The sequence below is a fragment of the Paenibacillus sp. HGH0039 genome, from assembly GCF_000411255.1.
In the GTDB taxonomy this organism is placed as follows: Bacteria; Bacillota; Bacilli; order Paenibacillales; family NBRC-103111; genus Paenibacillus_F.
The window spans coordinates 711169-824851 of the sequence record NZ_KE150413.1 but is presented as its reverse complement, the minus strand read 5'-3'; the positions used below and the strand labels follow the sequence as shown (position 1 = coordinate 824851).

Genomic DNA, 113683 nt, shown 5'->3' with positions numbered 1-113683 from the left:
CGAACATCGTCGCTTTAGGCCGGGAGACATGCCAGCCGATGCTGCGCAGGCCGTCCACGAGCGCATCCCGTCTCCGTTCGTATACCGCTGAAATGGAGGACGGAAACGACGTCTCCTCCTCCAGTGCAACGACGGCAGCCTGCTGGACAGGCAGGAAGACGCCGTAGTCGATGTTGGACTTCAACCTGCGCAGAGCGTCCACCGCTTCCGCATTACCGGCCAGAAAGGCGATCCGGCAGCCGGCCATATTGAAACTTTTGGACAAGGAATGAAATTCCACCGCTCTCTTCTTCGCACCTTCCAGCTCAAGAATGCTCATCGGTTTGTAGCCGCCATACGCAAGCTCCGAATATGCCAGGTCGTGCACGATCAAGAGATCGTAACGCTCCGCAAAGGCGAGCGCTTTCTCGTAAAAGGCCCGGTCCGCCGCCTCGGGGATCGGATTGCCGGGATAGCTCAGCAGCAGGAAGGAAGCCTTCTCCGCCGTTTCCGGAGGGATGCTCTCCAACTGCGGAAGAAACCCGTTCGATTCCCTTAAAGGCATCAGAACGGGTTGAACGCCGGCCAGAACGAGGCTGGCCGCATAAATGGGATAGCCGGGGTCGGGCACGAGCGCCGTATCGCCGGGATTGCACAGAGCCATCGCCAGGTGGGCCAATCCGTCCTGCGATCCCATCAGGGCCAGCACCTCGCGCTGCGGGTCGAGCGTGACCCCGAACCGCCGGTTCATCCAGCCCGCGGCCGCCCTGCGGAATTCGGGTGTTCCCTCCGAGCCCGGATAGCCGTAGGCCTGCGGATTCTTCACGGCCTCCGCCAAGGCCTCGATGACACGCGAAGAAGGCGGAAGGTCGGGACTTCCGATTCCAAGGTCGATGACATCGACGCCGCGTTCCTCCGCCTCTCTTCTCCACTGGGCGACCTCGGCGAAAATCGCCGACCCCAGACTGCCTAATCTTGTCGAGCCGTATGCTTTCATCCGGAACGTTTCCCCCTTGAATCGTCTTGTTTAATAAGCGGCCGCGGGCAGTAGCCGGTGGACCCAGTTCATCATGGCCAGCAGATACACGGCGAGTGCGAAATAAGCCACACCGAACTTCCAGCGTGAAGCCGTGGGAACCTCGTAATAGGCATCGTTCTCGAACGGCTCCAGTTCGACATCGAAGTGCAGCACCAGATGCAGGCCGTCTTCACGCGTAACCCGTTCGATTTTAACCACTTGGACACGGTGAACCAATGCCTGCCGGGGCAGGGCGAATTTCGTTTCGAACTCGATCGCGTCCCAGGAGGTATGCACCATTTGCACACCTGCTTCATCTCCGCTCAGCTCGGAGTAGGTCGTAAAAGCAAGATCGCGCCGGTGATCTTCTCCCGGAATCATATACCCGTGCGCCAGCAAATGGTGGGCCGTCATGTCAAAACGCGGCTGAAAATGCATAAGCTGAGGCTTGTCGCGGAATTTGACGAATTTTTTGTATAAATCCCAGGCAAACAAAGCCCAGATGATCAGGAACAGGAAGCTTCGCAAATAAAGGATAACAGCCAGTCCACCGATCAGACCGACGAGCCACAGCCAGCGGGTCACAGCGGTCGAAATACGCCCCCCGTCCAGCGGATGGATTGGAAGAAGGTTGAGCAGGTTCAGAAAAAATCCGGTGTACGCGATCGAGATCAGCAGGTTGGAGTCGGTGTACACACCCAGGGCAAAAGCCGCCGTAGCTCCGATCGTTCCGAGCAGCGGTCCTCCGTAGGCGATGTAGGCTTCCGTAACGGCATCCCTGGGATTACGCTTCATGGTAATCAGCGCACCCAGAAACGGAATGAAAAGAGGCGCCGTGACCGGAAGCCCTTTTTGCTTGGCCGCGAGCACGTGACCGATTTCATGGATAAAAATCATCGCTACCAGCCCGATAGCGAACGGCAGCGGAGCAATGATCGCATAACTCGCGATCGTAATCGCGATCGAAATAATCGTCGCCCCGAATTTTCCGAACTTTCCGAATTTCAGCAGAAAAGCCCCGATGGCTCCAAGAACCCAGAGCGGATTTTTTTTAGATGATTTGGACGATTGCTTTTCCGGCAATTCAGTCACCCCTTTCCGGAAACGGACGGTCCCAGCGGGACCCCTCCGTTACCCCCATGCCTTCTCAAAGTCGGCTTCCTTGAAACCTACGGTAACCCTGCTGCCGTCCGTTACGATCGGCCGTTTGAGCAATTTGCCGTTGGATGCAAGCAGGGCCAGCTGCTCGTCCTCCGTCATGCTTCCGAGCTTGTCTTTCAGTCCCAGCTCCCTGTATACTTCTCCGCCGGTATTGAAAAACTTTTTGAGCTCCAGGCCGCTGTTGCGGACAAGTACGCGGATTTCCTCCGCGGTCGGCGGCTGCTCCATAATCGGAACGGTTACCGGATCAAGCCCTTTGGCGCGCAGCCATTTCAGGGCGCTGCGGCACGTGCTGCATTTGCTGTATTCATAAATCGTTACGGACATAAAATGACTTCCTTTCATGGGACAATGGTAGCTAACGGTCTGCGGTTCGCGTACCCGAAAAAAACCTCCGCTGCCGATGCGGCGGGGAGGCTGGTTTTAAAAAAATCTCGGCCTGCTTGCCGTATGCTTTATACGCAGGGCTGCCGAAAAAGTTCCACCGGGCGGCCATGCGCGCAGGCGGCTCGTGACTGGTGGTCGGCAAAGCCTGTGGCGATAAGCGGCGGAGCGCCTGCTTCCGTATGTCGTAACCGGCAGGCATAGTCCTGCCGGCGCGCGGCCGGGTGCAGGCGAGATTGAGACCCGCAGCAGCTTAAGCACGCACCAGGCAGCACAGCCCGCTGACGCGGAGACCCTACCGGCAGGCGTCGAGCACCGCCTGCATGTCCGCCGGCAGCGGGGCGGTGAACTCCACCCGCTCGCGCGTGCCCGGGTGGACGAAGCCCAGCCGGTACGCGTGCAGCGCCTGCCGGGCGAGCGCCGGGACCGCCTCGCCGTCTACTGCCGGGGACGGGACGGCGGAGGGCGCTCCCGGCACGCCGTCGGCACAGTCCGCTCCGGCGGCGAAGTCCGGGCCGTACATCTTGTCACCGAGGAGAGGGTGCCCGAGGTGCTTCATATGGACGCGGATTTGATGCGTCCGCCCGGTTTCCAGCATCAGCCGCACCAGAGTGATGCCGTCGTAGCGCCGCACCGTCTCGTAATGCGTGACGGCGCGGTAACCGGACGGCGTCACGATGCGGACGTGCGGCTGCTCCGGGTCGCGGTCGATCGGAGCGTCGATCGTACCCCGGTCCTCCACTACCGTGCCGTGCACAATGGCCAGGTACTCCTTCGTTATGCTGTGAGCGATCATCTGCTCCGAAATCTGCTGGTGCACATACGGATTTTTCGCAATCGCAAGCACGCCCGAGGTTTCCTGGTCCAGCCGGTGAACCGGCCGGAAGCGGACGTTTTCCCCCCGCTCTTTCCAGTGATGCACGGCGGCGTTGGCCACCGTGTTCAAATAATGCCCGTGCGTCGGATGCACGATCATCCCGGACTCTTTATTGACGATGAGCAGGTGCTCGTCCTCATACAAAATTTCAAGCGGGAGGTCTTGAGGCAAAATATCCTCCGACTCTTCCTCCTGCATCCGGATTTCGATCACATCTCCGCTGTTCACTTTGATGTTGATATATTCGCGCTTGCCGTTGACGGTGATCCCCTGTTCCGTCAGCTTGAGCCTGGAGAGCAGTTTCCGCGAGAGACCCATCCGGTTCTGCAAAATCGTTTTCAGATAGAAACCCTCCTCGTCGGGAGGAACCACATACGTTAAAGGACTGTAATAATTTATCATTTTTTCCGGCGGAACACCTCGCCGCTGCGGACGTACTCCACATCCGTCTGACCTTCCCTGAAGTTGGCCGTGCGGGCAATCGTGAAGAAGAGATCCGACAGGCGGTTCAGGTAACGGCGTACCTCCACGTTGATCTCCTGGGTGCGGGCCAGCGTCACGACGCGTCTTTCGGCACGGCGGCATACCGTCCGGCAGATGTGAAGCGCAGCGGAACTCCGGCTTCCCCCCGGCAGAATGAACCGTGTAATATCGGGCGTCTCGGCATCGTATTTATCGATCCACGTCTCCAGATTGTCCACCATCTCCGCCGTCACTTTAAAAGGCCGCAGCTCCTTTTTAAGCAGAGCCAAATCCGAGCCGCAGTCAAACAGCTCATGCTGGACCGTAAGCAGGTCTTCCAGCAGGTCGGCAAACTTCTCCGGGTCCATAAAACTCATCGCCTGCCCCAGATAACAGTTCAGCTCGTCTACCGTTCCGTACGCTTCCACCCGTTCGTCGTCTTTATCGACACGTCCGCCGATGACACCCGTTTTGCCGGCGTCCCCTGTTCTCGTATAAATTTTCACCTGTATTCCTCCCGCTAACGCCAAATATCTTACTTATATTCAGGGTAAAAAATCAACATCGCCCGTTCGCTTCATCAGCTCCGAAAGGCTCTTTTTCTTATCATAGCTTCCCCGGACAGGCAGTGCAAATGGATTCGGTCCGATATCGGCTCTCTCCGGAAACTGGTCCGGACGCTTTTATTCAGCGGTTAATCCCGCTATCTCGTATAAGAGATCCATGTCAATATGTTTGCGGACATGACCCGCGAGCCGGTCGAACGCTTCCTCCCGCTTTTCGCGAAAACGCAGTTCGGCGGAAAGAGGCTCCCAGCCTTTGCTTTGACGAGCTTCGTTCAGCCAGCATCTGCGGAAATCGTCATTATGAAGAATGCCGTGCAGATACGTTCCCCAGACCCGTCCTTCGAAAGCCGAAGCTCCCTCCGGATGCAAACCGTCCGCCGCACCGGCTTCATCCCCGGAACCCGCCAAGGAAGCGCGAAGGCGAAACGGCCGCTCCGACGTTTCGTCCGTCATCCTCGTCACGCCCATATGAATTTCATAGCCGTCGACCGGCAGATCCGGCATTTGGCGGAAAAGTCCGCAGCTGCCTTCGGCACGCACCGTTTTTTTCTCCGGCGTGAATTCAGTCGCCACCGGCAGAAGGCCGAGTCCTTCCCGGTCCCCCCTATAGTCGGATTCCGTTCCGAGCGGGTCCGAAAGTGCCTCGCCCAGCATCTGGTAGCCCCCGCATATCCCGGCAACCCTGCCTTCACCGGCCGCGTGACGGACGATTCTGTCGGCCAGGCCGCTTTCCCGCAGGAAAAGAAGGTCGCTCATCGTATTTTTGCTCCCCGGCACAAGGACGATATCCGGATTCCCCCATTCGGCGGCGCTGCCGACGTAACGCACGGATACATCCGGCTCTTCGTGCAGCGGATCGATATCCGTGAAGTTGGAAATCCGAGGCAGCCGGACGACCGCGATATCGAGCACATCGGGCCGCTGACCGTCCTGCTGTGCGGCCGGAGCCGGTTCCAGCCTTCTTTTGGAATCCAGCGAAGCGGAATCCTCGTCTTCAATCCCCAGCTTCGGATAGTAAGGGACGACGCCGAGTACGGGTTTTCCCGTCCGTTCCTCCAACCAGTCCAATCCCGGCTTCAACAGGCTGACGTCCCCCCGGAATTTATTGATGACAAATCCCTTTACCCGCTCCCGCTCATCCGGTTCCAGAAGCTCCAGCGTCCCGACGATCGACGCAAATACCCCGCCCCGGTCGATATCCGCCACGAGGATCACGGGAGCGTCGGCCCATTTCGCCATCCGCATGTTCACGATATCCCGGTCTTTCAGGTTGATCTCCGCCGGACTTCCGGCTCCTTCAAGCACAACGAGGTCAACCGTCCGACGCAGCCGTTCGAGCGCGTCACACACGACTTTCTCCGCCAGGGGCAGGTAAGATTCGCGGTAAGCTCTCGCGTCCATATCCTGATAAGGCTTGCCGTGAACAACGACCTGGGAACGCATATCCTGAGACGGCTTCAGCAGAATCGGGTTCATATCGGTCGTAGCCGGTATGCGGCACGCATCGGCCTGGACCCCCTGAGCCCGCCCGATCTCTTTGCCGTCCGGCGTCACGTAAGAGTTCAGCGACATGTTCTGCGACTTAAACGGCGCCACGCGGTGGCCGTCCTGCACGAAAATGCGGCACAGAGCCGCCGTCAAAATGCTTTTGCCGACATCCGAAGCCGTCCCCTGTACCATAAGGGTCCTGGCCCGCGTTCCGTCCGTCCCGCTCCCGTTGCCCTCCGGTTGATCCGCTTCACGGTCAAGGTGAGTCGGGACCGTGCCTGTGCGTCCTTCTGTATGAGTGGAATTCCTCATGTTCATCGGCCGCCCCTTTCAAAGGAAATTTCACCGGCTTGAGCCGCTTTCAACACGTCTGACAAAGCGGCAAGCATGCGCTCGTTATCGCCGCGGAGTTTGACCGCCGTACGGAAATAACGCGTGCCGAGCCCTTCGAAAAGCGAAGCGTCCCGGATGAGAACCCCGCGTCTGCCCATTTCTTCTTGAAGGATGCGGACATCGATTAGGCTGTGCTCCGGAAGCGCGCACAACAAATAGTTGGTGTCGCTCGGTGTCACCGAGAGCCCGAGACCCGCAAGTTTGTCGGCAAGCCAGGGACTCTCTTCCTGCAGCCAGCGGATAGTTTTCGCGTGAAAAGCCTCGTCCTCCAGGACGGCGCATCCGATAAGCTGGGCGAAATAATTTACGCTCCACGGTACCTGCAGACGGGACATCCGGGCGATCACATCCGGATGAGCGACAATGAAGCCGAGCCGGGCCCCCGGAATCGCGTAAAACTTCGTCATGGAGCGGATCACGGCTACATGCTTGGATTCGGCCGCAAGCCGCAGAAGCGTCACGTTTTTTTCGTCCGGTACGAAATCGAGGAACGCCTCGTCCAGAATGAGCGGATGTCCGCTGCCGGCCAAGTCGTTCAGCAGTTCCCGGGAAAGGAGTCTTCCCGTCGGATTGTTCGGATGTCCCAGAAACAGCAAATCCGAACGCTTCACGGCTTCCTCGGCATCCGCCCGCTGCAGCAGGAAATCGTGCTCCGCACGCAGCGGAATCCCGTGGATACGGCCTCCCGTTTTCAGCACCGCATCCTCGTATTCGCTGAAAGACGGACGCGCAAGCCCCGTCACCTCGGGCTGCAGAACACGCACGATAAGGTCGATCAATTCGGCGGCGCCGTTTCCCACCAGTACGGATTCTGCGGGAACTCCGTATTTGGCGGCAATTTTCCCTGTTAGCTCCCGGACAGCCGGGTCCGGATACCGGACAATATGTTTCCAGCCTGATCGCAGCACTCCCTCCACCGCATCAGGCGGACCGAACGGATTCATATTCGAGCTGAAATCCAGAAACTGCTCCCGGCCGCGCCCGAACTTTTCCTCCGCCGTCCACACATCCCCGCCGTGTCCGTATCGCTCCAGCATAGTGATCCCCCCACTTTTTTTGTCGTTTCCTGTCCGTTTATATGCAAAAAGGCCGGGAGTCCGACGAACGAATCCATCCCGCCTCTTTTTTGGTTCCTTTCGGAGAGCCCGTCTGCTCCGCACGTTCCTTTTCACCCTACGGCAACAAGCCTTTCGAGGGTGTCCGCGCATCCAAACTAGGTCAAATGCAGCACGAAAGCGGCGGCAAGAAGCAGCAGAGCTTCCAGCAGCTCATTTAAAGCCCCGTAGGTGTCCCCCGTCAGCCCGCCGAGCTTTTTAGCCATCCAGGCCGCCAAGACTCCTCCAAGCGCAAAGGTAACCATAAGGAGCATAATCCCCCACCATACGGGCCCCGCCCCTTCCAAAACATGCAAAGAAGGCTTGAGCGAAAGCGTCCCGCCCGATTCATGGAAAAACGCGACCGCTCCGGCGCTCAGAAATAAGGCGATTGCCGCTCCCAGCAGCGCGAAGGGCTTTTTTTCCCCTTCAAAAAAACCGCCCAGACCGCCTCCGCTCCGCGCATACGGCCATAAAGCCACGGCTGCGGCCATGAAAGTCCGGCTCCAGACCGGAACAAGCAGCAGAATCCAGCTCCCGGTGAGAGCGCCGTCCGTCAGCAGCGGCACCATTACGCTCCACTTGAGAAGCAAGACCGCGACACATACAATGACGCCCATGGCTCCGACGCGGCTGTCTTTCATAATTTCCAGCATGCGCTCCCTGGAACGATGGCTGAGCAGCCCGTCCGCCGTATCCATCAGCCCGTCCAGATGCAGCGCTCCCGTCAGCCCGATCCACAGGCACAGAAGAAGCGCGGCAGCGGGCAGAGGGGGAAGCGTCTTCTCCAGCACCCAGCCGGAGCCGGTAAGAAGAAGGCCCAGGATCATGCCGACCACCGGGTAAAAAGCGAGGCTCCGCCGCAGAACGGCCGGTGTCCACTCGATCCTTACCGGAAGCGGCAGCCGGGTAAGAAACTGGACGGCCGTTATCAGTCCAAACAGCCAGAGCTTTAATTCAGCAGCCAAATTGCGCATAGGACCCCTCCTGCCAGCCAGCCCGTCGCCCCGTAGAGCAGCCGGACCGTGCCGTCGATGTCTCCGCGGTTCCGCGGCCGCAGCGGCCAGCCCATGCGTGCGCGCTCGCTGACCACGGTTCCGTATGTATTGCGCCCGCCCAGCTCGATGCCGAGCGCGCCCGCGACCGCCGACTCCGGAATCCCGCTGTTCGGGCTCGGATGAAGCCGGGCGAAACGGCCGATCGAGCGGCCCGCCCGGAAAGCGCTCATCCGCGGCTGTACGGACGCGGCCAGAATCAGCAGGATTCCGGTCAGTCTGGCCGGAATCCAGTTCATCACGTCGTCCCACCGCGCGGAGGCCCAGCCGAAATGCACATACCGGTCGTTCTTGTAGCCGACCATGGAGTCCAGCGTGTTCGCCGCCCGGTACAGCATCGCCAGAGGCGCTCCGCCGATGAGGGCGTAGAACAGCGGCGAAACGACTCCGTCGACGGTGTTCTCGGCGACCGTTTCCACGACGGCGCGCGTCAGTTCGCCTTCGTCGAGGTTCTTCGTGTCGCGGCCGACGATATAGCCCGTATATTTGCGAGCGGCGGCCAAATCTCCCGCTGCCAGGGGTACCGCTACCAGCCGTGCGGCATCTTTCAAGCCTTTGACGGCTACCGTCGTCGAAATAAACCACGTCGTCACCGCGTATCCCAGCCACGGATGTATCGCCGCGGCTGCGGCCGTTACGGCCGTCATCGCGGCAAATGCGGCCAGCATGACGGCTGCGGCCAGGACAATCCCCCGCCGCTTCAAGGAGCGCGGTGACAGAGAGGCCGCTTCTCCGGCCGTGTCGGCGGATGCGCCGGCCTCCGGCGGCACGCCACCGGCAGCCCCGGTCCCGGCTCCGGCCTCGGCTCGGACTCCTCCGGCGCATTCCGGCGCGCTCTCCCGCGCTGCGTGATCCCTCCTCAGCTTCCGTTCCAGAAAGCTGATCAGACTCCCGATGCGGATCACCGGATGCGTCGGCCACTTCGGATCGCCGATCACAAGGTCGACGGCAATAGCCGCCAGCATCATCCACAAGATTTCTTTCAGCGAATAAAAAATCATGAGTTCCCTCTATTCAAACCGGTAAGCCCGGCTTTTCAGCTCGACAGGTATCCCGGCGGTCACCAGAAAAACCCGGCCGCAAACTTGGGCCAGCCGCTGATTCATCCGACCGGCGAGATCGCGGTACAATCGCCCGAGGGGATACTCGGGCACAATGCCGCTCCCCACTTCGTTCGTGACAAGAACGAGCGGTCCCTCGTAGGCTTCAACCGTCCGGACAAGCTCGTCCACGGCGGCATCCACTTGTTCGGCCGCATCCGGCGAAGATTCCGCCTTCAGCAGACGATTGGAAAGCCACAGCGTCAGACAATCCACCAGGACAACGCCCTGGCCTCTTTCGCCGCTACAAGCTTGCAGCGCGGCCGACAGCTCCATAGGCTCTTCCGCCGTAATCCAGGGGAAGCCGGACTGCTCGCGCTGCGTGCGGTGCAGAGCGATCCGCTGCCGCATCTCCTCGTCCCAGATCTGGGCCGTAGCGAGATAAGTCCCGTGTGCGGCAAGCCGCGAAGACAGCTGCTCGGCAAACGAGCTTTTGCCGCTTCTGGCACCGCCCGTCACGAGGACAGCTCCCGCTCCCGGTGTATGTTCATGCGCCAGATTCATCAGCCCCGCGACACTCCGGCGCTTTCGAAGGAAGCCATCTCGCGCATGATTTTGCCCGCCGCATCCATGAGCGTGAAGCAGAGCGCAGCCCCGGTCCCTTCTCCCAGTCTCATATCCATATGAAGCATGGGGCTGAGCCCGACCGCTTCCAGCATCCGTGCGTGGCCCTGCTCGTGAGACTGATGAGAGGCGATCATATACGGCTGGGACTCCGGAGCCAGCCGTGAAGCAACCAGCGCGGCGGCCGAGGAGATGAAACCGTCGATCACGACCGGACAAGCGTTCTTGGCCGCACCGAGTATGACTCCGGCCAGGCCCGCGATTTCGAGGCCGCCGACTTTCGCCAGCACATCGAGCGCATCGCCCGCATCCGGTTTGTTGACCTCGATGGCTCTGCGAACAACTTCCTGCTTGTGCAGCCAGCGGGCATCGTCGATGCCCGTTCCGCGTCCTACCGCGTCTTCTACGGCGATGCCCCCGAGCACGCTCAGCAGCGCGGAACTGGCCGTGGTGTTGCCGATCCCCATCTCCCCGGTTGCCAGAACCCGCACGCCGCGTCCGACCAGCTCGTCTGCGACTTCAATGCCGGCGCGGATGGCCTGGAGAGCCTCCTCACGGGTCATAGCGGCTTCACGGGCCATATTGGCCGTGCCTTTCCGGACTTTGCGGGAGAGGAGATCCGGATGCTCCAGGTCGGCATTGACGCCGATATCGACGCATACGACTTCCGCGCCCGCGTGCCGGGCCAGCACATTGACGGCCGCGCCGCCCTGCAGGAAGTTCATCACCATCTGGCGGGTCACTTCCTGCGGAAACGCGCTGACGCCTTCTTCGCAGACGCCGTGGTCGGCCGCCATCACGACGATGGCCTTGCGGCTCATATCGGGCATAACCTCTCCGGTAATCCCCGCAAGCTGGCGTGCCATATCTTCCAGCTTGCCGAGGCTTCCCGGCGGTTTAGTCAGATTATCGAGATGGACGGATGCCGCATCCTTCGCTTCCTGACGGAGCGGGCGAATGGCGCCGATTACACCCTGAAGTTCGTTCATGTTTGTTCCTCCTCGGTATGTAGTATAAGTCGGTATGTATGTAAACCGCCCTGCGGGCGGTCCGGATTCACTCTATTCAATCTCCCCGGCGCAGCAGGATTTGAGGAATGCCGTGATCCGGATGCTCCAGGACGATCGGTTCCGTCCCGTAGACGTCCAGGATCAGCTCGCTTCTCATAATTTCCTCCGGCGTGCCGATCGATACGCCTTCTCCCTCGTGAACGACGAGAAGCCGTTCGCAGTAGAGAGAGGCTAGGTTCAAATCGTGAAGGACGGCGACCACCGTCAGCCCTTCTTCCCGCTGCCACTGCCGCACGTAGTCCATCAGCTGCATCTGGTAGCCGATGTCCAGGTAAGTCGTAGGCTCGTCGAGCAGCAGCAGTCGGGGCTCCTGCGCCATCACCTTCGCCAGCGCCACTCGCTGTTTCTGGCCTCCGCTCAGGTTCTCGACCGTCCGGTCGGCCAGCGGCTCCAGATCGAGCCGCCGCATAATCCGGTCGATAAGCGCAGCGGCGTCCTCCCGGTCTTCCCCGAGCCAGTTCTGGAAAGGGAACCGGCCCATTTCGACCACCTCACGGACAGTGAAACCGAGCGGAGGCAGCGCATCCTGCTGAAGCACGGCAAGCCAGCGTGCCAGCTCCTTGCGGGCGTAGCCCGCGACTTCCCTCCCCTGGAGAAGAATACGGCCTTCCGTAAGGGGGTCTACGCCGGAGATAAGCCTCAGCAGAGTCGATTTGCCGCTCCCGTTGGGCCCGATGATGCCGAAAAATTCGCCGGGCTTCACCTCGAAACGGATATCTTTGAGCACGCGGGTTCCGCCGAAACTTTTTCCAGCACCCCGCACTTCGATGATCGGTTCCATCAGCTTCTCCCCCATTTCTTCTGTTTGCGCAGCAGATAAGCGAAGAACGGCGCACCCAGAAACGCGGTGATTACGCCGAGCGGAATCTCTGTCGGGCTTAGAAGCGTCCGGGCCAGCGTGTCGGCCCAAAGGACGTAGATGGCTCCGCCAACGGCGGAAAGCGGCACGATCAGCCGGTAATCCGGTCCCGCGATCAGACGGATCAGATGAGGCACGATCAGCCCGACAAACCCGATGACGCCGGATACGGAAACGGCCGCAGCCGTCACCAGTGTCGCGGTGATCAGCACGATCAATTTCGTCCGCTCGACATGGATACCCAGATGGGCGGCCTGACGTTCCCCGAGCGCCAGCAAGTTGAGTGTCCGCGCATAGCTGTAGAGCACAACGAAAGTTACGAGGAAATACGGAAGGAGAACGGTTGTGTACGACCAGCCTTTCATAGCGAGGCTGCCCATCAGCCAGAAAATGATTTCATTGACGACCTGCTTGGACATCGACACCAGAAAAGAAACCACGGAGCCGAGAAACGCCTGCATCACGACACCGGAAAGCAGCAGCGTCTCCATACGGATTTTGCCGTCAGTCCGGGCCAGTCGTAGAACGATCCAAAGCGAAACGGCTCCTGTGGCAAACCCGACGACCGGTATCGTCCACGTACCGAAAAACGTCGTCTGCAGACCGAAGTAAATGACGAACGCCGCGCCGACGCTCGTTCCGCTGCTGACCCCAAGCGTATACGGGTCCGCAAGCGGATTGCGCAGGACGCCTTGAAAAGCGGCTCCCGCTACCGAAAGGGAGGCCCCGACAAGGATGGCAAGCATCACGCGCGGCAGCCTTACCTTCATAATAATCTGCTCCGAGGATACGGGCCAATCCGGCGTGATTCGGTCTCCGATCCAAGGCAGCTTGCTCCCCAGAATCGAAGCGATCTGACTCACCGGCAGATGGGCCGAGCCCAGCGAAAGACTCAGCACAATAGAAAGAAGAAGGAGTAAAACTCCTACTCCTCCCCAAAGTCCCCATTTAGGTTTCATTTATTTCACCAAGTCCGGATAGATGGCTTTAGCCATTTGCAGGAGTCCCTCTGTCAGACGCGGTCCCGGACGGGTCAGCGTATTCTGGTCGAGACCGATTACCTGGTTGTTTTTGACCGCATTGATTTCGTTCCACCCGCTGCGTCCGCGAATGAGTTCTTCTAGACTCTTCTTCGTTTTGTCATCCACCACGTCTTTGGCGTATAAAATAACGTCCGGGTTCTGCTGGATGATTTTCTCCTCGCTGATCTGTTTCCAGCCCGTAATGTCGGAAGCGACATTGACACCGCCCGCCAGCGTGATCAGCTCATCCATGAATTCGCCCTTGCCGACTGTCCAGCCCGGAGAAAATTCGATATAGACTTTTTTCTTCTTGTCCGCCGCTACGGTTTTTACGGCATCCGTAACTTTCTGACGGTCTTCTTTCATTTTTGCGACGACTTTTTCCGCCTGTTCCTGATGGTCGGTAATCTGGCCGTAGAGCTGAATATTTTTCATGACGTCGTCAAGCGTCTTAGGCTCCACCTTGAACACGTTGATGCCCATGGCGCGCAGCTTTTCGACCGATTCTTTTTTCATCGAAACGCCTGTGAAAACAATGTCGGCTCCCGACGCGATAACCGATTCCTGGTTAGGCTGTGTAATTCCGCCCATTTTCGGCTTCGTTTTCGCTTCCGCCGGATAATCGTCAAAATCGGACACGCCGACGATTGTATCGCCCAGACCGATCGCAAAAAGAGCTTCCGTCTCCGCCGGCGAAACCGACACGATTTTACCGGGCGCTTTCTCGAACGTAAATTCCTTTCCTGTCGCATCGGTTACTTTCAAAGGATACTGCGTTTTCTTCGCGCTCGTTTGCGGAGCGGTGCTTGCCGCCGGAGAGGCCGAGCCCGCCGTCCCGTTATCCGTGCTTTGCTTGCCGCAGGCTGCCAGGCCGACGGCCATCGTCAAAACAAGCAGCAGCAGGGCGTATTTAAACCCCCTAGCGGTTCTTCGTTCGTTGTTCATGTTCTCTACTCCCTTGCTGATTTAGTTTGACTTGAGGTTGTCCCACGATGTTCGCGCATGTCAACAAAAAATCCCCTCTATCCGGAGATAGAGGGGATAACTTTCGGAATCACGAGGTGAAACGGCCGTCAGTCGGACGTCCTTTCCGGTTTCGCGCGATCCTCTCCTCGAAGGATATTGTGCTGCAAACCGGCAGGCAGGTCTCCTGACTTACGGATGACTGACCGTCTTGCCTTCCCATCCGCGCGCGGACAGTGGCATCGTAAGACGATCTCCGTATTACAGTGGCGGGACCGTGCCGGATTTGCACCGGCTTCCCTTTTCACCCTGGGCTTCGGCTCCGCTGGGAGACGCCGCTTCGGGACCTGACGGTAAACGTATGAGGTTGGGCCTTCAAGTTCATCCCCCATTATAGGCCAAGCGGCGCCGGAAAGACAAGGACTTTAGTCACCGCACCGCTTGCAATTCCTCGCGCGGGCCATAGAGTCGTGGCGGCGCCGAGGCCGTCGCGTCAGGATTTGGCGGCGATCTTTTTGAGCACCTCGAACGACTGCTCGGGATTGCGGCTGTTCACCGCCATGAAAGCGACGAGCCCTTTGCCCTCTACGCCGTTATCCTTCATCCACTTGGAATACTGGAGCGGAATGCCGTACAGATGCGTCTCCTTCTTGGGCGCTTCGGGCGGATTCTTTTTCTTGCCGGCAGGTTCAATCGTCGCCTCGAGTACGCCCTCCGGATAGTCCTCCTGCTTGAAATGCTCTTCCAGGGGTAAAAATGCCCCTTCGGCCGCATAAATCTTAAACTGTTCTTCGGGGATGATCAGAATACCGTGATTGCCGTATCCCATTTCGACGATCATCTTCTCATTGGAAAAAAGCGGGGACGTATTCAAATAGATGGACGGCTTGTCCCCCACAAGCGCTTTCAACGAATTTTCAAGCTTAAAAGCGGCATCGACCGGTATACCGTCACGGGCCATCATAAAGATGGAAACATCCGCTTTGGGCTGGGCCTTCCCGCACCCGGAAACCAAGACGGTGAATAATAGAAGCAGTACAGCAGCCGAAAACCAGCGTTTCTGTGTCATCGTAATCCCTCCGTTGCCTGATAGCCTGTGCAAACGCTGCAAAAAAGCCGGCATTTACCGGCTCTTCTGGACTAGATTCATATATTCGTTAATCTTATGATCAAGTAGCGTACTCATTTCAATTACGGACTCGGAAGTCATAGCCTCACCGGACTGAACCATCTGTTCCAGTCTGTGCCGCATAAACTGAATTTCTTCTTCCAGGTGAAAGAGGGAGGCTAATTTGGCAGGTCGTTTGGATAACCAGCGTTGATCGGAAACGTCATGGCTGTACCAACCCGAGTTGTCGGCCAGACGATATTCTAAATAAGCCATACATATCCCTCCTTTACCCTAAAGATATCAGTTTTTTCCGATTCTGAAAACTATTTTTTGGGACAAGTCTTTACAATTTTTTCACAAAAGACCCAATACGGTCCAAAGCTTCGTTCAGCTGTGAAACGGAAGTCGCATAGGAGCAGCGGACGAAGCCTTCGCCGCCGTTGCCGAATACCTGTCCCGGAACGGCCGCCACCTTCGCTTCGGTCAGAAGCCGCTGAGCGAACTCTTCCGAGCTGAGGCCCGTCGAAGCGATAGAAGGGAACGCGTAGAACGCTCCCTGAGGCTCGTGGCAGTCGAGACCGATCTGCCGGAAGCCTTGAACGACCAGGCGTCTGCGCTGGTTATAGGACTCCATCATCCGGTCCTTCTCCTCCAGTCCGTTGCGGAGCGCCTCAAGCGCGGCAATCTGGCCCATGATCGGAGCGCACATGACCGTGTACTGATGGATCTTCAGCATCGCCGAGATCAGGTCCGGATGCCCGCACATGTAGCCGACTCTCCAGCCCGTCATGGCAAAAGCTTTCGCGAAGCCGCTGACAAGAACAGTGCGGTCCCGCATGCCGGGCAGCGACGCGAAGCTCACGTGCTTGCTTCCGTAAGTGAGCTCCGCATAAATTTCATCGGCGATGACGATCAGATCGTTCTCTTCCACGATCCGGGCGATCGGCTCCCAGTCCTCGTACGTCATGATGCCGCCCGTCGGGTTGCTCGGATAGCTCAGAACGAGAACCTTGGATTTCGGCGTCAGACTTGCGCGGAGCGCCTCGGGCTTCAGCTTGAAGCTGTCCTTCGCGAAGGTCTCGATGCCGACCGGGACTCCTCCGCCGATCGTGACGATCGGGCTGTAAGCGATGTAGCAGGGCTCCGGAACGAGAATTTCATCGCCCGGCGTAATCAGCGCGCGCAGCGCAAGGTCAATCGCCTCGCTGCCGCCGACCGTTACGACGACTTCATTCGAAGGCTCGTATTTTACGGCAAAATTCGTGTACAAATACTCGGCGATCGCTTCGCGAAGCTCAGGGAGGCCCGCATTCGGCGTATAGTTCGTCCGGCCTCTTTCCAGCGAATACACGCACGCCTCGCGGACATGCCACGGCGTTACGAAATCCGGTTCCCCGACGCCCAGAGAAATGATATCCTTGCTCCCGCTTACCAAATCAAAAAAACGCCGGATGCCCGAAGGAGGAATATCCCGGACCAGCGGTGACAAATAGCCCTGCATGGATTTCGGTTTACTTCCGATTTCTTCCTGGTTTATCATCGTCATCGTCCTTTATGGTGAGACCAGCATCCGATGATCATCCTCACGGTCATCAAAAATGATCCCATCCTGTTTGTATTTTTTCAGAATAAAATGAGTTTTCGTTGACAATACCCGGTCCAGTGTCGACAGCTTGCTGGAAACGAAAGAAGACACTTCCCGCAGCGTACGGCCCTCGATCTCCACAAGCAGATCGTAAGCTCCGGACATCAGATAGACCGACTTCACTTCTGGATATAAATAAATGCGTTCCGCAATCGCGTCGAATCCGGTTCCCCGTTCAGGCGTGATCTGCACTTCGATCAGCGCGTTCACCTTGTCGCTGTCCACTTTGCTCCAGTTGAGCACGGTGGCGTACTTCACGATGATGTGCTCGTCTTCCATCTGGCGGATGGCCGCCGTCGCCTCTTCTTCCGTAATTCCCAGCATGGTCGCGATAAGCGCCGGAGAACGGCGGGAATCTTCTTTCAGAATATCCAGAATCTTGTGCTTCAAATCGTCCATCGTCAAGCCTCCTACTAAGAATCGTCATGAATAAGGTCCAATGAAATCAAGCATCGGATAGGGAAAATCGTTATCTTCCATATTACACGCAGCCCCCGCCGAATTCAATAAAAAACGGAAGCGCAAAAAAGCCGCAAGCACGCGCTCCTTGCAGCTTCATCTCACCGCCTCGGCAAGCGATGCGGCATCGCCCGGCGGCGCAAAACCGCAAGGTCACTCCCCCTTGCCTGCCGAAACTTCAGTCCCACCGGCTTTCTGCCTGAAAAGCCTCCGTGTATACCCTATGCCCGGTCTCCGGGGCAGCCGGACGTGCTTGTGCGGGACTTGCTGATCCCAGGAGCCCGCCATCCTGCCGAATGCATTCCGCTCAGCCAACTGTACGGCTGTAGGCTGACTGCTTGCCGCGGAGCAGACGCAGCATGGCGGATTCGATCCCTCTTTTGCGGTAGGAAGGCAGAATAAGAACCGAAAGGGATACTTCGTTCTCCCACTCCACATCTCCGGTACAAAAGGCGATTCCGACCAGTTTCTGATCCTCGTAAGCGGAAATAAAACGGCCGTTTCCGATTTGCTTCAAACTTTTGCGATCGACCTTCTGGGAAGTTAATTCTGTATAGGATTGTATAAAGGGGTTCAGGACCCATGGTTTAGGCATCTCACCGGACAACGAAATCATTCTTGCAGGCCACCTTTCTACGAACAAGTGAATCTGTGATAATTATACATGATAATGTATTTTTATTCAATGACTTCCTCTCATATTCCACACCTTCACAAAAAAAGCCTATTCTCCTCCGGCAGCATCGTCCGCAATACGCGCAGGACAAATTACTCCTGCCATTGCGCTTTCACACCGCGCGCAGTTCTCAGCGCGGCGGTGTGACGCCGTAGGACGGTGATCTTCCGCCCCCAGGCGCAGGAGATGAAACTCTCCGTTCTTTATATGCTTATCCCCCTATGCATACGGGCTGCCGCTTTATTTTTATTTATCATGTCTATTGATCTTCCTGTTCCTAAAAAGATCGCATAAAAAAGAGCTTTCCCCGGATTCAGGGAAAGCTCTTTTTATAGGGACACCGATTACGCATCCTATCCCGGCACGCGCTGTATGAGAGCGCCCCGGACGGCAGCGGGTAATCAAGAGTACGACCGCACTCAGCCCGGCCTACGGGAATTCATCCTTCCGCGATGGTGCCGGGATATGGCCGTATCCCGCCGCCTCCGGCGCTTTATTCGCCGAAGATGCCCATGCTGAGGTACCGCTCGCCCGTATCGGGCGCGATGCACAGGACGCGCTTGCCGGGCCCCAGCTTGCGGGCCACCTGGATGGCCGTCCACACGGTTGCGCCCGCGGACGGACCGACGAGGATGCCTTCCTGGGCCGCGAGCTCGCGGGTGGTGCGCAGCGCATCCTCGTCCTCTACCCGGACGATCTCGTCGTAGACGTCCGTGTTCAAGATCTTCGGCACGAAGCCCGGCGACGTGCCGACCAGCTTGTGCGGGCCGGGCTCACCGCCCGACAGCACCGGCGATCCGGCCGGCTCGACGACGTAGATCTCGATGCCGGGGATCCGCTCGCGCAGCACCTCGCCCGTGCCCGTGATCGTCCCGCCTGTGCCGGACGAAGCGACGAACGCGTCGAGCCTGCCGTCCGTCTGCTCGAGAATCTCCAAGGCGGTGGTCACCCGGTGAATGTCCGGGTTCGCCTTGTTCTCGAACTGCTGCGGGATGAAGCTGCCGGGAATGCCGCGCTGAAGCTCCACCGCTTTGGCAATCGCACCCGGCATACGTTCCGCCGCAGGCGTGAGCACCACATCCGCTCCGTAGGCTTTGAGCAGATTGATCCGCTCCTTGGTCATGTTATCCGGCATGACCAGAATCGCTTTATACCCCTTCGCGGCCGCGTTCATCGCCAGTCCGATGCCGGTGTTGCCGCTCGTCGGCTCGATGATCGTCGCGCCGGGCTTCAGCAGGCCGTCTTTCTCGGCCTGCGCTATCAAATTATAGGCCGCGCGGTCTTTTACGCTCCCGCTCGGATTGAAATATTCCAGCTTAACATACACGTCCGCATGCTCTTCGCTTGTCAGGCGGTTAAGCCGTACGGCAGGCGTGTCTCCTATCAGTTCGGCGATGCTGTTAACCAGTTTCCCGCTCATTTCCGGTCTCCTCCCCGTAGCACAATTCTTTCACTTTCCAACACAATGGGTCCAAACATATACCCACTATTTTTATAGGAATGGACAGCTCTGTCAAGAGTTTTCTGGATGCAGCACCTTTCTCATAAAGAGCCAGCTCAGGAAAGGCGCGCTTCCGATCACAAGCAGCAGCGTATTAATGACAATCGGAGAGGTGCTTTGAGAAATAACGGCAATAAACAGCAGCGTACCGAGAATCCGCCCGGCATTCAGCGCCAGCTCCCTCAGAATGACAAACTCCTCACGGTGTTTTACGCTCTCCTCGTCTCTCCCGATCAAATCAAACACGGACGACGTCATGGGAATCGTAAACAACGGCAGAAAAAGAGACGTCCCGATCCCGAACAGGAGCAGGGTCATATAATTCACTTTCCAGAAAAACGGGAGTATGGCCGCGATGACCATCAGCACCCCGAGAAGCATCCCTCTGCTTCTGTATCTGGGTTTGAGCACACGGCCGACCAGCCAGAAACTGACGAAGGAAACTCCCGAAGTAACCAAAGCGTAGCTTCCGAGCTTTTGCTCGCTCGTCGTCGCGATATACACCAGCAGCGAAATCATAAACCCGAATACGCCTTCGCGGAAACCTTGCGCCATCAAAGCGGCACAAACCGGCCTCCACGGAGTATCGCCCTGCCGCAAATGACGGAAACCGTACGTCCAGCCGTAGGTGCCTTCGATCTTCCGCTTTTTCAGAAAAAAGCTCACCGCCACGCCGAGAACAAAAATACCCAGTGAGATCGAGAAGATAACCCGGTAACCGCTCGTACCCGCCATATGAACGATGATGAGTCCGGAAATCCACGGTGCCAGCATGCCGACGCCCGCTCCCAGCAAGCCCGCCCAGCCGTTGAATTTGTCTCGCGTTTCCCTGCTCGTAACCTCGAAGTAGACGATGTTGAACGCCAGCCAGAAAAAACCCGAAGCCATCCCCTGAACCGCACCGAGCAGGAAAATGTAATTCACGCTGGACAGACCCAGCATCAGAACGAGCAGGTAAAAAACCGCCGACATGACAACGCCCGCACGGAGGCAGTTCATTTTGTTATGCTCTTTTACCCACTTGCCCGCCACCCAGAAGGTGAGCGCCATCGCAAGCTGATGCGTGAGCGTAAACCATCCGATCATGGCAAAATCGCTCTTGGCTTTCCATAGGTAGATACTGACGAACGTCCCGGACAAGGCGTTGGCGGCCGCAAAAAGCATATTTTCTATAAGCAGCAGGGCGGACTGGGCATCCAGTCTTCCAATGGTAGGTCTCTTCTTCTGTCCGGCGGAAGCCGGGTCATCCGCTTCATGTTCCCAGGGCTGCGCCGCAGCCGATTCCTTGTCCGCTCCGAGCCAGCCTGCCAGCCGGGAGCGTCCCCGGTATTTGTCCTGCTGCATCCTCAAATCCCTTCCTTTCGAAGCCTGATCTTCCTTATCCTGTCCAAAAGAGGGCCTCTTCAAAGAAGCAGATAGGTTCCGTTTTTTTCCTGTTTCCCTTTCCGCATAACCCCGTTAATACGAAAAATTAACACCGCGTAGAGCTCTCGCCGCGCGATGTGACATCGTATGCAAAAAAAACCGCTGCCATCCTAAGGACGGTTAGCGGTTTACGCTGCCTCTGTTTTAGTTGTCGGTTTGCTCTTTGGACGGATTCAATACGGCCAGAAGCTTCTCTCGGTCTTCTTCCGCCAAGAAAGTCTCGACCTTGAAACAGGACGGACACACGAATACATTCAATTTGTAGCCGGGATTCAGGAAAGCCCTGCCGACCGGTCCCGGTATAACGGGGGTATAACCCGTACCCGCGGTTACCTGCCTACCCCCGTGGAGCATGAGTTCTCGGCAGGCGGAGCACTCAGGCGCTTCCTCCTGGGTATCCAGCACATTCTGGACAGCTTCGGCGTACTCGTTGGTATAGCCGGCGTCTTCTTCCCAGTCCAGGAAATCATCCGGACCGGCCGCCAGTTCCACTTCTTCAGCCGGCTCGTCCCCGTCTTCTTCATCCGCACCAAGCCGGATACTGCGATAATCGCTCAGTTCGTTATAGCAGTGCGGACATTCTTCTTCCGGTCCGATCTCCGGGTCCCATACGATTTCCGTCTGGCACCACGGGCATACGGTTTTCAGTTCTTCCTCGTTCACGCCAGTTCACCTCCGACAGGTCAATGATTCATCAAATACCAGACGCCCAGCCCCATAAACAGTACGGCCAGAGCAAATAAAATTCCCCATAAATATTTCATCTTTCGCTTTCCTTTCCGCCATCGCCAAGCGGTCGAAGAGCCGGATTCGGATGCCCTTTAGGGCACGCAAGCTCCGACGACATACGAAATGGAGACGGATATCATCAGCGACAGCAGTCCCACCGCGCGATTGTCTTTCTGGATTTCTTCGTCGATTTTAAAATACGGCGTCAAAAATTCAAAAATAAAATAAGCGGCCATCAATAGAAGGAAGCCGTATCCGGCCCAAATGAGAGAGCGGATAAGCGAATCGTTGTTTTCGATAGCGAACCGGAACAGATTGCAGATTCCGAATATTTTACCGCCTGTAGCCATGGCCACAGAGACATTCCCGCGCTTGATCTCTTCCCAGTCATTATACTTCGTTACAATCTCGAAAATAGTAAGAAATACGATAACGGCCACGACCGCCACAGAGAAGTACGCTAACGCTCCAAGGTAAGGATTGCTGACCAACTGATTCACCTCTTCGTACAAATGTATGCCTCCTCCGTCGCAAGGAATGGTAAACAAGGGAAGAGACTGAGAAAATTCTCAGTCTCCGCGTTAGGCATACCGCCATTATATCATGCTTATTGTTTTTTTTCAGCCAGCTTCGCTTTCATGGCCGCAAGCTCGTCGTCGATTCCGTCGTTCTTGCCGAGCTGGTCGAGTTCGTCGTCCAGGCTCTTGCCTTTGGAGCGGAGCTCGCCGCTCGCTTGCGCTTCGGCTTCAAGTTGAAGCACCTTCTCGGACATGCGGTCGAAGCCTTTCGCCGCGTTGTCGGTTCCGAAACCGGACATCGCCTGGTTGATGTGCTTCTGGGCTTTCGCCGCTTCGGCACGGGCGATCAGAAGGTCTTTCTTGTTTTTCATTTTCGTAAATTCGTCTTTCATTTCGGCCAGCTGATTGCGGAGCTGATCGGCATTCGTTTTGGCGATGTCGTACTGGCGCTTCATTTCGTCGAAACGGGTCTGGTGCTCTTTCTTGTCTTCCAGCGCGCGGCGGGCGAGGTCTTCATTGCCCTGCTCCAGAGCTTTCATGGCCTGCTCCGTACGCTTGCCGACCATTTCTTCCGCTTCTTCGTACTGCTGCTTGAATTTCTTCTCGATCGCGATCTGCTTGGCTACCGCCACTTCCGCTTCCTGAATGTCCTGCTCCATGTCTCTGAGGAACTGGTTCAGCATTTTTACCGGATCTTCCGCTTTATCGAGTAAATCGTTCATCGAAGCCATCGTCAAGTCTCTAAGTCTTTTAAAAATTCCCATTTGGAATTCCCTCCCGCTTTCGTTTGAATTGTGCTTTTATAACTTTCATACTTTTTCATACGGTGGACCTTTAAGAACGTTTCAATCATTTCCAAATTATTTTTTCCGGATCTTCTGTCCGGTTACTTTAGCTCAACCACCGTCACACCGGTGCCGCCCTCGTTATAAGCTCCGATCCGGAAGCTTTTAACGTGCTTGTGTCTGCGCAGATAGTCCTGGATGCCCGTCCGCAGCACGCCCGTTCCTTTGCCGTGAATGACATACACTTGGGCAAAGTTGTTCAGGAACGATTCGTCGAGGAACCGGTCGAGCTCCATGATGCCTTCTTCCACGTTGGTTCCGCGAAGATCGACTTCCATGCGGATGTTGTCGTCCCGGGTTCTTTTAACCGTGGCGGCAACCTGCTGGACCGGTTTCTTCTGAGGCGACGCCTTGATCACTTCGAGGTCGGTCTTGTTCACCTTCATCTTCATGATGCCCAGCTGCACGGTGACTTCCGACGAATTCACGATTTCCACGACGTGGCCTTTCTGGCCGAGGCTCACCACGCGCACCTCGTCGCCCGGCTCGACCTCCGCCTTGCTCCGCTCGGGGCGCTTAGCTCCCGGCTTACGGAGCTTCGGCTCGGCCTCGTCGAGGCGGCGGCGGGCCGCGATCAGCTTGTGATCCTTGATCGCGCCGGCCTCTTCCTTCGCCAGACGCCGCAGGTCGGCGATGATCTCTTCCGCTTCGCGGCGGGCCTTGGCGATCGCGTCCTGCGCTTCGCGTTCGGCTTTGAGCAGCACCTTGTCGCGCTGCTCGTCGAGCTTGGCGCGCTCCGCGGAGAGCGCCGCCCGCAGCTCTTCGTTCTCGCGCCGGATCTGCTCGGCGCTGTGGCGTTCCGCTTCGGCGGTCAGCCGGTTCTCCTCCAGCGAGGCGATCATCGTCTCGACTCGCTGGTCCTCGTCGCTGACCTGTCCGCGCGCTTTGTCGATAATCGCGCGCGGAAGACCGAGACGCTCCGCGATGGCGAACGCGTTGCTGCGGCCGGGAACCCCGACGAGCAGACGATACGTCGGGCTCAGCGTCTGCACGTCGAACTCCATGCTCGCATTGATCACGCCGCGGCGCTCGAAGGCGTACGCCTTCAGCTCGCTGTAGTGAGTCGTCGCGATCATGCGGCAGCCCATCCGGTGGATGTTCTCCAGCAGCGAGATGGCGAGCGCGGATCCTTCCGCCGGGTCGGTTCCCGCCCCCAGCTCATCCAGCAGGACGAGACTCTTGGGTGTCATATCGCGGAGGATGCCGATAATATTCGTCATATGGCTGGAGAAGGTGCTGAGGCTCTGCTCGATGCTCTGCTCGTCTCCGATATCGGCGAAGATGCCGTCGAAGACGCACAGCTCGCTGCCTTCTTCCGCCGGGACGAACAGGCCGGACATCGCCATCAGGCTGAGCAGGCCGACGGTTTTCAGAGACACCGTCTTACCGCCGGTATTCGGTCCCGTCACGATAATCGTCGTGAAGCTCCCCCCGAGTTCCAGATCGATCGGAACGACTTTGTCGAGCGGAATCAGCGGATGACGCGCCCTTTTCAGCTTCAGAAAGCCCCGGTCGTTCAACTTCGGCAGCGTTGCCTTCATTTCACGGGCAAGTCCCGCCTTGGCGAACGTAAAATCCAGCTGCGCGAGCAGTTCGACATCCGATAGAAGATCTTCCTCGATTTCCGCAACCTGGGACGTCAGCATGCGGAGAATTTTCTCCACTTCGGCTTCTTCCTTGAATTTCAGCTCGCGGATCCTGTTGTTTAGAGTAACGACGGCTTCCGGTTCAATGAAAAGAGTGGCGCCCGACGCGGACTGATCATGAATCATGCCCCCGAATGAAGAACGGTATTCCTGTTTAACGGGGATGACATAGCGGTCTCCGCGCATCGTCACCAGCGCGTCCTGCAGCATTTTCTGCACGGACGGGTTGCGGATCATCTGCTCCAGCTTCTCGCGCACACGCGCTTCGCCCGTACGCAGCTCGCTGCGCACCCGGGAAAGCTCGCCGCTCGCGCTGTCCATCACCGCCGCGTTGTCGTCGATGCAGCTTTTGATCCGGTCCTCGGTATCCTTGTTGTCGCTCAGGAGTTCGGCCCAGCTCAGCAGCATCGGAACAGGATGCTGTTCATCCATCGTTTCAAGAAATTTGCGGAGGCGGCGGCCCCCGTAAATCGTAGTCGCGATATCGAGCAGCTCGCTCGGATTGAGCATCCCGCCCACTCTGGCACGGTGCACGGCCGCACGGATATCCCGGATGCCCCCGAAAGGGGCCCCGCCCTTAAGACGGTCGACGGCGAAAGCTTCGTCCGTCGCCTGCAGGCGCAGCTTCACTTCCTCAAAATCTCCGGAAGGTTTTGCCTCCGCCGCTTTTGCCGTTCCCAGCGAGGTGGCCGCGTGGCTGCTCAGTTTATGTGTGATTTTATGAAATTCCATTGTGTTAAACGTTTTGGTATTCAAAGCATTCTCCCTCATCACATCTAGTATGATCTCTTTATTATATCCAATCCGGGACGGCGAAGCTATGGAGAGTTCTTTTATAACCTCCGGTTCATGCGAAAACGCCAAGACGGGCATGCTAAAGACGTGCATCCTGTCATGACCGCGGCGGGCGTACATTTACGTCTTTCGGTCCCCGGGCCGCAAGAAGCGGGGAACCCGGTTCAAGCGTAGGAATTAAGCGCAGACCGCTGCTTTGCGCCGTTCCGTCAACAAATCAAGGAGGTGCCTTTCCGATGCGATTTCTCGGTCATGTGATCAGATTTATCGTTTCCGCACTGGTTTTGATGGTTGTCAGCTGGATCGTTCCCGGTTTTTCAGTGGGCGGGTTCGTAAGCGCCCTGCTGCTGGCCATCGTCATCGCCGTGCTGGCCTGGATTATCGAAAGCATCTTCGGCAGGCAGATTACGCCGTTCGGACGGGGAATCGTGGGCTTCCTGACAAGCGCGCTCGTCATCTGGCTGTCCCAGTTCATCGTTACGGGCGTACACGCCTCCGTCATCGGTGCGATCCTTGCCGCTCTTGTCGTCGGGATTGTCGACCTGTTTATTCCGGTCTCTCCGTTTGACAGAAAAGACAACCGGCACAAAAGCACGCACTGACCGGCGGGATGCCGCGGCCGGATTCACGCTCTCTCGAGCGGGATCCGGTCTTCTTCATTTTTCACATCTTATTTGATGATTTGTCATAAAGGGTTCACTTGTTAGCCGCTGACTTCCCCGCCTTCCGGGTGTATGATGAGGGTGTATGAAACAAAGGGAGGGAAATTTATGAAAAAAACAGCAGCACTGCTGATGGCTCTTGTCCTTGTATTCGCTCTGGCTGCCTGCGGCAAAAAAACGGATACGGCGGCAACGGACGCTAACGCGACGGCAAGCCAGGAAATTACGCTTCAAGCTTCCAACTGGAAATTCGACCAGGCTGAATATAAAGTCAAAAAAGGCGAGCCGCTTAAAATTAACCTGGACATCAAGGAAGGCGTTCACGGCGTATCGATTCCGGATTTGAAAGTCAGTCTCGACAACAACAGCAAGAGCAAAGTCGTCACTCCGGAGAAAGCCGGCACTTACAACATTCTCTGCAGCATTCCTTGCGGAAGCGGCCACTCCACGATGACAGCCAAGCTCGTTGTAGAATAAAATAAGCCCGCCGGTAAGTTTCCGGCGAATTAACAAAAAGGCTTGCGGTTACGTATCTTCGATACGTTCCGCAAGCTTTTTTTGTTTTGCAAAGCGGGCGCAGCTGCCCCCGGAGAAGCTTCGAGATTGACCGCCGTCATGCGGGGCCGCAGCGCGTGATCACTTTTCCAGCAAGGGCGACACACCTGTCACAGTCTGTTCATCTTCCGCCTACGCGCCGGGATGGTTTCCTCTTCTTCTGCGCAGAAGGGTAAAAATACCGAATGCGGCCAGAGGCGGCAAGATCGACACGTAATAGAGCCCGCTTTCGGTCAGTTCGACCGAAGTGAGGTGCCATTCTCTGGCGGCCAGATAGCCGAGAGCGAAAGTCAGCATCGTCAGGCTGAGCTGCAGCGGAACGATCGGCATCCCGATTTTTTTACGGAATTCCCCGAGCCCCTTCAAAGCTCCCATCCGCAGCAGCAGCCTCACCGGAATGCTCAACAGCGTCTGGGCGAAAATGAGCAGCAGAGCCAGGCTGAGCAAATCTTCCGACTGCTGGAACCAGACACTGTCGGGCAGGAACGTCCCCGCACTGAGAAGAGCCGCATAGACGCACACGAACATAATCAGCAGCGGCAGCAGGAAAAAGAACGTCACGGCCAAAGCCGTTATGACCGACTGCAGAAGGGCTGCGCCCTCCGCTTTTTGTTTTCTACGAATCCATACATAAAACCAACCCAGACATGCTGCAGCCATGATACAAGCTGTGGTCACAACGCTGCCGGCGGCTAACGTCTGTTCCATACGGTTTCTCCCTCCCTTGCTCCACAATCGCATCGTCGTCGCTCGCCGTGACGGAAGCAGGCTTAAGCGGGAGTGCCGCGCGCATCTGCGTAGTCTTGCTTGTACGAGGAGTACCGGTGCAACTTCCAGCCTCCGCGCTTCACGCCGACCGGATCGCTGGAGAGCCGATTAAAATGAATAAAAAACCTCCCTTACGGGAGGAAGTATCCTTGAACTTACATGCTCCGCTGCCACAATTTCCGGGCCCATTCCATAACGTCATTCAGGATATAAGGAGCAAACCGGGACTGGCCGAGCCTGTCTTGAACATAGTCGGACGGCAGAATTGTCATGATATGAACCGCAACCGCGGCAATCACAAACGCTTCCAGCGCTCCGAGCAGCGCTCCCGTCACCCGGTTAACGGTATGCAAACCAGGCAGCCGGGCAATCAGGTTGAGCGTTCTCCCCCCGATTCCAAGGGCAAGCTTCACCAGAAAGAACAGCAGTGCGAAAGAGAGGGCATTCGCGATATAACGCTCCAAATTCAGCCCTTTGACCAAAAACTCATATTTATCATAACCGGAAAAAGAAGAAAGGGAAAGCCATTGCAATAAATACGTGGCAACGGGCTCGTAAAAACGGACGGCGACGTACAGGGCGATAAACAATCCGGCAATTGAAACCAGCTGGGAAATCAATCCCCGCGCGTAGCCGAGGACAAGTCCTCCGGCGACAAGCACGAGGATAGACCAATCCAGTACATTCCAAGAAGGAAGAGTCATTATCCTTTCGGTTCTTCCATCACAAGCTGAATCCATTCGTTATACTCCGTTTGAAGCTTCGCATACTCGTCCTGCAGCTTGCGGTGTTCTTCCTGCAGCTCGTCCCATCGCCCGCTCGTCTGTTCATGCAGACGGCTCATTTCTTTGAGGCCCTGCTCCGCCTGAAGGTGAGCCTGCTCCAATTCCTCCAGCTGATGCCGGAGCAGTCCGCTCCGCTTTGCTTCCGTTTCCAGTTCTTCGGTAATCCGGGCCACTTCCTGGCGGAGCTGTTCGGTTTCTCCGCGCAGGCCGCCGAGTTCACCAAGACTGGCGCGCTCTTGATCGGCCTGCTCGTCCATAAGCTGGCGGTATGCGTCCAGCTCTTCCTGCAACGACCGGCGCTCCTGCATGGAGCTGTCCAGCTCCCGGCGGATGGACTGCTCCTGAAGCACCTGCTCGTGAGCCATCTGCTGGGTTGCGGCAACTTCGCGGAGGGCGGCCGTCAGCTCGGCATTCAGCGCCTCACCGGACGCTTTCGCCTGGCTCAGCTCCTCGCGCAGCTTAGCCTCTCTTGCTGCCGCTTCGTCCCGGCCGGAAACCGCCGCATGGAGCTGTTCGGCAAGCTCTTCGGCTTTCTGACGTTCTTCGGCGGACTTGTCGCGCTCGGCTGCCAGCTCGCGTACCGCGGCTTCGCGGGCGGCCTCCAATACGGCAGCCGTTTCCTGCAGCTTAGCCGCCGCCGCGCCCTGGCCTTGCTCCAAATCTTCGAGGAGCGCTTCCGCGTCCTGACGCGCCTGGTTCAACTCAGCCCGAAGTGTCTCTTCACGTTTGAGGGCTCCCTCCAACTGGGCGGCAAGTTCAGCCGCCGCAAGCCGCTCTTGGGCCGAACGGCCGCGTTCCGACGCAAGTTCTTTGTCGGCCTTCTCGCGGGCAGCGGCCACCTGGGTAAGCATGAGTTCACCCTGCTTAAGCGTTTCGGTCAGTTCTTCCTTAAGAGAAACCTCCAGCTTGGCGCGGTCTTCACGGGCGCGTTCCACTTCCAAGCGCGCTTCTTCCAGCGCCTTCTCCGCTTCACGGAGCCGCTCGTCCGCGGTGCTCTGCCCCTGCTCCAGGTCTTCCAGCAGTGCTTCGGCATCCCGGCGCGCCTGCTCCAGCTCGCCGCGGAGCGCTTCTTCGCGCTCTTCGGCGGCTTTCAGGCGGACCGCCATTTCCTCCCCTACGGAGGCTGCGCGGGCTTCCGCATCCCGCTCCGCGGCTTTCGCGGCATTAGCGGCGTTTGCGGCGGCTGCCGCTTCCTCCTGTGCGGCGCGCAGAGCTTCGGACACTTTCCGCAGCTCCTCGTCCGCCGCGGATTTGTCCTGCTCGAGGTCTTCGAGCAGGGCTTCCGCATCCTGACGCGCCCCCGTCAGCTCCGCACGGAGCGTTTCGACAAGCTTCGCGGCCGATTCGCGCATCTGCACCGCTTCCTGCCGGGCCGCTTCAAGCGCTTCGGAGGTTTCGCGCAGCTTGGCTAGGGCGTCGGCCTTCTCCATTTCGGCCGCTTCCCGGGCCGCTCTGTCCCGCTCCGCCGCTCCCGCCGTCTCCAGCAGCTCCCGCTCGGCACGTTCGCGTTCCGCGGCAAGTTCGCGCTGATGGGCGGCTTCGGCTTCCCGCTGTGCGGAAGCCAGCTTCTCGGCCGCTTCCCTCTGAGCCTCCTGCAGCTTCTCCGCCGCCTCCAGCTCCGCAAACTCGAGCTGTTCGGCGAAATCTCTCCGGGCGGCCGCCAATTCCTCCGCCGCTTCGCTGCGGGAAGCCGCCAGTTCTCCGGCTTCCTGCCGGACGGCCGCAAGCGCCTGCTCCGTCTCGCGAATGCGCGCTTCCGCGGCTTCCTTCTCACGCTGGACCGCCAGACGCGCCTCGGTCTCCCGTTCGGCCGCTTCCATCGCTTCCAGCAGATCCTGCTCCGCTCTCTCGCGCTCTTCGGCCAGTTCCCGGCGGAGCGCTTCCTGTGCGGCTTCCGCCTCGCGGCGTGCCGCTTCCAACTGCACCGCCGTCTCTTTGCGGGCGGATTCCAGCTCTTCCGCCTTGCGCTCCGCCGCCAGAAGTTTCTCTGCGGCAGTGTTCTCCGCGGCCTCCCGCTCAGCCGCCGCTTCCTTGCGCAGGGCTTCCAGGCGCTCTTCCGCTTCAAGCTGAGCCAGCTCCGCTCTCTCGCGCTCTTCGGCCAGCTCCAGACGAAGCGCTTCCTGCGCAGCCTCGGCCTCACGGCGTACCCCTTCAAGCTTGTCCGCTGTCTCCTTGCGGGCGGCCTGCAGCTCTTCGGCCCTGCGCTCCGCCGCCAGAAGTTTCTCCGCGGCAGCGTTCTCCGCGGCTTTCAGTTCGGCCGCCGCTTCTCTGCGCACGGCTTCCAGGCGCTCTTCCGCCTCCAGTTGAGCCAGTTCCAGCTCATCCGCGCTTTCCCGCTTCAGAGCTTCCAGCTGCGCCAAGGAAGCTTCCTTCTCTGCTTCCAGCTCGGCCGCTTTACGCTCAGCGGCTTGCAGCGCTTCGGACGTTTCGCGCAGCTTGGCCTCGGCGTTGTCTTTCTCGCGCTGGACCTCTGCACGCGCCTCGGTCTCCCGCTCTGCCGCTTCCATCGCTTCCAGCAGCTCCTGCTCGGCCTTCACGCGCTCTGCCGCCAATTCCTGCCGGAACGCTACACGCGCGGCCTCGGCTTCACGCTGCGCTTCCGCCAGCTTATCCGCCGCTTCCTTGCGGGCCGATTCCAGCTCCTGCGCTTCGCGTACAGCGGCTTGTAATTTTGCTGCGGCTTCGCGCCGCGATTCCTCCAGCTCCGCTGCCGCCTCCCGTCTTGCGGCGTCGAGCTGTTCTTCCGCTTCCAGCTGAGCCAGCTCCAGTTCTTCGGCTCCTTCACGCTTCAAAGCTTCCATTCGCTCGGAGGTTTCCCGCTCCAGCGCTTCCAGCCGCGCGGCAGCTTCTTCCTTCTCCGCTTCCAGGCCGGACGCTTTCAGGTCCAATGCCCGCAGAGCCTCGGACGCTTCGCGCAGTTTAGCCTCAGCGGCCTCTTGGCTCTGTTGGGCCTCCTTGCGCGCCTCGCTTTCCTGTTCCGCCGCTTCCATCGCTTCCAGGAGCTCTTGCTCGGCCCGTTCACGCGCCGCCTCCAGCTCCTGCCGGAACGCCTCGCGCGCGGCTGCCGCTTCACGCTGTGCTTCTTCAAGCTTGGCTGCCGCTTCCTTGCGGGCGGCCTCTATCTCTTCGGCCTCGCGTACGGCCGCCAGAAGCCTGGAAGCCGCTTCGTTCTCGGCCGCCGTCAGCTTCGCCGACGCTTCACGCCGTGCGGCCTCCAGCTTCTCCTCGGCTTCCATCTGGGCCAGTTCCAGCTCTTCGGCGCTTTGCCGTTTCAGAGCTTCCAGCTGCGCATCGGCCGCATTCCGGGCCGTTTCCAGATCGGCCGCTTCCCTGCGCAATGCTTCAAGCTGCTCTTCAGCTTCAAGCTGCGCCAGTTCCAACCGCTCGGCAGACTCTTTCTGCAAAGCCTCAAGCTTCTCCGCAGCTTCCAGACGGGCTGCGGCCAGGCTTTCCTCCGCTTCCCGCCGAGCCGTTACCAGCGCTTCTTCGGCATTCCGCAGCCTCGTTTCCGCTGCCGCTTTCTCATTCTCCGCCGCTTCTCGCACCGCTTTGGATTCCAGACGCGCCGCTTTGAGCGCTTCCGTAGATTCGCGCAGCTCTTCTTCCGCCGAAGCCTTGTTCGCCTCCAGCTCTTCCAGAAGCGCCTCCGCGTCTTTACGGGATTTTTCCAGCTCGTCGCGGATTTCTTCCAGCTGATCGGCCGCTTCCCGCAGATTCTGCTCGCGCTGTGCGGTTTGTTCTTTACTTTCGGCCAGCTCGCGCTGCATGTGTTCCCCGCGCTGTTTCATCAGCGCAAGTTCGGTGCGCTGCGTCTGCTCGCGCTCCCCGGCTTCGCGGAGCTGCTCCTTCAAGCTCTCCGCCGCGGCTTTTTCAAGCTCGGCTTCCTCCAGAAGCGCTTCGGCGTCTCTCTGGGCCTGCTGGAGCTCGCTGCGCAGCATTTCCTCGCGTTCAGCGGCCTGCTGCGCGTCGGCATTCAGCCGCTCTTCTCTTTCGCGACTTTCATCCGCCTCCAGCTTCGCCAGCTCGAGCTCGTCCTTCAGCTGTCGGAGCTGTTCGTCCGTGTGCTTCTGCTCACGCGCCAGCCTCTCCAGCTCGGCCGCAGCCTGCAGCCGATTCTCTTCGGCGGCGGCTTTTTCAAGCTCCAGCTCCTCCAAGAGCGCTTCGGCATCCTGCTTCGCCTGATCCGCTTCGCTCCGGACCGCGGCTTCTCTTTGGGCCGCTTCCGCAAGCTCCTGCCGCAATTGCTCCATCTGCCCGTTCTGCTGCCGCTCACGCTCTTTGGACGCCTGCAGATCGCGCTGGACTTGCTCGCTGCGCTGTTTGACCAGTTGAAGCTCGGCCCGCAGGGTCTGTTCCTTCTCCGCGGCTTCCTGGATTTGTAGAAGAGCGGCCGCCGATTCCTCTCTTGCCTGACCGGCCGCCGTTTTTTCCTGTTCCAGCTGCTCAAGCAGCGATTCGGCATCGCGCTCCGCTTGCCCGATTTTGCTTTCGAGCGTCTTGATTTGCCCCGCCGCCTGCTCCAGCTCCTTTTTCCATTGATCGGCCTGGCGAGCGTCTTTTTCCATCTGCTGCTTAAGAGATGCCTGTTCCCGCTGAAGCTTCTCCGTATTTTGTCTGGTCTGCTGAAGCTCGGCCTTGAGCTGCTCTTCCCGCTTCGCTCCCTGCTGGGCCTTTTCCTTCGCTGCGTTCAACTCCCGCAGATTCTGTTCCGCCCGCTGCTTCGTCTGCTCCAGGGATGCCGTAAGCTCCTGCTGACGCTTGGCCGCCTTGGCTCCCTGCTCCCGGGCTTCCGCCAGCTCGGCTTTGCGCAGCTGCTCCTCCTGCTGGGCTCTTTCGAGCTGCCCGCGGGCCGATTCCACGGCGGCGTCGGCCTTGGAAAGCGCCCGCTGCAAATCGTTCAGCCGGTTTTCCGTCTCGCTGAATCTCTGTTCGACTTTGGCTTTCTCATCCGTCAGATTGACGGCCGCCAGCACTGCGATTTTGTAGGTATCGAGTCTCGGATAGCTTTCGGCGATCTGGACCATCTGGTCATTGACTTCCGCCGCCACTTTGCGCACGTAGCCAGGGCTGTTATGGGCTTTCAGTTTATATTCATTTCCATATATATCAACGATGATTTTCGTTTTTTCTTCCGAATTCATGAGATATCCTCCTTCGGTTTAAACACTCGAAATCCGGCCGCCTGCATGGCGGTTCCGGTTGAAGACATCGGAATTTTCCATATGTTTCCTTGTTTTATAGAAAAAAGCCGGTCCATCGAAAAAGAATTCGATGCGACCGGCCCTATTTCCTTCCGTAGCCTTGATATTTCAGCGAAAGATCACTTGCGGAGCTCGGCTCCGAAAGCCGATTCCAATGCCGTCACGACACGCGCATGCGTTTCTGTGACTTCTTCGTCCTGAAGCGTGCGCTCGGGATGACGATAGACCAGCGCCAGAGCGACGCTCTTCTTGCCTTCGCCCAGACGTTCTCCCGTATAAATATCGAACACGCGGATGGATTCCAGCAGCTCCGCCGCCGTTTCCGCCGCCAGGCGTTCCAGATCGCCTACCGGTACAGCCGTATCCACGACGAGCGCCATATCGCGCCCTACCGCCGGATAGCGGGGAAGTATGCGGTAGTCCACTTCGAAGTCGGCCTGCTGGAGAAGCGGATCAAGCTCGGCTTCCAGCACGTAGGTGTCCTCGAGGTCCCGCTTCTTCTGAAGCGTCGGGTGCAGCTGCCCCATGTAGCCGATGGACCGGCGCTCTCCATCCGGAGTGAGCAGGAACAGTTCTGCCGTGCGTCCCGGGTGGAAGCCTTCTTTCTGTGCGGACCTGAATTCGATCGTTACGCCCAGGTAAGAAATCACCCGTTCCAACACGCCCTTCAAGTCGTAGAAGTCGGCTTTGCGGGCTTTCTGTCCCCAGTGAGCGCCGCTCCAGTTACCGGTCATCGCGATGCTAAGCAGACGCTTTTCCTGCGGCTGTGCGGTCAAGGCCGTCTCCTTGGACAGGAATACCGTGCCCGTTTCGAAAATCGCGATATCATCGTTGTTGCGGTTGCGGTTATAGCTCACAACCTCAAGCAGATGAGGAACAAGGGACGTGCGCAGCGCGCTGCGGTCCTCGCTCATCGGCATCGCAAGCGGGATCGGCGCGTATTCCGGATATAGACCCGGATAGTCGGCGGCGTTCTCCCGCTGTCCCAGCGTGTACGTGATCACTTCATGCAGGCCGCTGCCCGTCAGCAGACGGCGGATAGTCCGGCGAAGGGACTGCTCGCGCGTCAGGGAGCCGGGAGTCGTTACGCCGGTCATCAGCGTCGTCGGGATGTTGTCGTAGCCGTACAGGCGCGCCACTTCTTCAATGAGTTCGACGTCACGGGTAATATCCCCACGGCGACCCGGCACGTGAACGAGGAGAGAGCCCTCTTCGAGCAGTCCGTATTCCAGACCGAGACGGTCGAAAATTTCTTTGACCTGCTGCAGCGAAAGATCCGTTCCAAGGTACGTATTGACACGTTCCAGCTTCAACGGAATCTTGACGCCGGAGAAGGTTTGAACGGTCTCCTGCACGATGCCTTGGGCGACCTGGCCTCCGGCGCAAAGCACAAGGAGAGCCGCCGCACGGTCAAGCGCAGGAATGACCGCTTCCCGATTGACTTCCTTCTCGAAACGGAGGCTCGCCTCCGAACGCAGACCGAGCTGGCGGGACGTTTTACGGACGGACGGGCCGGCAAACCGAGCCGACTCGAGCAAAATCGAAGTCGTGCTCTCCGTCACTTCGGAATTCGCGCCGCCCATAACTCCCGCAACCGCGATAGGCTTGATGCCATCGGTTACGAGCAGCATGTGCGGCTCCAGGGTACGCTCCACATCGTCAAGCGTCACCAGCTTCTCTCCTTCCGCCGCAAGGCGGACTTCGATTCTGCCGCCCGCGACCTGATCCGCGTCAAACGCGTGAAGAGGCTGGCCGTATTCCAGCATCACGTAATTCGTAACGTCTACGATGTTATTGATGGGGCGGATGCCCGCCGCCATCAGACGGTTCTGGAGCCACAGCGGAGACGTGCCGACACGGACGCCTTCAATGAGGCGTGCCGCATAATGCGTGCACTGCTCGGGAGCGGCGATGGAAACGGAGATTTTGTCTTCCGCTTTGACGGTACTGAAATCCACATTAACGTTGCGTCCCTCTTCCGGCAGCTTCACCGGACGCCCGAGAATCGCGCCGATTTCGTAAGCGGTGCCGATCATGCTGAGACAGTCCGATCGGTTCGGCGTCAGCTCAAGTTCCAGAATGTTGTCGCTTAGAGCCAGCACGTCCACGACCGGCTTGCCGATCTCGGTATTTTCCGGAAGAACCAGAATGCCTTCCTGAATTTCCTTCGGCAGCAGTTTATCGTTCATGCCCAGCTCTTTGGCGGAGCAGATCATGCCCTGGGATTCCACGCCGCGAAGCTTGGCGCGCTTGATTTTGAAATCTCCGGGAAGTACGGCGCCGATTACGGCAACCGGGACCTTTTGTCCGGCATCCACATTTTTGGCTCCGCAGACGATCTGCAGGTCCTCACCCGTTCCCACATCGACCGTACAAACGTTGAGTTTGTCCGCATCGGGGTGTTTCGTCTTCGATTTGACAAAGCCGACGACAACGCCCGACACGCCTTTGTTCAGCGATTCGACAATGTCGACTTCGATACCGCTCCGTGTCAATTTATCTGCAAGGTCTTCAGCCGTGAAGCCCTGTACGTCTACATATTCCGACAGCCATTGATAAGAAACTTTCATCGTCTTCTCCTCCTTCTCTCCGGTTTATAGGTGGACGAACTGCTTCAGGAAGCGCAGGTCGTTCGTATAGAAATTGCGGATATCTTCTACCCCGTACTTCAGCATCGCGACCCGTTCAGCCCCCAGGCCGAAAGCGAACCCGCTGTATTCGTTCGGATCGTAGCCGGACATTTCGAGCACCTTCGGGTGAACCATGCCGGAGCCCAGAATTTCGATCCAGCCGGTCTGCTTGCAGGTCCGGCAGCCTTCGCCGCCGCACATCATGCAGGACACGTCGACTTCCGCGCTCGGCTCGGTGAACGGGAAGAAGCTCGGACGCAGACGGATTTGCGTCTGCGGGCCGTACAGCTCGCGTACGAACTGGAGCAGCGTCCCTTTCAGATCGCTCATCCGGATGTTCTTGTCGATGACAAGCCCCTCGATTTGCGTGAACTGGTGGGAGTGGGTCGCGTCGTCGTCATCGCGCCGGTACACTTTGCCCGGAGAAATGATTTTGATCGGCACGGCTCCTTTGCGGCCTTCCATCGTCCGGACCTGGACAGGCGACGTTTGGGTGCGGAGCAGGAGCTCCTCGGTGATGTAGAACGAATCCTGCATATCGCGGGCCGGGTGGTCCTTCGGCAGATTCAGCGCTTCGAAGTTGTAGTAATCGCGCTCCACTTCGGGCCCTTCCACGACGGTGAATCCCATCCCGATGAAAATGTCCTCGATCTCTTCGACGATCTTGTTCAGCGGATGAACGGCTCCCTGTACGGACGGACGGCCCGGCAGGGAAACGTCGATCGTTTCGGCGCGGAGGCGGTTTTCCGTCTCCTGGCGGTCGTATTCTTCCTGCTTCGCCGCGATCACTTCTTCAATCGCACCGCGGACGTCATTGGCCACCTGGCCGATAACCGGACGCTCCTCCGCGCTTAACGCGCCCATGCCGCGCAAAATTTCGGTCAGCGGCCCTTTTTTGCCCAAATACTTGACTCTGAGATCATTCAGCTCCTGCTGGCTGCCGACAGCGGCCAATTCCTGCAGCGCTTGTACTTTTAACGCTTCCAAACGTTCTCTCATGTGTAATCCCTCCTTTAGATCTGGCAACCCTTGACGGTTTCCGGACAACAAAAAAAGCTTCTCCGCCCGGTAAGGGACGAAAAAGCCGTGGTACCACCCTTGTTAGACCGCCTGCTGCGCAAAATGCCTTCCTGGAAGGTCATCCGCCTCTGACGTGTCTCACTCTTCGAAATAACGGTTCGTAGCCGGTACTCTCTACTGACTGGCCCCAGGCCACTGTTCAAGAAACTGCTCGGGAGCGAACTTCGGCAGCCTGGTTCCACGGGGACGCTCTCAATCTCCGGCGTCTCCTCCCTGTCAGGAAGCACTGCGTACTTTTCTCCTTCATTGCATTTGCTATGGAATTGGTTGCTGCGTTTAACTATGCCACCTATTATATGAAAATCGGCGCGGGGTTGCAAGCCCATTCAAAGCCCGCTTCCCTTGCAAAAAAAGAACAGGCGGCGGTTACGTAAGAAGCTTGAGTCCTACGGCCGCCGAAATAATCATGGCGATAAACAGGATGCGGCGCCAGTCTTTGGACTCGCCGAACATAAACATGCCCAGCAATGTGCCCCCGCACGTACCGATTCCGGTCCACACGGCGTAAGCCGTGCCCATCGGGATGGATTCCATGGCATAGGACAACAGCGAAAAGCTGATGCCGAAGCCGAAGAAAAGCAGCGCGTAAGCCCCAATCGTCTTCTTCCGCGCGATTTTGTTCATGGCGAGTACGCCGAAAATTTCCGAACATCCCGCCAATATCAGTGCGGCCCATGCCATCAGGAATTCGCTCCTTTCGCCGGTTCTTCCGGTTCTTTCGTCGTGATTTTAAGCCCGATCACACCGCCGAGCAGAATCAGGATAAAGACAATCTTCAGCCAGCTGATCGGCTCCCCGAACACGATCGTTTCCGTAAGAACCGTTCCCGCCGTGCCGATCCCCGTAAATACCGCGTACACCGTTCCAACGGGCAGACGGCTTGTCGCCATCAGCAGCACCCAGAAGCTGAGCAGGATCGCGGCTCCGGTCAATATCCAGGTAAACGCGTCATGCGCATGTTTCAGACCCGAAACCCAGCCGATTTCCAGCAATCCCGCCGCCAGTACATAAAACCAGTTCCGATTCATAATCGAATTATGCCTCCTTCTTTCCCCGTATGCTCATGAAGGCTCATGAATGAGAGATTCCCCGCCAGTAGACGTCCCACGAAGCCTCCAGCCTTTTATCGTAGCTTTCGGCCGTACCGTACAGCAGTTCCACAATGATCCCGTCCATCAGACAAAGAAAAGCCGCCGCGGCTTTATCCGGATCGACGCCGATAGCCGAGCAGTCCTCGGTAAACACGGACGTAAGCCGCTCCTCCATCCGGGACAAGTACGCATAAGAGAGCTCTATCGTTTCCCGGTACACCGAGGCCGGCGGAAAGTACATCATCCGAATCCAAAACTTCGTCGAACCGTTGTGCTCGTACTTGCCGCGCGTATGGGACAACAGCTTATACAGCTTGCGGTCGAGCGCCTCGCCGCCCGCTTCCAGATGCGAGGAGGCAAATTCCAGCTCGCCGCGGGACGCATCCTGCAGCACACTGAGAAACAATTCCTCTTTGCCTTTAAAGTGTGCGTAGATGGAAGGTGTTTTTATCCCTACGGCTTCGGCGATGTTCGCCATGGAGGTGCCTTCGTAGCCTTGTGACGCAAACAAATCGAGTGCCGCGGCCTTGATCCGCTCGGGAGTATTCATGAGCCCCACTCTCCTAACTAACATTAGTTAGGTATAGTATGTCACATTTCCGCTTTGGGATCAAGCGGCATTTTGACTTTGCCTTCATTTTCCCGTTAAATGAAAGAGAATATACCGTTACGGATTCCGGGTCCGACACGGTCAAATACGCACGCGGGAGGCTGAAACGATGAAATACCGCACACTCGGCAAGACGGGATTAAAAGTGTCCGTAATCGGCGTCGGCACATGGCAGTTCGGCGGCGAATGGGGACAGGACTTTACGCAGGACGAAGTGGACGCTGTCCTGGACAAGGCAAAGGAACTCGGAATCAACCTTATCGATACCGCGGAATGCTACGGCGATCATTTATCGGAATCGTTTATCGGCAACTATTTGAGCCGCCGGGGCCGTGAAGGCTGGGTCGTAGCGACCAAGTTCGGCCATCATTATCATGACCGGTTTAAACGCGACGAGCGTTTTTCGGCGGAAGATATGATCGGGCAGCTCGACGCCTCTCTGAAAGCGCTGGGAGTGGACTACGTCGACTTGTACCAGTTCCATTCGGGAACGGATTCCGTGTTCGACAACGACGCCCTCTGGACGGCGCTGGACAAGCAGAAGCAGGCGGGCAAAATTCTTCACATCGGCACTTCGATCGCGAAGAACGACAACCTTCATCAGGTAGCCGCCTCCACACAGGTCGGCTCGGAAGCGATCCAGGTCGTGTACAACCGGCTCGACCGCGCTCCCGAAGAGAGCGTGTTCCAGTCGTGCCTGCAGCAGAACCTCGGCGTGCTTGCCCGCGTTCCCCTCGCGAGCGGCTATCTCAGCGGCAAGTACAAGCCGGGCGCCACTTTCGCCGCCACGGACACGCGCCACCGGCACGACCCCGCCGAGACGCAGCGCAAGCTCGAGGAGGTGCAGCGCATCCGCGAGCACGAAGTGCCGGAAGCGATGGACATGGCGACGTGGGCCCTCGCGTGGTGCTTGAAGCATGACGCGGTCAGCGCCGTCATCCCGGGCTGCAAAAACGTCGCTCAAGTCGAAAGCAACGCGAAAGCGGCGGCGTATCTGAGCGACAACCACCCGCAAGCATGGACGGAAGAAGCGGAAGCTTCCGGCGCATGATTGCGCACGCGAAAAGGCCTATCCGGTTTTAACGGATAGGCTTTTTTGCGTTGCCGTGCGGCACAAGTGCGTCGCGGCTGCGGGGCTGCCCTTGCGGCATGGCCGGGCCCTATGGAGCCTTGCGGTGCAGCACAGGCACACTGCCGCACAGCGAAGCAGAGGAGAGCCCCTACCGGCTGCCCGAGGCATCTCCCGGCTCCCGCCTAGGCGCATGCGCATTCGGCTGCGCAAGGCCCCCTGGACGCTCCGATGTCCGGAACACCCGAAGCTTCCGCTGATGCGGGAAGTGCTCGACCGGGACCCGACCCGTGCCAAGGCAGCAAAGCACGGTACTGCCGCACTGGCCCGTCAGCGTCCGAAATAATCAATCCGCATCGCTTCCCGCACTTCCCGCATCGTTTCGCGGCCGATGCCGCGCGCTTTGGCTGTGCCGGATTGGAGAATTTCGTCCACTTCGGCAGGCTTCGCCTCGTAGTAAGCCCTGCGCCCCCTCATCGGTTCCAGCAGGGCGTTCAGCCCTTCCGCCAGCTTCTCCTTGCAGGCTGTGCAGCCAATGCTCCCCCGTTCGCAGCTCTCCCTTATTTCCGGGGCCTCCTCGGCCAGAAATGCTTCATGGTAGGAGAAGACCGGGCAAATCCCGGGATGTCCCGGATCGTCTTTGCGGATTCTGGAAGGGTCCGTCTTGGCCTTCTTCAGTTTATCTCTTATCTCTTCCGCAGAGGCATCGAGCTCAATGCCGTTGCCCAGACTCTTGCTCATTTTGCCGTTCCCGTCCAGACCGATCAGGCGCGGCGTATGGCCGACCAGCGCCCGGGGCTCTTCAAACACCGGCTGGTAGAGCGAGTTGAATCTGCGGACGATTTTGCGGGTCTGCTCGATATGAGGAATCTGGTCGTCGCCCACCGGGACGAGCGTTGCCTTGCAGAACGTGATGTCCGCCGCCTGGCTGACCGGATAACCGAGGAAGCCGTAGTACAAATCGTCGTACCCCCGCTGCTCCGCCTCGCTTTTGGTCGTCGGGTTATGCCTCAGCGAGCTGACTGTGACGAACATCGAGTAAAACACCGTCAGTTCGGCGATTTCCGGAATGAGCGACTGCACGCACAGCACAGCCTTCTCCGGGTCGATTCCGGCCGCCAAGTAGTCCAGCGCGACAAGCCGCAGATGTTTTCTTACCAGATCCGGGTCCTCAAAATGCGTCGTCAGCGCCTGCACATCCGCCAGCAGCAGAAACGTTTCCATCTGATGCTGCAGCTCCACCCGCTTTTTCAAACTTCCGGCGTAATGGCCGAGGTGCAGCTTCCCGGTGACGCGGTCTCCCGTTAATATCCGTTCCATATTCATTTCTCCTTTGAATGTAGGTTTCAATCCCTTTTCGCAAATGTTTCAAATCTTTGTCCGTTCTGTTTTCCAGACGCCACCACCAACCGTCTTCCACGGCCATCACCCCCTTTATGTGAAATAAAATGTTTGCGAAGATTAAGGTCCGTAACGTAAACCGGACAACAAAAAAACTCCGTCCTTAAAAAGGACGAAGTTTCACTTCGCGGTACCACCTTTGTTCGTTTGCCTGGACAAACGCGCTCTAACGTACGGAAAGCGGTCCGCTTTCGATACGGGGGAGGAAGGCAATTGTTTGCGCCGGAATTGTTTACCGGGTTTCGTTTGCGGGTTATAAGTCTTAACGAATAACATTCAGATTGGGGGAGAGTCTTTTGAAAACAAAACTCGGCCTGCTTGCCGCTGTTTCGTGTCTGGCCTTGACCGCATGCGGAGATTATAAGGAGCAAGCATCCCCGCTCAAACAGGGCGGCGGCGCAGACCGTTCTTCCGCCGCCGAAGCGCCGCGCTTTGCCGCGTCCCTCGCTCAGGAATACTCCAAAGAAGATACCGTTCAAATCGGCGATGCGAAAATAAAAGTAAGCAAAGTGGAAAAATTTACGGAGCAGGGGCCAGAAACGCCCAACCTGCCGGACGGCGAATTTGTCGTGGTGACGCTGAATATCGAAAATTCGGGAACCAAAGAGCTCCCTTACAACCCGTACAGCTTTGAAATGGCCAACAGCAGCGGGATGACCAGCGATAAAGTGCTCGCTTCCTTCTCCGGGGAAACCGGTCTCAAATACGGCGAACTGGCTCCGGGCGGCAAAGTTTCGGGCACTCTGGTGTTCGAGCAGCCCAAGGGCGATCCCAAGCTCCAGCTTCTTCACAAAGAAGACGTCCGGCCGGACAAAGCGGTAAAAATCAATCTGCAATAAATGTGCGATAAAAGCTCGAACAATGAAAAATGTCCTGTTCCGCCGACGGAACAGGACATTTATTTTTTCATGACCGGCTTCATTTCGTTTTCTGCAAGCCTGTCCTTAGCAAGCACCTCTTGCGCAGGGGGACTGGGGCTCTTCAGGACAACCAGGACTGGACTTCAAATGCACCTGGCCTTTATAGCGCTCAATTCCCGCCTGTACAGTCTTCGGTTTTCTAAAACTTTACTCCTGCCTGCTTTTCTACCGCGTCTTTGAGCATCATGTACACATCGCCGTCGCTTAACTTCTCTTTATTGGCGATGATGCCGAGGGTCGCTTTGCTGAGCAGCCCGCCGTTTTCCAGCGCGGCCTGCGCCTCCGCGGCTTCAACCTTCAGCCCCGCGGCCAGCGCGATCGTGTAGCTCGCCTGCTGCAGAGTCAGCGTTTTCTTCGCAGGCTCTTCCATCCCTTTCACGGCGGCGGAAGGATCTCCTTGGAAAGAAGCGGCGTACATCCGTCTTACGCTGTTCATCTGGTTCACCATCCGCTGCGCGTTCGACGGATTATCCAGCTCCTTAAAACCTGCGTTGGCATAAGAGCCGTAAGCAATGCCCATAGACACCGCCGCTTTCAGGCCGGGATACGCCTTATGCTTCATAAACGTCGCTTCGTCCAGCTTGTAAGGCTTGAGGTCCATCCCCTGATCGTTCAGACGCTTCTGTAGTTCGGCGATCAGGGATTTGGATTCCGCCATGGCGCGGAAGGTCGTGCCCTTCTCCGCGGCCAGCTTGGCCGCCGCTCCGGCCGCTTCGCCCTCGGCCATGCCGACCGGGATGACGCGGGCGCTGCCGTGCGCCAGCGTGTCGTAGCTGGCGCTCCGGCCGACGACGAGAAGGCCGTCTACGTTCTGCGGCACGATGCTGCGGAACGGAACCGCGTACTTCGTCGGATGAACGACGACCGCGCCGTTATCGTTAGGCGACGTTCTTTGGATATCCGCCGGATAAGATCCGAAGGCGATCCGGTCCCACTGGTCGCGGTTTTCCAGCAAATCCACGACGCTGAGCCTGTACAGCCCCTCCATGTGGCGGGTTTCACGCACATACAGCTCGGGAGCGATACTGTCCAGCTCCACGTTCTTGAATTCATCGAACGTCTTCAAATACTTGACGACATTCGGAATTTCCTTGGCTGCGATCTCCAGCCCTTCCTGCTGGGATTTCGCGTTCAAGCCATCGATATCGAAAATATGCAGCGCATTGATCAGCACCGTACCGTCAAGCTGTCTGCCGATATTGAGCCCGCGCATCTTCATGCGCTGCTTGTTCAGCGGCACGTAGCCCGCCATCTCTTTGCCGTATCCCCAGGCGGACATTTTGTCCAGGCCCGTATCCTTATCATTGTCGCCGTTCAACCTTTTGGCCACCTTGCTCCACACATCGTCCGTGACATTTTTGAGCCGGAACACGGCCGTAACGGCCATCCGGGCTTTTTTATCCCCGATATCTTCCCGGCCGATAGTAAAAGGCACTCCCGCAGCCGCGGCGAAATCCGCATCCTGCGTCGCGTCGATAACGGTTTTGGTGCCGATGGTCTGTTTCGTCCCATCCTGTTTGGTTACGGTGATTCCGGTTACGCTTTGAGCCGCTCCTTCTTGCTTGAGAACCGGCTCCACACTGTACCCGTCCATCGAGACATCTATGTTTTTCTCATCGGCAACGAGCTTGTTGAACGCATTGGCCGCCGTCGTTACGTCAAAGGAATGACCTTCGATTTTCTCGTACCATTCTTTGAAAATACCCTGGTTGAAATACGCAGGCTCTTTGCCGGGCAGAGTCGACACGGTTTTGTCCCAGTTCATGTCGATGCTGTTCAACCAGCCTTCCGTCATAAGGCCGCCCAGAACCGTACGCTTGCGGGGTTCGATCAAAAGAGTCTTCAGCCCGCTGCGGGACGCGGACACGGCCGCGCTGACGCCTTCGGGATCCGTGCCGACTACAATAACGTCATAGCTGTCTTGCAGCTTGTCGGCCGTGGCGACTTTCGTCAATTCCTGCTTGGCCGGAAGCGGCCCCCCGACAGCGGCCTTCCATTTAGAAGAGTAATAATACCAGCCCCCTCCGGCACCCGCCAGAAGGACTAGAACCAGAACGAGTAAAAAACCTTTTTTACCTGTAAAAAAAGAACCGGACATTGGCGCACCTCGTAACTTTCATTTTCATTTTCATTTTCATTTTCATTCATTTCAATTTCATTTCATTCTTTTCATGCTTCATTTCGTTATTTAATCGGGTTCAAAACGGCGGTTTTCTGTGTCCGTCTGCCCTTCCACCACATAACCGCACGCCAGCCCAGGACACAATCCAGAATGATGATCAGGGGCATCATCGTGACGTTGTAGCGGTAATCCGCCACGAAGCCGAGACGGATCAGGCTCATCGCGATGACCGCGAGAGCCAGCAGCGTAACGGTCTCCCTCCAGCGCCTCAGTGCGGCCAGAACGGCTATGGCGCCGGACAGCACAAGTGTGCGGTGAAGCAGGTTCGCGTTGAACGGGATCACCGGATAATAAGGCTGATGGCCGCCGCCGCGGTAGACGCTCTGGTACACGTACTGCATTTTTCCGATCGTATACCACTTAATAAACAGCCCCGGCTGGGTCGTAAAACCGGCTTTCAACCGGGCTATGGCCAGCTCTTTCTCCGTTTTGCCCGCGGGGTCCACCAGGCTCTCGTCGTTAAACGTATTGTACGGATACGTTCCCGCCCGGAACGGGTTTTCCTGAGTCGCCGTCGCGACCCACTGATGCAGCGTGACGGCATTGCGAATCCACCAGGGCGCAAGCAGCAGCACAACGGCCGCGGCGGAGCAGGCAAACAGCCGGATCGTCCGCTTCCTCGCTTCTTTGTCCCGCAGCCACTGGAACGCGAAGGCCACGGCAATCAGCGGCAGAAATTCCGGGCGTACAAGCACGGTCAGGCCGAGCCAGATTCCCGCGGCGGCAGCCCGGCCGTAAGAAGGCGTTTCGAAAACCCGGATCTGAGCAAGCAGATATCCCATCAAGAGGAAAATGGCCAGCACCTCGGTCAGAATGGCCCCGTTGGCCCAGACGAACGGCGGATATACGGCCGCGATCAGAAGCGCAATGAGTGCCGTCAGTTCGCCGGAAAACCTCCTCGCAATCCGGTAGACGAACCCCAAAGCGGCCAGACTCAGCAGCGCCTGTATGTACCGGACCCAAGGAAGCGGGTCGTGCTCCTTATAATCCGCCATCTCATATACCGCCGCTAAAAAAAGCGGATAACCGGGGGTCACGAGCGCGTTCGGGGTCTCGCCGTTATAGGCGTATACTCCCGTCTCCAGCAGTTGTCTGACCATCTTATCGTAATTCAGCGAGTCATGGGGCATCTCGTGATCGACCGAACGGAGAAAATCGATCCTCACATAGGCCGCCAGCAGAAAAATTACCGCCAATGCGGCCCATACCCGTTTTTTACGGTTCATAATTCTGCTCCTTTCGGCCTTCCCGTGATTTCTAGTATACAAGAGAGAGTTTAAGGCGCGGTTTAGGACCGCTTACCGCCCGCTTAAAGCATTCTTAAGAAAACTTAAGGATTTCCCTGCCGATAGAAAAAAAGAAGGCCGCTGACGATCGGCCTTCCTTAGCTGTCTGTTCCGGGTTGTCGTGAAGGCTGCAGAGGGAGCCGCGTTTCGAAAACCGTCTGCTTCCGGTGGCTGCGCGCCGCTATTACCCCGCCGTGCATCTCGATAATGCTCTTGGCGATAGCCAGTCCGAGGCCGGTTCCGCCCGTGCGGGACGATCTTGACTTCTCCGCCCGGTAAAACCGTTCGAAGATGTACGGCAGGTCCGATTCCGGAATGGGCTCTCCGTAATTGACAATCTCCACGACAACCTCTTGCCCGCTGCGGCTGATTTTGATATCGACAACCTTGCCTGCGCTGCCGTACCGGATCGCGTTGGAGATCAGATTCTCGTAGGCCCGAACCAGCTGCCTGCCGTCCGCCCGGATATAAAGCGTGTCGTCCTCCGCAGTCACCCGGCACGTCATGCCCGCTTTCGTTAAAATCGGGACGAACTCCTCCGCCAACTGCTTCAGAAAGCCGTAGATGTTCACTTTCTTCATTTCAAGCTCGATGCCTTCGCCGGGCAGCGACGTGTATTCGAACAAGTAGTCAATGAGCTTGTTCAAATTTTTCGTTTTCTCAAAAGCGATGCGCGTATAATACCGGAGTTCGACTTCATCCTTGTACCGATCCGTCTCAATCAGTTCCAGATAGCCCAAAATCGACGTCAGAGGGGTACGGAGATCGTGCGAAACGCCCGTGATCAGCTCGTTTTTCGTCCGTTCCGCTTTTCTTTCCTCTTCGATGGACTTTTTCAGCTTCCGGGTCATCACGTTGATCGTTTCCGCAACCTCGCCCAGCTCGTCGGTAGAACGGGCCACGATTTCATAGTCGAGATTGCCTTTCGCGATTTCCTGCACGCCCTGTGTGATCTCTTCCAAATACCCGATAATCTTGCGGCTGAAAATAAAAAAATAAACAAGAAACAGCCCGCCCCCGACCACGACCATTACGGGCGTAGAGCCGATGTTGTTAACGACCCAGCGGAGGGGTCCCGAGTAATAGCTGAGGCCGATGATCGATTTGACTACCCGGTAGGCGAGAAGCACGGTTCCCGCAGCGAACACAATGCTGAGAATAAAGACGAAAATAAACTGCCAGCGCACGGTGTGGATAAATTTGTTTTTCAAGTTTGTTCACTCCAGTCTTGCCCCTCCGAGCCGAACTTATTCGATGGTGTAGCCGATTCCCCAGACCGTCTTGATCATTTGCGGACGGCTTGGGTCCTTTTCGATTTTTTCACGGATTTTGCGGATATGAACCATGACGGTATTGTTCGATTCGAAAAAAGGCTCGTCCCATACGGCTTCGTAAATCTGCTCCATGCTCAGCACCTGCCCTCTGCTGCGGGCCAGCACCTGAAGAATCGCAAACTCTCTGGGCGTCAGTCTGACCTCGCTGCCCTCCACATATACTTTATGGGTTCCCAAATTAATGAGCAGGTCCTCGATAAGAATTTCATTCTCGTTTTTGGCGGGACGGCTGTTGAGCTGCCGGTACCTGCGGAGCTGCGATTTGACCCGTGCCAGCATCTCCAGCGGGCTGAACGGCTTGATCACGTAATCGTCGGCCCCGATGCTCAGCCCCGTGATCTTGTCGATCTCCTGACTTTTGGCCGACAGCATGATGATCGGCATATGCTTTTCTTCCCGTATTTTCATGCACGCCTCGATTCCGTCCATCCGGGGCATCATGACGTCCAGAATGATCAGATCGACTTCGTTTTCATTCAAAAGCTCGAGAGCCTCGGCGCCGTCGGATGCTTTCAACAGCCGGTAGCCTTCATTTTTCAAGTAAATCTCCAGAAGATTGGTGATTTCGGTCTCGTCGTCGACAAGTAGAATCGTTCCCCCGTACATATCTGCACCTCCAACACGGCTAACGGTTTGCTTGAATAACCGCCCGTTTTCTGTCTTTGTCCTTAATGATACCATATCCTATTTTGTGGGATTCCTTAAACTATTTTAAGATAAGCGCCCGTAACATAGTAAAAAACCCCGCCCGAAGGACGGAGTTTTCGCTTGGCGCCGCCGGAGCTTCGCCAGTTATGTTTACTTGATGTCGTAGAACTTGTACAAATCGTCGAGAAGCAGATTAGCCGCTTTAACGCCGCCTGCCGTGTTCCAGGTTACGTCGTTCACCTTCTGGGCCTTGCCGTTCTTCACCACGTTCAGGTTCTGCCAGAGCGGATCCTTAGTAATCGCTTCTTCCTGCTTCGTACCGTTGCCGTCGCCCGTTTCATACGTGAAGTAGAACAGACGGTCGGAATCCACTTCCGGCACGCGCTCTTTCGTAATTTCCTCCACGAACGTATCCTTGGCTTTTACAGGCGTACGGGCAATGCCGATCTGTTTGAAAATAATGCCGGTAAACGTATCGTCGAGATAGATGCGGGTTTTGCCGGCCATAAAACGCACGACGGAAACTTTCTCTTTCAGCTTGTCGCCCGCTTTGGATTTGAAGTCTTCAATGCGCTTGTCGAAGTCGGCGATCAATTTCTCGCCGTCCGCTTTTTTGTTCACCGCCTCGGCATAGAGGCTGAAGTTGTTCTTCCACTCGCCGCGCAGCGTTTCGGAGAATACGGTCGGCGCAATCGCGCTGAGCTGGGCGTAAACCTTCTCCTGGCGCATTTTGTTGCCGATGATCAGATCCGGTTTCAGGCTGATGATCGCTTCCATGTTCGGCTGATGCTCGTCGCCCACGACGGTTACGCCATCCATATCAGCCTTGATGTGATCGTACCAAGGGTTACCGGTGAACGATTTAACCGCTCCGACCGGCTTGATGCCCAGAGCCAGCAAGGCTTCCGTTCCTTCATTCGTCAGAATGACGACGCGTTTCGGCGCAGCCGGCACTTCGGTCTCGCCCATGGCATGTTTAACCTTGATCGTTTGTTTCGCTGTATCTCCGGGTGCGGGCGATGCCGCTCCCCCATCCGAAGCCTGGTTGCCTTTGCCGCAGCCTGCCAGAGCAAGCGCCATCGCAAGGACGATCAGACATAGTACGTAAGATTTGCGTGCTGCTGATTTCATTCGTTGTATTCTCCCCTGTCCGTTCTTGGTGATAATGATTATCATTCACAAGGAATGATACCTTTTTACAGTGAGGTTGTCAACCTGAAACCTCTCGTTTTTCCGCCAAAACGATTCGTTTCCCCATGTAAAAATCTTCCTCTGCCTGCCGGGTTCTCTCGCTTATAGGAAAGGTTCCTTGTATAATTCCACTAGAAAGACCGGACGGCAAAATGAACACGCCGGCAATAACGCACAAAAAAACGGACGGAGCGGCAATGCCGCGCGGCATATCGTGCCGTCCTTCCTATGACCCTTGCCAAGGTACGAGTCCCTCAAGAACCGGACCCGACGGGGGCGCGATTCCATTCCTTCAAAAGGAGAGTCGATATCTCTTGACCATGCTTCTCCTCGCCTGTCTGTTCACCCTGATTATTCACGCGGCCGAAACGTCCGCCTACGCCTTCCGTCTGGCCGGAATCCGGACCGCCAAACTGGCTGTCGCCCTTTCGCTGGCGGGTATGATCGTCCTGATCTCCCGGACTTCGAACATGGTGCAGGGCCTGATGATCTCCGGCATTGCCGATAAGGCCGGACAAACCGACCCCCATCTGGCGCTGGCCCCGTTCCGCTTCGTCCTGATGTCGGCATCGGTCGGAACGGCAGTAGCGATCGTGCTGTTTCCGACGCTCGTCTCCTTGTCGGCGCGGATGATCGCCCATTTCGAAGTCACGGGCTCCATTCCGTCCCTGCTGAAGGCCACGGCCAACGTGCACGGCATCAAGCAGGCCCGCAAGCACCTGCGCCCGCCCCGCCTGCAGATGCTCTCCCGCCTGCGGATCGGCGGGGTGCCCAAACGCCTCGTGCTGCTCAATGTCGTCGTCACGGCCATCTACACGGTCGGCGTCCTGGCGGCCCTGTACGCGTCGGCCTTCAGCCCGGACAACAAGTCGCAGGCCACCATGTCCTCCGCCCTCATCAACGGCATCGCCACCATTATTATGACGCTGCTGATCGACCCGAAAGTCGGGCTGCTGACGGACCGAGCCATGCACGGCAAAGCCAGCCAGGAGGCCGTAAACAAAATGTTCGGCCTCCTCATGCTGTCCCGTCTCGCCGGAACGATTCTGGCCCAGGTGCTGCTCGTCCCCGCCACCTCGTTCATTCTGTGGGCGCTCACACTGTTCTGAGCGGGAGACCGGGTGCGCGGCCGCGGAACTGAATACCGACTGCCGGAAACGGACGGCCAGGCAAGCTGTCAGCCGTGTCGGAAGCGCGCTGTGTGCGGGAGAACGAACCCGCCCGCCGACAGCGCAACCGGACAGACCGGACCGACCGTCGCCCGGACCGTAACGGCTTCCGATAAGAGCTTCGGGGCTTGCCCGTATCGCCTCTCTTCCGTCTGCAAGCCCCCGATTTGCTACCGGGGGCTCTTTCACGTATGATGAGGAAAAAATCGCCTTTCAGGGCTATGACGGGACGGTGTTACTCCTATGATCGGCCCCTCCGCAGGGACTGAACGCATCATCGCGCTCGATATCATCCGCGGCTTTGCTCTGCTCGGTATTTTCCTGGTCAATATGCCGACCTTCAGCGGAAGCGAATTTGCGGTCTACCACGGCGCGGACAGGTGGCTCCGGCTGCTGTTCGATTTGTTCGTCCAGGGAAAATTTTACCTGATTTTTTCCTTCTTGTTCGGGCTGGGCTTCTATATCTTCATGTCGCGAGCCGAACAGAAGGGATACGGGCCCGGCCTGTTCCGCAGGCGCCTGCTCGTGCTGCTGCTGATCGGCTTCCTGCATTTGGCGCTCTTCTGGAGAGGAGATATTCTGACTCTTTACGCCATCACAGGCTTCCTGCTTCCCGTTTTTTACCGGATGAAGACGGAAACCGTCCGCAAGTGGGGCCTCCTCCTTGTGCTCGGCTACCTGCTGCTGATTCTCGGCCTGCCCGCCCTGATCATCGCGCTGGTCGCCTACGCGAGGGGAGGGATCGATCCCTCCCTGGGAGGCCCCTTATACACGGAAGCCGAAGCCGCCGCAAGCCTTCACGCGTTCCGGACGCTCTCCTGGCCCGACTGGCTGGCGTGGCACTGGCGCAGCGAAGTGTGGGACTCGCTGTCCAGCCAGCTCTCCATGCTGCCCGTCGTCCTGGGCATGTTCTTGCTGGGACTGGCGGCGGGAAGAAGCGGCCTGCTTCATGACGTAAGCGCCCACCGGGAGCGGTGGCGCAAGATCCGCAGCCGGTATCTTGCGCTCAGCCTCCCGCTTTTGGCGGCCATCGCGGCCATTTACGCGATCGGGGCGGAAACCGATCTCAGCCTCGTGACGTTCTTCCTCGTCTACACAAGCGGGTTCACGCTGGCGTTTGTCTACATCGCCGGCCTTGCCCTGCTTCTCGAAAATCCGGTCTGGCAGCGGCGGCTCCGGTTTCTCCAGCCTTACGGCCGGATGGCGCTGACCAATTACTTGTCGCAGACGGTCCTCTGCGTCGTTCTGTTTCTCGGCTTCCGCTTATACGGTCAAGTCAGTCTGTGGCAGGGCACCCTGCTCTGCCTCGTCGTGTACCCGCTGCAGATCGCCTTTTCGGCATTCTGGCTGAAAAGATTCCGCTACGGGCCCGCCGAGTGGCTCTGGAGAAAATGGACCTACGGCCGCCTGTCGCCGGGACGCGGGCAAAGCCGGTAAATAAATCTTCGGAATCTCGAGGGGGCCGTACTGCGGCGCTTGCGGCTAAATTTTGCGGGCCCCGGTCCGGTCCAACGGAAACCACACACGGCCGGAGCGTTTTAGGACGTCAACGGCGTGCAGCCTTCATCATCCCGCCGATATTCCCGCCCGGTCACGCGTTCCCGCTCCGGCCCACTCTTCCCGGAACTCCGCGGCCGCACAAAAAAAACAGCCCCTTATGCAGGCAAGCATGAGGGGCTGTTTTCGCTAGCTAATAAAGCCTGAATTCTTTCTTGTAAACCGCCTCGTCGTCGTTGGAGTCCATAATCCGGACTTCCAGCGTACACTTGCCGGGAAGCGGCAGGTAAGGTCCCTGGGTGTAATAGGTGTACATGTTGTACCCCTCCAGCCAGTTTTCTTCCTGATTCTCCTGAAGCTCCAGCGGAATCTGGATGGGAGCCAGCGTGGCCTCCTCTTCTTCCTTAGGCTCGTACTGGGCGTTCATCTGCACATGCTTGGGCGGTCCCATCGTATCCAGCACCCAGACCGTCACCTTGAACGTGTTGGTGCCCGGTGCTTTCGGAGACACTTCGGCCGTCATATGCACGCTTTTGCCCATCTCGTGCCAGTTCAGCGGCTCATTCGGGGGAGCCGGAGACAAGTAAGTGAGGACGCCGACCACCGCAAGGATAATCAGCATAAAGCTGAAATCCACCTTGTAGAGCTTCGCTGTCGCCTTGTCCCGCTTGTTCTTCATCGTATAGCGCAAGAAGGCGGCCGTCCCTACGACAAGCACGACGACGCCGACCTTAACGAGCATAAGAATACCCCACTGGGTATAAATGATCATATCCAGACTGGGCAGGAATAACAGCGTCAGCACGACGCCGCTCACGGTAAGCGCGATAATCGACCCTAGCGCCGCTCCTGAGAAGCGGCCCAGGAAGGAGGTAAACTCCTCCCTTCTGTTCCGGTACACCGCGGCTGCCGCCGTCAAGCCGCCTACCCAGACAGCCGCCGCTCCCAGATGGATAAAATCGGCGGCTACGCTCGCCGAGACGGGCGGGAACGTTACCGCATGCCCGGACAGGGCTTTAACCGCCAGCAGCGCGGCCGCCCAGGCATAGTCCAGCCAGGCGGCTCGTCCGAGCAGGACGAAGCCCGACAGAGACAAGCCAAGCGCTGCGAGCCAGGAAATACCGATTCCCGTACCCGTCAGCAGACTGCCGAGCTGGGAAAGTCCTCCGTCGCCGAGGAGAGCCTCCACATGTGTAAGAATGACAAAAAGCAAAGCAACCAAGTAAAACCGCTGCAGATTCAGCGTCCATTTCGCGGAAACTTCCTGCGGCAGCTTGCGGCCGAATTCCGAGCGCCTCCAGAGAAGCCAGCCGGTCAGCGCGAGCATCGCCGCGTACCACAGACCGCGCGCCGCATACTGGATCAGCCCGTCTACGCCCGAGCTGCCGAGATTATGGTTGTGTCCGGCGGTCGTGCCGCCCGTGTTCCCGTTCTGCGCGGCGGGCGCCGCATTGCCGACCGTGAGCGGATAACTCCCGCCCACCGGGTGACCGTCACCCGAGATGACGTGGTAGGACACCACGTACAGCCCGTCGTCCAACTTCGGCAGCTGCAAAACGATCCCCGTCCGGTCTTTCGTCATCGTCGCCGCATTGTCCGTAACCTTCGCGCCCGACTGGTCAAGAACACGTATATAGTAGACGCCTTCTTCCAGCGGCTCGTTAAAGGTCAGTTGGATCTGTTCCGGCGCCTGCGCCAGCGTACTGTTCGGAGCGGGGTCGGTCCCGGTCAGAATTGCATGCGCAAACGCCTCCCGGGGAAACAATCCTCCCAGGATGACGAGCAGGCACAGCAGACCGGCCGTAAAAAGGGCCCGCCGTGCCGTCTTCACTACCTTTCCTTTCATGTTCAGTCCATCCGCCTCCAGTGTCTTTGTAAGTCACGCTTCCCGGACCTTTAATCCCCGGGGAGCGGTTTGCGGCCTGTGTACCCGTCCTGCCGGCTATGATAATAACCGATGCGTTCCTCTCCGCTGCGCCAGCAGAGGAGGACTTCTTCGCCGCCCAGAATGGACGGAAAATCCACAAGGCCGGAATCAATGTCCTTTAGCTCGATACCTTGATGATAAAAGTGCTGAATCATTCCGCGGGCTTCGATCTGCAGAAATTCAAGATCGCATTCCAGCTCGAAGAGCGGATCGTATGCTTCTTTTCCGCCCAGCCTGCGGACCGCCTGTCTTTTTTCACGCAGCTCCGCATACTTGTCCTCAAACTTCTTCTTGATTTCTTTGAGACCGGAGATCTGATCCTGTACCGCAGGCAGCAGGCCGTTGGCTTCCTCTACCGTAAAATACCTTTTGGCCATTTACTCCACCCCCTAAGATCAGTGTACCAGAAACAGGTTCCTCGAATCGAATGTCTTGAGCGGTCGGCCTCCTCCAGTATACGCGATGAAAAAGGCGGAGAAAGAAAGCTCAGATGACAATTCCATGAAAGAAGGGAGAAGTCCTGCTTCTGTTTCTGTGCTGTACTTTCACAAAAAATTTCATTAAAATCATTTCAAATCCTATTTTCCGAAAAAAAAGGCGGTGCCCCCATGAGCTTGTCCAAGCAGGATTTTTATATCGTCGATGTATTCGCCGAAAAGAAATATGCGGGAAATCCTCTCGCCGTCGTCATTTGTCCCGAGCCGCTGCCCAACCCGGATATGCAGAGCATTGCCCGCGAAATGAATTATTCGGAGACTACGTTCCTCCAGCCGGAACCGGATGCGGACGGGAGCTACCGGGTCCGTATCTTTACGCCGAACAGCGAGCTGCCGTTCGCCGGTCACCCTTGTCTGGGGACCGCCTGGATCATCCGTCACCTTTACAGTCCCGATGCACAGGAAATTACCCTGAAAGTTCCCGCCGGAAACATTCCGGTCACCTTCGGCAGCGACGGCGTGCTCTGGATGGAGCAGCTTCAGCCTTCTTTCGGAAGCCCTATTTCCGCTTCCGCCGCCGCAGCGGTAATCGGACTGGAAACGGAGGAAATCGACGAACGCTACCCCGCTCAAGTGGTATCGACCGGCATCCCTTTCCTCCTCATTCCCGTGAAAACCCTCGCCTCGGTGCGCAGCGCGGTTTACCGGTCCGAAGCGGCGGCGGCGCTGCCTGCCGAGGCCGCCGTCCCCGTTATGCCGTTCTGCCCGGAGACTTACGATACCGCGAACGGGATCAACGCCCGCGTGTTCGTGGACGAACTCGGAGTGCCGGAAGATCCGGCTACGGGCAGCGCTAACGGCTGCCTGGCCGCTTACCTGGCGCGCTACCGCTATTTCGGCGGCCCGTCCGTCGAAACGGCTGTCGAGCAGGGCTATGAGATCGGCCGACCGTCGCTGCTATATCTGCGGGCAAGCGAAATGAACGGCCGATTCGCCATCCATGTCGGCGGACGCGTATTTTTTACGGCGCAGGGGCAGCTCGTGTAAAGCGCTCTTGCTGCCGATGTCCGACCGGGCAATTCGGTCCCCGGCTTACCTTCCATTAAAAAAAACCATTTCCGGCCTGCCCCAGGCTGAAATGGTTTTTTAATTGGATGAAGCGGACGCACGCCTCTTAATCCAGAAGCCGCTTCACGTTCATTTCCAGCTCGACCATCGAGAACGGCTTGGTCATGTACTCGTGAACGCCGAGCTTTTGAAGCGTGTCCATGCTTTCTTCTTTTTTCCGACCGGAAAGCATGATCACCTTGCACATGGTTCCCGTCACGGGAGGCTCGGTGTTAAGACGTTCCAGCAGCTCGATTCCGCTCATTTTGGGCATAATGCCGTCCAAAATGCACAAATCTATGCCGCCTTCGCGGATACGCTCGTAGGCGGCTTCTCCGTCCGCCGCCTCTTCGATATCAAGAGGCAGGTGCTGAAGACCCGAGACCACAATGGCGCGCAAAATCTTATCGTCGTCCACGACGAGCAGCTTGGGACGATGCCGGAGGCTTCCCTCGGAACCGGCCGGAGCGGCTTCCGTCTCCTCCTCGATATAGATCCGGTCTTTGCCGTCCTGCTTCGCCCGGTACATCGCCTGGTCGGCCCTCAGAATCCACTCGTCTATGGACAGATCCGGGTGCCAGGCCGACACGCCCGCGGAGAACGTAATCCAGTAGTCCTCCCCCTCGTCGGACACGATCGGCTGAAGGTGCGCCACCTCAAGCAGAGCGCGCAGCGATTCCGCCGCCGCTTCCGCTCCCGTCCCCGGCATGACCACGACAAACTCTTCTCCTCCGAAGCGGAAAACAAGGTCCGTCGAGCGCATCCGGGTCTGCAGCAAATGCGCGAGACCTTGAAGAACCAGATCTCCCGTATGGTGACCGTGCCGGTCGTTGATCCGTTTGAAATTATCGATATCGATAAAGGCGAGCGAGATGGCGGACGGATAGCGCTGCACCCTCTCCAGTTCCAGCTGAATCTGGTGATCGAAGTACCTCCGGTTGAACACCGCCGTTAAGGGATCGCGGAAGGCCAGCTCTTCGAAATTTTTGGTTCTTTTCACAATCCCGTAAATGCGTGCGGCCAGCTCTTCATATTGAAAAGGCTTCGTCACGTAATCATCCGCGCCCAGATGAAAACAGCGAACTTTATCACTTAAATCGTCACGGCCGGACAACACGATCAGAGGCACCCATTTCAAAGTCGGATCTTCCTTGAGAAAATCGAAAAGTTCATAACCCGACTGCGGGTACATCATAAGATCCAGCGTAATCAAATCGTAGGCCTGCTGCCGCAAAAGCAGCTTGGCGGACGGGACGTCGCTCGCTTCGTCCACTTTGTAGCCGTCCAGTTCGAGCCGCCGTACCAGATACGTGCGCAGCACATCGTCATCGTCTATGATCAACAAGCGCCTTTTGCCGCCCATTGTGTGTACGATCCCGTTTTCCTTCTGTTCGTCCACCTCGAGCTCGATCACCGAAACATCGTGTTCCATCAGCAGATGACGGATATATTCGCTCGTATGCGTGACGCTTTCATTGACCAGAGGGGTGAAATCCGCCGTTAACGCCGCAGATGGATGAAGGGACTGCGTCCATTCCCACACGCGGACGAGTTCCTCGGCGATTTTGCCGATCCTCCCGAACTGGAACATGGGGGCGCTCCCTTTCAACATGTGAACGATCCGGTACATATCCTGAAGATCCTTCACCTCGGGCGAGGAAGCTATGATCACCAGCAGGTCGTCCATCTGTGCGACTTGATGGGCCAATTCCTTAATGAACAGCCTGCGCCCCTGCTTCAGCAGCCGTTCGTCTCTTCCCTCGGCATCTGCGCCATGCCCCCGGGAGCTCGGTTGATTCATGGTTGAGATTCACTCCGTTCGTAATCGCGTAATCGCTGTCATGCGCCGCCTATAAGAGCCTCCACGGTATCGACCAGCTGAAGAGGGCTAAACGGTTTGACAATATAAGTGCTGACACCGGCCGCAGTCGCTTTCTCGCGATCCTTGTCCAGAGCCTTGGCGGTCAGCAGGATAACGGGCACTTCGCGGTTGATCCCGCCTTCCGAACGCAGCCATTCGCACACCTCGACCCCGGTTTTCTCCGGCATCATATAATCCAGAATAACCAGATCGTAACGCTCTCTAACAAGCTCGGCAACCGCTTCTTTACCGTCCATAACCTCCGTGATGGCGTATCCTTCGTCCGAAAGCGTCTCGGTCAACAAAAATCGGAGTGCGGCTTCGTCGTCTGCGAGCAAAATGCGGTATGGATTCAACTCCATTCCTCCTGTTCGTCTGCGGTCTGTCTCTACACCGATAGGGTTCGATTAATATTTCCGAAATCCTTCCATAAACTATCCACCGCAACTTTTTATCTATGATAGCACACGAGCCCGATCCGGGTAAAAAAATTTCCAGCCTCTGGGGGAGACTGCCGGAAGACATAGAAAAACGGCGGCCTAAGAGGTCGCCGTTTTATGGTGTCGCGGCAGCTTCTTTGAGCCGCTCGCGTGTTTTTCCAATGATCTTGCGTATGCTGTCTTCCGATAGATGAAACGTCTGAATCAGCTCCAGCACGGTTGAACCGTTTTGGTATAACCGGAATATTTCGCGGTTGCGCCGTTCTATGATGAGGCGGGTTCCGTTATTTTCTCCCCAGCCTGCGCGTTTCTTCTCTTTCTTCGGAACGTAAATGATCTCTCCCTGAATGTAATTCTGCAGCTCTTTAAGCAAGCTGGCCGGAAGAATATCCTTGCCGTTCTTGTAACTCATCGGATGAAAACCTCCTCGAATTGGTCGTGTATGATCCGTACCGCATCGTCAAACGTAGAGGGTCTTCATCTTCCGCACCTGCTATCATTCATAAGGAAAGATATACACGATAGGTATCGTGCCGCAGCTTGTATGTATATACAAACAGGTGAACGGTACTTCCATGATGATAGCAGTTAGAAAATGAGCACCTCTACGGTGACTTTCACTCTTACTGTTTGAACAAATTTCATGGAAACCATCTCCTTTCACCTAATTTTTTTGGGTTTACTATTTCCAATTATATGGAGTCGGCCTGTTTTTGTCACGCACATTTCACATAATCTTCAGGAAAATAAAAACCGGGGGCGCTGCCGCCCCCGGTTCGACACGGGCTTCCGCTTACGCAGAAGCCACCTCCATTGTCGTGTTCATTGTTCCGAATCACTCCTTTCCTGATAGAGTGGAGCCGGCCGGCTGCATCTCTATTAACGCATATTTGCGGGCCCGTTCTCAAGGGGGAGATTCGTTATAGTCGTTCTTTCCAGATATTCCTGAAAACCGGAGCAGCTCCGCAGATCCAGGCCGGATTCGGCTCTCGCCGTCAGCCGTCCTGCGTCACCTGAAGCAGGACGTGAACGCGCCGTACCGCGGGCTGTGCACCCGGCTCCGATGGCCGGCCGTCCTGCGGCGCCACACCGCCCCAGCCCGCGCGAGGCCCCTCACGCGCTCCAAGGCGGGCGGACCGCAACGCCCGCCTCGTCCAGCGCCGCCCGGACCGAGCGGGCGATGACGGCCGCGTGCGGGCCGTCCCCGTGCACGCAGACCGTCTCCGCGGTCAGCGGCACGGTCTCGCCGCGCGCGCCGGTCACGGCGCCGTCGCGCACGAGGCGCAGCACCTGCGCGGCCGCCTGCGCCGGATCGCTCAGCAGCGCTCCCGGCTCCGTCCGGGGCGTCAGGGTGCCGTCCGGCCGGTACGTCCGGTCGGCGAACGCCTCCGCCGCCGTGCGCAGCCCGTGCGCCTTCCCGGCGCGGAGCAGCTCGCTGCCCGGCGGTCCGAGCAGCACGAGAGCGCCGCCGCTGACGCGCAGCGCCGCCCGGGCGACCGCATCGGCCAGATCGCCGCGTGCGGTCGCCATGTGGTACAGAGCGCCATGGGGCTTCACATGGCGGAGATTGCCGCCTTCGGCCTGTACGAAGGCTTGAAGGGCTCCGAGCTGATACAAAGTCAGCTCATAGACTTCTTCGGCGCCGACTGCCATCTCCCGGCGGCCGAAGCCGGCCAGGTCGGGCAGCCCGGGATGCGCGCCTACGGCGACGCCTTTCTCCAGGCAGAGCGCCACTGTCCGGCGCATGACGCCGGGATCTCCGGCGTGGAACCCGCAGGCGATATTCGCCGATGAAATGCTCTCCAGCAGCTCCTCGTCCCGGCCGAACCGGTAAGCGCCGTAGCTTTCGCCCATATCGCAGTTCAAATCGATCGATACCATGCCTTATCTCCCCATCCTTGCGCGTACTCCGGTCTGGAGCAGCCTCAGGTTCATTTCCTGGCGCATCAGCTCCGCCTGCGCCTCATGCAGCGTCACTTCCGCGAAACGCACGGACGCCCCGGGAGCAAGCTGGCCCAGAACCGGCAGATCCGCGCTGATGACATGCCCGATTCGCGGATACCCGCCTGTCGTCTGGCTGTCGGCGGCCAGCACGATCGGCTGTCCGTCCGGCGGAACCTGGATCGTCCCGGGCGCCGTGCTCTCCGATACGAGTTCGCCCGGAACGGACAGTTCCAGGGCGGAGCCTTGCAGCCGGCAGCCCATGCGGTCCGATTGGGGCTGCACGCGGTAAACACTCGCGGTCAAGGCGTCCAGACCTCCCTTGAACCGGCCGGTCTCACTGCCGCGGACGACACGAAGCACCGCGGGGTTCCCCGCCGTCCCGCCAGGTCTGACGGCCCAGGAGGCCTCCCACGCGGTCGCCCGGACATCGATGTCTTCAGCGGAAGCCTGAAGCCGGAGCTCTGCCATCATCCGCTCGGCGGCCGGTGACGGCCTGCCCGGCAGCAGCTCGTCGCCCGCCTGAAGCGGCCGTCCTTCCAACCCGCCCAGCCCGGCGCGGGTGTACGTGCTCCGGCTGCCGAGCGCAAGCGGAACGTCGACGCCGCCCGCGAGGGCAAGATAGCCCCGGCATCCGTTGCGTCCGCTTCCGAGCGTGAGCGTCGTCCCCGCCCGGATATATACGGGGCGCCAGCCGGGAACGGGTGTCCCTCCGGCGTATACCGCAAACTCCGGGCCGCACCATGCGGCCAGCGTGTCTTGACGCAGCAGCAGCCGCGGACCCTGCAGCGTCCATTCCAGAACGGCCGCATGCCGGGGATTGCCCGTGAGGATATTGGCCGCCTGCATCGACAGGACGTCCATTGCCCCTCCGGAGACAAATCCGAAGCGGCGGAAGCCGAAGCGCCCCGTATCCTGCACGGTCGTGTACAACCCCGGATTTTCGACAAGCAGGCTCATCGGCGGTTCCCCTCCTTAGCCATCTCCGTTTCTGCGCGGCAGAGCCGCTCGTAATCCTCTTCGTCTACAGGCACGAAGCGGACCGTGTCCCCCGCCTGCAGCAGCACCGGAGGATTTTCGCGCGTCCGCAGCAGATCAAGCGGCGTACGGCCGATAATATGCCAGCCTCCCGGCGAAGGCAGAGGATAGATCCCGGTCTGGCTGCCTCCGATTCCCACCGATCCGGCCGGAATGGCAACCCTGGGATTAGATCTCCGCGCAAGAGCCAGAGAAGAAGGAAGTCCTCCCAAATAAGGAAATCCGGGTACAAAGCCGATCATATAGACCCGGTATACGCCTCCGCTGTGCAGCCTCACAACTTCTTCCGGGCTCATCCCGAGAATACGTGCGGCATCTTCCAAATCCGGACCGAAGGAGCCTCCATAACATACCGGAATAAATATTTCCCGCGACGGAGAAGCTGGAAGAACCGAATGCTCCGCGGCACCGGTTTCTAGAACACGCTCCAGATGCCGGCGAACCCAGGTGTAAACGACAGGCTCCCCGCCTGCCAGCATGGCCTCGGTTTCTTCCAGCTCCGAAGCAGAGAAATGCCTGCCGGCGGCCACCGCCGCTTCTACGACGGAGTACCAGACCGTGACTGTCGTATATGTAGGTACGATCTCGACCAGTCCCGGAAACGGGCTGCGGCTGATCGTCTCCGCCGCCTCCAGAACACGCCGGTGTACTTCCTCGGATATGCTTTCACCCAGACGAAGCACGACGGCCTGGTCTCCAAGCGGCTCGAAAACGATTGCAGAACTGCATTTAGGCTCCACTTTTTGCGTCTCCCCGTTTCAAAATATCCCCTGCCGTGTATTATTTAGTAGACATGAAAAAAAGACCTCTGGCGGGAGATCTTTTTTCGAAAGACGAAGGAATCAACGGACTCCTTATATTTGAATTGTAATGGACCTTTGGGATACGATTCGATCAACCGATCAAACATATTTGTAAGTCGCTAAAACAATTAAACCACACCAAATAAGCTTTGTCAACCATGTATTTCCGAGGCGCTGTCCGGACGCTCATACAAATCCAGCTTCTCTTTGAGCGCGTAATTTTCCTGCAGCAGGCGTTTGATAAACGCTTTGTCCCTCTCTTTTTTGTCGAGAAGATCTTTATATTTTTTGAACATGCCCAGAGAGACCATCACTTTTTCTTCGATCTCGTCCATCTCTCCGCGGATGTTCGCCAGGCAGCTCCCCGTAATGCGCGACTTGCTGACAGTCATAATATTGGCCAGCAGTACGTAACCGGTAAGCTGCTTTTCTTTGCCCGCTTCCAAATACGTATAGTTTCCCTTGAGTTCTACGGATACGCTCGGAATGCCCGCGGTATGCGTAATAGGCGCGATGATCGTGTTCCCGGAATGTTTATTGCCGACGTCGTTTTGTAAAATGATGCACGGACGCTCTTTCTCTTCTTCGCTTCCGATGCCTTTTCCCAAATTGCATTTGTAGACTTCTCCGCGGCGCAGGGCACGCGTTTTCGCTTTGTCGGACAGGGAGTCCAGATAGATTTTCGTTTTAAGCCACTCCAAGTAATCCTGAATGCGGGTAAGATCCGTTTTCAAAGGGCCACCTCCGTTGTGATTGCGGTTTGCCATGAACAAAATTCCCCTTTCGTGCTGTGTAAGAAATATTCTGTTTTAAGGTAAACTGGGTAACGGATGAATCTGCCGGACACGGATGCCGCCTCTGCCCGAGAAACCATTCCGGATTTCATTCGTTATACTAATGTACAAACCCTTTTTTACGAAACATTAAAACAGTCCAGTTGATCTTTCACTACCCGAAAAAGGAGCTCCTGAAACGCCGTGACTTGGGAATCTATAAAAAATGTGCTGACCGAAGAAAATATTGCGCAGCTTTTGTCTCATTATAATTCTCTCGGTCCATTGCCCGGTATTTTGCTGACGTTTATCGAAGCTTTCATTCCCGTTCTTCCGCTGTTCGTGATTGTCATGGGAAACGCCGCGTCCTACGGGCTCGGCTTCGGCTTCCTGTACTCCTGGCTCGGCACGAGTCTGGGCGCGACCTGCCTGTTCCTGCTGTTCCGCAGACTGTCCAATACGGCGTTTATGCAAAAGCTGACCCGCTCGCCCAAATTGCGCAACGGGATGAATTGGATTCATAACCACGGGTTCGGCACGATCTTCCTGCTGAGCTGCTTCCCGTTCACGCCTTCTTCGCTGGTTGTGGTGGCGGCGGCTCTGTCCCGGGTCGAGAAAATGATTTTTCTGCCGGCTATCGTAGCCGGAAAGGCGGTTATGGTGTTTACCATGGCGTTCGTCGGGTACGACATCATGTCTTTTATCCGCCAGCCCTGGAAGTTCCTCATCGTCCTGGTCGTGATCGGCCTGCTTTGGCTGCTCGGCAAAAAATTCGAGACCCGCATGCATCGGGCTTAAAAAACCCTCCGCCAGGAAGAGACCCGTTCCGCAGTGCTGCTTTGAAGCTCCTTGTCGAGGGGCTTTTTTATTTGTAAACCGTGCTGTTCGGGCACGGCTTCAAAAAAAAGCATCAAGGCTTGGAAGCGGGCGGGCATGGAGTAAATCATTGACAGTTTGCTCCGCCTGCCCGGTCTTTATTCCCGCTGCCGTGAAGGAACGGTCCGTTCCACGCAATCCGCGAGCGTCCGGCAGGACCTCCGGTCACCGGTCACCGTCACGAACGGATTCTCTCCTCCAGAAAGGCCAAACGGAATATTTGCTTGGGGCGTCCTTTGGAAACGCCGCGTTCTTCGCCGATAACGTCGACAAGCCCGGCATCCTGCCAAGCCAGCAGGAAGCGGTGGGTGCTGCGCACCGTCACGTCGAGGACGCCCGCAAGCTCCTGCGCCGTGTAATCCAGCTTCCCGAAGCGGGTTACGTACGCGACCAGCCGGCTCAGGTAAGCGGGCGTCATTCCCGCCCTCCCCGCTTCCTTGATCAGCTCGGCATCGAGCAGGGACAGGTCAAAGCGGTTCGGCTCCGTCATCTCCAGCGGACCGATGACACTGCGGTCCTCGCGCACGATGAACGTGATGTTGCCGCCCGCATCTTTGGAGCGCCGCAGGGCAAGGCGGGCATGCGTACCCGCTTCGTTGGCGGAACGGCCGAAGCCGATGCCGATGCTCAGCGTGAGGTCGTGCATGAGCGACAAATCTTTGGCCAGCGGGATCGATTTGTAGCCGCCCGTCTCCCGCTCGAATATCCCTCTCGTCGTCATGAACAGAAACTCGTCCCCGCCGAGCGTGTTCAGATACCCGTCGAGATGTTCGACGTAGTCCAGCACGATCCGGTGAAGGTCCAGCTTCATCCGCTGCACTTCGTGCTCGGAGCCCGACCTGGCGGCCAGCCGTTCGAATCCGTCGATGTTGATGAACCCGATGACGATCTGGCCCTCTTTGCTCCGGCGCGTCTCCGTGGAGAGCAGCGCGCGCTGCAGCGAAATCGTCATATCGTGCTCGGTCGGGGCGATCCATTCGCTGCGCAGTCCTTCCTTCGTCAGAGCCTCCGCAACCGCCTTCATTCCCGTTAGGGCGACTGTGTCCCTTGATGCCCCTGCCCGGTGGAAGTCAACCAGCTCCTGCAAGCTGCCGTCGCTCTGTCCGCCGTAACAGACCACGTCCATGCCGTTCTCCCCGAGTTCCCTCAGCGCCTTGGCTACGACAGGCTCCGTCAGTCCGTCTACGGTCAGTTTCCCGGGGGAGCCGGTATGACCGGCCAGATAGAGCGCACGGTATAAGCCCGTGCCCGTCAGCGGCACATAATGCGCCGGAATCCGGAACGCAACGCTCTGCTTAGCGAGGCGGAATGTGTCCGGGTCCGTAAAAAGCAGCACCTCGGCCTGCTCGCCGAGACGCTGAACGTCCGGAAGCCGGTGCGGCTCCCCTTCCCATTTTAAAGACAATGGATGAAAAGAAGGAAAAGCTTTGATCGTCTCCTCCGCTTTATCGAGAAGTTCTTCCGGACCGATCAGTCCGATCACGATTTCGTCCCGGCTGGGGGGTCGTTTTATTTCCAAGCTGCACATCCTCCTTGTCCCTGGCCGGATTTCCGCTGCGATAAGCACATACCTCGGCAATCCGCGTGTTGTAGGCGTTTACATTCTTACTCTATTCTAAAGAATGACTTTATTTAAAGACAAATCTTTAAATTGTCTTTAAATAAATTTAATGTTCTTTCTTTTTTAAAAAAGGTGTGACGAATATCACAGAGGACTTGTCATATCTTAATAGAGAGGTGAGTTTATTTATGTTTGATATACTCATATACCAGAAGCAGAAAGTTAAAGTCAGCTGCGGCAAAGATACCATTACCGGTGTCATTTCCAATCACTACGAACAGTTTGGTCTGATTAAGATGGATAACGTCCTTCTGCCGATCGAACACATTCTCATGATTGAAGTTGTGGAGGAAGAGGGCGATCCGTTCTGTTATGCGGACCTGCCCGCTCAATCGATTAATAAAGGAGCTTCCTTACGGGAAATGCTCTATTGAGTGACCCGCAGCCGGCCCTTTGACCCGAGGGGCCGGTTTTGCTATGCCCGAAGGCTTTTTTTCGTCCGAAATAGGACACTAAATCCATTAGACGAAAGTTTCTCCAAAAAGTCGCGGTCTGCGAAGAGGAAAATTTCTCTCGCCTTGTTGCTCCGGACGCGTTACGGTATATTGGGTACATCCGTTAAGACAAGAATCATTAATCTATGCAAAGGACGGGCTGTTATGTCGCTTAAAACCCTCAAATGGCTGGCCGCTTTGACCCCTGCCCTGTTTATCGGAGGATTCGAGTTTATCCGGCATGAATTCATGCTGAGCTATATGTCCATGGAAACCGGAAACTGGTACATTACGTTCCTCACTCTCCTCGTCTCCTATGTCTTCGCCACCTGGATGTTCCGCAGTATCGAGCGTACCAATAACCGGCTGGCCCGCGAAACGTCCAAACGCGCCGTCTATGAAGAACGCGAACGGCTGGCCCGGGAGCTGCACGACAATCTCGCCCAGACGCTGTTTTTTATCAACGTGAAGCTGAAGCAGGGGAAGACCGAGGAAGCCAAAGCCGCCGTCTCCGAAATCGACCATCATCTCCGTCAGGCGATTTTCAATCTCCGGACCCTGCCCGAGGAAGGGACCTCCTTCACCCTGCGCATCGGCAAGTGGCTGCAGGACTGGGAAGTGCTGACCGGCATTGAAACCGTCCAAAATCTGCGGGCGACCGACAAAGTTCTCACAGCTGCCGAAGAAGTGCAGATTTTCGCCATCATCCAGGAAGCTTTCACCAATATCCGCAAGCATTCCCGCGCGACCCAGGCTTCCATCGACCTGGAAACGAGCGGCCCGGAATGGTCGCTCAAAATCGCCGACAACGGAGTCGGATTCGCAGAGGACGAATCCCAGCGGCACCGCTACGGCCTGACCATGATGCGCAAGCGGGCCGCCGAGCTCGGAGCCTCGTGGGAACTTCAGTCTTCGCCCGAAAACGGTACGGAGCTGTCCGTCACTTCATCAAGGAGGAAACCCTATGTCAGAGACCTGCTATCGCGTTCTCATCGCGGATGATCATCCCCTTGCCCGCCAGGCAATCCAGAGCTTGCTGGAAGACGATTCTTCATTCACCGTCGTCGGCGAAGCCTACAACGGCGAGGAAGCGATCGCCCTCTGCGGCAACCTGCAGCCGGATGTGGTGCTCATGGATATCCATATGAGCCCCGTGAACGGCCTGGAGGCGACCCGCCAAATCAAACAGCGCTACCCTCACATCCGCATCGTAATCCTGACGGTGTCGGACGATGTAGCCGATCTGTTCACGGCCGTCCAGTTCGGAGCACAAGGCTATCTGCTCAAAAATATGGACCCCGACGAGTGGCTCAACTACCTGCACGCCCTGCTCGACGACAATTCCCAGGTGGCCCGCCAGATGGCGGACCGGCTTATGCGGCGCTTCCGTCAATCGGGAACACCGGCCGCCTCCGGTCAGCCTCTGCCTCAGCTTACGGCCCGCGAACATGAAATCGTCCTCTATGTCGCCGAAGGATACAACAACCGGCAAATCGCGGAAAAGCTGCTCATTTCGGAAAACACCGTTAAAAACCATATGAAAAATATTTTCGAAAAACTCGGCATGGATAACCGCGTCCAGCTTACCGCCTATGCCGTGAAACACGGTATGTCACGAAAAGATCATAACTAGGGGGCAAAAATAGCCCAGTTGAGTCATACTTTCTCCCACCCGCTTTGGGTACAGTAGAAGTACTACAAGATTGCGAGAGAAAGGGAGTTACTCATGAACAAGCTTAAAATACAAGCGGCCGCCGTTGTAGCCGGTTTGATGCTCTTTGCCGGCGTGGCCAGCGCCCACGTTACCGTTAATCCTGCCGAAGCGACGGCGGGTTCCTATCAGAAATTTACAGTTCGCGTACCGACGGAAAAAGATGTGCCGACTACCAAAATCGAAGTGAAATTCCCGGTAGACGCCGTATCCATCTCGCGTTTCGAGCCGAAACCGGGCTGGAAATACGAAATTGCCAAAGACGGAGCGGATAAAATCACGGGTGTGACCTGGACCGCGGAGAACGGCGGCCTGACCAAAACCGAATTCGGCGAATTCAACATGCAAGGCAAAGTGGCCGACAACGCCACTTCCATCGTCTGGAAGGCTTATCAGACTTACCAGGACGGCAGCGTAGTGGAGTGGACCGGCGCCGAAGGCTCGGACAAGCCCGCTTCCGTAACGAAGGTTGCCGCTAAACCGACCGGCGCAGGCACGGACAGCCACGGCCATACAAGCACGGCGCCGGGCAGTGCCACTGCGGCACCCGCCCAGCAGGCAGGCGCTTCCGCGAGCAATACGCCGCTGTATCTGTCGATTGCCGCTGTAGTACTGAGCGCGGCTTCCCTGCTGCTCAGCCTGTTCAGAAAACGCGCCTAAGCAAAGTTATGTTCCGTTTCCCTCCTGCTAGAACGGCGGGACGGAAACAAAAAAAAGCTGCGGGAATGACGATTCCGCAGCTTTTTTTTGTTCACTTGAAAAGACCTGAACCGCTCTTTACGGCGGTTCAGGTCTTTTTGTGCGCCTGAGGCGATGCGTATGCGATGCGATACAGCGCGAGCGGCCTGAGGCGAGGCGAGACGCTCCGAGACGCTGGAGACGGCGCGAAGCGGCCCTGGGCGCTACGGGGAACGGCGGGGCACCGCACGAGGCGAACCAAGCCGCCGCCTAAAGACGCACCCGCCGGCCCGTCTCACGGCTCTCGTTCGCCGCTTCGATGAAGCGGATCACTTCGAGCGTCTCCCGTATGCCGACCGCCGGCTCGCCGCCGCGGAACAGCTCCATGACGCGCTCAAGCAGGCTCGCGTAGAAGGGCTTCGCGTCCGCGGAGATATCGACCGCGCGGCTCCCCCCTTCGCGGTGCACCACCGCGCCGAACGCGGGACTGCCCTGGCGGCTGCCGCGCACGGTCCCGATGCGGCCGTCGGCCCAGACGCCGACGACCACCTCGTGCGACTCCCCGGCTGCCGCCGTGACGTGCACGCAGCCCGGGCCAAGCGCGGCGTACAGCATCTCCACCATGTGGATGCCGTACCAGAACAGGCCGGGCTGCGTCGGCTCCAGCGCCAGCGGGCCGAAGCAGTCGGCTCCGGTGACCGCTCCCTTCTCCGAGCCGCCAAGCGCTTCCGTTAAGCCTTCGGCGAAACGGAGGGACGAGCTGCTCAGGAGCGGAACGCCGTGCCGTACGGCCAGAGCGGCGATCTCGCCGGCATCCCGCGAGCTGACGGCCAGCGGCTTGTCGACGAACACCGGCTTGCCGTACGGGGCGATCTGCCGGAACTGTTCGGCGTGTACCCGGCCGTCCGCCGATTCAAGCAGGATGGCGTCGCATGCCGCCGCAACGGCCGCGGGAGAATCGGCGATTTCCACGCCGTATTCGCCGCGGAGTTTCTCGGTGAACCCTCCCACGCGTGAACGGCTCAGCTCGAAATCTTCCGATCCGCCCGGATAGGCGATCACAACCCGGCCGCCCGGCACATGCCAGGGATGCCCCGGGTCGTTGAGCAGTTTCGTAAATTCGACGGCATGGGATGTGTCCAATCCGATCATGCCGATTCGTAAACTTGGTTGCTGCACCCTTAACGCCCCCGTTCAGCTTTCCCGGCTTATGTAAGCCCCGGGTTAGTTGTGTAGCGGTTTTTAGAAAAAACTCCGGCAAGAAGACCGGGCAGCCGCAGGCGCATGAATAACCGGCCTGCGTCCCGTCTTGTTTACCGTCCTTAAGAATGCCCTGCGCAGCCGGATCCCCCGTTACCGTGCCGGACTCCCGATACTATTCTGACGTATATGTATCCGCTTGTGATTTCGATTCCGGCACCGGCATTTTCGGCGTCACTGCGCCCGCTCGTACACCCGGAATGTATAATCATACGGATTTTTCTCATCCCGAATACCGGGCTCGTCGGAAACAAGCGTCCATTCGCCGGGATCAATCTCCGGAAAGAACGTATCGGCTTCGAAAGTATCGTCGATAAACGTCACGTACAGCTTGTCAACGTGAGGCCAGAACAGCAGGAACACTTCCGTTCCGCCGATCACGAAAACCTCCCCTTCCGTGTAACGTTCCAGCACTTCTTCCACCGTATGGACGACCGTGCACCCTTCAGCTTTAAAGCCGCTTTGCCGGGTCAGGACAATATTTTCACGATTCGGCAGCGGGCGTCCGATTGAATCGTATGTTTTCCGCCCCATCAGAATCGGATGACCGGTCGTCATTTTTTTAAAATATTTCAAATCCGCCGGCAGATGCCATGGCAGCTTGTTGTCGATCCCGATCGCATTGTTGCGGTCCATCGCAAAAATAAAAGAAATACCCACCTGGCCAACACCTCTTCCCGCGACCCATGCGAACCTTGCGGCCGTTCATGGATCATCCTATTTTCCGTCCTAATTCGGTCCGAAACGTGCTCTGCTGACACCCTGCGCAATCAGATCGCGATCGGAGCCTTAATACCGGGATGCGACTGGTAGCCGACAAACTCGAAGTCTTCATAAGCGTAATCGAAAATAGAATCCGGCTTGCGCTTGATTTCAAGCTTGGGCAGCGGAAACGGCTCTCTCGCAAGCTGTTTCTCCACCTGTTCCAGATGGTTCAGGTAAATATGCACGTCCCCGCCGGTCCATACCAGGTCCCCGACTTCGAGATCGCACTGCTGCGCGACCATGTGCGTGAGAAGCGCATACGAGGCCAGATTGAACGGCAGACCGAGGAACGTATCGACCGAACGCATCTGGAACATGCACGACAGCTTGCCGTCCGCCACATAGAACTGGAACGCGTAATGGCAGGGCGGCAGCGCCATCTCATCTACCTCTGCGACATTCCAGGCGCTTACGAGATGCCTGCGAGAATCCGGGTTGGTTTTAATCTGGTCGATCACTCGGGTAATCTGGTCGATAGTCCGTCCGTCCGGCGCCTGCCAAGTGCGCCACTGGGCACCGTACACACGGCCCAAGTTGCCGTCCTCATCGGCCCACTCGTCCCAAATGGTGACGCCATTGTCGTGTAAATAGTGAATGTTGGTTTCACCTTTCAAAAACCATAAAAGCTCGTGGATAATCGAGCGCATATGAAGTTTTTTAGTCGTCAAAAGCGGAAAGCCTTCCGCCAGATTCATCCGCATCTGACGCCCGAACACGGAAATGGTTCCGGTTCCCGTGCGATCTTCTTTGCGGGTTCCGTTTTCCTTGATATCCTTAAGCAGTTCCAAATACTTATTCATTTCCAAGCGCACCTCGAATCATCGGTTTTCCTTTTTTCCGGATAAAGTCTGTCCTTAGTATATCAGTTTCCTCCTCCCCGGAAAATGAAAAAGAACTTCTCCTTATTCAGAAAAAGTTCCCTGTTCCCCGTTCCCTTCCGGCAGCCGGAAAGAAGCGTTCCCTTTCTTAGGAGGAGAACGCTTCTTTTATAGACCCCGAACGGCTCTGCAGAGGCAGAATCGTCTAGACTTCGGCCCAGATCCGTCTCACGTTGTCCATGGCGATTTTGGAGCCTTGTCTGCACTCTTCCATGCCTTCGAATTCGATGGACAGATAGCCGTCGAAGCCGGAACGCTTCACCAGACGCAGCACTTCCCACATGTCGATATCGCCCTGCCCGGCAATAGCTCCCCGTAGGTAGTTGCCTGCCGTGGTCTTAAACCAGCCTTCACCCGGATTCCGGTAAGAAGGGCGGAGATAGAAATCTTTGATATGTACAATGGAGGCAAACGGCAGATTTTTCTGCACGGAAGCGACCGGATTTTCATCCGCACACATAAAGTTGCCGATATCCAGCGTCGTCTTGAAGTTCGGGCGGGCCACGCCTTGAACGACGGTAAGCACCCGGTCGCTCGCCTGCACCAGATAGCCGTGATTTTCGATGCTGGTCGTAATCCCGTACTGAGCGGCGTAATCCGCAATCGTCCGGCACGCTTCGATCATGCGGCCCAGATTCGCGTTGAACGTACGGATGGAAACGTCTTCATGGCGGGCCACATCATGGCGCATCAGCTTAACGCCCAGCTCGGCCGCTACATCGACTTCCCGCTTCACCCGGGAAATTTCATCCTGGTAAGCGCCCTCATTTTCCGTCAGGAAGTTGGCTCCGACCGCATAATTGGAAAGCTCGATGCCTGTGGACTTCGCTTTTTCCTTGATGCTTTGCACAAGCTGGGGTTCCCGGGTAAAATCAATTTCCAGCGGAACGACTTCCATATGTTCGCCGCCGTTAGCCGCAATCCAATCCAACGCACTGACATAGTCCAACTCCCCGGCTCTGATGGCACGGTACAAACTGTAAGAGCTTAATCCGATTTTCAAAATGGGCCGCCTCGTTTCTCTGTAAGGGTTATAAGTACACCTGTATCATAGAAAACCGTTCCGCAAGAAGCAAGCTCTCTTCTTCTTCATATAGGAGCGTAATCGGCGCCCAGCCCCCCTTTTTCGTAAAAATAGCCCCCCATAATCCCTCTTCCTTCCAAAATCGGCTCCGTACGGATACCTTGTGACCGATTTCGCTGTTTCCTTTAAAAGAGACGGAGGTAATACAGGGTACGGTAAAAAGTCGTCCGTACTCTGCGTACAATCCGGCAATGAGGCGAAGGAGGAAGACACGATGAATAACGGGCCCAAAAAAGAATACGACCTGCGCCGCCTGGCCGGATTCATTTTTTTGCCGCACGGTATCATCCTGTGCCTCTGCGGCCTGTTCAGCCAAGCAGCGACGCTCTGGAATCCTTACATGTGGTGGGGAAGCGTGATGCTTCTCTTCAGCGCCACCTTCCTGTTCTGGACCGGGTTCGAGCGGCAGGCGGAAGAAGAAACATTTTGAGGACGTCCTATGCAATATGACTGGTCCTCCATTTCCCGGACGGTCGGCTTTTACCGGAGGCATCAGGTCATTCCGTCGATTGAAGAGATCGAAGACACCTGGCAGAGGGCCCAGGACGGCAGCCGTGAGGCCGCCATCCGCTTCCTGGACTGGAGACGCCACTGCCTGCTGGCCAAAACGGACGAGCAGCGCGCCGCCATGATCCTCGTTATGAACTATTCGTATAAGCTGTTTAATCGCGGCTCTACATCCTCATAATAAACCGGCTGACCCGGGCATCCCCCTCCCGTCCGGCCGGTTTTTCCATGCCGTTAACGGCGGACAACGGCAAAAAATCCCCGGCTTCCATCAAGGAAACCGGGGATTTGTCTTGCGCGCGACCGGAGCGATTATTACATGCCGGAAGCTTGCATTTTTTGCGAAAATTGTTCGATCGTCAGCGTATCGGTAGGAAGAGGCTGAAGGTTAGCCTTCTTGTTGATATTGCTGTACTCCGTTTTGATTTTCGTACCGACTTTGAACGTACCCTGCTTTTCATCGGTGACGTCCAGGTTCGCGTTAATTTCCTGATAAGCCGGGAATTTATCTTTATTGATAGCTGTCAAAATGTTGAATTCGTTGATTTTCAGTACTTTTTTCAGCTCGTCGATCGCCTTCTGGGTATCTTCCTTACTCGAACCGGCGGCAAGTTCTTTCTTTGCCTTCTCGATTTCGGCCGGATCGACTTGAAGCATGTCTTTATACTTGTCGCTGGATACGAGATCCAGAAGCTGCGGAGCTACCTTCTCGACAATCGTTTTGATGGTAGGTTCCAGGTTCTCGTTGGTAATCTGGAATTTCACGACTTGTTTCGCGTCTACGCTCTCGGGCAGTCCCGCGTTTTTCTTATCGACATCGACAAAGTACGTTTTTTCGTCGAAGTTGGTCGTAAAGATTTTCATCGCGTCTTGACCGAACTGCTGCTGTTTCTTCACGTCGATGGCATTTACGTTCACTTTGCCGTCCGTCGTCTGATTCAGCTCGTTGACATCCACGACGATGTATTTACCGACGGTGTCTTTCGGAATAGGCAGAAGCGGAATGTTCGGAACTTTCACATACATCTTGTCTTTGGTCATGACCATAGGCAGGGAAATCTTCATCGGCATGTCGCCTTTGAGGTTGGCTTCCAGCGTCATTTCCAGCTGCATAGGATCGGCCTGGTAAACACCTTTAGCAGTAACATCCAGGTTTTTCAGGAAGTTAGCTCCCATCGCCAAGCTCGGATCCGCTTTAAGCGCGGATTCCGGGAAATCCAGGTTCAAGGTCATATTCATGTTGAAATCCGCACTGTTCATGGTAGAAGCAGCGGTATAGGATTCCTCCAAAGCCGTTTTCGGTGATTCTTTTTTGCCGCAACCCGCTAATACAACAGTAAAAGTCAACAGTAATACGAGTACAGACATCCAAATTTTCTTGTTCACACGATTTCTCCTCTCTCTATCCCTCACGATAATTAAGAACATGAACGATTATAATACAGCTTCCACAGGAAGCAAAGACAAAAATTTGTATAAAGGAGGAAATTGAAGAAATCCTGCCCTATTTGGAGTTAACCCGAATGGGGAAGGTGTGAAACGCCAGGAACGGTTTATTTTGGAAATTGGCGCCCTATGCGGAGGTTAGAACCGGATGAATATCCGGGTCACATGGTTTTTTACGGTGTATGGACATACTCGGCCCGGAATAAACCGAACCTTTTCCGCAAAAAGAGCGAATATAGAGCATAACGCTTTATGGAGGAGGTAGAACCGATGGTTGCAAAACGGAAGAATAGAAAAGAGCAAGAAGGCGTCCGCTCCGTCACATGCGGCTTATGCTTATCCCCGACAATTGCTGATGGCCTTCTCTCTCTTACGGATAACGCATGAAACGAAAATGCCCTTACCCCGGACGGCGGAGTCGGGCCCCAGGCAGGAACCGCCGGGTATCCCGGATTCAATCCTCGTCGGGATTTTCCCATTTTCTGGAGTATGCCTTATTGGTGATCCAAATCGTCGCCCATAAAATCAGACCCGCCAAAGCCAGGCCGATAATCAGAGATGCGATCATCATAGCTGCTGCCTCCCTTCTTGTTACCCCCATTGTAGCGAATGAAATGGCAAGATGATAGTGTTTTCACCGCTTAGTCACAATTGCCCCGCGTTGGGTTTTTCAACCCGCGTAAGGTATAATAAAACGTGTTGTATTTCGGGCCTGTCCCGCAAAAGGATGCGCCTTTTTTAATTCAAGGAGGAACTACCATGACCCCGAAAAAAAGAATCACCCGGCTTCTGATCCTGGCTTCCGCCATTGCGCTCTTCGCCGGCTGCGAGAACAGCAAGGAAACGGGCGGGAACTCCCCGGCCGCCACGTCGACTCCGGGTACGTCAGCGGTAACTTCGCCTTCCGCAAGTCCGTCCGCGGCACCGGGAAGCACGAGCAAGCCGACGACTTCGCCGACACCGGCTTCTACTTCGAAAGGAACCGGAACGGGCAAAGGAACGGATGGCGCGGAGCAGGTGGCCGCCAAGCCGGAAAGCATGACCGTGCTGGTTAACAAACAATTCAAACTTCCGGACACGTACAAACCTTCCGATCTGGTGTACCCGGATGTGAATTTTGTATTCGCCGAAAAAATCGAAAAGCGCATGATGCGCAAAGAAGCGGCAGGCGCGCTGGAAAACATGTTCGCCGCGGCCAAGAAAGACGGGACACCGCTGGCCGGCGTGTCCGCTTACCGCTCCCATTCCACGCAGACGACCCTGTTCAACCGTTACGTACAAAAGGACGGCGAGGCCGCGGCCAAGAAATACAGCGCCGTACCGGGACACAGCGAGCATGAAACGGGACTGGCCATAGACGTTGCGGGCAGCACAGGCAAATGTGCGGCCGAAGACTGCTTCGGCGGAACGCCCGAAGCCAAGTGGCTGGAAGACCACGCCCACGAATACGGGTTTATCATCCGCTATCCGAAGGGCAAGGAATCCGTCACCGGCTATCAGTACGAGCCGTGGCACCTGCGCTATGTCGGCACCCAGATGGCCAAAGACATCAAGACGAAGAACACGACGATGGAAGAGTATCTGAATGCCGTACCGGTAGCGAAGTAACGCCGGAATCAACGAACGGGCAATGGAGCCTGCCGAGTCATAACGAGAAAATGCCGCCCCTTGTTTTGAGGGGCGGCATTTTTTTTGCGGCCGGGCAGGCTGCTGCGGCCTGACGACGCCGGACTTGGCGCGAAGTTGAAACGCCTCCGGCCTTTGGCGCGTATTAGCATAAAAAGAAAGAACCGTTTAGGAACTGCCGCTCGGAAACGGCAGTTGATTTACATTCCAATTTTCGGTTGCTCCCGCAGGCAAGCCACCGGCCCCTCCCGGCAGGGACGGCTAGCAGTCTTCCACCACAAGCGCATAGACAATACCGGGACCGTGCACGCCGATGGTAAGGTCGTTCTCAATATCCGCCGAACGGCTCGGGCCCGATATGAAATGAATCCCGGCCGGCCTCACTCCGGCCGCCAACCCGTCGAGCGGACGGAGCACCTCGCCGAGACGCATCTTCATCCGGCTGGCGGGAACCACCGCGACGAGGACCGCCGGAAGCAGGCTGACGCTCCTGCCTTTGCGGGGCGAGGACATCAGCACGACCGTGCCGGTATGAGCCGCGGCGCAGTCGGCCGCCACAAGCCCGATGTCGGCTCCGGCAGCGTCTGCCAGCCCGGCCTCCTTCTCCGCGTCCGAGACATGCTCCGCGTTCCAGACGGTCAGGCGGTCGAGTCCCTCTGCCGTCTTTAGCACGGCCGCTATCGCCTCCAGCTCCGGCTGGTCCTGGCGGATGACCCGCCTCGCCTCCAGGTCGCGGATCAACTGCCGCACGAAAGCGGCCGCTTCCTCCATGGAGGCCAACTTCTCGGCATGACCGCCCGCCTTGCGCCAGTTATCCATAAAGAGGCGGATGCGCGCCTCTTCGTCCAAATCTACGGCGTTCCAGAAGTCAGGCGCTCCCCGGAACGGTCTTGCCGGGCGCTCCGTTATCCGGGGACGCCCCAGCCGGGAGGCGATGCCGCCCAAGAACGCCTCCTGCTTCCGCCTGGACTCCGCTTCCAGCCTGTTCAGGAAATCGGCAGCGGATTTACTCATGACGGCCGTCCCCTTTCCGGCGGGCGTCTATAATCCGCTCCATGCGGCTCTTCACGTCCGCGTCCATCTCCGGCAGGCTTCCCGCGGCTTCTTCGGCGAGGCTTTTCCATTCCTCGCGGAATGTCTTCGGCGGAAGCGCCGGGGCGTAGCGGTGCGTGTTCCAGCCCTTGAGCGGACCGATTCTCGCTTTGATCACGCCGCCGCGAGCCACGAACCGCTGGCCGAATCTGCCCAGCGCCGCAACCCGCCTCAAGCGCTTGGCATCGGCCATGATATAACCGAAAGCGGACATTCCCGCCTTCTCCGCCGCATCCCCATGGCCCTTCTCGACCTTGCGGCCGCGTAAATAGACCAGCATGTCGTGCAGCGGGATTTTGACCGGACAAGCCTCGTAGCAGGCGCCGCACAAGGTCGAAGCACCGGCGATATCGTCCCACTCGGCCGTGTTCCGGTTAAGCGCCGGGGTGAGGACGGCCCCAATCGGGCCGCTGTAAGTGCCGCCGTACGCATGCCCGCCGATGTGCCGGTAGACCGGGCAGGCATTGAGACAGGCGCCGCAGCGGATGCAGTTCAGCAGCTCCTGGAAATCCGGGTCTCCGAGCTGAAGCGAGCGCCCGTTGTCCAGGATGATGACGTGCATCTCCTCCGGGCCGTCTCCGTCCGGTTCTCTTCTCGGCCCGGAGATGACCGACATGTACACGGTCAGCTTCTGTCCGGTGGCCGAGCGCGGCAGCAGCGTCGCCATGACCTCCAGATCATCCAGCGTGGGAATGATCCGCTCCATTCCCATAAAGGTGATCTGCGTCTTGGGGACGGTGCTGACCATCCGGCCGTTGCCTTCGTTCTCGAAGAGAACGATGGAGCCGGTCTCGGCGACGGCGAAATTGCAGCCGGTCATTCCGATGTCCGCTTCCAGGAACTTCTCCCGCAGCTTCCGGCGCACGAAGCCGGCGAGCACGCCCGTATCGGGCGGGAGCGTTTCGCCCGCCTCTTCGGACAGCAGCTCCGCGATCTGGTAGCGGTTTTTGTGGATCGCGGGAATGATGATGTGAGACGGCGCTTCCCCCGCAAGCTGGATGATGTACTCGCCGAGGTCCGTCTCCACGGCTTCAATGCCGAGCTCTTCGAGCGCGCGATTGATGTGAATCTCTTCGGATACCATGGATTTGGATTTCACGACGCTCTTCGCTTCTTGGTGCCGGGCGATCTCCATCGTAATCGAGACCGCCTCTTCCGCCGTTTCCGCGAAGTGGACATGGACGCCCTGCGCCCGCGCATTTTCAACGAAGGCGCCGAGGTAATAATCGAGATGAGCGATCGTATGCAGGCGGATCTGCCGTCCCCGCTCCCGCCATTCTTCCCAGTTTCCCTGCTCGGCGGCCGCGTTCAATTTGCCGGTTTTCAGACGCTCGGTCGTGAACTTGACGGCTTTCCGCAGGAAATCGTTGTTAAGCGCGATTTTCGCCCGGTCTTTTACACTGCCTCCACCGCTAGACATGCTCATCGGCCCGTCTCACTCCTTCCTCCAAAAGTTCCGCCAGATGCATGACCTTAACCGGTCTGCCTCTGTGCAGCAGATTCCCCGATATATTCATGAGGCAGCCCATATCGAGACCGACGAGCACCTCCGCTTCCGTTTCCAGGACATGATCGGATTTCTCTGCGACCATCGCGCCCGATATGTCGCTCATTTTGACGGCAAACGTGCCTCCGAACCCGCAGCAGTCCTCCGCATGAGGCAGCGGAACAAGTTCAAGGCCGCGCACATGCTCCAGCAGGGAGGCCGGTTCGTCCTTGATGCCAAGCAGCCGCGTGCCGTGGCAGGACGGATGGTAGGTGACTCTGTGGGGAAACACCGCACCGAGATCCGTAACGCCCAGCACGCCGACGAGAAATTGCGTAAACTCGTACGTTTTCTCCCGGAGGGCTTCCGCCTTGGCCAGCAGCTCCGGATCGTCCTGAAACAGCTTCGGATAATAATGCTGAACCATGCCCGTGCACGAGCCGGAAGGCGACAAGACAAAGTCGCTGTCGTCAAACGCTTCCAGCAGAGTCCGGGCCGACTTGCGCGCATCGTCCCAGTAGCCGCTGTTAAAAGCCGGCTGTCCACAGCAGGTCTGCACCTCCGGAAAATGGACCCGGATGCCGTACCGGGCGAGCAGCCGCACCATCGCCTGCCCGACCCGGGGATACACGAGGTCGCTCAAACAGGTGATAAATAAGGAAACCTTCAAGATGAATCGCCCCTTTCGGTTGAAAGCGCTCTCTTTTAAATAGAAGAAATACGTCGCGATGATTGAAAAAAGCCCTTTCCGCTCCGCGAATAAGATGGGGGAACGGGCAGGGCGGATACGGCGGCGGTTCAGGAAAGCCGGGTAACCTTTACGCCTTTCTCGCGTAGGACTTCCAAGCTGTCCGCGCTCGTCGCCGAATCGGTGATGACATGCCCGATCCGCTCCCATGAAGCGACGTGGGCAAACGACTGCAGACCGAACTTGCTGTGGTCCGCCAGCAAAAAAACTTCGTCGGAAATGGCGACCATTTTGGCTTTGACCAGCGCCTGCAGCTCGCTTGATTCGGAAATGCCGCGCGCCGTATGCACGCCTTTGCACGACAGGAACGCTTTATCGACATGGTACGTATCCAGGGAGCGTTCGGCCAGCGGACCGGCGTAGGAAAGCGATTGCGGAAGAAGACGGCCTCCGGTGGAAACGACCTGTATTTTCTCCTTGGAGCTGAGCTCCACGGCGACTTGAATCGAGTTGGTCAGCACGGTGAGCGGTTCGTCCGGCAAAATTTGCGCCATATACCACGCCGTCGTGCTCGCATCGAGTATGATCCGGTCGTTCTCCCGGATATGTTTAACGGCTTCCCGGGCGATGCTCCGCTTGAGGTCCGCGTGCACCGTTTCCCGTTCCTTGAACGGAATCTCGGGCTGGGATTCTCCCACGCGGACCGCTCCGCCGTGACTGCGCATCAGCCGGCCTTCGCTCTCCAGCTTGTCGAGATCGCGCCGGATCGTTTCCTCGGTGACTCCGCACAGCTCACTGAGCTCCGTCACCCGTATGCTTCCTCTTTCATTGACCAGCGCGAGTATTTTCTGCCATCTTTCCGCTACAAGCATCGTGCATCCTCATTTCATGGTTCCATTCTTGCCGAGGCGGGCCTGTTCTTCTGCCGTACGCACGGATGCAAACATGGTCCGGGCTTCGCCTCTGTTTCTTTTATTGTACAATATCGGGCGGGACGGGACTAGACGAACGGCCTTCGGACGGCCGCCTAATCCGCTCGAAGGCCGCGCGGCACAGACGGGGCGGGCACGACGATTGCCGTCTGCAAACGAATCGGCATTAACCGGTGCGGCGTCCCAGCCGAATGCAGCGAGGCGGCATCAACCGGGGCGACGTCCCAACCGTATGCAGTCAAGCGGTCTCAACGATGCGGCGGCACGACCGTATGCGACGAGCCTGCATCACCCCGCATAACGTTCCGTCCCTCCGCCACGAGGCGGCATAGCCGGGCACGACGCCCTCCTCCGGCTATCGCGTAAACGCCGCCGGAACGCCGCCGTCCACGGTCAGCATGCAGCCGGTCGTCTTCTCCGATTTCGACGAGGCGAAGTAGGCGATCGCTTCCGCGATATCCTGCGGATAGACGTTCACGAGCAGCGTCGTCCGCTTGCGGTAATACTCCTCCAGCTGATCCGGCTCGATGCCGTAAGCCGCGGCGCGTTCGCTGCGCCAGCCGGAATTCCAGATAGCCGAGCCCTGGAGGACGGCGTCCGGAAGCACCGAATTGACGCGGATGCCGTAGGCGCCTCCCTCGGCGGCAACGCAGCGCGCCAGGTGAATTTCGGCGGCTTTGGCGGTGCTGTAGGCGGAAGCGTTTTTGCCCGCGTAGACGGAATTTTTCGAGCCGACGAATACCATGCTGCCGCCGGTTCCCTGAACCTTCATAATCTTGAACGCTTCCCTCGCTACGAGGAAATAGCCCGTTCCCAGCACGTTCATGTTCAGGTTCCATTCTTTCAGTGTCGTATCTTCAAACGGACTCGATGTCGCCAGGCCGGCGTTGTTCACGATAATGTCCACCCCGCCGAAGGCAAGGACGGTTTCCTTGTATGCTTCCGCGACCTGTTCTTCGCGTGTAACGTCCACTGCGGCGGCTATGACGCGTCCTTGCCCGTACTGTCGGTTAAGCTCCGCCGCCAGCGTCTGCGCCCCCTCCAGATTCAGGTCGGCCAGCACGACGTGGGCGCCGCCCTTCAGCAGCTCGCGGGCGGCCGCGCCGCCTATGCCCCCCGCTCCGCCGGTAATGAACGCCACTTTCCGGGAGAATTCGGCTTCCGCCGGGGCGAGTGTCAGCTTGTACAGCTCCAGCGGCCAATATTCAACGTTATAGGACTCGTTTTCACTCAGCGAAACGAAGTTTCCGAGCGCCGTCGCCCCCCTCATCACGGCGATGGCACGATGATAAAGGGCGCCGCTCACTTGGGCCATTGCCCGGCTTTTGCCCGTATTCACCATCCCGAGACCGGGAATCAGAATCACTCTCGGCGCCGCCTCGAACATCGCGTCACCCTCGTTCCTGTTGCGTTCGAAGTAAGCCTCGTACGCTTCCTTGTAAGCGGCGATGCCGGACTTCAGCGCTTCGATAAGGGCCGGAACATCAGCTTCGGCGGGATTCCAATCCACGTAGAGCGGCTTCATCTTCGTATGAACGAGATGATCCGGACAGGCGGCCCCCACCTGGGAAAGCGCCTGCGCCTCGCGGCTGTTCACGAAAGCCAGCACATCTTCTCCGGCATCGGCCGTCAGCAGCATCTTCCGTTCTCCGCCGACAGCTCCGCGGATGACCGGCAGCACCTGCGCGAGGATCTCTCTGCGTGCGGAATCCGCCAGCGTTTCGTACTTCGCGCCGCCGAACAGCGCAGCGCGGTTCATGCGCGATTCGATGAAATTTTCCGCCTCCGAGATAATTTCGATCGTCTTCTTGTAGCAGGCCGCCGACGTCTCCCCCCAGGTGACCAGTCCGTGCTTTTCCATCAGGACAAGCTCAGCGGCCGGGTTGCCGCGTACGCCTTCGGCGATCATTTTCGAAAGGGTGAAACCGGGACGCACATAGGGCACCCAGACAAACCGGTCGCCGTATATTTCGCGCGCCAGCTCTTTGCCGTTATCCGCGCAGCAGAGGGCGATGATGGCATCGGGATGCGTATGATCCACATGCTTAAAAGGAAGAAACGCATGCAGCAGCGTTTCGATCGAAGCCCGCGGGTGCCGGCTGTCCACCATGCAGTGTCCCAGATAGGCGACCATTTCTTCGTCGGTCATCTCTTCCCGCTCCATAAGCGGACGAATATCGTCCAGGCGCAGGCCCGTGAAATTTTCCGCTTTCATGGACGCAAGGTCCGAGCCGCTGCCTTTTACCCACATGACCTCGATTTCCCGCCCGCGAAAATCGGTGACTGTCGTTTTGGCCGAGGTGTTGCCTCCGCCCCAGTTGGCGACCGTACGGTCAAACCCGAGCAGGTTCGAACGATACACCAGTTCATCCAAACCTTTCTTAACGCCTACCGCGATTTCCGCATCCCATAAATTTGCCGTCATTTTGTGCTCCTCCTCAGGAATTGAACGAGTATTGTTTTGCTTTATTTTCATTTGTTTTATTTTGTTTTATCATATCATATCTTTATTTATTTTTGAATGTTTATTTTTATGTTTGTTTTTCTTTGAGTAAATAAAAAAAGACAAAAACGGGAGGGTCCGTCCTGTCCTTGTCTTTTTCTTATGGGGTTGTCTGTATGCTTATCGGGCTTTGGCCTGCGGTTTAGCGGAAATGGTCCCAGAAGTCCCAATACTTGAAATACTTGGTGCGCAGAAAGTACCTCGACGGCAAATGGTCGGCCGGGAGACGGTCGCGCTTCTCCAGCTTCTTTTCATCGCTTCGTTCTCTGTGCTGCGGCTGAGTTTCCGTACGGCTTGGCATCCGATTTTCCGGCTGCTTTTCAACCTGATTTGCGGACCGTCTTGCCGGCTTTGCTTCTGTACCATCCGTTCCTTCATTAGAATGGGCTTCCGTCGGGAGGTTGGCGCAGTGTCTGCCGCAGCCTGTCCCCTCTCCGCCGTTGAAAGCCCCCCTGCATGTCCCGTTCCGGCACATGGCGCTCACCTCTTTTGTAAAATTAATCGCCGGATTTCCATTCCGTCTTACTTCCTCTGTCTAAGAGCTTGCCGTCAGTCCCGGCTCCGGCGCCGTTTTGCGGGAAGCCCACAGCCGGTATGGGATGATCAGAGCGAGACACACAAGAAACAGCGCGTAGAACTGCGGATTCGGAATCCGGTTGATCCGGAAAACGGCATCCAGCAGAGCCACGAAAAAGGCAAACGCGATACGGGCGCTCCTTGTCGCAGGCGTGGATTTGGGGTCCGTGATCATGAAGAAGGCAAACAGTTGAAGGGAGGCGCCCATGAGGGGCCCAAGGGCCGCAAACAAAGGCGCTCCGAAGAAGAAATGCCGCACGAACGCAAACAGCGTAAAGCTCCCGAGGAAAGCCAGCACCGCATCCAGCCGGTTGGCGATGTAGCACACCACGATGCCCAGGCACAAGATCAGAATCATAACGCCGATGCCGTTCGTCCACTGTTTGGGAGTACTCACCGCATACTGGGGCAGGGAGTAGAGCATGATGACCATCGCCACGTTGTTGGGGTTGAAAATATGCCCGCCTTTGAAACGGATGGCATATTTCAGCGCGATCGCGATAACGGCGGTGAGCGCGTAAGGCCACAGCTGATTGGAGCTGAGCAGCAGAGAGATGCCGATCCCCGTGATCAGGGCGCTGAGCGGAAACACCCACGTTTTATTTTTCAGCCGGTTCAAAATGATTTCCGTCCCCGTGGTACAAACGACTGCCGCAAAAACCGCATCCCATTTCTGGAAAAAGCCCAGGTACACTTGCCCGGCTATCGCAAAGCTGCTCAGGAACGCCAGAATAAAGTATCTCGGGTCAATCCGGTAATCCCGCCAGGATACGACCGAACGCAGATGCGTATTCATTTCGTTGCGCATGAAATTCCTCCGTTATTTCGAAATGGTTGAAATCTGAAACCGCCTGTAGGGGGTGAACCGGTCCGACTTCCGGTTGATGCTTTTCCATTCCACTTTGTAGTTGCCTACCGTGCCCTGCTCATGTTCACCCAGCAGTCCCTTGAGCTTATTTTCCGCCTCCGTTTTGCGCAGCGTCGCCGCCCTTTCTTCCTCGGCCCCCTGCCGGTACTGCCCAATCCACCCTTCCGCTTCTTCCGTCAGACGCACGGACGAGTTCCGGCTCGTCGGCGGGGGATACAGCCGGTTCAGCAGATCGGACGAAGCATCCGTTCCGTCGAAGGACGGCGGTCTTCTTCTCAGGACATGCTCGTTCCAAAATACGGCTTCCCGGTCGATAAGCCGTTTGATCCGCTCTTCGCTGCGCTCCAGACGCACGGTACGGAACTTGTTGCCGCCGATCAGAACGGCTACCCACCAGTGATCCGCGCCCGTAACGGCCATATAGTGCTGGCACTGAAAATCAATCTTCGCGGGAACCCGGCCGTTCTCCCATTCTTCTTTGCTGAATTCGCCGGTTGATTTGCATAAAAGACCCGCATGAGAGCCAATCACCCAGCGGTCCAAGCCGGCCAGCATAAAAGAATGCTCCGGGTGCTGAAAAATCCAGTTTCTTCTCATCACCCTGTGTCCGGTCCGATCCGTAAATTCCCGTGCGATAAAATCTTTGAGCTTGCTGCCGAGCTTCATCGCTTCCTTCTCTTCCGAAGGAGGCAGTTCTCCGGTTTTATCCAGGTAAACTTCCAGCGCGGTTTTCCATTTGTCCGCTCCGTAGACGGCTCCCGCATCGCTGCCGCCGATTCCTTGTCTCCGCCAGGCGAGCCATTCCTCGTAAGAAAGATCTCGGGTATTCACAAGCTTCTTCGCACACATACCATCTCTCCTTTACACTGGCAGCTCCTGCTGCGGTTACGAGCTATTCTTCCTTAAGCAGACTCCGCACCGTATCCATCCATCTCAAGTAATAATCCGCTTCCGTATCGTCCTTCCCCAACAGCTGCACGGCCTCGTGAACACGGTCCACAAATCCGGTGACTTTGAGAATGACGGGATAGGTGTATCTCTCCAATTGTTCGTCCCAGTAAACGGTGTCCTGCAAACGGCGCGCCTCCCAGCCGAAAGCAAGCCCCTGCCGGAAAGAAGGCCGGTATTGCTCCGGAATCTGTTTATCCGCATGGGCCGCAAACGCAAGCTGATCGAAAAAACTGTAAGCTGCGGCTAACCCTACTCCACTATATGCATCATGTCTGAATTCAGCAGGCAAATTTTCCAGTTCGGCAGCTGTTTTTTGCAAATCGAATTCCGTTAAAAACCATAAACAACGGCCGAAACCCTGGTAGCAGACGCGCTGGTAGGGAAACGGGAAATGTCGAAATTTCTGAATAATCTGTTTATTTTTCTTATAGTGAAACAACGCCGTCATAAATCCGGCTCCATCGAACACAATGGGCGCGTATCTTGGGTCCAGTTGCTTTATCCAGCGCTTGTATGCCCGGTACCGGAAACCGTACCGGATAGTGAGGTACCATCCGAGTCCCACGTAATACTGATACAGATATCCCGGCGACAGCTGATGAATGTAAGCTTCGAAACGTCTGCCTCCGGACAGGAATAAAGCGGATTTTACCCCAAGTCCCATGCCGGCCCCTTCGTAAGCGAACCCTTTGTAGAACGGCTCGAAACGGTTTTCCAGCCTGGCACGCAGCTTGGGCATCACCAATACCGGTTTCAAAGCCCAGTTGCTGCCGGACAAGAACGCTCTTAGAATCTGCGGAAATTTGCGGTCGTAATGGACATTGCCCGTGAGAGGAAATTTGGCGACCATTTTCGGGATGCTGCGGTGAAAAGCTTTCAGATAAATGAAGGGAGCAAGAACGGCTAGGCATGCCCCTATTCCGGCTGCGACTGCAATGACCTGCATGAATCCATCTCCTCCGCTTTCCTTGTGGCTGAAACGGTTGACGCGTCTGTAAAAGGCAGCGTCTTGCTTGTTTTTTTCATTTCCCTCCTTTTTCTTCTTATTGCGAAGCGGCTTTGCTCAATCTATAGACGGACGGGTTTACCCCCACCTTCCTTTTGAAAATTCTGCCGAAATGAGTCAAATCGTTATAACCTACCGAGAAACAGACGTCTGTTACGGGCTCTCCTCTTTTCAAAAGAAGCTTCGCTTTCTGGATGCGCTTATTCATCACATATTCTTTGAAGCCCGTACCCACATACTTCTGAAACATCCGGGAATAGTGGCATCGGCTGACATAAATTTGCGAAGCGACTTTCTCGAGATTCAGATCGTTCTCGCATATGTTTTCGTCGATGTAGGCCAGCGATTCCGCGAAAAGCCGGTTATCATGAGAAACTTCTTCATTCTGGGCCACCATATCAATCAGAGATATCAAGGAAGATAAGCTGATTTTATCGGCTCCTGCTAACGCGAGCAGAGGACTGTTGATTCTCAGCTCGTTCACATTCCAGGTTTTCGGAAAAGACGGCTCGAATGTAAGAAACACGATCAGTTTATAGTGCGCCTGCTTGACCAGTTGGAGAGCGGAGTTAAAATCGACAAACTCGGTCAACTTCACTTTTTTGGAAAGAAGCAGCAAATCCGCCAGGTAATCTTTACATTTCTCGGCTTTATGTACAAAGACCAGCAAATCCACTTCGTTCGTCCCCCTCTTGATAGTTGGTGAATTTTTCATAAATTAGTCGAAAATGATAAATTAGATGATTAAGTGCTTCTGAAATAAATTTTACCAATAAAACTTTGTCGTTGATCTGCTTGAATTGTCACCTATCCGTCTTTTTTTGTCATGAAGTTTCACATCCCTAGAAAAAGTTAGACATAAATATTTAAATTTGTTTTGGATGAAACTGGTAAAACAAATTATATACGCTTATGCGTGTGAAAACAAGGGAAAAATTCGAAAATGCGTATTTTGAGTATTTGTAATACAGGAATAAATAGCTATTTTCTAAAACTAATGTTTGATATACTATTAGAACATATGTTTGTTGATTGTTCTGGAATATGCCGAATTGGGGGCTTGCAAATGAATGAAATTAATCATCGCATTAAGGAGCTGCGGTTAAAGCACAACTTGACCATGGCCAAGATGGCCGCTATGATCGGAGTTTCTCCGGGAAACATCAGTGATTGGGAAAATGGCAAAAAAAAATCGACCCCTACTGCTAGAGCATTGATCTCCATTTCCAAACAATTCAACGTTTCTCTTGATTGGCTAATGACAGGTAGGATTCCTGATTTTCCTTCAACCTTTATCCCCTTCCCTCCTTCCGAGAAAAGCCATCCACACATAGATGCCTTGTATGATGTCGCCGAGCAGCTTGAGGAGGAAGATTTTGTCCTCCTGCAGACGATGGCCGCTCATCTTGCCAACAAGAACCGGGCTCAGACGCCGGGTGAGCTGTACCGGTCCGGGAAGGTGCGAGCCGCTTCCATCCAACCGGGCAGCGAACTCCGTGAAGCTTCGCTCTCCGCGGAGTATTACGTCCGGCTTCCCCTGATCGGTAAAGTTACGGCGGGCAGTCCGATCCTGGCTGCGGAGAATATCGAAGAGTATTTCAGCGTTCCCAAAAATCTGGTGGGCCAGGGAAAACATTTTATCCTGCGGATTCAAGGGGAAAGCATGATCAACAAAGGAATCGAGAACGGCGATCTGGTGCTCGTCCGTCAACAGTCATCGGCGGACAACGGGGAAGTGATCGTCGCGTTGATCGACGGTGAAGAAGCGACGGTGAAAACCTTCTTCAAAGAATCCAACCGGGTCAGGCTTCAACCCGCCAACGACCGCTTTCAGCCTCTCTATCCGGTTAACGTCAGCATACTGGGTAAAGTCGTGAGCGTGCTGCGGGACGCCGAATAAACCGGCCGGACGTCAACAAACGCCGTACAGCCGGCAACAAACGAGGAGTCCCGCCGACCTCCGTCATCGTATCCTAGTTTCATAACGGATGAATGGAGGGCTCGACTTGCCGTCGTTGGATCGATTTGAAGTCGGACTGCCGGACCGTCAGGCAGAGGAACCCAGTCAAGTTACGGAGTGCGCATTCGACAGATGCCGCAGCCCGATTTACGCCGGAGAGAAGAATTGGGACTTCGACCGGGACTGGTTCTGCAGCGCAGCCTGTATCGCCAGGCATTTGGGCGCCGAGAAACGCTATGTGGAATAGCCACCCAGAAAAAGTCCGGGGGACAACGGAAGCTCCAAACGGAGCCGCCTCCCCCGGACTTTTTGGCGTTCAAACAGCCGGCAAAACAGCGGCTCTCCTCTTCCAGAGGAAAATCCTCTGCCTTGCCGCTGCGTCTTTAGACGGGAATGCCCGTTTTCCCCGTTTTATTGGCCAGCAGCCTGTAAGGCACCCCGAGCAGGAGCGTGACCAGAAATGAAGCGTAAAATTGCGAATTCGTTATTTGATTCACACGCAGCCAGGCATCCGTAAACGCGATCAGAAAGGCGAACAGAATCCTCGCTTTCCGGGTGGGCGGAGTCGTTTTGGGATCCGTGATCATAAAGAAGGAAAAAAGCTGAAAGGATGCCCCCATCATCGGACCGAAGGCGTACAAGGCCGGTTCTCCGAAAAATCCGACTCTTATAGAAGCAAAGAAGGAAAAACCCCCGATAAAAGCCAGGACGGAGTCCAGCCGTTTCGCTTTATAGGCCGCGAAGAGACCGAGAATCATAATGAGGCTCATGACCTCGATCCCGTTGGTCCATTGTTTCGGAGTACTCACGGCATAGGCGGGCAGAGCGATCAGCATGATCACCATCGCGACATTGTTCGGGTTGAAAATGTGGGCGCCCCGCAGCCTTACGAACTGCTTGATCGTGACAGCCAGGACGGCTGTCAGGACATAAGGCCATACGGCATAGGAGCTAAGCAGCAGACTGATGCCGATACCCGTAATCAGGGCGCTCAAGGGGAACGCCCACTTTTTCTTCAGCCAGCCGACCAGAATAAACTCAAGAGTGACCGCTGTAAGCACAGACGCGAAAAAAGAGTCCCATCTCTGAAAAAAACCGAGAAACAACTGGCCTGCGGCAACAAAGGACAACAAAAACGCCAAAATATACAGTCTCGGATCTTTGCTCATCTAGTCCTTCTTTTCGGTCAGCCGCAAAATCTGGTTTTTGGGAACGTCCCGGAACTGCTCCACTCTTCCGCTGGGCCAGCGCACCGTGATCTTGTCCGCTTTATCCGCCTTGCCGAGGCCGAAGTGCAGGCGCGGATCGCTCTGGCCGCCGAAGCTGTTGGCTCCGTCTTTTTCCATGACCGTTTCGACTCCGTTCACTTCAAAAGTCACCCTCGCCCCTATCGCGTCCCGGCTGCTCGGCGCCGTGCCGATCAAATCCAGCTTGATCCAATTGTTCTGATTGGTGACGGTATTCTCGTAAACTCTGGCCGGCCCGCCCTGATTGGCGAACACAAGGTCGAGCTTGCCTTGGTTGCGGATGTCTACCGCCGAGATGCCGCGTCCGTCTTCCACGAAGTCAAGCCCGACCTGCCCCGCTATATCCGTAAATTTATTTCCCTGCGGGTAAAAAAGAAACTTGTTCTCATAGCCGGAAAGACTCTTGTCCGCGAAAGCCGGCCAATTCTTCGTATCCTCGACGATATTGCCCGGTGTCGTTGCGAGTGTCCCGAGATCGAACCAGTAATCTTTCTTCTTGCTGGCGGAAACAAACCCCGTCTGTACGACCAGACTCGACTTGCCGCTGTTGTCCAGATCCATAAAACGGGCGCCCCAGGAGAAGCCGGCCAAATTGACGCCCATTTCTTTCCCGCGGTCGATAAACTGGCCGTCCTTCTCGTGCCACAGCTGATTGCCTTCCAGAATATACTGGGATTTGCTGACGTTGCTGACGTACATGGCCGGCTTGCCGTCATGGAAAATATCCGCGAAATCGACGTTCATTCCTTTGAAGGTATCATCTCCGATTCCCCTCGGTTGAACCACAGCCGTAAACTTCTTGCCCTCTTCGTTCAAATACAGGGTATCGGGACCGAAATCGTTGGCATTGTAGATATCCGGCCAGCCGTCGTTGTTCACGTCCCATGTCCCGGAAGCGAGGGTCCAGCCTGTATCGCCCACCCCGAGCTCCGCGGTGACGTCCGTGAATGTACCGTCCCCGTTATTGCGGTACAGCACGTTACGGCCGCCGTTGCGCGCCCTCTCGAAATCGTTATGCATAATCTTTGTCGTCGTCAAATTCCACAGGTCGTTCTTTTCATGAAAATAACAAGACAGGTACAGATCCAGATTGCCGTCTTTGTTGTAATCGAGGACGATCGCCTTGTTGACATAGCCCTTGTATCCAACCCCCGCCTGATCCGTGACTTCCGTAAAAGTCCCGTTCCCGTTATTGTGAAACAGGCGGCTTTTGCCCCAAGAACCGACGAACAGGCTGGGATACCCACTGTTGTCGTAATCGAACCACACGGCCGCTTCCGAGATTCCGTCCTTGTTTACATCCGCAAGCCCGGCGGATTCGGCCGTTTCGGTAAAGGTGCCGTCTCCATTGTTGTGGAACAGAGCGTTCTTGGAGCCTTTGGCGGAGTTTACGAAGTAAAGGTCCATAAAACCGTCCCCATCATAGTCCGCCGTAAACACGCCCGCTCCGGTCGAAGCCATCCAAGGCATAATGTTCGCCACTTTGGAGTCGAATGTCGGTTTGCTGTGGGTGAATTTGACACCGGAAGCCTGTGTGGTCTCCTTCAACGAAAAGCCGAAATCCGTCCGGTTCTGCCCGGCGCCGCAGCCGGTGGCCGTTAGAAGCAGCGCCGACACGGCAAGCAGCATTTTGCTCAAAGGTTTAACCTGCATGTACTCTCCATCTCCCCATCCGTTCATAATGAGATCCGGCTTAGCTTTGTCCCGCCCTGCCTGTAATAAAGGTCAGAATATCCTCCAGTGTAGCGATGCCGCCGAGATCGTCCTCCGTCATTCTCACGCCGAATTCTCTTTCCAGGGTAACCACGAGTTCCAGGACAGCCAGAGAATCAATTCCGATTTCGGGCAGGGGTTTCCGCAGGAAAGCGTCGGCGTCCAGTTCTTCCATCGGCTCCGTAGAATCCAGAAGACTCACCGTTACTTCGATAATGCGGGATTTCACAGCTTTAACGTTCATGACAGTTCTCCTTTTCAAAGTAATCCTCCGTCCACAACCAGCACGGCGCCGTTCATATAAGAAGCCGCATCCGAGAGAAGGAAAAGGACGGCGGAGGCCGCCTCTTCAGGCGTTCCCAGTCTTCTCAGCGGGATGTCCTTTTCCAGGTCCCGCTTGCGGCGGGCGGGAATGGATTCCAGCATGTCGGTGCCGATAAACCCGGGAGCAACGGCGTTTACCCGTATGCCCAGAGGCCCCGCTTCCTTGGCAAGCGCCTTGGTCAGTCCGATGACGCCCGCCTTGGAGGCGGCATAATTGGTTTGTCCGGCCGCTCCGGCAATTCCGGTCACGGAGGAGAGGTTCACCACGCTCCCCCTTGAAGCGGCAAGGGGACGGATGAGGTTTTTCAAAATGATATGCAGGGAGGTAAGGTTCACCTGAAGGACGGTGTCCCACTGCTCGTCGGTCATCCGGTACATCGGCGTATCCTGCAAAATGCCGGCGTTGTTGACGACTCCATGCACGGGACCCTCTTCCAGCAGGTTTGCGACCATTCTTGCGACGGCAAGCTTGTCTGTAAAGTCCGCCTGCACGCAAGAGACACGCGATAAGTCATTCCCCGTTTCATCCAGAAGCGTTTCTGCCGCCTGCCGGTCCTTCGAGTAGGTGAAGACTACTCGAGCGCCTGCCGAAGCCAACTGTTTGACGACGGCCCTGCCGATCCCCCGGGACCCCCCGGTCACCAAAATCGTTTTTCCTGTAAAACTGTAAGTCGTCGTGGCCATAGTTCCTCCTAATCCGGCTTGTTGAACAGCACGGCCGCGTGGAATCCGCCGTAAGCGGGTACCGATTTTAAGGCGGAAGCCGTTTTGCGGTGCGCGGTTAGCGTCTGAACGGGAAGCTGCACCCTTGGATCGGCTTGTTCGTAATTCAGCGTACGAAGCAGAATCTCTTTCTTCATGCAGTGCAGAAGCAGTACCGTTTCGATCATGGCGCTCGCTCCCAGCAAATGCCCGAAATACCCCTTGAAGGAGGTTACAGCCGGAACAGGCCGGTTAAGACGGCCAAAAGCGCGATGGATTTCGTTCGCTTCGTACCGGTCCCACAGGGTACTGCCTGACCCGTGCGGTACGATAACGTCGATTTCCGGAGCCGTGCCGTGTCCGGCGGCCTCCGTGATGACCGACGCGTAGGAGTGCCTCGAAACGTCCGGAAGCGTCATATGCCAGTGTTCCTGGAGGAAGGCCCCTCCGCGGTAAACCGCCAGCGGCTCTGCCGGCCTCCCCGCTGCATGCTCGGCCGATTCAAGAATGATCGTGCCCGCACCGTCCCCAAGAATGGAGCCGTCCCTATGCAGGTCAAACGGTCTGATTTTCATCTGTCCGGAAACAAACCCCTTCTCCTGCAGCCACAAATACTCCGATGCGTGGGCGTAGTCCGAACAGGCGACGATAACGAGATCGGCGCTGCCGCTCGCAATAAGCATCCTCCCCAGCTCCAGCGCATACAAACCCGAGGCGCACGCATTGTTTACGACATAGCCCGGGCCGTTCACCCCCAGCAGCTGTGCCAGGTAAAACAAGTAGGGAAAGGTCTGGATATTAAAAAATTCACGCCGGAACTCGTTGAAAAGCGGCGATTTTTCCGCTAGGTCCGTCTGTGGGGCGGTATCCTGATAACGGATGAATTTATCCGTCAGCTTCACGGCGCCCAGATTCTCGTGACCGATAACGAGCCCGATTCTGCTGTCTCCGGTTATCCGGAAAGAGGCATCGTCAAGCGCCTGCCGGATGGACAGAAGCAGCATGCAGAAGTCCCGGTCGTCCAGCAGATGATTTTCCGCAAGCCACCGCACACTCTTCTCATCCAGCCAATCGGACAGGTCGAAATCCGGCAGAGAAAAGACCGGATATTCCAGGCGGTTGCCGTCCGGAAAAGGATAGGAGCGGCGGGACGGCTCCGGTACCGAACCGGACAGTGCGGCTTCCCATACCTCTTGATTGGTCATGCCCAGGGAACACAACATGTTCGTTCCCGTAACCAGAACGCTAGTATTCTTCACGGTTATCTCCTCTTAACGATGCGGATTTGCACGGATTTAAAACTCGACGGCAAGCAGCCCCTCCGGGCCGGCATCCGCATAAATCACGGACGTTCCGGACGGAAGCTCCCCGCTTCTGAGCCTGACAGCCAGAACCGCCGGAAGCTGCTCGTCGGTCACGCGGGTTGCGGCCGCATCCGGCAGGTCCGTTCCGCTTGCTACGCGCAGCTTGAGGCCGTCCCCCCCGGAAGGCATCCGGGACAGCACCAAAGCTACGACGGACTCCCTGGCTGCCCGGTACCGGATGCTTCCCTCGAAGACGGCGGGCGGCAGCAGTCTTACGATACAGACCGCCACATGGGAAGCACGGCCCGACTCCAGCATGTCCGCCGCGTACTGCAGCGACTTCACCGAGGAGAAGTCCCCGCCCGATATCGTGACATTGGGGCCGCCGAGCCCGAAGTAAATGGATGCCTGGCCGGCTATTACATTCAGTACGGTTTCCGGAAACAGACCCGGGTTCGTGTTGTTCACCCCGTACGTTTCCGCCTCCTGCTGTAGCCGGTCGATGGCTTCCAGATTCGCGTCGTTGGTTCCCACAACCACGCCGATGTCGTTTCTCTTCCCACCCGGGACGTGCCCCGGAATCGAGGCCATTTGCAGCGCCTCCTTGATGGCCAGACAGGCCAGCCGGACGGCTCTGGAATGCCTCTTCAGCCCTTTAAGGCCCCGCGCAGCCTCCTCCGGTTCATCCTCGATCCGGGAAGACAAAGTCTCGTCGTCCGAATCCTCAGCCGAATCCTCCGCTGAATCTTCAGCCGAAGGCCGGCTGTCCGGACGTTCGACAATCGCCGCAAAGCTGGGGGCCATGTAATACCCGCATCCGCTTAAATAAATAAACTGCGGCACCGCTATTCCCCCCTTATTCCAAGTTTTCCGGCCGCTGCCCATGAACGGCGGACAGAACAATCGAGGAGTTTACTCCTCCGAACGCGTAGGAATTCGACAAAACGGTGCGATACCTGCCGGGCGCGGGTTCCTTCATGAGAACAGGGACCGGGCAAGCCGGATCGGGCTGCTCCAGATTAAGCGTCGGCGGAGCCACCCCTTCTTCCAGGCATTTCACACTCATCACCGCTTCAATCGCGCTCGCCGCGCCCAACGTATGGCCGATGTGGCCTTTAATCGAGCTGGCAGCCGGAAGACGCGTCTCCTTGAAGACGGCCGACAGTGCGGCCGCTTCCATCTTGTCGTTCGCCTGGGTGCCCGTTCCGTGCAGGCTCACATAATCGACGGCAGACGCCGGAATCGCCGCCATCTTCAAAGCGGCGCGCATGGCCCGCACGGCGCCTTCCCCCTGCGGATCGGGCTGGGTAATGTGATGAGCGTCGCAGCTCATCCCGTACCCGAGCAGCCCGGCCCGCGGACGTATCCGGCGCGCCTGCGCATGAGCTTGCGATTCGATGACGAGCACGCCCGCCCCTTCCCCGAGGAGGAGTCCTTTCCGGCGGACGTCGAAGGGCCGGCAGCGGTCGGGCGCCATGGCGCGCAGGCTGCTGAATCCCGTAAAAGCGACCCAGGACAGCGAATCCGCTCCGCAGGCGATCATCACGTCCGCTCTGCCGGACGCAATCTCGTCCATGGCTCTGGCGATGGCGAAATTACCCGCTGCGCAAGCGTTGGTGAACGTCCATACGGGCCCCCTCAATCCGAGCAGCCGCCCGATCTGCTCCGTTATGACATGCGGCCCTCCGAATGCCTCGCTGCGCTTCCCTTGAATGGCGCCTTCGAGCGGGTCGATATCTCCCATCGTGGTGCCTACGCAGAGCCCGACCCGGCAGCGGGAAAGCGCAGGCTTATCGAGCCCCGCATTCCGCAAAGCCTGCTCGATGGCGGGCATCAGTATCCGGGTCGCTCTTCCCGATTTTTGGAGAGCGTCCGGAGCGTATTCGGAGAGGGGGATGTCGTCGATCTGGCAGCCCATCCGGTTCGTATGCTTCTCCACGTCAAACACCGTGATCGGTTTGACGCCCGTCTCTCCCCGCAGCAGATTTCTCCAGAAGGATGCCTCATCCGTTCCGATCGAAGTTACGACTCCCAAGCCCGTTACAACTGCCGTTTGACCCGCTTGACGGGATCGTTCTTCGGGTGCATAGCCTGCTTGGTTCATTTGTCCTGCCCTTCTTTCACGGGATTCCAAATGGGGCTGAGGTCGCTGATTCCCGGTTCCGGCCGCTGAAACTGATCCATGCCCCGCTCACGCACGACAATCTCGACCGCCTGCTCCTTGGAGGCTTGCGCCCGCTCCTTCAGGTCCGGATCATCCGGATGGGCTTGATGCCCCTCTTTCCAAATCTTCATGCCGTCGCCGACCTCGCCTTTTTTAACCAATGCATCCCCCAGTGCCGTGTACGCCAGAGTCCACATGTAGAAAGGATGGTCCTGTTCGAACTTTTTCGTGACGGCCAGACAGAAAGACAGATCCTGAATGGACTTATCGATCCGCTGCAAGCCCACCGGCCAGTACAGATTATTGATTCCGCGGGCATAATGAGCCAGCCAGTCGTAAGGGTCCTTCTCCAGCACCTCATTCATCAATTCAATGGAGTGAACAGATATTTGTCCGAGAGAGGCGGTTCCCAAAGATTCGTTCTGCATCTGGTCCACGTAAGCCAGTGCCATCTGCAGCTTGGCTCTTGCCGGGGGCTGCTCCAACGATTTCATAAACGATACGAAGGCGTCGATCCGGCCCTCTTTGCCCATCGCTATCCGGAGCGCATTGCCGTAGGCCAGGTTATCCGGTTCGGCGGCGACCTTTTTCTGCAATTCTTCTGCGCTTCCCTGCGCCTGGCCGCCGGCTGCGGCTTTTTCTTTCTCAAACGCAAGATTATACTCCGCAAGCCGCATACCGTCAGATACCGGCGGAAGCTTATACGGCCGGTTCCAGTAATAATAAAATTCCGTTAATAGCCCTGCCACAATCAGAACGGCAAGCAAGAACTGCCATCTTTTTCTCATACGGTTACCCCTCGCTTTGACTTGTTTGGGATCTCCCTTAGACTTTCATAAAATAAACTGGCTGTAATAATGCTTGCGGTAATCGGAAGGACTCACACCGACCTTCTTGCGGAAGATTCTTCCGAAATGGGTCATATCTCCGTATCCCACGGCGTAACAGGCATCCGTAACGGAGTGTCCTTTTACGAGCAGTTTCTTGGCCTCCCCGATCCGCTGTTCGATCAGATAGTCGCGGAAGGTGATGCCGAATTGTTTTTTAAACACTTTCGAAAACTGCCATTTGCATACGTAGCATTCTTTGGCCACGCTCTCCAGAGAGAGCTCTCCCGTGCCCAGGTTGTCCTGGATGTGCTTCAGCACGCGCTCCCAATCCATCTCCGTGTCGGGTCCGGTACCCGCGAAAGTCTTTCTCGAGAAGACATGGCTCTGGATCGACGCCAGATAGTGAAACAGAAGCTGGATCACAAACCGCGACTGCTTGTCCGCCTTCGTAAAAACATACACCGGAACGGAAGCGTCCGCAGGCAATTCGCCGGTCTCCACCCGCTCGTTCTCCGTGAGAACGACAAGCGCCTCGCAGCTTCCGGCTGTGGCCTGCCTGCGGGCATCTTCCGCCGTTCCGACGTGCAGAATCAATCCGTCGGCCACATAAGCCGCAGCGGGCGTATCGCGGGAATCAAGCGGATGGCTGTCCGCCGGGTCGCTATCCCCCGCATCCCTGCCGGCTTCCCTGTCCCAGAACACGATCATAGGCTAGCCCTCCCGGCTTCCGGTTATAATCGCGCCGCGGACCGGCCCTTCGTTCATCTTGACGCAGATGTCCCGGAAGCCCGCGGCTTGCATGACCTCCCACCAGTCCTCCGGGCGGAGAAACCCGAAACAGGACGTGTCCCCGTCCGCTCCGCCGACCGGCTTAAAATCGGGCAGCAGCGAGAAAATAAACTCCTGATGAAGCCTGGACCGGTAATGCTCCCTCACACACTCGGACAACACGATCCTTCCTCCCGGTTTCAGCAGCCGGCGCAGCGCGTCCAGTGAAAGAGCCAGATCTTCCGCGCAGTGCATGACATTGACGGCATAAATAAAGTCGTACGTCTCCCCGCCGCTCTTCACCTCGTTGATATCCAGTGTCAACTGGCGGAGCTTGTGCGGAGGGAGCTCTCCTTCGAGCATCCGGCCGGCTTTCGCGGCGAGCAGTCTGCTGGCGTCCGAGACGGTGTACTCCTCGACGAACTTCGACCGGAGGCGGATTTCCGTCAGCAGAGCGCGTGTTGCCGAACCGAAACCTGTACCGAGCTCCAGGATTGTGCAGGATTCCGCGGGAATCAGATCCGCCAGCTCCTCCGCCGCCCACTGGTTGTGTACCGCGTACAAGTCATGCGCATTGTGGAAATACACTTCCCACAGGGCGATGCCTTCGCGGTTAAACAGCCTGTGCTGAGGCTGAACCTCTCCTCGGATGGCCCGCAGCCAGAATGTCCCCGCGTATTCGATTAGCTTCAGGGAGGGGGCCACGTGCACGGCCGGGAACGGATTTCCCGGATTCGTCCAGTCTCTGCCTTTGGCGGTGAGTGTCAGGACCGCTGTGCCTCCGGGCCCGGTCGTCTTCCGGACGAACTCCTGCTGCTCCAAAAAATGAAGAGCCCAGTTCAACAGCGGCCTGTTCACTTCCGAACAGGCGATCTGAGAAAGCAGCCTGCTCTCCCGCACCGGGCCGTTCAGGTCGATGCCCCCCGCCTTCATCGCGTTCAAAAGGGTAAAGGCCGTAAAATCCGATACATATTCATAGGCCGCATGATAGGTTTCGTTAAACAAAGCCGTCTTAACGGTCGTAACACCACTCACCCCTGTTCCTCCCAGCCTTACGATGTGGTCTCGATCTCAACGATCCGCTGCCGGATCACATGATAGTCGATGAAGACGTATAGCAGCGCGCCGTTCTCGGTGCGGACGTCATGGGATTCCGCCAGGCCCGCCGTAAGGAAATCGCCTTCTTTCATCACTTCGTTCTCGTTTAAAATAAGATCGCCTTTGATCAGGTAGGCGAATTCTCTTCTCGGGTGGTCGTGCATGGGAATGAAGCTTCCGGGATGAAGTTTAACCAGAAAGCACAATCGGCCCTGTTCGTCTTCGTACAGGTAGCTCATCTCGGTGTTTTCATAAATGCCCGGCTCCCAGTTCATTTCTTCCCATTTAATGAGCTTGTGTTTATTTTCGGTTTCCATCTAGAACCCTCCCCGGATTAATCCGTTTTTTTCTCCAGATGAAGCAGCATCCGCGGACTTGAGGTCGTAAGCGGAGACAGGTCGAAGCCTCCGTATATTCCCTTGACGTCCAGTCCCGCATTACCGTGCAGGTGCAGCAGCTCGGCGGCCGTATATAGACGCAGGTTCAACCGGGATGACTTGAGCTCCCCATTGTCAAACCACGTCATCTCTTCGTTCCATCTGCCGGTTACGCTGTCGAACTCCCGCTGCGACCATACGGGACAGCCGTTCATCATGTCCCACGTTTTTTTCGCGCTGTAAAGAAGCTTGAAGTCCCGGTTTTCCGTTTCCTGAATCAACTGTCCCCCCGGTTTTAGGGCGCGGTAGACACGATGCAAAATGTCTTGATTCTCTTCTTCGTTTTCCAGATAGCCGAATGCCGTGCCGAGATTAAGAACCGCATCGAATTCGTCCGCGAAATCAAGCTCTCTCATATCCAGAGACTTGAACACCGCCTCGGCTCTGGATGCCAGAGCCCGCCGCCGCGCCTCGTCCAGCAGCGTATCCGACGCGTCGATACCCGTCACTTGGTAGCCCCTCAGAGCGAGAGGGACGCTGATCCGGCCTTGTCCGCAGCCCAGGTCGAGAATGGACGCGCCTTCCGGCAGATTCAGCAAGGACAAAAGCTGCCCGATTTCGAAACGGGTACGCTCTTCATTCAGAATCACTTCCGAGAAAAGGAGATAGTCCTTCCCGAAAAAGTCGTGCCAGTGCTCTCTTGCCGCCACTGTCTTCACCCCATTCGCCGTAATGCTCTCGTCACCCCGTGAACGAGAAAGTCGCATTCTTCCCCGCTGACATTCAGGGGCGGATACATAAGAAGAATGCCGTTGAAATAATTGCCCAGTATGCCTTCGTCATGAAGATGCCCGGACAACCGGCGCCCCCATTCGAAATCGACCGGCTCTTTGGTCGCCTTGTCCTTCACGAATTCAAGCGCAAGCATAAGGCCCATCCCCCGGATATCACCCACGTTCGGATGACCGGCCAGCGCGTCCGCAAAATCATCCAGAAGTCCCTGTCCGCGCACGGCCGCATGATCCGGCAGTCCGTCCTGTTCGATGATTTCCAGCACCTCCAGAGCCGCCGCGCAGCCGACCGGATGTCCGCACTGCGTCGAGCCGTGGAGCAGGATGCCGCCGCTTCCGAACAAACTGTCGTCCAGCTCGCTCGACATCAGCACGGCCCCCATCGGGAAATAACCGCCGGTCAATCCTTTGGATACGGCAAGAACATCCGGCTCCAGCCCGTATTTCTCGCTCAAGGACCAGTGTCCCGTTCTGCCCAGTCCCGTCGTAACTTCATCCGAAATCACCGCAATGCCGTATTGCCGCGTCAAAGTCCTGATTTGTGAAAAAAACGTCTCCGGCATAAGAACCACTCCGTTCACCGCCTGAATCGGTTCCACAAGAACGGCGGCGATCGTCTCGGGGCCCGCTTCCCCAATCAGGCGCTCCAGCTCCTTCAGACAGAAGTCGGCCGCACTTTCGGGAGAAGAGAGAGCCCCTGGAGGCCTGTACAAATTAGGCGCGGGAGCGCACAAGCAGTCATCGAGGCCTCTTCCGAACATTTCCCGGATGCCCAGATGGGTAACCGAACCGGAGCCGTAGGTTGTTCCGTGAAAGTTTCCGTCGAATGAAATAAACTTGTCCCGCTTCGCCTCCCCGCGGGAGATGAAATGCTGCCGGATGAGACGCATTGCCGTTTCCACGGCCCCCGATCCGTCGTTGGTAAAGAACACCTTGGCATACCGGCTGCCGCAGAGGCGGAGCAGTTTGTCCGCCAGCGGCTCGACCAGGCCGTGCGTCTGGGCGCAGGTCGACGCAAAGCTTAGTCGTTCCATCTGTTCCTTCATCGCCTGGATGACCCGCCAGTTGGAAAGCCCTACCGTGGGAACCGCCGTAGTCGTATACAGATAGGCTTTGCCCTGCGTGTCGTACACCCAGGAACCGTCTCCCCGCTCCAGACAGGTTACCTGCTCAAGCCAGGTGTCCGTCGTTAGTGTGCCGCTGGGAGGCATCCATGTAAACGGATGGATGACCGGATAGCTTTTGTGCATGAACTCACCTCAAAGATTGGATTGGACGAATCAGCTTTCCGCTGGCCGTCTTCGGAAGCTCCTCTTTCATTTCGATCACATCCGGCCACAAGCGGGAATCTTTGATCTCGTGAATGATCGTCGAACGGATTTGTGTCATCAGGACCCCTTGTTCACAAGTGATCCAGGCATGAACTCTCGTCCGGTCTTCGGAATAATCCGCAAAAACGAGCGCTTCCTTGATTCCCCGGAGCTTCATCAGCTCGCTTTCGATCTCGCTCGGGTCCATATTGACTCCTCCCCGGATGATCAGGGAATCGGCTCTTCCGAGAATATAGATGTCGCCTTCCCGGATTACGGCCCGGTCGCCCGTCCTCAGCCAGCCGCCCTTGATTTTCAGCGAGGTCGCGGCCGGATCGCCGTAGTAGCCTTTCATGACGTTCGGTCCCCGCACGTACAGGACGCCTTCCTCGCCTTCCTCGGCAGCCCTTCCCTCCGTGTCCTCCGCCCGCACCTTCACCTCGACGCCCTCCAAAGGTCTGCCGACGCAGCCCTTCCGGTTCAGGAAGGCGCCCTCCTCGGTCAGACAACTGATCCGGGGCGAAGCCTCGGTAAGTCCGTAAGCGTTCCAGACAGCCGCGCCCGGAAACGCTTCGGCAATGAGCTCCGCCTGTCTGACGGTCAGACACTCCCCACTCAGCATGAGGCAGCGGAGGCTGCCGAAATCGAACCGTTTCCGGAAACGGGCGAAGGTGGCGGCGACGGTGGGCGTTGTGCCGAGAATGGTAATGCCGTCCCGCTGGATGCTCTTCATCGTGCTCAGCGGATTCGTATCCGGGGGCCGGAAGTAGACGGCTGCTCCCCGGAATAAGGACGGCAGCAGCTCGCCTGTAAAGGCCGAAGCGTAAGTAAGCGGCCGGAACAGATAAAGCCTGTCCTCCGGAGCCGGCTTGAAGTAGCCCAGGATGCTGCCGACGTTCGACCAAATGTTGCCGTAGGTCAGCATGACGCCTTTGGGCCGGCCGGTCGTCCCCGACGTGTACAGGACGACCGCGACATCCCGCAGCTCTTCTCTGGGCGAAGCCGTTACCGGCTTAAGCACGGAGAGAAGCTCGCCGTCTTCGTTTAGAAGCGCCGGTGTGATATACAGCTCCGGCTTGATCCAGCTCAGCACATTTTCGGTCAAACCGGGATTTTTGGCGGGATCGACCGGAACGAGGGTGACTTTCTGCCTCAGAGCCGCCAGAAACAGCGGGATCGCTCTCCAGCCGACGGAAACGTCGATGGCGACGGTCCGCTGTCCGCGGTTTGGATCGGCCGCGAGTCCGGCTATTTCCAGCATCCTCGCATGACTCTGCGCAAGCTCCGTTATTCGGCTGTAGGAGACTTCATGAGTTCCATCCACTGCGCATAGGCCAGAATGGTCAAGTAGCTGACGGAAAAATAACTTTGCATCCATCCCCTCTCCTCCCCGTTTAGTCGGAATCCGTGTTCAGAAACAACCTTTTTACGCTGTGAGATTTGTTGACGGGTCTGAATATGTTATCGCCGGCCGAATTGAGAAGTTCCCTGTTCTGCACAAAAAGACTTCTGACGCTTTCGCCGACGAAATGCATCACGAGAGAATTCCTGAACCCGTACCGGGTCCGGTTCGCATGGGAGCCGTGGACGGTGTAGCCGTTAAACACCACCACGTCTCCGGGCTTGGTGGTCAGATCGACCTCCGTGTGACGATCGGGAACCGGAACCGACTGCCCGTAGGTGGAACGGCTGCCCGGAGCCCGGGGTTTCAGCAGACCCAGGCGGTGACTGCCCGGAACCATCCGAAGCCCGCCGTTTTCCGGGGACGCCCCGTCGAGGGACACCCAGAACGCGCAGCCCGGAGCAGGCTCGGCCCCGATATCGTAATTGTCCTGGTGCAGGGGCAACTGCTTGGCCCCCGGACATTTATAAAACCCCGTCGTTCCGACAAGCAGCGCATTTTCGCCAAGCAGCCGCGCAGCCGTCCCGAAGGCTCTGGAATCGAGCGAGAACCGTCTGAGAGCCTCATGGCTCTGATGCACATTCCTCAAGGGCGGGAATAAGCTTTCCAGCGGAAATACCAGGCTTTGCAGGATCGTGCGGCTGCGGATGCCCCGCGTCCATACTTCTTTCAAGGCCCGCTTGACCTCTTCCGCCTCGTCCGGCGAAAACACCCCGGGAATGACCGCGAATCCCTTTTCCCTGTAGTGCTCCATCATTTCGCCCGTCATGATTCCCTTGCTCAATGTACCCCTCCTCCCGTTTAGCGGGGAACGTTCCCCTTCTCTCTTTAAGCATAGAGGGTCGAAGGGGGAGTTACTCGGCTTTCCTGGCGGCTCTGCGCTACTTGGCGATAATTCCGTTTACGTAATCCTGAATGTGTTTGGGAGTCGACAGTTCGTCCAGATTCAGCTGATCGTCCAGAACGTCGATATTGAACATCATTTCGAACTCAATCAGAATTTCAACAACCTTAACGGAATCTATTCCTTTTTCCAGAAAATTGGTATCCATCTCCACGTTATCGAGCTCGCCGATTTTCTGAATGACTTCCAGTGCCGCTTCTCCGGTCAACATGCGCTTCATCCTTTACGAATTATTTTGCAGAACTTGTTCGATGGCGCGGACGGCCGTTTCGTTCGGGTTGTCCCGCCCCATAATCGCAGCCAGTTCCTTGGCCCGTGGTGTATACGGGTTTCCCTCCGCCAGCAGGCTGTGAAGCGCCTGTCCGATCCGCCCGCGTCCCGCTTCCTCCGGGCCGACGGTCAGGGCGATTCCGAGGCGCTCACATGTCCGGGCCAGAAGATGCTGGTCGGATGCGAGAGGAATCACAACCATGGGGACGCCGTACCTCATGACGGACTGTACGGTGCCGCAGCCTCCATGCGTAATGACAGCGTCCGCACGGGGCAGCAGGAGATCGTGATTGGGATAAGCCGTTATCCAGCTGACATGGGGAGGCAGAGGCCGCTTCCCTTCGTACGGCTTATGTTCCGCAACGATCAGATGAAATGAATTCTCCTCCGACAGACTCACGGCCGCGCCGATATAGCGGTTCATGACCTCCCTGGAATCATGCCGTTCCGTCGAGGAAGCGCAGACGAGAACAACGGGACGGCCCGGGCACGGTTCCGCCTCTAACCGGGACGCCTCGGTTACGCGGTCACGGTCTCCGGACTCAAGCGTGCAGCTCCCGGTAAACACGGACTGTTCCGGAATGCCGCCTTCCTCCGGGTACAGCGCGGCATGGACGTTGACCAGATGAAGCCGGGGAGACAGCCCCGCCAGATCTCCCCGCGTTCTCCTGTCATCGGTAAGCGGCGGCAGTCCCAGTCTCATCCTGACCCCGTTCAGCTCCCGAGCGTAGCTCTGCCTCAGCCGGTTGAAGACGGTCCGGCTGCCGGGAAGCGCTTCTTCGGGATAAGGAACCGTCGTTTGGAGGCTGATCCAGGGGATTCCTCTTTTCTCCGCCGCATAAGCCGGGGCCGCTTGGGAAGAATCGCAAATCATCCAGTCGACTTCCCGGCCGGCAAGCAGCGCATCCATTTCCTGGGCCTGTTCATAAATAAACTTCTCCGGAAATTTTCCCCATTCCGCCGGCAGGAAGGCCAGTCCCGCACGAACAGCCAGCTCCTTATTGGCAGGGTGGGTAACCAGCGTGACTTTATGCCCCTTCTTCTTAAGCTGCTGTCCGATAGCCAAGGCCGGAATTACATGTCCCAGAACCCTCTGGACCGCGATAAACAGGTGAGCCATCCGCTTCCCTCCCGTTCAAGGATTTAACGGTTCCAATTCCGGCATAACGAAATAACCGTTTTTACGGATCAGAATGTCGTCAAAATAAAGTTCGCCGCCTCCATAGGCTTCGAGCTGGCATAAAACGAGATCCCAATGTATACCCGAGGTGTTCCCGTTATCGGCCATCTCGTAGGCTTGTCCCAAGGCAAGATGAATGCTTCCCGCCATCTTTTCGTCGAACAGCAGGCTGCGCATGGGTTGTCGGATATGGGGATTCAGCCCGATGCCGAATTCGCCCGGACGGGAAGCTCCCTCGTCCGTCTTTAAAATGCCGCTCAGCGCTTCGGTATCGTCCGCCGACCACTCGGTCACTTTGCCCTGCCGGAACGTGAGCGCGACGGAATCGAACGTTTTGCCCATGCAGCTTGTCGGCACATTGAACGTGATCCGGCCTTCCGCCGAGCCGGCCACCGGCGCCGTAAACAGCTCTCCGTCGGGAAGATTGTAGCGGCCGTCGCACAGGAAAGAGGGAACGCCTTTCACGGAGAAAGACAAATCCGTCCCGGGCGAGACGATACGGATACGGCTTGTCCGCCCAAGCAGCTTCCGGAGCGGCTCCGCCTTTTCTTGGAGCCCCCCGTAATCCATCAGGCAGGACGAGGCGTAGATTTGCCGGAGCTTCGAGGTTCCGATGCCCGCCTGCTGGGCCATTCCCGGGGTGGGATAGCGGAGCAGCACCCATTTGGGCTTGGAAGCCATTGTCATTGTCAGAGGCTGAAGATAATGCTTCACGTAATAGCCGTAGCGCGTCTGGTCCGCATCTTCCATTTCGAAGGTATTGGCTTCCGAGTGAATCCCGATGTACGCGTCCATGGCTTCGACAAGGCCCAGGTCATGCTCCGCCCACTGGCGGATCTGTTCCTCGGAGGCTCCCGCCAGCAGCCATTTAAGCTCCTCGACGTCCGTTGTCTGCAGAAAAGGGACCGCTCCGGCCTCGTAGATGCGCGCGATCAGGCTTTCGGTCAAATCCGCCGCATCTCCACGGACTTTGACTACCACTTTTTCTCCCGGACGAAGCCTCAGAGAATGGCTGACGATCGTGTCCGCAATCCGCTTGAACTCTTCTTTCATGATTCACCTCATACCAGATGTCGTAGCTCCCGGTAAAACCCTTTTTCGCTTTCAAGGGCTTGCCCGAGATAATCGGTAAGCTTAGCCGAATAGTCTTTATCCGGCTGCCTTTTCCACTTAGCCAGAACCCCCATAACCAAAGACCATGATTTGCACACGTAAACAAGCTCCTCCACCCAGCCGGGGGCTTTGTACCGCTCCGGTATGGCGCCGTTCTCCACGGCCGTTTTCCACAGCTCCCTCAACCGGCGGAAATAGTGGACGTCGAACTCCAGCGTTTCCAGCATGGGGATCAAGGCTTCCGGCGGGCTTTCCGCAATCGCCTTTACGAAGTTCTCCAGATTCTTAAGTCCCTGCTGATCGACCATATTGTGTACCGAGGCGCGGACCAGCGAGAGGAATTCTTCCTCCCAAGTCTTCGCATACCCCGGCCGGCGTCCAAGGATGGCGACACCGCCCTTCTCCGAGTTCGCCTGAGCGCTCATCAGCGTTTCCCAGGGGACTTTGCCGATATACCCGTTAAAAAAAGCCGGGGCCCCTTCGTCATCGACCAGTGTCACCCCCGCCTCGTCATAATCGACCAGCAGCGACCAATGAACGATATCGTGCTTCCCGTAATACGAGGAGAACACGGCTTCCTTCGCATTGTAAAACAACAGACAGTAGCCTTCGTGATCGAAGACGGAATCAATCAGAGGATACAGTCCCTCCGTATTCAAAGGGGAATATTTTGTCAGCCTCCAGCCTCTCCCCGGCTCGGGCTCCCTGCGCCTCAGCATGAGTCCGTTCGACTCGCAGTCGAAGGCGTTCAGGAAAACGGGCGTAAGCTGCCGCTCTCCTTTCCATTTAAGCACCTCCATCATGCAGAGCTGTCTGCAGTCAAGCGTGCGCTGGGATAATCCTTCGCCGTCCGGGAACCGCCAGTCGTTTTTTTGGGACAGGATGGTTTGCGCTATTGTTTTCCGGGTTTCTTCCATTAAAATTTCTCCCTCTCCCCGTTATCGCTCCGTACAATGGAGACCGCCTCGGTTATCCATTGGTCCATTGCCGCAGGATGCTGGTAAAAATACCGGTATCCCTGCATCCTGTGCAGAATGACGTGGTCCATTGCCTCCGCTATCGTCCGGGCCTCTTCATCTTCCCTGCTGCACATGATGTGCAGAGGCCCGCCGTATTCTCTGACAAGACGGGCCGTATCCAGCTCAAGAAGCTCGTCCAGCATACCGGCTGAAATACACTGACCGTGCAAATAAAGCATATGGGCGCCCCAAGCCATAAAAAAGTCGTACGGCTCCCGGTTAAAGTCGCTCAGCGTGTAATAATCGAAGCCCGGCACAAGAAGCTGGGCGTCGAGCTTTCCTTCACGGCGGAGAGCTTGAAGCGCCTCCCGCCCGAACAAAGCTTCCTTCTCCGGGAATTTCCGGAAGGGAGGCGCCAGCAGTACAGGGATACAGACGGGAGCAGCTTCCTCCTTCTTCTGCAGTGCGGCTGCCGTCTGGAGGGCTATGATCCCGCCGAGGGCATTGCCGATCAGGAAAATCCTCTCCGCCGGGTACTCTTCCAAAACTTCGGCAAGCACTTCGAGCGCATCCCGCTTCATGCCGGACACCGTCGTGTCCCCCAGTTCTCCGAAGCTGTCCCCGTGGCCGCGGTAGTCAAATTGAACGACCCTTACTCCGCTCCGGGCCAAATATTTGCGCAGGTTGGAGAACAGGTAGTTTTTTTCGCTCATCGCCTGGCCCAATCCCGCGAACGTCACAACGAGATCGTTCCCGGGTCCGTCAGGTTCTTCCACGAGTCCGTAGATACCGCGATCACGGCCGAATCTTCTTTGCTTCCACATGACTTATCCTCCCCTAACCAGACGCTCCGTGAGGAGCCAGGAAGTCGTATGATCCATCAGCGTTTCCTCCAGCGGTCTGGATGTAAACAGATGGCCCGCTTCCGGAACCCGGACTACCCGATTCTGTGCGGAATGCCTGTAAATCGCCGACTGGCGGGACTCCGACAGCTCCATTTCCTCCAGGATGAGAGGATCGTTGTTTCCGTAGACGAGGACGGAAGAGCCCTTATAAGATTCCAGGGCGACTTCGGTGTCCATGCTCTGCAAATCCCGGTAAAAATCCATCCCGACCCATAGGCCGGCCCACGGCATAACCAGCTTGCCCGCTTCCGGATGCCGGATAAAACGAGGATGCTTTCCGCTCGGATAATTCCCGCCGAATTCGAAAAACAGCGGACTCCACAGAACCAGCCTCTCTATCCCGCTGGCCCGTGCCGCCATTAAGGCGATTCTGGCTCCATCGCTGAATCCCAGGAAGACGGCCTCCCGTTCCCGCAGATCCGGATGACCGCAGACAAACTCATAGGCCTTCAGCACATTCGATATTTTACCGGAGGTCGTCATGTCGAAATAATGCCCGTCGCTCAGGCCGATTCCGTAATAATCGAAACGCAGGAAAGCGATTCCCTGCTGTGCCAATCTGCGGGCGAATTTCACGGCGAGCCGGTGCACCTCGTACCTTTCGCCGTTTTTGCCCGGACAGTAGATGATCACCGGACAAGGTCTGAGGTGCTCGGGCGGCAGGTGCAGGACTCCCGCCAGTTCCCCCTGGTCGTAGAGCTCCACCAGTCTTTCATCTCCGTTCATCCTTCTCCCCCTCCTCCCGCAGCAGTTTCATTTTGCAGTGAATCACGGTGCGGCCGCCGACTTTGCCGACGGCCGCCAGTTCGCTTCCTCCGGCCGTAAAGCCGACGTCAAATCTTACGGAGTCCCCCGGAACGACCGGACTGAGGAAACGCGAAGCGATTTCACCGAACCGGCAGTCGCCCGGTTTCCCGGGCAATTGCCGCCGCAGCAGAAGCTCGGCCGATTGCAGGATGCATTCCACCATCAGCATACCGGGATACACACTGTATGAAGGGAAATGACCAATCAAATAAAAATCACTGCCGGAAATATTCTTCAATGTTGAGATGGCCCTATCGCTTTCTCCGATAATCCGGTCCACCATGGTCCAAGGTTTTGCGTCATGCAAATAAGCCTCTGCCGGCATACGATGGTCCCCGCCTATTATGAATTTGATGTCGCGGCAACAGCTACGCTTAGTTCGGCCGATACCGCCGTTGTTCCGTCCGACCGGTACAAAGTGCCGGTAAAGATCGCTTTTTTGCTTAAAATGCGGACGGGTTCTACCTTGTAAATAATGGGTTCCTGCCAGGATATGGGCATCAGCAGCTTGGCCTTGATCGCTCCCAGCAGGGGAACTTCATCTTCCTCCAGGGGCGCCGTCTCCAATTGGGTCAGGATGACGCACGCTTGGGCCAGCCCCTCAATCAGCAGGGTAGGCGGAATGGTATCCGTATTGCCGAAGTAGATCTTCAGCGGCAGCGGGCTGCATCCGGCCACAAGAAATTTTCCGGGCGAATAATCCTTTACCTCGTCCAGCACCCGGAGGGGAAACTGATGGGGCAGCATCGTCAGCAAATGACCGTAGTCCGGGCGGCGGCTCATAAACAGCCTTCAAGCGCCTGAACGATATCCCTGACCTGCGTACTGCCGCTGATTTCCAGCGCTTCGTCCGGCCACTGGACTCCGAAATGCTCCTCGATAAGCACGACAAGCTCCATAAACCGCAGCGAATCGAATCCCATATCGAAAAGCCGCTTTTCTTCGCTAATCTCTTCGACCGGCAGCATACCGCAGCCTTGATCGCTTAAAAACAGACGTATTTGATCTTTCGCACACACGTTGCTTCCCCCTCCAAACTTTCCGTTGCTTTCATTGTAAAGGTCCCGCCGCCGCTTCTCTCTGCTTCGATTGCAAACAATTCTTGCTTTATTGAGCCGCGGATTCAGACGCAGACCGGGCAGCTCCGTCCCTGCTGTACAGAACCGGATTAAGCGGACTGTCCGCACGTTCTCCCGGTTTCCGCCCCGGAAAATACGTCTCCAGATGCTTCCGTCGCGCCTCCTTATCCTCCGGGTCGGCTATAATCGCATCCTCCGCTATATACGTGATCGTCAGGACTTCACGCATGGAGTCCGTCGGATTCGCCAGCGCGCTGTGAGGCGTCCATCCGGAATGAAACGTCGCGTGCCCCGCCTTCATTCCCTTGTAGCCGGTCTCCGGCAGCCCTCTGCGGACCGCATCCAGCAGAATATTGCCGGAACTTTTCATCCGCTCGATCTCATGCGCACCGGAAATGAACCGCAGCGAGCCCATCTCGTCCGGAATATCGGTCAGAGGCAGCCAGAGGGTAATGAGCTTGTCGGGTTTAAAGCGGAGCATATACGCGCCATCCTGATGCCAAGGTGTAGGGCCGCCTCCCGGTTCCTTGTAAAAAATCTGATCCAGGTACAGCCGCACCCCGTCCGCTTCCAGCAGATCGGCGGCCATCCGGGCGAATTTGCGGGCAAAGACGAATTTCTTCACAGCTTCGTCTCTCTGCCATAAATTAATCAGCTGGAGAAAAGCTCTGCCAAAATCATCGCGCTCCTCCAGCGGCCGGTCTTCCTGCACACAGGTCCGGACCAGTTCCCTCACCAGGGGGCGCAGAGCCGCCACGTCTTCTTCCGCGGCGACCCGTCCGGCATAAACATGACCCTTGCTGCGGTATTCTTCTATCTGTCCGGGAGACAGCACAATCTCCTCGTGCAAATTTGCCGTGAAAAGAGAATCCTCCACCTGTTTTCCTCCTCTTAAAAAAGCCTGCGGTAAAGCAGCGGCGTCAGCGGCCCTGCGGCCGGCTGTCCCGCCACGGTTCCGGCAAAGAGGCGCCTGAGGTGCGGGGCTCTGCCGGACTTGTCCTCGGGATCCAGAATTCTCGCCCCGTCGGCAAAATACGTCACCGTCATCACCTCGCGAGTGAAGGCCCCGCCGTTCCCCGGAGCGCTGTGCAGCAGACGCCCCGCATGAAACGCGGCGTCGCCGGTCCTCAGCGGACCGTAGTTCTCTTCCGGGAGTCCCGCTCTTTTCGCTTCCAGCAGGGGATTCTTGGATGCGCCTCCCGGAAGAAGATGCGATCCGGACAGGTAGGTCACCGGCCCGCCGGGCTCCGGCAGATCCACCAGTGGCATCCACATGGTGATAATCTGCGCGGGATCCAGCTCCAGCATATAAGCCTCGGTCTGATGCCAAGGCGTTACGCTCGCCCCCGGCTCGATGAAGTTCGCCTGGTCCAGGTACAGCCGGACTCCCGTGACGCCCATGAGATCCGCCGCCAGCTTGGCGAACCGGCGCGCAAATACGAACTGCCGGACACGCGTATCCTCCTCCCAGAGGTTCATATACAGCTGCTTATGCGGCCGGACGCTCCGATCTCCCGTGTAGCCCTCCACCGCCGAGATGATATGCGGACGGTAGGCGCTGATTTCATGGATGAAGGCCGCCTGCCTGATGCAGACGTGCCCGTTCGCCCGGAACTGTGCGATCAGGCCCTCCGGCAGTGCGTAGCTGTCGCCCAGAGGCGGTAAGTCATCGTGAACGGCCCCGTTCATTCCGCATCCTCCTCCGTTTGATGAACCAGCTTGACCACATCCCGGTAGGGCCGGTAAAACAGCAGCGGAAGCCGCCGTCCCTGCGCCTTGCCGCCCGGCTCCAGACCCTGGAAAAGACTCTGAAGCTGCGGATTCCTGCCGGCGCTGTCCGCGGGATCCGTAATCCGGGCGTCTTCGGCAAACCAGGTAATAATGAGCATCTCTCTCGTGATCTGCGTATCGTTGCCGTAAGCGCCGTGAAGCGTCCAGCCGGTATGGAAGGAAGCATCCCCCGCCCGCATCGGGCCGCACGGCTTCTCCGAGAGGCCCAGTCTCATGGCCGCGAGGAGAGGATTTTTGGCGCCCCGGAGCTTCTCGTGATGATGCGAACCGGCAACGTAAGAGAGCGGCCCCCTCTCTCCCGGAATATCCGTGAGCGGCATCCACATCGAAAGGACGGAATCGGGGTCCAGCTCAAGCATGAACTGATTGGCCTGGTGCAGAGGCATTGCGCCCGCCCCGGGCTTCTTGAAGAAGACCTGGTCGAAATACAGCCTGACTCCGTCCACACCGAGAAGATCCGCCGCAATCCGGGAAAATTTCCGGGCGAATACAAACGCCTTCACGGCGGCATCCTTCTCCCAGACGTTCATCACCTGCAGCCTGAGCCCGTCGTCCAGCCGGGCGATCTCGCGCCGGCACGCTTCCCGGATCCGGCCGATATCTTCCTCCGAGGCCAACTGTCTCAGGAGCAGATGCCCGTCCCTGCGGAACCCGTCGATGTCCTCCCGCGACACGCTCCATTCCTGCTCCAGCGCATCAAAACCATGCGTGTTCTCCATCTTATCCCTTCCTTTCCGTCCGGCTGCCGGACTCTGCAAACCGGTCGAACACGAGCGGCGTCCAAGGGCTGACGGCTGTGTCTCCGGGCTTCATTCCGGGAAAAATCCGTCTCAGGTGATACGCCCTCGCCTCGGTATCCGGCTCGACGATTCGCAGGTTATCCGCAACGTAAATGATCGTGGCGACCTCCCTTACGATGGAGGTCCGGTTGGCCGCCGCATAGTGCAGGGTCAAGCCCGAATGGAAGGTCGCGTCTCCGGCGGGCATCGCCCCGTAATGGACCTCGGCCAGTCCCTTCCGGTAAGCCTGCAGAAGCAGATTCGTATGCTTGTCCGCAGGCAGCTCGTGCGAGCCGGACATAAAGCGCATCGATCCGAGCTCCGCCGGCAGATCGACGAGCGGCATCCACATGGTCATCGTCATGTCCGGGTCCATCTGCAGCATGTAGGGACTATCCTGGTGCCAGGGAATCGCTCCGCCTCCCGGCTCCAGAAAAATTGCCGAATCGTGGTACAGGCGCAGCCTGTCCACGCCCATCAAGTCGGCGGCGATTTGGGCAAAACGGCGGGCGAAGGTGAAAGTTCTCACCTTGGAACTTCTCTCCCACATGTTCATCACGGTCGGAAAGGCCCGTTCCACTCCGTAAAACTCCCGTTCGTCCGGCGGATAGGAATCGGCCGTGAACGCAGGGTAAATTTCCGTAACCGCCTGACGGTAAGCTTGTACTTCCTCGGCCGAACAGACTTTTTCCAGGTAAGCATGCCCGTCCCTGCGGTAGCGGCTAATCTGCTCGCCGGTAAGGCTGTACTCCCTGTCCAGCCCGGCTGTCGCACTCCGTTCTTCCCCGATCATTCCCCTCACGCTCCTTTCGTTTCATTGAGTTCCCGCTGCACCGTCTTCTCCGTTCTCCGCCGCAGCCTTCATGCCGCTCTCCGTTCCGGTCCAGACCGCTCCGGATGCCGAGCGGCTTTTCGCGATAAGCTCGCGCCTGTGTTTAATTTCCTCCAGGGAGAGGCTCTCCTTATTCAAGCCGGTGAACTGCTCTTCGACAGACAGCCGGACTGTCGTTTCGTGCTGCTTGCCGCTGCGGCTGAACGTTACCGATACGGGCCCCTTTTTACCGGAATAAGACGAAATGACACGGACGAAATCACCGTAGGTCGCCGTTGTCCGTCCCCCGATGCCGAGAATGATATCGTGTGCCCGGAGCCCCGCTTTCTGTGCGGGACTGTTCGGGAATACTTCCAGCAAATAATTTCCGCCCCGCACGGAAACTCCCGTCTCCCGGCTCTGTTCCGGGTTCACCGTGCAGTTGGTTACACCGAGCCGGGGATAACTGAATAATTCCGTTCGCAGATCCAAGCCCAATTCGAGCACCGACTTCAAATTCATCAGAGAGCGCCGCCAGCCCATTTCCAGACACTCGCGCAGCCACTGCCCGTACGTGTCTTCGGCGAATCCCTGCACCTGCAGACTCAATTTGACAAACCCGTCCGATGCCTCCAGGGTAAAAGCCGTGTTTACATAGAAGATTTCCGCTTTGCCGTCGGGTGCCAGGGATTGATAAGCGTCCGAGAGGACGAAACGGCAGTTAGGTACGCTTTCCACAACGACAGACTGATTCTCGATGTCGCCGTAATTGAGCGTGTAGACATCTCCCGCCTTCGGCAGGGAGGGATCGCCTGTTGTAGAAGAAGAGTACGTGAGATACGTATTCGTCCCTTCCGTCGTGGCGATCGACCACCATACTTGCTCCGGGGCGGCTTCGAGATAAGTGACATTGCGTGTACGGTCCGTTGGACATTCAATCATGATTTTGACCTCCAGATAAAAGTGAAATGACGGCTTCCGCCTGCAGGCCGATTTTCTTGACCAGACTCGGGAAAGTCGCCAGCATCTTCAGGGCGCCGGCCGACGTTTCCGTTAAGGGGTCGCCGGCCGTTTCCAGCGTAGCCAGCGAATGCCGGTACTGCGGATAAATCCGGTTGTTGCGCTGCTCTTCATAGCTCCGCATCGCTTCTTCCCATTCCTTCGCGCCTGTGAAAAAAGCATGCAGCTCGTCCGCCAGGACTTCGGCCGTACATACGGCGTTGTCGATTCCGACGCCGGCCACCGGGTGCAGAAAAGCTCCGGCATCTCCCGCCAGCGCCCATCCGCAGCCGTAAGCTTTACGGATAAAGCTTTTAGCCGGAGGAATTCCCCGGACGCTTCCTTCCAATCCGCTCTCCGCCAGTCTCGGCGCCAGCGTGCGGATTTCCAGCAGCCTTTCCATGAATCCCCCCCGTCCGAGGCGGGCCATCCGCTCCTGTTCCTCGGGGGAATACATGATGGCTGCGCAGTGCATCAGCCCGTCGATCGGATTGCACAGGACGACGGACGAACCCTTCCAGTACCATTCGACCGCCGGAACGGGCAGCCGATGCACACCGGACAAATACGCGTAAGCAACCCCGTGAAGCGGCCGCTCCGTCTCGGTCTCCAGAGGGGCCCGCACCCCTTTGGCCACCGCCGAATACCGGCCGTCCGCACCGATTACGACTTTCCCGGCGAAACGCTGAAGCTGCCCGTCCTTCTTCCGGCATTCGATGCCTACGGCTCGTCCGTTCTCCAGTAAAATCTTCGTCACTCTGGTGTTAAGCCGCACTTCAACGTTCCGATGACGGGCTGCGCTTTGCAGAAGCAGAGGGTCCAGCAGTTCTCTGCGGAGTCCCAGGGCTCTTTTCGTCACCGTTATATCCGACTCGAAAACAGTCCCTTCCAAATCCACTCGCATCCGCGTCAAGAAAGGCGCTCCGGCGGACTCCATTTTCCCGAGAATGCCGAGCCTCCCATACACGTCGCTCTCGCCCAGGATGTGGGTTGACGTTGTCGCGTTCGGGTACGGAAATTGATCGACCAGCAGAACCGAGTGTCCGCGCCGCCCCAAAAAGGAAGCCAGCGAAGCTCCGGCACATCTCGCGCCCACGATAATCACGTCGTACATCGCATTCTCCTTCTCGTACGGCAATTTTCAAGTAAGAAAGAGGGGCCCGTGTTAATGACCCCTCCTGTGACCGTTCGATTAGTTAGATTGCAGGCATCCGTATACGGTTCCCACTTGATTGTCTTCGCTGTCAAACAGCGGAGTGACGCTGTCCGAATAGAACGTGGCGTTTTTCGGAGGCAG

At 57.2% G+C, this 113683-nt stretch carries 112 protein-coding genes and 1 riboswitch (2 of these 113 running past the window's edge); of the genes, 17 read left to right on the top strand and 95 right to left on the bottom strand.

Going from position 1 to position 113683, the window contains the following annotated elements:
* The 25 genes from HMPREF1207_RS18055 to HMPREF1207_RS17935 form a co-directional block, all read right to left on the bottom strand.
* A protein-coding gene (locus tag HMPREF1207_RS18055; protein ID WP_009676184.1) for an aminotransferase class I/II-fold pyridoxal phosphate-dependent enzyme crosses the window boundary here: on the bottom strand, positions 1–976 show its 5' portion. It extends 218 nt beyond the left edge of the window; 976 of the gene's 1194 nt are visible here — the first part of the coding sequence; the start codon lies at positions 974–976; its stop codon lies off the left edge, out of view.
* A gap of 30 nt (positions 977–1006) precedes the next feature.
* Positions 1007–2080: a site-2 protease family protein gene (locus HMPREF1207_RS18050; protein ID WP_009676145.1), complete on the bottom strand. Its 1074-nt coding sequence runs from the start codon at positions 2078–2080 to the stop codon at positions 1007–1009.
* A 48-nt stretch (positions 2081–2128) separates the two neighbouring features.
* On the bottom strand, positions 2129–2485 hold the full coding sequence (locus HMPREF1207_RS18045; RefSeq protein WP_009676101.1) for an arsenate reductase family protein: 357 nt from the start codon (positions 2483–2485) through the stop codon (positions 2129–2131).
* Between the two features lie 352 nt (positions 2486–2837).
* Positions 2838–3821 carry an RluA family pseudouridine synthase gene (locus tag HMPREF1207_RS18040; RefSeq protein ID WP_009676173.1) on the bottom strand — a complete coding sequence of 328 codons (984 nt, stop codon included), beginning with the start codon at positions 3819–3821 and terminating at the stop codon, positions 2838–2840.
* Positions 3818–4387 carry a cob(I)yrinic acid a,c-diamide adenosyltransferase gene (locus HMPREF1207_RS18035; RefSeq protein ID WP_009676106.1) on the bottom strand — a complete coding sequence of 190 codons (570 nt, stop codon included), beginning with the start codon at positions 4385–4387 and terminating at the stop codon, positions 3818–3820. The genes HMPREF1207_RS18040 and HMPREF1207_RS18035 overlap by 4 nt, the downstream gene beginning before the upstream one ends.
* 177 nt (positions 4388–4564) lie before the next feature.
* The gene (locus HMPREF1207_RS18030) at positions 4565–6247 is read right to left on the bottom strand and encodes a cobyric acid synthase (protein ID WP_016423857.1); all 1683 of its coding nucleotides are present in this window, start codon (positions 6245–6247) and stop codon (positions 4565–4567) included.
* A 2-nt stretch (positions 6248–6249) separates the two neighbouring features.
* The gene (gene cobD / locus HMPREF1207_RS18025) at positions 6250–7365 is read right to left on the bottom strand and encodes a threonine-phosphate decarboxylase CobD (protein ID WP_009676099.1); all 1116 of its coding nucleotides are present in this window, start codon (positions 7363–7365) and stop codon (positions 6250–6252) included.
* 176 nt (positions 7366–7541) lie between these two features.
* Entirely contained in the window at positions 7542–8399 is an 858-nt protein-coding gene (gene cobS / locus HMPREF1207_RS18020) for an adenosylcobinamide-GDP ribazoletransferase (protein WP_009676082.1), read from the bottom strand.
* Positions 8375–9478, bottom strand: coding sequence for an adenosylcobinamide-phosphate synthase CbiB (gene cbiB / locus HMPREF1207_RS18015; protein WP_009676148.1), 1104 nt, complete (start codon positions 9476–9478; stop codon positions 8375–8377). The genes cobS and cbiB overlap by 25 nt, the downstream gene beginning before the upstream one ends.
* A 9-nt stretch (positions 9479–9487) precedes the next feature.
* Positions 9488–10081: a bifunctional adenosylcobinamide kinase/adenosylcobinamide-phosphate guanylyltransferase gene (gene cobU / locus HMPREF1207_RS18010; protein ID WP_009676076.1), complete on the bottom strand. Its 594-nt coding sequence runs from the start codon at positions 10079–10081 to the stop codon at positions 9488–9490.
* The gene (gene cobT, locus HMPREF1207_RS18005; protein ID WP_009676140.1) at positions 10081–11130 is read right to left on the bottom strand and encodes a nicotinate-nucleotide--dimethylbenzimidazole phosphoribosyltransferase; all 1050 of its coding nucleotides are present in this window, start codon (positions 11128–11130) and stop codon (positions 10081–10083) included. The genes cobU and cobT overlap by 1 nt, the downstream gene beginning before the upstream one ends.
* Positions 11131–11206: 76 nt before the next feature.
* A complete protein-coding gene (locus tag HMPREF1207_RS18000; RefSeq protein WP_009676176.1) occupies positions 11207–11992 on the bottom strand; it encodes an ABC transporter ATP-binding protein in 786 nt (261 codons plus the stop codon).
* Complete coding sequence (locus HMPREF1207_RS17995; RefSeq protein WP_009676079.1) at positions 11992–13029, bottom strand: FecCD family ABC transporter permease; 1038 nt, start codon at positions 13027–13029, stop codon at positions 11992–11994. The genes HMPREF1207_RS18000 and HMPREF1207_RS17995 overlap by 1 nt, the downstream gene beginning before the upstream one ends.
* Positions 13030–14037: an ABC transporter substrate-binding protein gene (locus HMPREF1207_RS17990; RefSeq protein WP_009676156.1), complete on the bottom strand. Its 1008-nt coding sequence runs from the start codon at positions 14035–14037 to the stop codon at positions 13030–13032.
* A gap of 178 nt (positions 14038–14215) precedes the next feature.
* Positions 14216–14421, bottom strand: a riboswitch (cobalamin riboswitch).
* A gap of 127 nt (positions 14422–14548) precedes the next feature.
* Positions 14549–15124: a hypothetical protein gene (locus tag HMPREF1207_RS17985; protein ID WP_016423856.1), complete on the bottom strand. Its 576-nt coding sequence runs from the start codon at positions 15122–15124 to the stop codon at positions 14549–14551.
* Positions 15125–15178: 54 nt separating this feature from the next.
* Complete coding sequence (locus tag HMPREF1207_RS17980) at positions 15179–15439, bottom strand: aspartyl-phosphate phosphatase Spo0E family protein (protein WP_009676194.1); 261 nt, start codon at positions 15437–15439, stop codon at positions 15179–15181.
* A 70-nt stretch (positions 15440–15509) separates the two neighbouring features.
* Entirely contained in the window at positions 15510–16706 is a 1197-nt protein-coding gene (locus tag HMPREF1207_RS17975; RefSeq protein ID WP_009676105.1) for an aminotransferase class I/II-fold pyridoxal phosphate-dependent enzyme, read from the bottom strand.
* A gap of 12 nt (positions 16707–16718) precedes the next feature.
* Complete coding sequence (locus tag HMPREF1207_RS17970; RefSeq protein WP_009676149.1) at positions 16719–17210, bottom strand: Lrp/AsnC family transcriptional regulator; 492 nt, start codon at positions 17208–17210, stop codon at positions 16719–16721.
* A gap of 367 nt (positions 17211–17577) precedes the next feature.
* Positions 17578–17886 carry a GNAT family N-acetyltransferase gene (locus tag HMPREF1207_RS17965; protein WP_009676083.1) on the bottom strand — a complete coding sequence of 103 codons (309 nt, stop codon included), beginning with the start codon at positions 17884–17886 and terminating at the stop codon, positions 17578–17580.
* A 553-nt stretch (positions 17887–18439) separates the two neighbouring features.
* Positions 18440–19366 carry a cysteine synthase A gene (gene cysK / locus HMPREF1207_RS17960; protein ID WP_009676052.1) on the bottom strand — a complete coding sequence of 309 codons (927 nt, stop codon included), beginning with the start codon at positions 19364–19366 and terminating at the stop codon, positions 18440–18442.
* A gap of 93 nt (positions 19367–19459) precedes the next feature.
* Positions 19460–20791: an MFS transporter gene (locus tag HMPREF1207_RS17955; protein ID WP_009676171.1), complete on the bottom strand. Its 1332-nt coding sequence runs from the start codon at positions 20789–20791 to the stop codon at positions 19460–19462.
* Positions 20792–21016: 225 nt separating this feature from the next.
* On the bottom strand, positions 21017–21535 hold the full coding sequence (locus HMPREF1207_RS17950; RefSeq protein ID WP_009676113.1) for a hypothetical protein: 519 nt from the start codon (positions 21533–21535) through the stop codon (positions 21017–21019).
* A gap of 158 nt (positions 21536–21693) precedes the next feature.
* The gene (locus HMPREF1207_RS17945; RefSeq protein ID WP_009676216.1) at positions 21694–22113 is read right to left on the bottom strand and encodes a DUF350 domain-containing protein; all 420 of its coding nucleotides are present in this window, start codon (positions 22111–22113) and stop codon (positions 21694–21696) included.
* A gap of 95 nt (positions 22114–22208) precedes the next feature.
* Positions 22209–22883 carry a PspA/IM30 family protein gene (locus HMPREF1207_RS17940; protein WP_009676183.1) on the bottom strand — a complete coding sequence of 225 codons (675 nt, stop codon included), beginning with the start codon at positions 22881–22883 and terminating at the stop codon, positions 22209–22211.
* A gap of 122 nt (positions 22884–23005) precedes the next feature.
* Positions 23006–25366, bottom strand: coding sequence for an endonuclease MutS2 (locus tag HMPREF1207_RS17935; RefSeq protein WP_036740470.1), 2361 nt, complete (start codon positions 25364–25366; stop codon positions 23006–23008).
* Positions 25367–25641: 275 nt separating this feature from the next.
* Between HMPREF1207_RS17935 and HMPREF1207_RS17930 the strand changes: the two genes are divergently transcribed.
* Together HMPREF1207_RS17930 and HMPREF1207_RS17925 are read left to right on the top strand one after the other, a co-directional pair.
* Positions 25642–26007: a phage holin family protein gene (locus HMPREF1207_RS17930; RefSeq protein ID WP_009676063.1), complete on the top strand. Its 366-nt coding sequence runs from the start codon at positions 25642–25644 to the stop codon at positions 26005–26007.
* A 168-nt stretch (positions 26008–26175) separates the two neighbouring features.
* The gene (locus HMPREF1207_RS17925; RefSeq protein ID WP_009676126.1) at positions 26176–26544 is read left to right on the top strand and encodes a cupredoxin domain-containing protein; all 369 of its coding nucleotides are present in this window, start codon (positions 26176–26178) and stop codon (positions 26542–26544) included.
* A gap of 210 nt (positions 26545–26754) precedes the next feature.
* On the opposite strand, the gene HMPREF1207_RS17920 is transcribed toward HMPREF1207_RS17925, so the two are convergent.
* From HMPREF1207_RS17920 to HMPREF1207_RS17885, 8 genes are all read right to left on the bottom strand, one after another.
* Complete coding sequence (locus HMPREF1207_RS17920) at positions 26755–27330, bottom strand: hypothetical protein (protein ID WP_009676138.1); 576 nt, start codon at positions 27328–27330, stop codon at positions 26755–26757.
* Positions 27331–27545: 215 nt separating this feature from the next.
* Complete coding sequence (locus HMPREF1207_RS17915; protein ID WP_016423855.1) at positions 27546–28094, bottom strand: CvpA family protein; 549 nt, start codon at positions 28092–28094, stop codon at positions 27546–27548.
* Positions 28094–33316: a hypothetical protein gene (locus HMPREF1207_RS17910; RefSeq protein WP_009676089.1), complete on the bottom strand. Its 5223-nt coding sequence runs from the start codon at positions 33314–33316 to the stop codon at positions 28094–28096. Before HMPREF1207_RS17910 ends, HMPREF1207_RS17915 begins: the two co-directional genes overlap by 1 nt.
* Before the next feature lie 179 nt (positions 33317–33495).
* Entirely contained in the window at positions 33496–35946 is a 2451-nt protein-coding gene (gene pheT / locus HMPREF1207_RS17905; protein WP_009676186.1) for a phenylalanine--tRNA ligase subunit beta, read from the bottom strand.
* 24 nt (positions 35947–35970) lie between these two features.
* Positions 35971–37005: a phenylalanine--tRNA ligase subunit alpha gene (gene pheS / locus HMPREF1207_RS17900; RefSeq protein WP_009676182.1), complete on the bottom strand. Its 1035-nt coding sequence runs from the start codon at positions 37003–37005 to the stop codon at positions 35971–35973.
* 447 nt (positions 37006–37452) lie between these two features.
* Positions 37453–37767: a DMT family transporter gene (locus HMPREF1207_RS17895; RefSeq protein WP_009676109.1), complete on the bottom strand. Its 315-nt coding sequence runs from the start codon at positions 37765–37767 to the stop codon at positions 37453–37455.
* Positions 37767–38114 (bottom strand): DMT family transporter, encoded by a 348-nt coding sequence (locus HMPREF1207_RS17890; protein WP_009676062.1) that lies wholly within the window; start codon positions 38112–38114, stop codon positions 37767–37769. Before HMPREF1207_RS17890 ends, HMPREF1207_RS17895 begins: the two co-directional genes overlap by 1 nt.
* 43 nt (positions 38115–38157) lie before the next feature.
* Positions 38158–38727: a TetR/AcrR family transcriptional regulator gene (locus HMPREF1207_RS17885; protein WP_009676128.1), complete on the bottom strand. Its 570-nt coding sequence runs from the start codon at positions 38725–38727 to the stop codon at positions 38158–38160.
* Between the two features lie 169 nt (positions 38728–38896).
* Here HMPREF1207_RS17885 and HMPREF1207_RS17880 point away from each other — a divergent pair, with 169 nt between their 5' ends.
* Complete coding sequence (locus HMPREF1207_RS17880; protein ID WP_009676162.1) at positions 38897–39838, top strand: aldo/keto reductase; 942 nt, start codon at positions 38897–38899, stop codon at positions 39836–39838.
* A 348-nt stretch (positions 39839–40186) separates the two neighbouring features.
* Here HMPREF1207_RS17880 and trpS read toward each other — a convergent pair whose 3' ends face one another.
* Entirely contained in the window at positions 40187–41176 is a 990-nt protein-coding gene (trpS, locus tag HMPREF1207_RS17875; protein ID WP_009676114.1) for a tryptophan--tRNA ligase, read from the bottom strand.
* A gap of 377 nt (positions 41177–41553) precedes the next feature.
* On the opposite strand from trpS, the gene HMPREF1207_RS17870 reads away from it, so the two are divergent.
* Complete coding sequence (locus HMPREF1207_RS17870; RefSeq protein WP_009676094.1) at positions 41554–42096, top strand: DUF4352 domain-containing protein; 543 nt, start codon at positions 41554–41556, stop codon at positions 42094–42096.
* Between the two features lie 220 nt (positions 42097–42316).
* Here HMPREF1207_RS17870 and HMPREF1207_RS17865 read toward each other — a convergent pair whose 3' ends face one another.
* The 5 genes from HMPREF1207_RS17865 to HMPREF1207_RS17845 form a co-directional block, all read right to left on the bottom strand.
* On the bottom strand, positions 42317–44275 hold the full coding sequence (locus HMPREF1207_RS17865) for an FAD-dependent oxidoreductase (RefSeq protein WP_009676203.1): 1959 nt from the start codon (positions 44273–44275) through the stop codon (positions 42317–42319).
* Positions 44276–44361: 86 nt separating this feature from the next.
* Positions 44362–45585 carry an ArnT family glycosyltransferase gene (locus HMPREF1207_RS17860; protein ID WP_009676056.1) on the bottom strand — a complete coding sequence of 408 codons (1224 nt, stop codon included), beginning with the start codon at positions 45583–45585 and terminating at the stop codon, positions 44362–44364.
* 158 nt (positions 45586–45743) lie between these two features.
* Positions 45744–46856: a sensor histidine kinase gene (locus HMPREF1207_RS17855; RefSeq protein WP_009676141.1), complete on the bottom strand. Its 1113-nt coding sequence runs from the start codon at positions 46854–46856 to the stop codon at positions 45744–45746.
* 36 nt (positions 46857–46892) lie between these two features.
* A complete protein-coding gene (locus HMPREF1207_RS17850; protein ID WP_009676061.1) occupies positions 46893–47585 on the bottom strand; it encodes a response regulator transcription factor in 693 nt (230 codons plus the stop codon).
* A 192-nt stretch (positions 47586–47777) separates the two neighbouring features.
* A complete protein-coding gene (locus HMPREF1207_RS17845) occupies positions 47778–48758 on the bottom strand; it encodes an ABC transporter substrate-binding protein (RefSeq protein WP_009676175.1) in 981 nt (326 codons plus the stop codon).
* Between the two features lie 380 nt (positions 48759–49138).
* Between HMPREF1207_RS17845 and HMPREF1207_RS17835 the strand changes: the two genes are divergently transcribed.
* Together HMPREF1207_RS17835 and HMPREF1207_RS17830 are read left to right on the top strand one after the other, a co-directional pair.
* Complete coding sequence (locus tag HMPREF1207_RS17835; protein WP_036740467.1) at positions 49139–49927, top strand: lipid II flippase Amj family protein; 789 nt, start codon at positions 49139–49141, stop codon at positions 49925–49927.
* A gap of 303 nt (positions 49928–50230) precedes the next feature.
* Complete coding sequence (locus tag HMPREF1207_RS17830; protein WP_009676222.1) at positions 50231–51424, top strand: DUF418 domain-containing protein; 1194 nt, start codon at positions 50231–50233, stop codon at positions 51422–51424.
* Positions 51425–51677: 253 nt separating this feature from the next.
* Here the strand turns inward: HMPREF1207_RS17830 and HMPREF1207_RS17825 are convergent, their stop codons facing one another.
* Positions 51678–53330, bottom strand: a complete 1653-nt coding sequence (locus HMPREF1207_RS17825) for a copper resistance CopC/CopD family protein (RefSeq protein ID WP_009676098.1) — start codon at positions 53328–53330, stop codon at positions 51678–51680.
* A 50-nt stretch (positions 53331–53380) separates the two neighbouring features.
* The gene (locus tag HMPREF1207_RS17820) at positions 53381–53788 is read right to left on the bottom strand and encodes a DUF2203 domain-containing protein (RefSeq protein WP_009676206.1); all 408 of its coding nucleotides are present in this window, start codon (positions 53786–53788) and stop codon (positions 53381–53383) included.
* 231 nt (positions 53789–54019) lie between these two features.
* Here HMPREF1207_RS17820 and HMPREF1207_RS17815 point away from each other — a divergent pair, with 231 nt between their 5' ends.
* Positions 54020–54895, top strand: coding sequence for a PhzF family phenazine biosynthesis protein (locus HMPREF1207_RS17815; RefSeq protein ID WP_009676097.1), 876 nt, complete (start codon positions 54020–54022; stop codon positions 54893–54895).
* 127 nt (positions 54896–55022) lie between these two features.
* Here the strand turns inward: HMPREF1207_RS17815 and HMPREF1207_RS17810 are convergent, their stop codons facing one another.
* The 7 genes from HMPREF1207_RS17810 to HMPREF1207_RS17780 all read right to left on the bottom strand — a co-directional run bounded on the left by HMPREF1207_RS17810 (position 55023) and on the right by HMPREF1207_RS17780 (position 61772).
* Complete coding sequence (locus HMPREF1207_RS17810) at positions 55023–56756, bottom strand: diguanylate cyclase (protein WP_009676215.1); 1734 nt, start codon at positions 56754–56756, stop codon at positions 55023–55025.
* Positions 56757–56794: 38 nt separating this feature from the next.
* A complete protein-coding gene (locus tag HMPREF1207_RS17805; protein ID WP_036740184.1) occupies positions 56795–57178 on the bottom strand; it encodes a response regulator in 384 nt (127 codons plus the stop codon).
* A gap of 193 nt (positions 57179–57371) precedes the next feature.
* Positions 57372–57668, bottom strand: coding sequence for a CD3324 family protein (locus tag HMPREF1207_RS17800; RefSeq protein ID WP_009676152.1), 297 nt, complete (start codon positions 57666–57668; stop codon positions 57372–57374).
* A 701-nt stretch (positions 57669–58369) separates the two neighbouring features.
* Positions 58370–59137 (bottom strand): LamB/YcsF family protein, encoded by a 768-nt coding sequence (locus HMPREF1207_RS17795; RefSeq protein ID WP_009675157.1) that lies wholly within the window; start codon positions 59135–59137, stop codon positions 58370–58372.
* Between the two features lie 3 nt (positions 59138–59140).
* The gene (locus tag HMPREF1207_RS17790) at positions 59141–60157 is read right to left on the bottom strand and encodes a biotin-dependent carboxyltransferase family protein (protein WP_009675154.1); all 1017 of its coding nucleotides are present in this window, start codon (positions 60155–60157) and stop codon (positions 59141–59143) included.
* Entirely contained in the window at positions 60154–60975 is an 822-nt protein-coding gene (gene pxpB, locus HMPREF1207_RS17785) for a 5-oxoprolinase subunit PxpB (RefSeq protein WP_009675152.1), read from the bottom strand. The genes HMPREF1207_RS17790 and pxpB overlap by 4 nt, the downstream gene beginning before the upstream one ends.
* A 215-nt stretch (positions 60976–61190) precedes the next feature.
* A complete protein-coding gene (locus HMPREF1207_RS17780; RefSeq protein ID WP_009675151.1) occupies positions 61191–61772 on the bottom strand; it encodes a type II toxin-antitoxin system PemK/MazF family toxin in 582 nt (193 codons plus the stop codon).
* Between the two features lie 243 nt (positions 61773–62015).
* Between HMPREF1207_RS17780 and HMPREF1207_RS17775 the strand changes: the two genes are divergently transcribed.
* Positions 62016–62609 carry a TVP38/TMEM64 family protein gene (locus HMPREF1207_RS17775; protein WP_009675150.1) on the top strand — a complete coding sequence of 198 codons (594 nt, stop codon included), beginning with the start codon at positions 62016–62018 and terminating at the stop codon, positions 62607–62609.
* Here HMPREF1207_RS17775 and HMPREF1207_RS29340 read toward each other — a convergent pair.
* Positions 62606–62758 (bottom strand): hypothetical protein, encoded by a 153-nt coding sequence (locus tag HMPREF1207_RS29340; RefSeq protein WP_009675147.1) that lies wholly within the window; start codon positions 62756–62758, stop codon positions 62606–62608. The two genes, HMPREF1207_RS17775 and HMPREF1207_RS29340, sit on opposite strands and share 4 nt — an antisense overlap.
* 107 nt (positions 62759–62865) lie before the next feature.
* Positions 62866–64206, bottom strand: coding sequence for a hypothetical protein (locus tag HMPREF1207_RS17770; RefSeq protein WP_009675155.1), 1341 nt, complete (start codon positions 64204–64206; stop codon positions 62866–62868).
* A 230-nt stretch (positions 64207–64436) separates the two neighbouring features.
* On the opposite strand from HMPREF1207_RS17770, the gene HMPREF1207_RS17765 reads away from it, so the two are divergent.
* The 4 genes from HMPREF1207_RS17765 to HMPREF1207_RS17750 all read left to right on the top strand — a co-directional run bounded on the left by HMPREF1207_RS17765 (position 64437) and on the right by HMPREF1207_RS17750 (position 67113).
* Complete coding sequence (locus tag HMPREF1207_RS17765; RefSeq protein WP_009675156.1) at positions 64437–64682, top strand: hypothetical protein; 246 nt, start codon at positions 64437–64439, stop codon at positions 64680–64682.
* 225 nt (positions 64683–64907) lie between these two features.
* A complete protein-coding gene (locus HMPREF1207_RS17760; protein ID WP_009675146.1) occupies positions 64908–65744 on the top strand; it encodes a sensor histidine kinase in 837 nt (278 codons plus the stop codon).
* Positions 65707–66375, top strand: a complete 669-nt coding sequence (locus HMPREF1207_RS17755; RefSeq protein WP_009675149.1) for a response regulator — start codon at positions 65707–65709, stop codon at positions 66373–66375. Before HMPREF1207_RS17760 ends, HMPREF1207_RS17755 begins: the two co-directional genes overlap by 38 nt.
* Before the next feature lie 93 nt (positions 66376–66468).
* Positions 66469–67113, top strand: a complete 645-nt coding sequence (locus HMPREF1207_RS17750) for a YcnI family copper-binding membrane protein (protein ID WP_009675148.1) — start codon at positions 66469–66471, stop codon at positions 67111–67113.
* Between the two features lie 288 nt (positions 67114–67401).
* On the opposite strand, the gene HMPREF1207_RS17745 is transcribed toward HMPREF1207_RS17750, so the two are convergent.
* From HMPREF1207_RS17745 to HMPREF1207_RS17730, 4 genes are all read right to left on the bottom strand, one after another.
* On the bottom strand, positions 67402–68310 hold the full coding sequence (locus tag HMPREF1207_RS17745) for a Gfo/Idh/MocA family protein (protein WP_009677190.1): 909 nt from the start codon (positions 68308–68310) through the stop codon (positions 67402–67404).
* 255 nt (positions 68311–68565) lie between these two features.
* Entirely contained in the window at positions 68566–69051 is a 486-nt protein-coding gene (locus tag HMPREF1207_RS17740) for a dihydrofolate reductase (RefSeq protein WP_009677188.1), read from the bottom strand.
* 110 nt (positions 69052–69161) lie between these two features.
* Entirely contained in the window at positions 69162–69956 is a 795-nt protein-coding gene (gene thyA, locus HMPREF1207_RS17735) for a thymidylate synthase (RefSeq protein WP_009677200.1), read from the bottom strand.
* Between the two features lie 223 nt (positions 69957–70179).
* Positions 70180–71037, bottom strand: a complete 858-nt coding sequence (locus HMPREF1207_RS17730) for a sugar phosphate isomerase/epimerase family protein (protein ID WP_009677176.1) — start codon at positions 71035–71037, stop codon at positions 70180–70182.
* Between the two features lie 295 nt (positions 71038–71332).
* Here HMPREF1207_RS17730 and HMPREF1207_RS17725 point away from each other — a divergent pair, with 295 nt between their 5' ends.
* Together HMPREF1207_RS17725 and HMPREF1207_RS17720 are read left to right on the top strand one after the other, a co-directional pair.
* Positions 71333–71548, top strand: a complete 216-nt coding sequence (locus tag HMPREF1207_RS17725) for a hypothetical protein (RefSeq protein ID WP_009677180.1) — start codon at positions 71333–71335, stop codon at positions 71546–71548.
* A gap of 9 nt (positions 71549–71557) precedes the next feature.
* A complete protein-coding gene (locus HMPREF1207_RS17720; protein WP_016423854.1) occupies positions 71558–71806 on the top strand; it encodes a hypothetical protein in 249 nt (82 codons plus the stop codon).
* Between the two features lie 134 nt (positions 71807–71940).
* Here the strand turns inward: HMPREF1207_RS17720 and HMPREF1207_RS17715 are convergent, their stop codons facing one another.
* A complete protein-coding gene (locus tag HMPREF1207_RS17715) occupies positions 71941–73011 on the bottom strand; it encodes a hypothetical protein (protein ID WP_009677183.1) in 1071 nt (356 codons plus the stop codon).
* Positions 73012–73830: 819 nt separating this feature from the next.
* Here HMPREF1207_RS17715 and HMPREF1207_RS17710 point away from each other — a divergent pair.
* Positions 73831–74679, top strand: coding sequence for a M15 family metallopeptidase (locus HMPREF1207_RS17710; RefSeq protein ID WP_009677179.1), 849 nt, complete (start codon positions 73831–73833; stop codon positions 74677–74679).
* A 279-nt stretch (positions 74680–74958) separates the two neighbouring features.
* Here HMPREF1207_RS17710 and HMPREF1207_RS17705 read toward each other — a convergent pair whose 3' ends face one another.
* From HMPREF1207_RS17705 to HMPREF1207_RS17660, 9 genes are all read right to left on the bottom strand, one after another.
* Positions 74959–75711: a LutC/YkgG family protein gene (locus tag HMPREF1207_RS17705; protein WP_009677191.1), complete on the bottom strand. Its 753-nt coding sequence runs from the start codon at positions 75709–75711 to the stop codon at positions 74959–74961.
* On the bottom strand, positions 75704–77215 hold the full coding sequence (locus HMPREF1207_RS17700; RefSeq protein WP_009677206.1) for a LutB/LldF family L-lactate oxidation iron-sulfur protein: 1512 nt from the start codon (positions 77213–77215) through the stop codon (positions 75704–75706). Before HMPREF1207_RS17700 ends, HMPREF1207_RS17705 begins: the two co-directional genes overlap by 8 nt.
* Positions 77202–77945: a (Fe-S)-binding protein gene (locus tag HMPREF1207_RS17695; RefSeq protein ID WP_009677201.1), complete on the bottom strand. Its 744-nt coding sequence runs from the start codon at positions 77943–77945 to the stop codon at positions 77202–77204. The genes HMPREF1207_RS17700 and HMPREF1207_RS17695 overlap by 14 nt, the downstream gene beginning before the upstream one ends.
* 128 nt (positions 77946–78073) lie before the next feature.
* Positions 78074–78835 (bottom strand): DeoR/GlpR family DNA-binding transcription regulator, encoded by a 762-nt coding sequence (locus tag HMPREF1207_RS17690; RefSeq protein ID WP_009677207.1) that lies wholly within the window; start codon positions 78833–78835, stop codon positions 78074–78076.
* A 415-nt stretch (positions 78836–79250) separates the two neighbouring features.
* Positions 79251–81320 (bottom strand): bifunctional rhamnulose-1-phosphate aldolase/short-chain dehydrogenase, encoded by a 2070-nt coding sequence (locus tag HMPREF1207_RS17685; protein ID WP_009677197.1) that lies wholly within the window; start codon positions 81318–81320, stop codon positions 79251–79253.
* A gap of 613 nt (positions 81321–81933) precedes the next feature.
* A complete protein-coding gene (locus HMPREF1207_RS17675) occupies positions 81934–82782 on the bottom strand; it encodes an RnfABCDGE type electron transport complex subunit D (RefSeq protein WP_009677186.1) in 849 nt (282 codons plus the stop codon).
* A gap of 12 nt (positions 82783–82794) precedes the next feature.
* Entirely contained in the window at positions 82795–83691 is an 897-nt protein-coding gene (locus tag HMPREF1207_RS17670; protein WP_009677175.1) for a YqaJ viral recombinase family nuclease, read from the bottom strand.
* A 43-nt stretch (positions 83692–83734) separates the two neighbouring features.
* A complete protein-coding gene (locus HMPREF1207_RS17665) occupies positions 83735–84739 on the bottom strand; it encodes a DUF1702 family protein (RefSeq protein ID WP_009677199.1) in 1005 nt (334 codons plus the stop codon).
* A 97-nt stretch (positions 84740–84836) separates the two neighbouring features.
* Positions 84837–85475, bottom strand: coding sequence for a helix-turn-helix transcriptional regulator (locus tag HMPREF1207_RS17660; protein ID WP_009677185.1), 639 nt, complete (start codon positions 85473–85475; stop codon positions 84837–84839).
* A gap of 390 nt (positions 85476–85865) precedes the next feature.
* Between HMPREF1207_RS17660 and lexA the strand changes: the two genes are divergently transcribed.
* Entirely contained in the window at positions 85866–86699 is an 834-nt protein-coding gene (gene lexA / locus HMPREF1207_RS17655) for a transcriptional repressor LexA (protein WP_016423853.1), read from the top strand.
* Positions 86700–86805: 106 nt separating this feature from the next.
* The gene (locus HMPREF1207_RS17650) at positions 86806–87006 is read left to right on the top strand and encodes a hypothetical protein (RefSeq protein ID WP_009677182.1); all 201 of its coding nucleotides are present in this window, start codon (positions 86806–86808) and stop codon (positions 87004–87006) included.
* A gap of 136 nt (positions 87007–87142) precedes the next feature.
* Here the strand turns inward: HMPREF1207_RS17650 and HMPREF1207_RS17645 are convergent, their stop codons facing one another.
* From HMPREF1207_RS17645 to HMPREF1207_RS17495, 31 genes are all read right to left on the bottom strand, one after another.
* Positions 87143–87928 carry an RnfABCDGE type electron transport complex subunit D gene (locus tag HMPREF1207_RS17645; protein WP_009677195.1) on the bottom strand — a complete coding sequence of 262 codons (786 nt, stop codon included), beginning with the start codon at positions 87926–87928 and terminating at the stop codon, positions 87143–87145.
* Positions 87929–89659 (bottom strand): CRTAC1 family protein, encoded by a 1731-nt coding sequence (locus HMPREF1207_RS17640; protein WP_009677202.1) that lies wholly within the window; start codon positions 89657–89659, stop codon positions 87929–87931. It abuts the gene before it with no gap.
* A gap of 40 nt (positions 89660–89699) precedes the next feature.
* Complete coding sequence (locus HMPREF1207_RS17635; protein WP_009677204.1) at positions 89700–89963, bottom strand: acyl carrier protein; 264 nt, start codon at positions 89961–89963, stop codon at positions 89700–89702.
* 14 nt (positions 89964–89977) lie between these two features.
* Positions 89978–90727 (bottom strand): SDR family oxidoreductase, encoded by a 750-nt coding sequence (locus HMPREF1207_RS17630; RefSeq protein WP_009677181.1) that lies wholly within the window; start codon positions 90725–90727, stop codon positions 89978–89980.
* Positions 90728–90735: 8 nt separating this feature from the next.
* Entirely contained in the window at positions 90736–92004 is a 1269-nt protein-coding gene (locus HMPREF1207_RS17625; protein WP_009677178.1) for a beta-ketoacyl synthase N-terminal-like domain-containing protein, read from the bottom strand.
* Positions 92005–92040: 36 nt separating this feature from the next.
* Positions 92041–92892 carry a beta-ketoacyl synthase N-terminal-like domain-containing protein gene (locus HMPREF1207_RS17620; RefSeq protein ID WP_009677196.1) on the bottom strand — a complete coding sequence of 284 codons (852 nt, stop codon included), beginning with the start codon at positions 92890–92892 and terminating at the stop codon, positions 92041–92043.
* Positions 92893–92905: 13 nt separating this feature from the next.
* Entirely contained in the window at positions 92906–94153 is a 1248-nt protein-coding gene (locus tag HMPREF1207_RS17615; protein WP_009677203.1) for a beta-ketoacyl-[acyl-carrier-protein] synthase family protein, read from the bottom strand.
* On the bottom strand, positions 94150–95001 hold the full coding sequence (locus HMPREF1207_RS17610) for a tetratricopeptide repeat protein (RefSeq protein WP_009677205.1): 852 nt from the start codon (positions 94999–95001) through the stop codon (positions 94150–94152). Before HMPREF1207_RS17610 ends, HMPREF1207_RS17615 begins: the two co-directional genes overlap by 4 nt.
* Positions 95002–95046: 45 nt before the next feature.
* Positions 95047–95751 carry a helix-turn-helix transcriptional regulator gene (locus HMPREF1207_RS17605; protein ID WP_009677198.1) on the bottom strand — a complete coding sequence of 235 codons (705 nt, stop codon included), beginning with the start codon at positions 95749–95751 and terminating at the stop codon, positions 95047–95049.
* A gap of 3 nt (positions 95752–95754) precedes the next feature.
* Positions 95755–96846, bottom strand: coding sequence for a class I SAM-dependent methyltransferase (locus HMPREF1207_RS17600; RefSeq protein WP_009677209.1), 1092 nt, complete (start codon positions 96844–96846; stop codon positions 95755–95757).
* Positions 96847–96863: 17 nt separating this feature from the next.
* Positions 96864–97226, bottom strand: coding sequence for a cupin domain-containing protein (locus tag HMPREF1207_RS17595; protein WP_009677210.1), 363 nt, complete (start codon positions 97224–97226; stop codon positions 96864–96866).
* 17 nt (positions 97227–97243) lie between these two features.
* Positions 97244–97996 carry a class I SAM-dependent methyltransferase gene (locus HMPREF1207_RS17590; RefSeq protein ID WP_009677189.1) on the bottom strand — a complete coding sequence of 251 codons (753 nt, stop codon included), beginning with the start codon at positions 97994–97996 and terminating at the stop codon, positions 97244–97246.
* 5 nt (positions 97997–98001) lie between these two features.
* Positions 98002–99327 (bottom strand): aminotransferase family protein, encoded by a 1326-nt coding sequence (locus tag HMPREF1207_RS17585; protein ID WP_009677208.1) that lies wholly within the window; start codon positions 99325–99327, stop codon positions 98002–98004.
* 4 nt (positions 99328–99331) lie between these two features.
* Complete coding sequence (locus tag HMPREF1207_RS17580; RefSeq protein ID WP_016423850.1) at positions 99332–100765, bottom strand: class I adenylate-forming enzyme family protein; 1434 nt, start codon at positions 100763–100765, stop codon at positions 99332–99334.
* Between the two features lie 16 nt (positions 100766–100781).
* Positions 100782–101573 (bottom strand): phytanoyl-CoA dioxygenase family protein, encoded by a 792-nt coding sequence (locus HMPREF1207_RS17575; RefSeq protein ID WP_016423849.1) that lies wholly within the window; start codon positions 101571–101573, stop codon positions 100782–100784.
* A gap of 97 nt (positions 101574–101670) precedes the next feature.
* Positions 101671–101904: a phosphopantetheine-binding protein gene (locus HMPREF1207_RS17570; RefSeq protein WP_009671731.1), complete on the bottom strand. Its 234-nt coding sequence runs from the start codon at positions 101902–101904 to the stop codon at positions 101671–101673.
* A gap of 12 nt (positions 101905–101916) precedes the next feature.
* Complete coding sequence (locus tag HMPREF1207_RS17565; protein WP_009671730.1) at positions 101917–103083, bottom strand: glycosyltransferase; 1167 nt, start codon at positions 103081–103083, stop codon at positions 101917–101919.
* A gap of 15 nt (positions 103084–103098) precedes the next feature.
* Positions 103099–104196: an aminopeptidase gene (locus HMPREF1207_RS17560; RefSeq protein WP_016423848.1), complete on the bottom strand. Its 1098-nt coding sequence runs from the start codon at positions 104194–104196 to the stop codon at positions 103099–103101.
* A gap of 8 nt (positions 104197–104204) precedes the next feature.
* A complete protein-coding gene (locus HMPREF1207_RS17555) occupies positions 104205–105173 on the bottom strand; it encodes a hypothetical protein (RefSeq protein WP_009673064.1) in 969 nt (322 codons plus the stop codon).
* On the bottom strand, positions 105173–106039 hold the full coding sequence (locus HMPREF1207_RS17550) for an alpha/beta hydrolase (RefSeq protein WP_009673050.1): 867 nt from the start codon (positions 106037–106039) through the stop codon (positions 105173–105175). The genes HMPREF1207_RS17555 and HMPREF1207_RS17550 overlap by 1 nt, the downstream gene beginning before the upstream one ends.
* A 3-nt stretch (positions 106040–106042) precedes the next feature.
* A complete protein-coding gene (locus tag HMPREF1207_RS17545) occupies positions 106043–106846 on the bottom strand; it encodes an alpha/beta hydrolase (protein ID WP_009673058.1) in 804 nt (267 codons plus the stop codon).
* Positions 106833–107252, bottom strand: coding sequence for a 3-hydroxyacyl-ACP dehydratase FabZ family protein (locus HMPREF1207_RS17540; RefSeq protein WP_009673060.1), 420 nt, complete (start codon positions 107250–107252; stop codon positions 106833–106835). The genes HMPREF1207_RS17545 and HMPREF1207_RS17540 overlap by 14 nt, the downstream gene beginning before the upstream one ends.
* Before the next feature lie 17 nt (positions 107253–107269).
* Positions 107270–107710, bottom strand: a complete 441-nt coding sequence (locus HMPREF1207_RS17535; RefSeq protein WP_009673068.1) for a 3-hydroxyacyl-ACP dehydratase FabZ family protein — start codon at positions 107708–107710, stop codon at positions 107270–107272.
* Complete coding sequence (locus HMPREF1207_RS17530) at positions 107707–107946, bottom strand: acyl carrier protein (protein WP_009673065.1); 240 nt, start codon at positions 107944–107946, stop codon at positions 107707–107709. The genes HMPREF1207_RS17535 and HMPREF1207_RS17530 overlap by 4 nt, the downstream gene beginning before the upstream one ends.
* 88 nt (positions 107947–108034) lie before the next feature.
* Positions 108035–108883, bottom strand: coding sequence for a phytanoyl-CoA dioxygenase family protein (locus tag HMPREF1207_RS17525; RefSeq protein ID WP_009673063.1), 849 nt, complete (start codon positions 108881–108883; stop codon positions 108035–108037).
* Positions 108884–108897: 14 nt separating this feature from the next.
* Complete coding sequence (locus HMPREF1207_RS17520; protein WP_009673047.1) at positions 108898–109695, bottom strand: phytanoyl-CoA dioxygenase family protein; 798 nt, start codon at positions 109693–109695, stop codon at positions 108898–108900.
* Entirely contained in the window at positions 109692–110516 is an 825-nt protein-coding gene (locus HMPREF1207_RS17515) for a phytanoyl-CoA dioxygenase family protein (RefSeq protein ID WP_009673062.1), read from the bottom strand. Before HMPREF1207_RS17515 ends, HMPREF1207_RS17520 begins: the two co-directional genes overlap by 4 nt.
* Position 110517: 1 nt before the next feature.
* Complete coding sequence (locus HMPREF1207_RS17510; protein ID WP_009673054.1) at positions 110518–111369, bottom strand: phytanoyl-CoA dioxygenase family protein; 852 nt, start codon at positions 111367–111369, stop codon at positions 110518–110520.
* Positions 111370–111390: 21 nt separating this feature from the next.
* Positions 111391–112329 (bottom strand): PDZ domain-containing protein, encoded by a 939-nt coding sequence (locus HMPREF1207_RS17505; protein WP_009673057.1) that lies wholly within the window; start codon positions 112327–112329, stop codon positions 111391–111393.
* The gene (locus HMPREF1207_RS17500; protein WP_009673052.1) at positions 112322–113500 is read right to left on the bottom strand and encodes an NAD(P)/FAD-dependent oxidoreductase; all 1179 of its coding nucleotides are present in this window, start codon (positions 113498–113500) and stop codon (positions 112322–112324) included. The genes HMPREF1207_RS17505 and HMPREF1207_RS17500 overlap by 8 nt, the downstream gene beginning before the upstream one ends.
* A 78-nt stretch (positions 113501–113578) precedes the next feature.
* Positions 113579–113683, bottom strand: partial view of a hypothetical protein gene (locus HMPREF1207_RS17495; protein WP_009673049.1) — the 3' end only. It continues 429 nt past the right edge of the window; the window shows 105 of its 534 coding nt (coding positions 430–534); its start codon lies beyond the right edge, outside the window; the stop codon is at positions 113579–113581.

Excerpts from the sequence above, each read along its gene's own strand:
- HMPREF1207_RS17510 (WP_009673054.1), bottom strand. The coding sequence starts at position 111,369 with ATGATCGGGGAAGAACGGAGTGCGACAGCCGGGCTGGACAGGGAGTAC.
- HMPREF1207_RS17570 (WP_009671731.1), bottom strand. The coding sequence starts at position 101,904 with ATGTTGACCGGAGAAGCGGCACTGGAAGTCATTCAGAAAATCGGCGAG.
- cobT (WP_009676140.1), bottom strand. The coding sequence starts at position 11,130 with ATGAACGAACTTCAGGGTGTAATCGGCGCCATTCGCCCGCTCCGTCAG.
- HMPREF1207_RS17835 (WP_036740467.1), top strand. The coding sequence starts at position 49,139 with ATGCTTCTCCTCGCCTGTCTGTTCACCCTGATTATTCACGCGGCCGAA.
- HMPREF1207_RS17825 (WP_009676098.1), bottom strand. The coding sequence starts at position 53,330 with ATGAAAGGAAAGGTAGTGAAGACGGCACGGCGGGCCCTTTTTACGGCC.
- HMPREF1207_RS17515 (WP_009673062.1), bottom strand. The coding sequence starts at position 110,516 with ATGGAGAACACGCATGGTTTTGATGCGCTGGAGCAGGAATGGAGCGTG.
- HMPREF1207_RS17830 (WP_009676222.1), top strand. The coding sequence starts at position 50,231 with ATGATCGGCCCCTCCGCAGGGACTGAACGCATCATCGCGCTCGATATC.
- HMPREF1207_RS17815 (WP_009676097.1), top strand. The coding sequence starts at position 54,020 with ATGAGCTTGTCCAAGCAGGATTTTTATATCGTCGATGTATTCGCCGAA.
- thyA (WP_009677200.1), bottom strand. The coding sequence starts at position 69,956 with ATGAATAAGTATTTGGAACTGCTTAAGGATATCAAGGAAAACGGAACC.
- HMPREF1207_RS17970 (WP_009676149.1), bottom strand. The coding sequence starts at position 17,210 with ATGGACGATTTGAAGCACAAGATTCTGGATATTCTGAAAGAAGATTCC.
- HMPREF1207_RS17805 (WP_036740184.1), bottom strand. The coding sequence starts at position 57,178 with ATGGAGTTGAATCCATACCGCATTTTGCTCGCAGACGACGAAGCCGCA.
- HMPREF1207_RS17710 (WP_009677179.1), top strand. The coding sequence starts at position 73,831 with ATGACCCCGAAAAAAAGAATCACCCGGCTTCTGATCCTGGCTTCCGCC.
- HMPREF1207_RS17920 (WP_009676138.1), bottom strand. The coding sequence starts at position 27,330 with ATGGAACAGACGTTAGCCGCCGGCAGCGTTGTGACCACAGCTTGTATC.
- HMPREF1207_RS17895 (WP_009676109.1), bottom strand. The coding sequence starts at position 37,767 with ATGGCATGGGCCGCACTGATATTGGCGGGATGTTCGGAAATTTTCGGC.
- HMPREF1207_RS18045 (WP_009676101.1), bottom strand. The coding sequence starts at position 2,485 with ATGTCCGTAACGATTTATGAATACAGCAAATGCAGCACGTGCCGCAGC.
- HMPREF1207_RS17930 (WP_009676063.1), top strand. The coding sequence starts at position 25,642 with ATGCGATTTCTCGGTCATGTGATCAGATTTATCGTTTCCGCACTGGTT.
- HMPREF1207_RS17520 (WP_009673047.1), bottom strand. The coding sequence starts at position 109,695 with ATGAACGGGGCCGTTCACGATGACTTACCGCCTCTGGGCGACAGCTAC.
- HMPREF1207_RS17690 (WP_009677207.1), bottom strand. The coding sequence starts at position 78,835 with ATGCTTGTAGCGGAAAGATGGCAGAAAATACTCGCGCTGGTCAATGAA.
- HMPREF1207_RS17995 (WP_009676079.1), bottom strand. The coding sequence starts at position 13,029 with ATGAAACCTAAATGGGGACTTTGGGGAGGAGTAGGAGTTTTACTCCTT.
- HMPREF1207_RS17750 (WP_009675148.1), top strand. The coding sequence starts at position 66,469 with ATGAACAAGCTTAAAATACAAGCGGCCGCCGTTGTAGCCGGTTTGATG.
- trpS (WP_009676114.1), bottom strand. The coding sequence starts at position 41,176 with ATGGAACGGATATTAACGGGAGACCGCGTCACCGGGAAGCTGCACCTC.
- HMPREF1207_RS17795 (WP_009675157.1), bottom strand. The coding sequence starts at position 59,137 with ATGGTATCGATCGATTTGAACTGCGATATGGGCGAAAGCTACGGCGCT.
- HMPREF1207_RS17585 (WP_009677208.1), bottom strand. The coding sequence starts at position 99,327 with ATGCACAAAAGCTATCCGGTCATCCATCCGTTTACATGGATGCCTCCC.
- HMPREF1207_RS17705 (WP_009677191.1), bottom strand. The coding sequence starts at position 75,711 with ATGAGTAAATCCGCTGCCGATTTCCTGAACAGGCTGGAAGCGGAGTCC.
- HMPREF1207_RS17635 (WP_009677204.1), bottom strand. The coding sequence starts at position 89,963 with ATGAACGTTAAAGCTGTGAAATCCCGCATTATCGAAGTAACGGTGAGT.
- HMPREF1207_RS17535 (WP_009673068.1), bottom strand. The coding sequence starts at position 107,710 with ATGAGCCGCCGCCCGGACTACGGTCATTTGCTGACGATGCTGCCCCAT.
- HMPREF1207_RS17820 (WP_009676206.1), bottom strand. The coding sequence starts at position 53,788 with ATGGCCAAAAGGTATTTTACGGTAGAGGAAGCCAACGGCCTGCTGCCT.
- HMPREF1207_RS17800 (WP_009676152.1), bottom strand. The coding sequence starts at position 57,668 with ATGAGTTACAAGAACGGCAAGGATATTCTTCCGGCCAGCTTGCTTAAA.
- HMPREF1207_RS17545 (WP_009673058.1), bottom strand. The coding sequence starts at position 106,846 with ATGAACGGAGATGAAAGACTGGTGGAGCTCTACGACCAGGGGGAACTG.
- HMPREF1207_RS17980 (WP_009676194.1), bottom strand. The coding sequence starts at position 15,439 with ATGGCTTATTTAGAATATCGTCTGGCCGACAACTCGGGTTGGTACAGC.
- HMPREF1207_RS17885 (WP_009676128.1), bottom strand. The coding sequence starts at position 38,727 with ATGAATACTCCCGAGCGGATCAAGGCCGCGGCACTCGATTTGTTTGCG.
- HMPREF1207_RS17700 (WP_009677206.1), bottom strand. The coding sequence starts at position 77,215 with ATGAGCATGTCTAGCGGTGGAGGCAGTGTAAAAGACCGGGCGAAAATC.
- HMPREF1207_RS17615 (WP_009677203.1), bottom strand. The coding sequence starts at position 94,153 with ATGAACCAAGCAGGCTATGCACCCGAAGAACGATCCCGTCAAGCGGGT.
- HMPREF1207_RS17755 (WP_009675149.1), top strand. The coding sequence starts at position 65,707 with ATGTCAGAGACCTGCTATCGCGTTCTCATCGCGGATGATCATCCCCTT.
- cobD (WP_009676099.1), bottom strand. The coding sequence starts at position 7,365 with ATGCTGGAGCGATACGGACACGGCGGGGATGTGTGGACGGCGGAGGAA.
- HMPREF1207_RS17965 (WP_009676083.1), bottom strand. The coding sequence starts at position 17,886 with ATGATTTCGTTGTCCGGTGAGATGCCTAAACCATGGGTCCTGAACCCC.
- HMPREF1207_RS29340 (WP_009675147.1), bottom strand. The coding sequence starts at position 62,758 with ATGATTTACTCCATGCCCGCCCGCTTCCAAGCCTTGATGCTTTTTTTT.
- HMPREF1207_RS17675 (WP_009677186.1), bottom strand. The coding sequence starts at position 82,782 with ATGCGCAACGAAATGAATACGCATCTGCGTTCGGTCGTATCCTGGCGG.
- HMPREF1207_RS17940 (WP_009676183.1), bottom strand. The coding sequence starts at position 22,883 with ATGGGAATTTTTAAAAGACTTAGAGACTTGACGATGGCTTCGATGAAC.
- HMPREF1207_RS17665 (WP_009677199.1), bottom strand. The coding sequence starts at position 84,739 with ATGCAGGTCATTGCAGTCGCAGCCGGAATAGGGGCATGCCTAGCCGTT.
- HMPREF1207_RS17975 (WP_009676105.1), bottom strand. The coding sequence starts at position 16,706 with ATGATAAACCAGGAAGAAATCGGAAGTAAACCGAAATCCATGCAGGGC.
- HMPREF1207_RS17560 (WP_016423848.1), bottom strand. The coding sequence starts at position 104,196 with ATGAAAGAAGAGTTCAAGCGGATTGCGGACACGATCGTCAGCCATTCT.
- pheS (WP_009676182.1), bottom strand. The coding sequence starts at position 37,005 with ATGAGAGAACGTTTGGAAGCGTTAAAAGTACAAGCGCTGCAGGAATTG.
- HMPREF1207_RS17725 (WP_009677180.1), top strand. The coding sequence starts at position 71,333 with ATGAATAACGGGCCCAAAAAAGAATACGACCTGCGCCGCCTGGCCGGA.
- HMPREF1207_RS17565 (WP_009671730.1), bottom strand. The coding sequence starts at position 103,083 with ATGGCTCACCTGTTTATCGCGGTCCAGAGGGTTCTGGGACATGTAATT.
- HMPREF1207_RS18040 (WP_009676173.1), bottom strand. The coding sequence starts at position 3,821 with ATGATAAATTATTACAGTCCTTTAACGTATGTGGTTCCTCCCGACGAG.
- HMPREF1207_RS17985 (WP_016423856.1), bottom strand. The coding sequence starts at position 15,124 with ATGACACAGAAACGCTGGTTTTCGGCTGCTGTACTGCTTCTATTATTC.
- HMPREF1207_RS17850 (WP_009676061.1), bottom strand. The coding sequence starts at position 47,585 with ATGTACGGGGGAACGATTCTACTTGTCGACGACGAGACCGAAATCACC.
- HMPREF1207_RS17890 (WP_009676062.1), bottom strand. The coding sequence starts at position 38,114 with ATGAATCGGAACTGGTTTTATGTACTGGCGGCGGGATTGCTGGAAATC.
- HMPREF1207_RS17925 (WP_009676126.1), top strand. The coding sequence starts at position 26,176 with ATGAAAAAAACAGCAGCACTGCTGATGGCTCTTGTCCTTGTATTCGCT.
- HMPREF1207_RS17990 (WP_009676156.1), bottom strand. The coding sequence starts at position 14,037 with ATGAACAACGAACGAAGAACCGCTAGGGGGTTTAAATACGCCCTGCTG.
- cbiB (WP_009676148.1), bottom strand. The coding sequence starts at position 9,478 with ATGATTTTTTATTCGCTGAAAGAAATCTTGTGGATGATGCTGGCGGCT.
- HMPREF1207_RS17555 (WP_009673064.1), bottom strand. The coding sequence starts at position 105,173 with ATGGAAGAAACCCGGAAAACAATAGCGCAAACCATCCTGTCCCAAAAA.
- HMPREF1207_RS17810 (WP_009676215.1), bottom strand. The coding sequence starts at position 56,756 with ATGAATCAACCGAGCTCCCGGGGGCATGGCGCAGATGCCGAGGGAAGA.
- HMPREF1207_RS18000 (WP_009676176.1), bottom strand. The coding sequence starts at position 11,992 with ATGGAACCGATCATCGAAGTGCGGGGTGCTGGAAAAAGTTTCGGCGGA.
- HMPREF1207_RS17865 (WP_009676203.1), bottom strand. The coding sequence starts at position 44,275 with ATGTCCGGTTCTTTTTTTACAGGTAAAAAAGGTTTTTTACTCGTTCTG.
- HMPREF1207_RS17760 (WP_009675146.1), top strand. The coding sequence starts at position 64,908 with ATGTCGCTTAAAACCCTCAAATGGCTGGCCGCTTTGACCCCTGCCCTG.
- pheT (WP_009676186.1), bottom strand. The coding sequence starts at position 35,946 with ATGAAAGTTTCTTATCAATGGCTGTCGGAATATGTAGACGTACAGGGC.
- HMPREF1207_RS17500 (WP_009673052.1), bottom strand. The coding sequence starts at position 113,500 with ATGTACGACGTGATTATCGTGGGCGCGAGATGTGCCGGAGCTTCGCTG.
- cysK (WP_009676052.1), bottom strand. The coding sequence starts at position 19,366 with ATGAGCGGGAAACTGGTTAACAGCATCGCCGAACTGATAGGAGACACG.
- HMPREF1207_RS17790 (WP_009675154.1), bottom strand. The coding sequence starts at position 60,157 with ATGAGCCTGCTTGTCGAAAATCCGGGGTTGTACACGACCGTGCAGGAT.
- HMPREF1207_RS17860 (WP_009676056.1), bottom strand. The coding sequence starts at position 45,585 with ATGAACCGTAAAAAACGGGTATGGGCCGCATTGGCGGTAATTTTTCTG.
- HMPREF1207_RS17630 (WP_009677181.1), bottom strand. The coding sequence starts at position 90,727 with ATGGCCACGACGACTTACAGTTTTACAGGAAAAACGATTTTGGTGACC.
- HMPREF1207_RS17955 (WP_009676171.1), bottom strand. The coding sequence starts at position 20,791 with ATGCAGCAGGACAAATACCGGGGACGCTCCCGGCTGGCAGGCTGGCTC.
- HMPREF1207_RS17595 (WP_009677210.1), bottom strand. The coding sequence starts at position 97,226 with ATGGAAACCGAAAATAAACACAAGCTCATTAAATGGGAAGAAATGAAC.
- HMPREF1207_RS17605 (WP_009677198.1), bottom strand. The coding sequence starts at position 95,751 with ATGATCGTGTTCTGGGACAGGGAAGCCGGCAGGGATGCGGGGGATAGC.
- HMPREF1207_RS17505 (WP_009673057.1), bottom strand. The coding sequence starts at position 112,329 with ATGATTGAATGTCCAACGGACCGTACACGCAATGTCACTTATCTCGAA.
- HMPREF1207_RS17645 (WP_009677195.1), bottom strand. The coding sequence starts at position 87,928 with ATGAGCAAAGATCCGAGACTGTATATTTTGGCGTTTTTGTTGTCCTTT.
- HMPREF1207_RS17640 (WP_009677202.1), bottom strand. The coding sequence starts at position 89,659 with ATGCAGGTTAAACCTTTGAGCAAAATGCTGCTTGCCGTGTCGGCGCTG.
- HMPREF1207_RS17550 (WP_009673050.1), bottom strand. The coding sequence starts at position 106,039 with ATGTGGAAGCAAAGAAGATTCGGCCGTGATCGCGGTATCTACGGACTC.
- lexA (WP_016423853.1), top strand. The coding sequence starts at position 85,866 with ATGAATGAAATTAATCATCGCATTAAGGAGCTGCGGTTAAAGCACAAC.
- HMPREF1207_RS17880 (WP_009676162.1), top strand. The coding sequence starts at position 38,897 with ATGAAATACCGCACACTCGGCAAGACGGGATTAAAAGTGTCCGTAATC.
- HMPREF1207_RS17915 (WP_016423855.1), bottom strand. The coding sequence starts at position 28,094 with ATGACTCTTCCTTCTTGGAATGTACTGGATTGGTCTATCCTCGTGCTT.
- HMPREF1207_RS17765 (WP_009675156.1), top strand. The coding sequence starts at position 64,437 with ATGTTTGATATACTCATATACCAGAAGCAGAAAGTTAAAGTCAGCTGC.
- cobS (WP_009676082.1), bottom strand. The coding sequence starts at position 8,399 with ATGCGCAATTTGGCTGCTGAATTAAAGCTCTGGCTGTTTGGACTGATA.
- HMPREF1207_RS17845 (WP_009676175.1), bottom strand. The coding sequence starts at position 48,758 with ATGAAATCAGCAGCACGCAAATCTTACGTACTATGTCTGATCGTCCTT.
- HMPREF1207_RS17580 (WP_016423850.1), bottom strand. The coding sequence starts at position 100,765 with ATGGATGCAAAGTTATTTTTCCGTCAGCTACTTGACCATTCTGGCCTA.
- HMPREF1207_RS17610 (WP_009677205.1), bottom strand. The coding sequence starts at position 95,001 with ATGAGAAAAAGATGGCAGTTCTTGCTTGCCGTTCTGATTGTGGCAGGG.
- HMPREF1207_RS18030 (WP_016423857.1), bottom strand. The coding sequence starts at position 6,247 with ATGAGGAATTCCACTCATACAGAAGGACGCACAGGCACGGTCCCGACT.
- HMPREF1207_RS17670 (WP_009677175.1), bottom strand. The coding sequence starts at position 83,691 with ATGTGTGCGAAGAAGCTTGTGAATACCCGAGATCTTTCTTACGAGGAA.
- HMPREF1207_RS17910 (WP_009676089.1), bottom strand. The coding sequence starts at position 33,316 with ATGAATTCGGAAGAAAAAACGAAAATCATCGTTGATATATATGGAAAT.
- HMPREF1207_RS17540 (WP_009673060.1), bottom strand. The coding sequence starts at position 107,252 with ATGCCGGCAGAGGCTTATTTGCATGACGCAAAACCTTGGACCATGGTG.
- HMPREF1207_RS17720 (WP_016423854.1), top strand. The coding sequence starts at position 71,558 with ATGCAATATGACTGGTCCTCCATTTCCCGGACGGTCGGCTTTTACCGG.
- HMPREF1207_RS17685 (WP_009677197.1), bottom strand. The coding sequence starts at position 81,320 with ATGACGGCAAATTTATGGGATGCGGAAATCGCGGTAGGCGTTAAGAAA.
- cobU (WP_009676076.1), bottom strand. The coding sequence starts at position 10,081 with ATGAATCTGGCGCATGAACATACACCGGGAGCGGGAGCTGTCCTCGTG.